This is a genomic window from Pseudomonas sp. YA1, assembly GCF_058680555.1.
This window is the reverse complement of the sequence record NZ_JBZWBG010000006.1, coordinates 114,739-228,487: the sequence shown is the minus strand read 5'-3', so window position 1 is coordinate 228,487 and position 113,749 is coordinate 114,739. Positions and strand designations below refer to the sequence as shown.

Below are 113,749 nucleotides of genomic sequence, written 5' to 3'. Positions count from 1 at the left end.
AAAAGGCTGGCAAGTCGCCGGTAGCGGTACTGATGCTCGACCTCGACCGCTTCAAGCCGATCAACGACCAGCATGGCCATCCCGCCGGCGATGCGGTGCTCTACGCCATCGCCGAACGGCTGCGCGCCTCGACCCGCGACCAGGACATGGTTGCCCGGCTCGGCGGCGACGAGTTCGTGGTGGTCAGTACCCACGTGTCGTCGAAGCTGGAAATCGAGAAGTTCTGTAGCCGGCTGATCGACGTGATCAACCGCGAGATCGCCTACGAAGGGCACAGCTTCCATGTCGGCGCCAGCATCGGCGTGGCCCTGGCGCCGGAGCACGGCGGCGATCCGCGCGGCCTGCTGCGTTGCGCCGACGTGGCGATGTACGAGGCCAAGGCCGCGGGTCGCAATACCTGGCGTTTCTACTTGGAAGCGATGGACTCCCATCTCGCCGAGAAGAAGCTGCGCGAGACCGAGTTGCGCGCCGCCTTGCAGAACGGCGAGTTCGAGTTGTACTACCAGCCGCGCTTCCTGGCGCAGGAACAGACGATCGCCTCGGCGGAGGCGTTGATCCGCTGGAACCATCCGCACCGCGGGCTGATCGGCCCGGACGAGTTCATCGGCCTGGCGGAAGAAAGCGACCTGATCGTGCAGATCGGCAACTGGGTGCTGCGCGAGGCCTGCGCCACCGCCGCCTCCTGGCCGGGCGAGGTGATGGTCTCGGTGAACGTGTCGCCGGCGCAGTTCATGACCGGCGATATCGTCTGGCAGGTGCGCGAGGCGCTGCGCCTGGCCCACCTGGATGCCCGCCGGCTAGAGCTGGAGGTGACCGAGAACGTCATGCTCAACGATGTCGACGGCGCGCTGCGGACCATGACGGCCCTCAAGGAACTGGGCGTCCGCCTCAACATGGACGACTTCGGTACCGGCTATTCCTCGCTCGGCTACCTGCGCACCTATCCCTTCGACAGCATCAAGATCGACAAGCGCTTCGTCGCCAGCATGGAGAAGACCGGGCGCGACCGTTCGATCGTGCAGGCCATCATCAATCTCGGCAACGCCCTGAACCTGCGGGTCACCGCCGAGGGGGTGGAGACCGAAGGGCAGATGCATATCCTGCGCGACGAGCAATGCCACGAACTGCAAGGATTCCTGCTCAGCCGGCCGCTGGATGCGCAGGGCCTGCGCGACCTGCTGGCGCGCGAGGCGGGGCAGACCCAGGCACCACAGGTTTCCGCCGAGGGCCATGCTGCGCGCCGCCCTTGAGCGGGGGCAGAAGAGACCACGCGGAGCCTCAGCGGCCCTCGGTTCAGCGATCGCCCTGCGTATGGTTCAGAGAATGCTCAACTGATTATTTGACCTGACTGACTCCCTTCCCGTCTTCGCTTGCCGACACTCCGTCCTTCCCATGGCCTTGTGCCAGGGCCAGCGCCGGTGGTCGCCACCCGCTTCGGGCGAATCGCGGTGATGGTCTGCTACGACCTGGAGTTTCCCGAATGGGTGCGCCTGCCGGCGCTGTCCGGCGCACAACTGCTCTGCGCACCGGTGAACTGGCCGGCGGCACCGCGTCCCGAGGGCGAGCGGCCGGGCGCGGCTGGGCGAATGAAAAAGGGCGCGGGCCAGTATCGGCGCCGCGCCCTTTTGCCGGAGGAGAACCTTATTCCAGTTCGGCTGCGCTCTCTTCCTGGCGCTTCAACCCGGTATGACTGATGGCGTGCAGAGCGGTATTGAACTGTACGGTCTCGTTGAAACCCTTGACGATCTGCGCCAGCTTCTCGCGGGCGCTTTCCAGCTTCTTGAAGCGCTCGCCGAGTTCCAGGCTGCGCTGCTGGACGCTGGCTTCGCGCTTTTCCAGTTCGGCCTGGCGCAGGTTCTGCTGGCTGCGCAACTCTTCGAGGCGTTCCTGCTCGATCTGCAGTACCTCGGCTCGCCGCGCGCTGCTGCGCTCGCGGGCTTCGACGCTTTCCGCGAGTTGTTGCAGGGCCGCGCTGCGCTCGGCCAGGAGACGGTTGCTCTGCTCGGTTTCCCGCTCCAGCGCCTGGCGGTCGTCCTGCAGGCGCTTGTGCCACTGCCGGAGCTGCTTTTCCTTTTCCTGCAATTGCCGCTCCTTCTCGTGCAATTGCGTCTGGAGCGACTCCAGCGACTCCTGCTGCTTGAGCGCTTCCTGCTTCTGCTGGCTCAGTTGCTGGGCCATTCCGGCGAGGTCGGCCAGGGTGCCCTGCACGTCCTGTAGCAGATGCTCGGTATCGTTGCCGATATCGAGCGCGGTATCCGTATCCACGTGGGCTTCATCCTCGGGTTGGCGAATGACGGCGGCGGCCTGGGTGGGCGCCTCTCTGGCGTCGGCCTCGCCCTCGGCGCCCGCCAGGCGTGCGGGCGGCACCCGGAGGCGCAGCGACAGGCTGGGGACCCTGGCCGATACCGGTTCCGGCGCGGGTGCGGCGAGGGGGGAGGGGCTCGGGGGCATGGAGGATTCCTCGGCGGCGTCTGGAGACGGAAGGTTGGCGCTGCCCGTGGCGTCGGCGGCGTGCAGCGCGGGGTGGAGCATCTGCGCCAGGTCGGCAAGCTCCTCGCGAAGATGACTGGCGTTGTCGACGAAGGCGCCGATGGCCTCGGCATCCGCTACCTTGGCGGACTGCTCCGCTTTCGTCGCGAACTCGGCTGGCGCCCCACCCTCGGGCGCTGCCGTTTCCGCCTCCGGCCGCGGCTCGGGCTCGACGCAGCCGGCCTCGGTGACGGTTTCGTCTTCCGCCGCCTCGGGCTCGTCGATGGGCTCCGCCGGCCCGTCCGAGGCCTCGTCCGCATCGTCCGCGGCGAAGACATCGGGAGCGGCGTCTTCGAAAAGGGCCTCATGGACGAGCGGCGGGACGTCCGCGCAGGGTTCCTCGCCATCCAGGGCGGGGCCGTAGCCATGGGGGGACTCGAAGGTGACGAGCTTCATCACCCACTCGCGTTCGAGCACCAGGGAGCGGTGTTCTTCCCGGCGCGAGGGGGCGATGGCCGCGTCCTGCAGGTCGATGAGGTGGTAGGCCAGGTCGCTGGTCCGGCGGTTGCCGGTGGTGGCTTCGCGGACCAGCTGGCGGAACACCTGGATGGCCGCCTCGCAGGCCTCGTCGGTGTCGAGGCGGCCCAGGCGGAAGCCGTCGTCGGTCTTGAACAGGGAGGCGATGTAGACGCGCGAGTCGTTTTCGTCGACCTGTTCGTTGAGGCTGTAGGCGATGAAGTTGCGGTCGCTGGCGGGAATGGCGAAACCACACAACAAGGCCGCATTCAGTTCCGTCTGCTCGGCAGTTTCCACACTGATGGTTCGAAGAAGCATAAGCCCTGGAGATCCCGTTGGTGCTTGGAAGGTGTAACGGGCGAGGGTACCGGGAGCTATGGGCGAGGTAACTTGGACGAGTCCTATTGCCTTGTAAGAAAAATCTTGAAGATTTTACTGCGCACCGTGCCCAGCGCACCGCGCAGGCTCGTCCGCTCGTACGGGTCCGGCGCGCTTCAGCGATCCGCCATCAGGACGACGATGGCCTCGGCGACGAAGTCGGCGTTGCGCTCCAGGGTCTGCAGGTGGTTCATGACGACATCGTAGGTTTCGCCGCCTTCATGGCGCTTCGCCCAAATCGCCAGCTCCTCCAGGGCCATGCCGAGGGCACTCTGGTTCTGGTTGAGACGGCATAGCAGGGCGACAGTCAGGTCGTGATCCAGCATGGCGGTACTCCTGATCCTGAAAAACTCAGCGTAGACCCCCTGGCGCTCCGCCGACACGGAAGCGGTTCACGAAAAGACGAAGCGGTTCAGCCGCTGCCGACGAGGTGGCCTGAGTTCGTGGCCGGTGCCCACGGCGCAGCGCTTGCGACGGTCCCTGGCAGCTTCGGACCGACCTGGCAAGGGGACCTATCCGAACGGCGAGGGTGGCCCGCGGCCGTGCCGTGCCGCATGGCCAGTTCCCCATGCCGCCTGGCTATACTGGCGGCGCGGGAACAAGACGCCGTCCACGAAGAGCGTCCCGGACCCGAACGTCGCGCTTCCTGTCATCTCCGCTACCTATCTTTCGTTCTTCTGCCGCGAAACGGCTTTCGGAAGCAGGCTGCCGGCGGTCGTTCGTCGCGCCGTCCCGGGGTTTCCCTGCCCGTGCCGATCCGACCCGTGTTGCCAGCGAGGGGTATGTACGCAATGTCCGTGACCGATGCCAGTTTCCCGATCATCAACTGGTCGAAGGCGATGCCTTCGTTGCGCCAGCTGATGTATTTCGCCTGTGTCGCCGAGTACGGCAGCATCGGCCAGGCCGCCGAGGTGCTGCACGTTTCGCAGCCGTCGCTGTCGCGGCAGATCCAGGCGCTCGAAGTGCACATCGGCGAGGCGCTGTTCGTCCGCGGTCCGGCCGGGGTGAGCCTGACCGAGGTGGGCAGGGTGGTGCATTGCCGCGCGGTGAAGATCATCGCCGAGGCCAAGGCGCTGACCCGCGACATCGGCGACGGCGACGACCGCCAGTTGCACATCGGTTTCAGTCGCTACCTCGATCCCGGCTGGTCCGGCGAGCTGGCCCGGCAACTGAAGGAAGCGCGGGTGTGCAGCGCCGTTTCGCCATCCTGGGCGCCATCGCTGGACCTGCTCAGCCTGGTCCGCGAGTCGTCCCTGGACGCGGCGATCATCGGCGCGCCGCCGAAGGTGGTGCGTGAATACGAGTTGATGGAGATCGGCAGCTACGAGCACGTCATCGCCCTGTCGGAAACCCTGCACCGGCGACTGGCGCCCGACTGGTCGCTGAACGACCTGGTCGGCGAGCCGCTGCTGGTACCGAAGGACTCGCTGTTTCCCGCCTACAGCCAGTTCATGAACGATGCGATGGATGCCGCTGCCTTCGCCCCCCGGCGCAGCGTGCGGCCGAACGACCTGAGCATTCTCCTGGCCCAGGTCGCCAGCGGCGACGGCTTCGCCTTCCTGCCGTTGTCGCTGACCAAGTTCGCCTATCCGGGGGTGGCCTTCACCGCTCTGCCGGCGGCGGTCAACGAAGGCTTCCGCCTGCCGGTGGGGCTGGCGGTGTCGCCGACTTCGCGGCTTCGCGCCAGCGACACCCAGTTCGAATGCTTCGTCGAGACCGCGCGGCGGGTCGCCGCCGGTTGAGGGACGCGGCCGGGAGCGCCGGCCGCGCGAGGGGCTTCAGAGGGTCTTCATGTACTCGACCAGGGCGCGGCGCTGCTGCTCGTTGAACTGCGCGTTGCCGTAGTCGTGGCCGCCATTGGCGTTGCCCGGCTTGCCGCTGTCGAAGAGGAAGCGGTTGGCGCCGCCGGCATCGGTGATGTAGCCGACGTTGACCGGGTCGAACTCGACGCTGCCGGTATAGAAGGTCCGCGGCCGCAGGTCCGGCGGCAGCAGCAGGTCGTAGAGGGTCGCCACCGAGCCGTTGTGCAGGTAGGGCGGGCTGGCCCAGATACCGTTCAGCGGGCGCGCCTTGTAGGCCATCAGGTCGCTGGTCATCGCCAGGCACTGCTCCAGGCGCCGGGCCTTGTCGCTGTCGGCCGCGACGTTTTCGGCCAGGAGCAGGGCGCCTGGCGCGTCCGCGGCGGTCGCTTCGACGCTGTCGGCGTCGGGGCTGTCCGGCACCGGACTGATCAGCGGCGGCAACTGCCCGTCGAAGATGCCCAGGGCGGCGGTCTGGAAGGCACCCAGGGCGACGCTCAGGCCGCGCGCGGCCAGGGCCTGGACCACCACTTCCTGGAGCACGTCCACCGCATAGGCCTGCTTGCCGTAGAAACCGCGCTGGCCGGTGCCGACGAAGGACAGGTAGGGCTTGCCGCGCACGTAGCCGGTCTTCAGCTGGGCGATGCTGTTGCAGGCGGTCCACGGGTCGGTGCCGATCGGCGCGACCTCGCCGCGCGCCTGCAGGTGGGTGAGCACGGTCTTCACCGGGGTCCGCAGGTCGTTGCGGTCCAGCGGCGTGTGGCAGCTGGAGCAATGTTGCCGGTACAGCTCGCGGCCCTCGGCGACCCTGGTCGGCTCCGGGGCGCCGAACAGCTGGTTCGGCCAGGCCGGCGGCTTCAGTTGGCCGAGCTGGTCTTCGATGCGGATCAGGTTGTCGACGTTGATGCTCGACGGGTAGCCGATGTGCAGCGCCGACTGGATCGGGCTGAGCACCTTGACGTCGGCGAATACCCCGACCGCCTCGCCGGCGTTGCGCGCCAGGGCGCCGACGTCGAACTTGCGGTTGTCGATGTCGACCACGTTGATGTGGTTCGGGTTGAAGCCGGTCCACTGCACGCGGTCCAGCTGCGGTACGTTCCACAGGAACGGATAGCTCACGGGGGCGTCCTCGGCGCCGTAGATCTGCTGGTCGGCGTGCAGTTCGTAGCCCACCGAGTTGAAGATCGAACCGATGGCGTCCAGGCGGCCCGGGCCGAACTCGGGATCGTGCGGCAGGTTGAAGTGCGAGCCGTCGCGCAGGCGCACGATGGTGGCGTCCAGGGCTGCCTGCAGGCGCGCCTTGTTGGCGTCGTTGTAGCCGCTGACCAGGCCGTCGGCGCCGAGCACCTTGCGGGCGAAGCGCTCGAACTTGGCGGTGTCGGCGCGGGTGCTCTGCAGGGCGCCGAGGATCTCCAGCTGGAAGCCGGCGAGGTCGCCCATGGTCTGCCCGCCGTAGACGGTCAACTGGGTGCCCTGGTAGCTGATGTGCGAGGTGTGGCACATGCTGCAGGTCGGCCCGACCCAGGGTTCCCTGGAGCCCTGCAGGGCCTTCCAGCGCAGCTTGGTGAAGGTCAGGTCGCTGTCGTCGCTGCGGTCGACCGCGTAGCCCTGCACCACCTTCACGCTGGAACCGCCGAGGGTGTGGGGGACATAGCCGTACTGGCGGATCAGCGCGTCGGACATCAGCGGTTCTTCGCTGGCACGCTGCTCCAGCGCCACCAGCCAGGCCAGCGGCAGCATCCGCGAACCCTGGCCGGCTTCCAGCCAGGCGGTCTTCTGGGTCTGGTTCCAGCCCTGGTCGAGGTCGACGCCGCTGTCGTCGGCGAATGCCGGGGCACCGGCGAGGACGGAAAGGATGGCAAGGCTGAGTCGCGATAGGGTCATCGGGCGGTTCTCTCTATTGGGCATGTGGGCGGGGCCGGCTCACAGGGTCTTGAGGTATTCGAGCAGCGCCAGGCGCTGGCTTTCGTCGTACTCGCGGGCGAAGTCGTGGCCGGCGTTGGAGTTGCCTTCCAGGTGGGTGTCGAAGAGGAAGGCGTTGTCCGGGCCGGGCCCGGTGAGGTAGCCGACCCGGCTCGGATCGAACTCGTGGCTGCCGGTGTAGAAGGTGGCCGGCCGTTGCTCCTGGGGCAGCAGCAGGTCGTACAGCGACGGCACCGAACCGTTGTGCAGGTAGGGCGCGGTGGCCCAGATGCCGTTCAGCGGGCGAGCGATGTAGCCGAGGAACGGATGCTCGGTGTTCAGGCAGTAGTCCTTGCGCGCATTCTTGTCGGCGGGGACTTCGCCGGCGGCGAGGCTCGGCGCCTGGCTGCCGGCCGGGTCGCCGCCGGCCAGCAGCAATTGTCCGGCGGGCACCGCTTGCAGGCTGTCGGAGCCGGGCAGAGTCTGCTGCCCGGTGACGATGGCGTGGATGATCTCGGCGATGCCGTCGGCCAACTGGCCTTTCTTGCCGAGCATGATCTGGAACACCTCGGGGACCTGCATGTCGGCGATCTTCGAGGTTCGCCCGACGATGCCGACGCCGCTGGGGGTGCCGAGGGACGGCCGGAACAGGCCGAAGTAGTTGCCGCTGGGGCTGCTGAAGGTGAAGGTGTTGCAGGCCATCCACGGGTCGGTGCCGATCGGCGCGTCGTCGCCATGGGCCTTCAGGCGCACCTGGCGGACCTTGATCGGGGTTTGCAGGTCGTCGCGGCCGATGCTCGCATGGCAGGCCGCGCAGTTCTCCTCGTAGAGGCGCTTGCCCTGGGCCAGCCTGGCGCTGTCCGGGGCGCCGAACAGCTGGCTCGGCCAGGCCGGCGCCTTGAGCTTGTGGATCAGGCCCTCGACACGGGTCAGGTTGTCCACGCGGATGCTCGAGATGTAGCCCTCCAGGCCGGACAGCGGATGGCTGACCACGTCGCCGTAGTCGCCCTGGACCACGCCGATGTCGCCGGCCAGGTAGCCGAGGTCGAAGACCTGGCCGTTGAGGTCGAGGACCTTGACGTTGGGCACGAATCCGCTGGATTGCAGCTTGTCCATCTGCAACGTGTGCCACAGTGCCGGGAAGCTGGTCGGCGCGTCGGTCGGGTTCGCTTGCAGGTGACGGGCGCCAGAGTTGATCGCCGCGCGGTTGAGTGACTGGCCGGTGGCGTCGAGGCGCCCCGGGCCGGGTTGCAGGTCGGTGGCGGACATGCTCAGCAGGGTGTCGATCAGCGCCGCGCGCTTGGCCAGGGCGGCCTTCAGCAGGTCGCGGTTGGCCGGGCTGTCCTCGCTGCCGAGGACGTTGCCGGCGAAGCGCGCGAACTTGTCGCCGTCGTCGCTGGTGCGGCGCAGCGCGGCGAGCACTTCGTCGAAGATCGCCTGGACGTTGGCCAGGGTGGCGCCGGCGTCGACGGTCAGTTCGCTGCCGCGGTAACTGATGTCGGTGGAGTGGCAGCCGGCGCAATTCAGCCCGACCCAGGGTTCGCTGGACGACTGGCGGGCTTTCCAGCGCAGGCGGGTGTCGGAGAACTGGCTGTCGTCCTGCTGGTCGAGGGCGAAGCCGCGCGGCAGGCGCAGCTCGCCGCCTTGCCAGTTGCGCAGGGGAAAGCCGAGGCGCCGGGCGTTGTCTTCGGAGAACAGGCGCTCCTCGCTGTCCGGACGCTCCAGCGCCTGGGCCCAGGCCAGCGGCAGCAGCCGCGAACCGAGCGAGGCGTCGTACCAGGAGGCGCGCTGCTCGGCGTTCCAACCTTGTTCGAGCTGGATTTCGGTGGCGACGGCAGGGTTGCCGGCGGCGGCCAGTGCGGCGGCCAGCAGGACCCGCGAAAAGGTCGGATGCATCGTGTTCCCCTCATGGCTGACGACGTCTGCGTCCCCACAGGGCAGAGCGATGCAGTGCGCTCGATGGCTGGGCGTGCCGCCACTTCGTCCCTGACGGGAGCGCGCCGGCCGCGGCGCGCCGCGGGCCGGAACGTCCGGTTGGGCACTACGCTACGGAGTCGCGGCGGCCGGCGGGTAATGCTTTTTGTGCGACGGAAAAGGTATGGGAAACGGAACCGCCCGGTCCGGAAAGGGCGCGCCGGTCGGGCTTCGCCCTGCGCGCCAGGTTCGCAGGGCGGAGAGCGCCTAGGGCGTTGCCCGTTCTATCGGACAATCCCTGCCGGGCTTGCGGACGAAGACCAGGTAGAGTGCGCTGAGCAGCGCGAGGAACGGCACGCCGAAGACCAGGGTCATGCGGAACGCCTCGGTGAAGAAGGTGGTGACCAGGATCGCCGCCATCAGCGCCAGGCCGAGCAATGTCGACCAGGGCGCCAGGCGCATGCGGAAGGCCAGCGGCGCGCCGCCGTGGCGGGCGCGGTGGCGGCGGAAGCAGAGGTGGGTGAAGAAGATCATCAGCCAGGTAAAGAGGGCGCCGAACATCGACACCGCCATCATCAGGGTGAACGACTGCTCCGGGTAGACCAGGTTGAGCAGGGTCGCCAGGGCGATACCGACGCTCGACAGCAGTAGCGCGTTCAGCGGCACGCCCTGGCGGCTCAGTTCGCCGAGGCCCTTCGGCGCGTGGCCCGCGCGCGACAGGCTGAACATCATCCGGGTGGTGATGTAGAGCTGGCTGTTCATCGCCGACAGCGCGGCCACCAGCACCACGAAGTTCATCACCCCGGTCGCGCCGGGCAGGCCGATCGCCTGCATCACCGTGACGAACGGGCTCTGGCTCTGCCCGGCCTGGTCCCAGGGGACGATGGCGAGCATCAGCGCCAGGGTCAGCAGGTAGAACACCACCAGGCGCACGATGGTCGAGCGGAACGCCGACTTCACCGCCTGTTCCGGATGCTCGGCCTCGGCGGCGGCGACCGCGATCATCTCCACGCTGAGATAGCTGAAGATCGACACCACCACGGCGATCCACATGCCTTTCAGGCCGTGCGGGAAGAAGCCGCCGTGGGCGCTGTAGTTGTGCACGCCGTAGGCCGGGTTGGCGGAGCCGAACACCAGGTAGGCGCCGAGCAGGATGAAGGCGACGATGGCGGCGATCTTCAGTGTCGAGAAGCAGTATTCGAAGTTGCCGAAGGCTTTCACGCTGCTGGCATTCAGGCCGATCAGCAGGGTCGAGAAGGAGATGATCCAGACCCATTCCGGGATACCGGCGAACCAGTACTTCATGTACATGGCCACCGCCGTGACCTCGGTGCCCACCGCCAGGACGATGGCCGCCCAGTAGGCGTAGCGCACCAGGAACCCGGCCAGCGGGCCGACGTAGTGCTCGGCGAAGGCGCCGAACGAGCCGGGGGTGGCATGGGCCACGGTCATTTCCGCCAGGCAGCCCATCAGCAGCAGGGTGATCAGCGCGCCGATGGCGTAGCTGAGCAGGACGCTGGGGCCGGCGAAGCCGATGGCGAAGGCGCTGCCCATGAACAGGCCGGTGCCGATGGCGCCGCCGATGGCGATCATGCTCATCTGCGCGGCCGAGAGCCGCCGTTGCAGGCCCTGCTCGCGGCGCGAGATGGCCTCGAAGCCCTGGGGGTCGTTCATCTGGATGTCCTCTGGAATCTTATTGGGGTTCTTATGAATTGCCGAGGGAACGTCGGTGGCGATGTGCGGGTGCCGGTCGCGGGCTCCTGTGCGCGAGAGCGGTGGGTGTTCGCGGGCCGCCCCGGGAATACCGGCGCGGCCCGCGCGAGCGGGGCTCAGGTCACCTTGTGCCGGACCTGGTAGCGCGGCTCTTTCCAGGCTTCGCTCTGGAGGATTTCCAGCAGGGCCTGCACCGCATCCCAGACCTCGACGAAGCGGGTGTACAGCGGGGTGAAGCCGAAGCGCAGGATGCCCGGCTCGCGGTAGTCGCCGATCACCCCGCGGTCGATCAGGGCCTGGACGATGGCGTAGCCCTGGGCATGCTCGAAGCTGACATGGCTGCCGCGCCGGGCATGCTCGCGCGGGGTCACCAGGGTCAGGCCGAAGCGTTCGCAGCGGCTTTCCACCAATTCGATGAACAGGTCGGCGAGGGCCAGCGATTTGTCGCGCAGGCGCTGCATGTCGGTCCGGGCGAAGATATCCAGGCCGCATTCGACCAGGGCCAGCGAGGTGATCGGCTGGGTGCCGCAGAGGAACCGGGTGATGCCTTCGCCGGGCTGGTAGCGCGGCTCCATGGCGAACTGGCGGGAATGACCGAACCAGCCGGACAGCGGTTGCCAGACACGCTCGCGCAGGCGTGGCGCGACCCACACGTAGGCCGGCGAGCCGGGGCCGCCGTTGAGGTACTTGTAGGTGCAGCCGATGGCGTAGTCGGCCTCGGCCGCGTGCAGGTCCAGCGGCAGCGCGCCGGCCGAGTGGGCCAGGTCCCAGATCGCCAGGGCGCCGTTTTCGTGGACCAGGCGGGTGACCTCGCGCATGTCGTGCAGGTAGCCGGTCTTGTAGTTGACATGGCTGAGCATCACCACCGCGGTATCCGCGTCGATCGCCGCCGGCAGTTGCTCCGGGCCATCCACCAGGCGCAACCGGTAGCCGCGCTGGAGCATGTCGGTAAGGCCCTCGGCGATGTACAGATCAGTGGGGAAGTTGCTCGATTCGGAAACGATCACCTTGCGCCCTGGCGCTTCTTCCTCCTGGATCCGCAGGGCGGCGCTGAGCACCTTGAACAGGTTGATCGAGGTGGTGTCGGTGATCACCACTTCGCCGGCGCGCGCGCCGATCAGGGGCGCCAGCTTGTCGCCGAGGCGCTCCGGCAGGCCGCGCCAGTCGGCGCTGTTCCAGCTGCGGATGAGCCCCTCGCCCCATTCCGCGGCGACCACTTCGGCGGCGCGCTCCACGGCGGCCCGGGGGCGGGCGCCGAGGGAGTTGCCGTCGAGGTAGATCACGCCGTCGGGCAGGGCGAACAGTTGGCGCAGGTCGGCCAGGGGATCGCCGGCGTCGAGCGCCAGGCAGTCGTCACGAGTGGTCATCGGTTACTCCGCGGTAGGCAGGGCGCGCAGCACGGCACGCACCGGGCTGGCATCGAGGTGGGTGAATTTCAGCGGCAGGGCGAGCAGTTCGTAGTCGCCGGCGGGCACGTCGTCGAGAACCACGCCTTCGAGAATCGCCATGCCGTGGCGGCCCACCGCGTGGTGGGTGTCGAGGGTCTTGGAGTGCTGGGGGTCGAGCGACGGGGTGTCGATGCCGACCAGCCTGACGCCGCGCTCGGCGAGGCACTCGATGGTGGCCGGAGCGATAGCGCAGAAGCCTTCCGGCCAGTTCGCCGGGACCCGTTCGAAGGTCCGCAGCAGCACCCGCGAGGGCAGGTCGTCGAGCTGGCCGGCGAGGTGTTCGGGGGTCACCAGCGGGTTAGCGCCGATACAGTGGATCACCCGGCACGGTCCCATGTAGACGTCCAGCGGCACCTGGCCGATGGGCAGGCCGTCGGCGCGGTAGTGCAGGGGGCCGTCGACGTGGGCGCCGGTATGCGGCGAAAGGGTGATCCGGCCGACGTTGACCGGGCACTGCTCGTCCAGCCGCGCCGCCCATTCCTGCTGGAACGGCGTGTCGCCGGGCCAGGTCGGCGTGTTCGGGTCGAGGGCGGGACTGATGTCCCAGTAGCGGAGCGAAGTCATTGTTTTTCTCCGGAAATCCAGCGAATGATAATGAACGAGATTTCGGAGAATTTTCGTGCGAAATGCAAGGTCGCATGGCAATCTATTCGCACAAAATTCGAAGATAGCTATTCATTCTGATAGGAACTGCACATGTCCCTGGACGCCATCGATCTGCGCATTCTCCGTCACCTGCAGCAGGACGGGCGGATGAGCAACCAGGACCTGGCGGAGAAGGTCTCCCTCTCGCCATCCGCCTGCCTGCGCCGGCTGCGCCTGCTGGAAAGCGAGGGGATCATCCGCGGCTACTCGGTGGAACTGGATGCCGAACGACTGGGCGTGGAGCTGGAAGCCATCGTCCATGTGTCACTGCGCCAGGACGTCGAGGGTTGGCACGAGGCGTTCATCGCCAGGGTCCGGGACTGGCCGGAGGTGGTCACCGCCTATGTGGTGACCGGCGCCACCAACTATGTGCTACGGGTCCGGGCGCGCAACCTCAAGCACTACTCGGACTTCATCGTGAACAAGCTGAACCGCGCCGCCGGCGTCACCGACATCCGCTCGGAAATCGTCCTGCAGGAGATCAAGGCCGGTGCCGACCTGCTCGACCTGGTGAACCTGAAGAGTTGAACGGGGCGACCCCTCATAAAAGCATGAGTGCAATGAGAGGGACGAATTTTCAGTCGCCGAGGGAAATAATTATTTTGTCTTTTTTCATGGGGTTACGAGTTATTAGCTAATGAATAAATAGTCTGCCGGAATTGATTTTCCCCGTGCTAGGTTTCCTCCGTCCCCGTTGCCGGGTTGTCAACGTTACACGGAGGTTAGGCGGTGAGTGAATATATCGAGACCGACGACGCAAGTTACTTCCGGGTCAGGCGCCAGGCCTATGTTTCCGCGGAACTGCACCGGCGCGAACTGCACGAGATATTCGACGACAGCTGGCTGTATGCCGCCCACCTCAGCGAGCTGCGCGAGCCCGGCGACTTCATCACCCGCGACGTCGGCGGGCGCAACCTGATCATCCAGCGTCGCGCCGATGGCGAGCCGGCGGTCTACCTGAACGCCTGCGCGCACCGTGGGGCCAAGGTCTGCGCCGAGCGCCAGGGCAACAGCCAGCGTTTCACCTGTCCCTACCATGGCTGGACCTACGACAGCCACGGCAGCCTGATCGGCCTGCCGGACAAGGCCGCCTACCAGCACGCCGGGCAATGCCATCCGGAGCTGTCCCTGACACGGGTGAAACACGCGGTCTACCGCAACTTCCTGTTCATCCACTACGGCGCCCGGCAAGCGTCCCTGGAAACCTACCTGGGCCAGGCGAAGGACTATATCGACCTGATCTGCGACCAGTCCGAGGCGGAACTGGAGATCATCCCCGGCGGCTTCGAGCATTCGATCAAGGCCAACTGGAAGCTGCTCGCGGAAAACGGCGTGGACGCCTACCACCTGCCGTTCGCCCACAAGCGCTACCTGGAATACCTGAATACCCTCGGCACCGATCCGGAGTCGCACAAGCGCCACGGTCGCGGCGAGGCGCTGGGCAACGGCCACGCGCTGATCATCAGCGGCCCGCCGTCCACCGGACGGCCGATCGCCTACTGGAGCCCGTTGTTCCCGGAAGCGCTCAAGCCGTCCATCGCCGCCAAGTTCGAACGCCTGGTGGAACGCTTCGGGCAGGCGCGGGCGGAGGACATCGCCCACACCAACAAAAGCCTGTTCATCTTTCCCAATCTGGTGATCAACGACATCCTCGGCCTGAACATCCGCTCGTTCTTCCCGACCGCCGCCGATGAGGTCAGCGTCACCGTATGGGGCGCCGGCTTCGCCGATGAGACCCGCGAGGAGCGGGCGGCGCGGATCAATGGGCTGATCTCGTTCATCGGCCCGGGCGGTTTCGGCACCCCCGACGACGTCGAGATCCTCGAATCCTGCCAGCGCGCCTACGCCCACGCCGCCCTCGGCTACAGCGATTTCTCCCGCGGCATGGGACCGGCAACCCGCCGCCACGTCGACGAGGAACAGAACCGCGGCTTCTGGCGCGAATGGAGCCGCCGGCTCGGGCAGCAGCCCGCCGCCCTGCGGCGTCTCGCCGTGGCCGTCTGAGCCGTCTTCAACCATCGCTCCCTGCAGATCCCTGCGCGCCGCCCTGGCTACGCGGGGAATAAAGGGTCACTGCAAGGAACGTCATCCATGTGTGGAATCACCGGCTGGACCGACTGGAGCCGCGACCTCGGCGAGCAGCGCAGCATCCTCGAACGCATGACCCGTACCCTGGCCCCGCGCGGGCCGGACGCCGAAGGCCTGTGGCTGTCGCGGCACGCGCTGCTCGGCCATCGGCGCCTGGCGATCATCGACCTGGAGAACGGCGCCCAGCCGATGCTTGCCGAGGCGGGCGGGCGGGTGGCGCTGACCTACAGCGGCGAGGTCTACAACTTCCGCGAGCTGCGCGCCGAGCTGGAGACGCTGGGCCAGGTCTTCCGTACCCGCTCGGACACCGAGGTGGTGCTGCGCGCCTATCTGCAATGGGGCGAGGCTTCCTTCGCCCGGCTCCGCGGCATCTACGGCTTCGCCCTGTGGGACGAGCGCGAGCAGAGCCTGTGGCTGGTGCGCGATCGCTTCGGGGTCAAGCCGCTGTACTACTACCCGACCGCCGGAGGCGTGCTGTTCGCCTCGGAACCCAAGGCGATCTTCGCCAACCCCGAGGCCAACCCGGTGCTCGACGCCAGCGGCATCGCCGAGCTGTTCGCCCTGACCACCGCGCCGACTCCCGGCCACGGCCTGTACAAGGGCCTGCGCCAGGTCCGGCCGGGCCAGGCGCTGCGCTTCGACCGCAATGGTGTGCGCGAGCTGGTCTACTGGGCGCTGCGCGCGGAACGTCACGAAGAGGGCGCCGAGGACAGCGCCGAACGCGCCGGCCAGTTGCTCCGCGAGGCAGTGGCCGAGCAACTGGTGGCTGACGTCCCGCTGGGCAGCCTGCTTTCCGGCGGGCTCGACTCCAGCGCCATCAGCGCCTTCGCGGTGGCCGCGCTGGATGGCGACGCGCGGCGCCTGCCGACCTTCTCCGTGGACTTCCCCGGCGAAGGCCGCGGCTTCGTCCCGACGCCCTGGCAAAGCAGCTGGGACGAACCCTATGCGCAACTGGCGGCGAACTTCCTCGGTACGCCGCACCGCACCGTGCTGGTCGCCCCGGAAGAGGTGCTGGAACAGGACGAGGCGGTGCTCCAGGCCCGCGACCTGCCCGGCTGGGGCGAGCTGGACGCCTCGCTCTACCTGCTGTTCCGCCAGGTCCGCGAGCACACCACGGTGGCACTGTCGGGCGAGTCGGCCGACGAGGTGTTCGGCGGCTACCCGTTCTTCCACGACCCGAGCGCCCTCGCACACGACGGCTTCCCCTGGCTGGCCGGCAAGAGCGGGCCCTGGCAACTGCTGCGGCGGGAGGTCGCCGAACGGGTGGCGGCGCCGGAATACATCCGGGCGCGCTACCGCGAGGCGCTCGCCGAAGTGCCGCGACTGGATGGCGAGGATGCCGCCCAGCGGCGCCAGCGCGAGGTCGCCTACCTGGCGCTGAGCCGCTGGCTGCCGGCGATGCTCGAACGCAAGGACCGGATGAGCATGGCGGTCGGCCTGGAAGTGCGCGTGCCGTTCTGCGACCACCGCCTGGTGGAGTACGTATGGAACCTGCCCTGGGCGCTGAAGAGCGTCGCCGGGGAAAGCAAGAGCCTGCTGCGCCGGGCCCTGCGCGGGCACCTGCCGCAGGCGATCCTGGAGCGGCGCAAGAGCGGTTTCCCGGCCAACCCCGACCCACGTTACCTGGCGCTGCTGCGCGAGCGGGTCGGCCGCCTGCTCGACGACGGCCGCTCGCCGCTGTTCGAACTGGTGGACGCCGGGCGGGTCCGCCAGGCTCTCGAACAGGGCACGCCGCTGCCCAGCCCGCGTGCCTCGGCGAGTCCGACCGCCGGCCTGGCCTACCTGCTGAACCTGGACCGCTGGCTGACCCGCCATGGGGTCGACATCAGCCTCTGAGCGGCACTTTCTTCCCGGAGGATACTCATGAGCCTTGCCTTGTCCCGTCCCGACAGCGACCTGCTGGCGCGGGTCAGCGATTTCCTCGTCGCCGAAGCCGAGCTGCTCGACGACCGCCTGCTGGATACCTGGTTCGCCCTGTTCGAGCGCGCCGCACGCTACCGGGTGCTGCCCTTGCAGGAGCAACTGGCCGGCCAGGCGCCGGAGGACAGCCTGTACATCATCGACGACGACCACGTGCGTCTGCGCGAGCGGGTCGACAGCATCCTCGGCGGGCATACCTGGATGGAGCAGCCGCGCTCGCGCACCCGCCGCCTGGTGGGCAACGTGCGGCTGAAGCGGGTCGAGGGCGAACTGGTCAGCAGCCGCAGCAACTTCGTCGTCCATCAGTTCCGCAACCGCGAGGCCTGGAACTTCGTCGGCGAAGCCAGCCATGTCCTGCGCGACGGTCCGGAGGGCTTGCGCATCGTCTCGCGGGAGATCCGCCTGGACCACGAGACCATCAGCGCCCAGCGGCGCATCAGCATCATCCTGTGAGGCGCCGCCCATGAGCACCGATCCGTTGCTGTCCGGCTTCGACTACCTGACCCTGCACACCTCCGCCGCGCGCCTCCGCGTCGCCGTGAAGGGCAGCGGCCCGCCGCTGCTGCTGTTGCATGGCTATCCGCAGACCCACCTGGCCTGGCACCGCATCGCTCCGCGCCTGGCCGAGGACTACAGCGTGGTCCTCGCCGACCTGCGCGGCTACGGCGAATCGCGGGCGCTGGACGAGGAGGGCGCCGACTATTCCAAGGCCGCGCTGGCCCGCGACCAACTGGAAACGATGGGCCAGCTCGGCTTCGAACGCTTCACGGTGATCGGCCACGATCGCGGCGCGCGGGTCGGCTATCGCCTGGCGCTGGACCATCCGCAGGCGGTCGCGGCCTTCGTCTCGCTGACCGTGGTGCCGATCCTCGACAACTGGGCGGCGGTGAACAAGGCCTTCGCCCTCAACGCCTACCACTGGTTCCTCCTCGCCCAGCCGTACGACCTGCCGGAGCGCCTGATCGGCGCCGATCCGGAGCACTTCCTCGACTACACCCTGCGACGCATGGCCCAGGGCCGCGACATCTACCACCCGCAGGCGCTGGCAAGCTACCGGCGGGCGTTCCGCGACCCCGCCGTGCGCCATGCGATGTGCGAGGACTACCGGGCCGCGGTGGGCGTCGATGCCGACGCCGACCAGGCCGATCGCGACGCCGGCCGGCGCCTGCAATGCCCGGTCCAGGTGCTCTGGCAGGAACGCCCCTACGCCGCCGGGCAGCATCCGCTGGAAATCTGGAAGACCTGGGCCGGGCAGGTCGAGGGCGCCGCCATCGGCGCCAGCCACATGCTCCCAGAAGACGCGCCGGACGCGGTGCTGGAGCACCTGCTGGGGTTTCTCGCCAGCCACCGGGAGGCGCTCCGATGAGCGCCGTCGAACGCGATCCGGCAGCGCAGGCGACGCTCTGGCGACAGCGGGTGTTCGAGGTGCACGCGGCGATGTCCGCCTACCTCGCCGAGCGCCATCGGCGCGAAGACCTGGGGGACTGGGTGGCGACCAGCGCGCGGATATTCGCCGATCTGCCGGCGACCGACGACCTGCGCGCCGAAGCCTGGCAGGCGGTGTTCTTCCGCGCCCAGGCGCTGATCGAACAGTTCATCGTCGCGCGCCCGGCGGATTACCGACTCGACGACTGGGCGCGTGCCACCGCGCGCATCTATCGCGCGCTGGAACCGGCGGGGCGGGGCGATCCGGCCAGCGCCGCCGACCGCCTGGCACGCCAGGCGGCGCTCTACGGTTCGCGTTTCGAGGTGCAGGCCGAGGCTGGCGGGCGCGCGGTATTCCACAACCGTCACTGCGCGATCTGGGACTACCGCGAGCGCGCCCGCGCCCGAGGCGTGCCGATCACCCTGGAGTCGGCCTGCACCTATTGCACCAAGCTGCTGTCGGCGTTCGTCGCCGCCAGCGATTGCCGCGCCGACTGGCGGCTCTACGAAGAGCCGCAAGGCCACGGCTGCGTATGGACCATCACGGCGGACAGCCTCAACCAAGGAGCAGGCGTACATGAACGCGATCATTGAACAGGCGCGCAGCCTGGACGGCTACCAGGATTCCAGCGAACTGCTGCAACGTCGCGACCAGGACTGGGTGCTCGACCGCGCCGGCATCGAGCCGCGCAGCCTGCTCGATCTCGGCTGCGGCATCGGCTCGCTGCTGCTCGGCGCCGCCCGGCGCTGGCCCGACCTGCAACGGTTGTGGGGCATCGAACGTTCGCCGCTGCGCCTGGAGCAGGCGCGCGCGCAGTTGCGCGGGGCTGGCGTCGAGGCGCGTCTGCTGGAGGGCGACCTGCTCGACCTGCCGCCGCTGGCGGAACGCTTCGAGCTGATCAGCATGACCGCCGTGCTGCACTGGCTGTATCCCGACGAAGAGCGGCTGTTCCGGTGGGCCGCGCGGCACCTCGAGGCGCAGGGGGTATTCCTGTTCACCTCGCACCATCCGTTCGCCGAGGATGGCCTCGGCGGCGAGGACGACCTGGTCGCCCAGGCCCTGGTCGAAATGGGCCTGGCCGCGCCGGAGCGGGTGGCGGCGCTCTACGCGGAAGCCGGGCTGCTGCCGATGGGCACCCGCACCCGTGGCCGGGAGGCGTTGCGCGAACGCGTCGAACGGCACTTCCGGGTCGACTCCATCGTCTCCCGCCCGGCGGCCCTGCGCGTCGCCGACTCCGCCGAGTACCAGCGTTTCCACGCCGCCACCTTCGGCACCTATTTCGCACCGCTGGTGCCGGCGACGCGCCTGGAGGAATTCTTCGTCCGCCTCGGGCGGATCGCCGAGCGGCGCATGCAGGCCGACGGGCAGGTCAGCGAAATCCCGGTCAGCGTCTGGCGCTGCCGGGCGCGGGAGGGCGAGGCATAACCTTATGCGCAATCGGTCTGCCGCGCGGCTGAAAATCGGTACGGGCAATTGCACTCGATGGCATCCGCAACCGATCAAGGATGAACCGACCATGCCCAACCCGCGTTCGCCGCGTCTTCGACTCGTCCCCGTGCTCTGCGCGGTCGGCCTGGCCTGCCTCGGCCAGCCCGGCGAGTCGGCGGCAGAGGAGGTCCGCGCCACCAGCCGCGCCGAGATCCAGCGCTTCGACATCCCGGCCGGCGAACTGGCCCAGGTACTGCTGAGCATCGTCCGCCAGAGTCGCACCCCGATCGCCTTCGACCAGCACCTGGTGGAGGGCCTGCCGGCACCGGCGATCCAGGGCTCCTACAGCGTCGAGCAGGCGTTGCAGCGGGCCTTGCGGGGCAGCGGCCTGGAATACAGCCGCAGCGCCGCCGGGGTGCTCAGCCTGCGGCGCGCCACGGCGCCGGATGCCGCGCTGCCGGCGGCGAAGCCCGCCGCGACCCTGGCCACGGTGGTGGTCACCGGCACCCGCAAGGCCGATGTCAAGGCCGGCGAGAGCCTGGCACCGATCGACGTGGTCAGCGCCGAGCAATTGCGCGACAGCGGCAGCGGCGACCTGCGCGACGCCCTGGTGCGCCTGCTGCCCTCGCTGTCGCGCCAGGCCCAGGCCTACAACGCTTCGGCGCTGACCAACGCGCAGTCGCTGCGCGGCCTGAGTCCCAACCACGTGCTGGTGCTGGTGAACGGCAAGCGCCGCCACGAGACCGCCAATATCAATGTCAGCGGCGGGCTGCAGAGCGGCTCCACCGGGGTCGACCTGGATACCATCCCGCTCGCCGCCATCGAGCGCATCGAGGTGCTGCGCGACGGCGCCTCGGCGCAGTACGGCTCGGACGCCATCGCCGGGGTGATCAACGTCATCCTCAAGTCGGCCGACCACGGCGGCCGGCTCGCCTACGACAACGGTCGCTACGGCGATGGCGACGGTCTTACCCAGAATGGCGGGGTGAATGGCGGCCTGCGTTTCGGCGAGAGCGGTTTCCTCAACCTCAGCGCGCAGTTCCGCGAGCAGGCGCGGACCATCCGCGCCGGCATCGACCAGCGCACCGGGCGCTACGGCAACCCGTCCATCGGCGACCCTTCGCTGCACCGCCAGGCGCTGGCCTACAACGCCGGCGTGGCGCTGGACGACAACGTCGAGCTGTACAGCTTCGCCACCTATACCCATCGCTCGGTGTCCTCGGCGCAGATCTACCAGTTGCCGTCCCTGGCGCCGCGGCTCTATCCGAACGGCTTCACCCCGCGCATCACCAGCGACGAGGACGACTATTCGCTGACCCTCGGCGCCCGTGGCGGCGAGCTGTTCGGCGCCTGGGACTGGGACCTCAGCTCGACCTACGGCGCCGACCGCCCGGAGATCGGCATGGACCATTCGATCAACCTCGCCCTCTACGGCGAGACCGGCGATTCGCCGCGCTCCTTCGACCTGGCGCGCTACAAGGCCACCCAGTGGACCAACAATCTCGACCTGCGCCGCGACTTCGACCTCGCCTGGCTGCCGGCGCCGCTGAATTTCTCCTGGGGCCTGGAGCAACGCCGCGAACTCTACGAGGTCGAGGCCGGCGATCCCTGGTCCTACTACAACGGCGGTTCCAAGGCGCTCCCCGGGCAGGTGCCGGCCAGCGCCGGACAGTGGAGCCGCGACGTGTTCGGCGCCTATCTCGACCTGTCCACCGCCCTCGGCGAGGGTTGGCAACTGGAGACGGCGGCGCGCTACGAGCACTACAGCGACTTCGGCAGCACCACCAACGGCAAGCTCGCCAGCCGCTACCGCTTCAGCCCCGAGGTATCGGCGCGGGCCAGTCTCAGCAGCGGCTTCCGCGCGCCGTCGCTGGCCCAGGAGAACTACACCAGCCTGGGCGTCTCGCCGACCATCGCCAGCGGCCTGCTGGCGGTCAACTCGCCGGCGGCCAGGCTGCTCGGCGCCGAGGACCTGGAGCCGGAAAAGTCGATCAGCTACAACCTCGGCCTGGTGCTCGATCCCTTGCCGGACCTGAACCTGGCCATCGACGCCTATCGCATCGAGATCCGCGACCGCATCGTCGACGGTGCCACCTATTCCGGACAGCCGGCGATCGATGCGCTGCGCGCCGGCGGGATCAGCATCCCGGCCGGACTGACCCAGGTCAGCACCCACTACATGACCAACGGCGCCGACACCCGTACCCACGGCCTCGACCTCACCGCCAGCTACCTGACCCGGCTCGGCGAGTGGGGCCGGATCGACTGGCGCCTGGGCGCCAACGTCAATCGCACGAAGCTGGTCAGGAATCATCGCGGGCGCAACGGCCAGCCGCTGCTCAACGACCAGCAGCAGGCCTGGATCACCAGTTCCACGCCGCGCAGCCAGGTCAGCCTGCAGGCCGACTGGAGCTACCGGCGCTGGGGCCTGACCCTGCGCGAAACGCGCTACAGCAAGACGGTTTCCGAACTGGACTACTACACCGGCGAGCATGCCTATTCGACCACGGTCTTCAACCGCTTCGAGAACTCGCCCAAGTACATCACCGACGTCGCCCTGCGCTATGCGGCGAGCCGCAACCTGACCCTGAGCGCCGGGGCCAACAATCTGTTCGACGTGAAGCCCGACAAGCTGCCGGCCGAGAGCGCCTACCTCGGCTTCAACCAGTACGACACCTATGCCTCGCAGATCAGCTTCAACGGCGCCTTCTACTACCTCGGCGCGGCCTACACCTTCTAAGGAGGAGCAACCATGAGCATCGAACTGCGCGGCGGCGTACGCGCCTCCGCGGTCATCGGCGACAGCGCCTTCGCCCGCCAGGCTGCGCGTTTCCTGCCGGACACCCGCAGTCGCGCGGTGAGCGCCTTCGACATCCAGCAGAAGGCCCGCCTGGAAGAGGCGGACGGCCTCGACGGCGCGTTGTTCACCGTCTCCGCCGCCTGGCCCGATCCCTGGTTGGTCGCCGGCTGGGCGCTGGCCGCGGCGCCGCGCCTGCGTGCCACCGTCGCGCACCGACCGGGGAGCGCCCAGCCGACCGTTGCCGCGCGCGCCCTGGCCACCCTCGACGGGCTGTCCAACGGCCGTGCCGGCGTACACCTGGTGATCGGCTCCAGCGACGCCGACGTGCGCCGCGACGGCGATTTCGCCGACAAGGACGAACGCTACCGGCGCGCCGTGGAGTACCTGGAGGTCTTCACCCGCGCCCTGGAAAGCCGCGAACCCTTCGACTACCACGGCGAGTTCTACCGGCTGGAGGACGCCGGCAGCGGCTTCCTGCCGATCCAGCGGCCGCGCCCGCCGCTATCCGTTGGCGGCTCCTCGGCGCAGGCACAACACCTGGCGGTGCGCTTCGCCGACGTCTACGCCGGCCACTTCGCCAGCCCCACGCAGACCGCGGAACTCAAGCGCAGGCTGAACGAGGAGGCGGCGGAGCAGGGCCGGCGGCTGAAGTTCTGGAAGCACTTCCAGGTGATCCTCGGCGACAGTCCGGCGGCGGCCCGGGACATCGCCGAGCACTACCGCCAGGCCGCCTTCGAACTGCTTCTGGCACGGCCCCTCGACGAACTGGCGGCATCGCCGCAGGTCGCCCGCGACGGCGAGCGCGACCGGCTCGCCCGGCTAGCGCCGGAGGCCTTGCGCGAATGGGTGGCGAATACCGTGCAGCGCAGCTTCGCCGGGGTGCTGGTGGGCAGCGTCGGCGAGGTGGCGGAACAGATCCTGGCCTTTCATCGCGCCGGCATCGAGATCGTCCAGCTCGAGGCCACCACCGAGAACGCCGAGGACATCCGCTTGCGCCGCCAACTGATCGAGCGCCTGAGGCGCGACGCATGAGCGGCGTCGCCCGCGAGGCCATGGAGGACATCGCGCCGGCGCCTGGCGTCGGCGAGTTCGGCGTGGCCAGTTGTGGGGTGCTGCTGGCCTCGGTAGTGGGGGTGATCTTCGGCCCCACCGGGCTGGTGATCAGCAGCTTCTCGCTGTTCATCGAGCCGATCGCCGCCGACCTGGACTGGGACCGTGGCCAGTCGGCACTGCCGGTGACCCTGCTGGGCCTGGCGGTAGCCCTGAGCAGCCCGCTGAAGGGCTGGCTGGTGGATCGCTGGGGCGCGCGCGCCCTGGTCCTGCCGCTGACCGCCGCGCTGGCCCTGTGCCTGGCCAGCCTGGCGCTGGCGCGCAGCGGCTGGCAGCTATACCTGCTGTTCGCGCTGCTCGGCCTGCTGACGCCGGGCAACATTCCCTATGCGCGGATTCTCGGCGGCTGGTTCGAGCGTCGTCGCGGCGCGGCCTACGGCATCCTCGGACTCGGCTTCGGCGTCGGCGGGCCGCTGGCGCTGTACCTGGGCAGCGCCTGCATCGACGCCTTCGGCTGGCGTGCCACCTTCCTCGTCTATGGCCTGCTCGAAGGCCTGCTGGCGCTGCCGCTGCTCTACGCGCTGTTCCGCGAGCGGCCCGGCGACCTGCCGCAGGCGCGGCGCCCGCCAGCCGGCGCGCTGCCCGGAGCGACGCCAGGCCAGGCCTGGCGCTCGGCGGACTTCTGGCTGATCGTCGGCAACCTGATCCTCGGCGTGTTCGCCGTCACCGGCGTGATGGTGCATGGCGTGCCGCTGTTGCAGGAGCGCGGCCTGTCGCGGGAGGTCGCCACCGACGTGCTGGCGGCGCTGTGGGTCGGCATGATCGTTTCGCAACCGGCGCTGGGCTACCTGCTGGACCGCTACGACACCCCGCGCATCGCCTTGCCGTTCGCCGTGCTGGCGGCGCTCGGGCTGCTGCTCCTGCTCCTCGGCGGACCGCCGGCGCTGCTCTGGGGCGCGGTATTCCTGATCGGCCTGGGCGCCGGCGGCGAGACCGGCACCACCCAGTACTTCGTCAGCCGCTACTTCGGCCTGCGCCATTTCAGCGTGATCTATGGCTCGATCCAGCCCTTCACCTTCGCCATCGCCATCAGCCTGGGGTCCTGGCTGCTGGGGTACTTCTACGACCGCGCGGGCTCCTACGCGGGCTCGACGCTGGTCCTGCTCGGCGCGTTCGGCGTGGCGGCAGGGCTGCTGGTCATGCTCGGGCGCTATCGCTATGCCATCGACGGGGAGGCACGCAGCCATGGGCGAGACTGAACGGAGCAGGGCGGAGGTGGGCGTCTGGCTGCTGGCCGGGCTGGCCTTCGTGGTCGGCACGGTGGAGTTGGTGGTGGCCGGGGTGCTCGACGAACTGGCCGCCAGTTTCGCCGTCAGCCAGGGCCGGGCCGGGTTGCTGATGAGCCTGTACGCGCTGGTCTATGCGCTGCTCGGCCCGCTGCTGGTCTACCTCAGCGCCGGCATCGAGCGCCGCCGCCTGCTGGCCGGCGCGCTGTTGGCGTTCGTCGGCGCCAACCTGGCCAGCGCCGCCGCGCCGAGCTTCGCCCTGTTGCTGGCGAGCCGGCTGCTGGTGGCGGCCAGTGCCTCGGTCATCGTGGTGGTGGCGATCACCCTGGCGGTGGCCATCGTCGCACCGGAACGGCGCGGCCGGGCGATCGGCCTGGTGTTCGCCGGTATCGTCGCCTCGCTGGTACTGGGCGTACCGCTGGGCACCCTGATCGGCGAGTTCTGGGGTTGGCGCAGCCTGTTCCTGCTGCTCGCCGGGGTCGCGTTGCTCGGCCTGCCGCTGCTCCTGCGCCTGCTGCCGGCCATACCCGGCGCGCCTGGCATCGCCCCGGCGGAGCAACTGCGGGCGCTGGCCCGGGGCCGGGTGCCGTTCGCCCACCTGGCATCGCTGTTGCAGATGACCGGCCAGTTCACCGTCTACACCTACATCGTGCCGTTCCTGGTCGGCAGCATGGCCCTCGACAAACCGACCATCAGCCTGGTCCTGCTGGTCTACGGGGGCGGCGGCATCCTCGGCGCGCTGCTCGGCGGACGTGCCGCCGACCGCTGGCCGGGGCCGGCCACCTTCGTCGCCTTCCTGCTCCTGCACGCACTGGCCCTGGTCCTGCTGCCGTTCGCCACCGGCGGCCTGCCGCTGCTGCTGGGCGCGGTGGTGTTCTGGTGCGTGTTCAACATGGCGCCGGGGCCGGCGATCCAGAAATACCTGGTGGAACTCAGCCCGGACACTGCGGCGATCCAGATCAGCCTCAACACCAGCGCGATCCAGCTCGGCGTGGCCCTGGGCGCCTTCATCGGCGCGATCCTGGTGGACCAGGTGGCGGTGCGCGCGCTCCCCTGGTGGGGCGCCGCGCTGATCCTCGGCGCCGCCGCCTGCGGCTGGCTGTCCGCGCAGCGGCCGGCGGCGGGCACGGCGGACTGCCGGGAGCGCCTCGATTGATTCCCTACCGCGCGCCACGGGAACAGCCCCGGGCGCCGTTCCTCAACCTCCAGGCTCACTACCGCTATCCGTGGCGTGGCCTGCCAGCAGCGAACGCTTACCATGGATAGCCAAGGCTCCATCAAGAACACCCTGATCGCCCAGTTGTTCCAGCAGAACTACGACTGGCTGTGCAAGAAACTGTCCTACCAGACCGGCTGTAGCCACAGCGCCGAAGACCTCGCCGCCGAAGCCTTCCTGCAGGTCTGGATGCTCCCCGATCCGGCGTCGATCCGCTCGCCGCGGGCGTTCCTCGCGACCATCGCGCAACGCCTGATGTACGAGAGCTGGCGGCGCAAGGACCTGGAGCGCGCCTACCTGCAGATTCTCGCCGAGGCGCCGGAGGCGGTGCAGCCGTCGCCCCACGAACAGTGGATGCTGATCGAGAACCTGCAAGCCATCGACCGCCTGCTCGACGGCCTGTCCGGGCAGGCCCGCGCGGTGTTCCTGATGAGCCAGCTGGAAGGCCTGACCTACGTGCAGATCGGCGAACGCCTCGGATTGTCCCTGGGGCGCATCCACCAGTTGATGAAGGATGCCTTGCACTGCTGCTACCGGGGATTCCAGGAATGAGCGAGAAGCCGGAACGGCAACGCATCGTCGAGGAGGCCATCGAATGGATGGTACGCCTGCAATCCGGCGACTTCAGCGCCGCCGAGGGCGATGCCCTGGAACGCTGGAAGGCGCTGTCGAGCGAGCATGCCGAGGTGTTCCGGCAACTGCTTGGCAGCCTCGCGCCGCTACAGGACTCGCCCTGGCGCGGCCAGCCGAGCGCTACCGTGCTGCGCGCCCTGGAGCAGCCGTCGAGCCGCCGGCGCTTCGTCGGCGGCGCCCTCGGGCTGTTCGTCCTGCTCGCCGGCGGCGCCGGCCTGGAGCGCTGGGTCCAGGCCGGCATGGGTCTGCCCGGCGAACTGGCGACCGGCACCGGCGAGCGCCGCGACTGGTTGCTGGCCGACGGCAGCCGCCTGCGCCTGAACGCGCGGAGCAAGGCGCGACCGCTGCTCGACGGCGCCCAGCGACGCCTGGAGCTGCGGCGCGGCGCGTTGCGCCTGGAAGTGAAGGAGGACCCGCGCGGCGCCTTCGCCCTCGACTGCACCGCCGGACGGGTGGACTGCGCCAGCGGCAGCCTGCTGCTGGCCGAGGAGCGCGGGGCGATCCGCCTGGTGACCCTGCGCGGCAGCGCGCGGCTGACCACCGGCGAGGGACGCCAGCTGGCGGTGGCGGCACGGCGCAGCCTGCTGTTCGATGCCGGCGGCCTGCTCGAACAGGGCCCGATGCAGGCCGGAGAGGACGCCTGGGCCAGCGGCTGGCTGGAGGTCCACGACCGTTCCCTGGCCTGGGTCGCGGAGGCCTTCCGGCCCTATCTGCCAGGCATCCTCCAGCTCGACGCGGAGATCGCCGGCAACCGCGTCAGCGGTCTGTTCCCGCTGGACGACATGCACACGTCCCTGGACATGCTCGGGCGCAGCCTGCCGATCCGCGTGCTGCGCTACAGCGACTACTGGATCAGCCTGCGCCCCGCCTGACTCATTCGTCGAAGAACAGCAGGCAACGCAGTTCGATACTCTGCCGCGGCGGCGCATCGGCCGGGGTGCAGGGATCGTCGAAGGCGGTGTGCGCGCCGAGGCGGGCCTGCGCGTCCTCCCGCGAATCGTAGATCTTCAGCAGCAGCGCTTCCTCCGGCAGCAGGTGCGGGTAGTAGTACCAGCGGTGCTCCGGGTTGGGCTTGACCGAGTAGGTTTCGCCCACCTTGTCGCGGTACACCAGGTCACTGGCCACCAGGTCGTCGAACGCCAGGCTGCGGGCGTCCAGCAACGCCAGCGGCGCGCGCTGCGCCGGGTGGCCGAACGGACGCCACAGGTTGACGATCTGGAAGCGTCCGGCCAGGCGCCGTTCGGCGCGTTCCGCCGGCAGGTGGTCGCGGACCCGGCGCGGCGCCGAGCGCAGGGTCTGGTCGTTGTGCACGTAGCGCACCGGTTCGCGCAGGCCGCGTTCTTCGCGCCCGGCTTGGTCGACGCGCAGCGTGTGGTCGAAGATCACCGCCTCGGCGGCACCGGTCAGGCGGCGGAGCAGGGCGATGCTTTCCGGGTAGTAGCGTTCACGAACCTGGGCTTCATCCTCGAAATCGCCCACCGCGCTCGCCTCGCGCACCAGTTGGAAACCCTCGCGCTCCAGGCTGGCCGGTTGCGCCAGCAGACGCGCATTGCGGATCGCCACCCGGGTCGGCTGCAACAGCGCGCTGCGCTGCGGCGTCCCGGCGGGGGCCGGATAGGTGTAGGCGACGGGTCGCTCGCCGCTGTCGCGGATATAGTTGACCTCGGCCTCGGCCTCGGCCTCGACCTGCTCCGGCGCGTGCGCCGGCCATGCGTGTTGCTGGCAACCCATGTGTCGTTCTCCCGTTGCCGGCGCGCAGCCGGATGCCGCGCGAGAAGGCCCCAATCTAGCCAGAAGCCGGCCGCGACAGAACGACCGTTAACGACTAGTCCCCTGCGATTCCGGAATATGCTCGGCGCTGGCCCCGCCGGGGGGACTCCTCAGTCGCGCCCGGGGCCGGCCAGGGCCTGCAGGCGTTCCACCGCGGTTTCGGCGAGCGGGGTGGCGCGTCGGCTGAAGCTATCGATCAGGACGATCACCGTTTCCGCTCGCGCCGCGCAGCGGCCGTCCTGGAACAAGCCCTGTTCGAGACGGAACGAACTGCGCCCCACCGAGAGCACCCGGGAGCCGATCTGCACCGTGCCCGGCCAGCGCAGCTCGCCGCGCAGGTCCAGTTCCAGGCGAGCGATCACGCATTCGCTGCCGGGCCTGGCGAGGGCGATCTCCGGGTCGTAGATGATCTCCACCCGCCCGGTCTCGAGGAAGGTCGCGAACACCGCGTTGTTCACGTGGCCCTGGCGGTCGGTATCGGCGTAGCGGATCTTGTCCGAGGAATGGATGGGGAAATCCTTCAGTTCGGGTTCACTGGACATCGTCTGCTCCATGCGCTGGAAAAGTGGCCAGGGGGGCCGTGCGGGCCAGCCCGTCGAAGGCGTCGAGCAGGCGCTCGCGCCAGGCGTACAGCGGCTCGTTCGCCGCCAGCAGATCCTCGGGGTGGATGCAGCGGGCCCACATGAACATGCCGAACACGCAATAGTCGGCGTAGGCCGCGCGCTCCCCGGCGAGGAACGGCTGGCTTTTGAGCGCCTGGCGTAACGGTGCGAGTACCTGGTGCAACTGCCCGAGATGACGCTCGCGCGGCTGCCCCAGAGTCTCCAGGCTAGCCCCGAAATGCGCTTCGCGGGTGCTGCGGAAGTATTCGCGGTCGGCGCTGTCCAGTTGGCCGTAGACCTCCAGCAGGATCAGTGGCGCGATGGCCGGCAGGAGGGCGCCATCGGCCCAGCGGTTGACGAAGCCGGACAGCGCCAGTGCCGCCTCGCCGCCGAACAGCGAGGGTCGTTCGGGATAGGCTCGTTCCAGGTGCAGGGCGATGCGCCAGGAGTCGCTGATCGGTTGCTCTCCGTCGACCAGTAGCGGCACCGCGCCCTGGCCGGAAAAAGCGATCCGTGGCTTGTCGCTGAAGCGCCAGGCGATGCGCTGGCTGTCGAGGCCCTTGTGCGCCAGGGCCATGCGGGTCTTCCAGCAATGCGGGCTGAAACGCAGGCGAGGATCGGCGCCGGCCAGTTCGTAGAGAGTCAGGTTCGGGGCGTTCATGGGTGTCGATCGTCCGCGATGTGGGTGGCAGGGAGTCGCCGGGGCCGCGCCAGGCGCGGCTGGGACGGATATCCATGGGCTCGCTCTGGCGCCGCGATCAGCGGTGGCCGACCAGGATCGAGTCGCGCTTGCCACGCTTGCGCAGGTAGGCGTACTCGATGTCGTTGAGGATCATCTGCGCCCGGTTGAGGTGACGCGAGGCGTAGTTGATGCTGGTCAGGAAGTGCGCCAGTTCCTCGGTTTCGGCGAAGTTGCCCTGGTCATGGGCGATTTTCTCGCGGTCGAGGTTCGGCCGCGTGCCGAGACGTTCCAGGTAGTGCGTGTCGATCACCCGGAACGCTGCGCCGATGCTCAGGCCACGGGCGTTGAGCACCTTGTGCCATTCGAAGGGCGGGTTGATCAGGACGTCGCCGGGTTCGACGTAGACCACGTCGCTCTCGTAGTCGCCGCCAGGGGCCTCGCGGCCGCTGCTGGTCTCGAAGAGCAGGTGGTAGTCGCGGAACTGGTCGCCCAGTTGCGGCGGACGGGTGCTCCATTTCTTGGTGCCGGCGATCATCACGAAGATGTTCAGGGTCGGGAAGATGTGCCAGTCGCTGCCCACCGCGCCGCGCGCCGGCTCGCCGTACTCCTGGGTGCTGTGGCCGAGGAACATGTGGCCGGTGACCTGCCAGCCGTCGACATCGAACCAGGAAGAGCCGAAAACCTCGCGCTTGACCTGGTTGAAGGCGTCCTTGCCCCATGGGTAGGGGTCGTTGTAGCTGGAGGAGATAGTGCCCAGGTGGGAATAGACGTCGAGCTTGCGCTCGAAGATGTCGTCGAGGAACTCCCGCCCGGTACCGACGCGGCCGGTGACGTAGTTGTAGTCGGAGGTGCCGTCCTCGGCGCGCATGGAAACCGGCGCTTCGCCGGCCTTCACCCGCCATTGCAGGGTCTTGTCGGCGCCGACCTCGTCGAAGAAGGCGCGTTGCGCCAGGCGTTCGCTGATCGGCGCGAGCTTGCGGAGGAGGGCGGGCTTGCTGAAGTTCTCGGTGAAGCGTTCGGCGTTGTCGCGGCTGAGCACGCCCTGGTGCTCGGAGGGTTCGACGACATTGATGTAGCCATACTGGATGCGACTGTTCGAAACCATCTGATTGCTCCCGTTTTTCCTTGGAAAAATAAGGAGGAAACCGCCCCGCCAAAGCAGGCGGGACTGCGCAGCTGACTCCGGCCATCCATGCCCTTTGCGTACATTTCAGCGGAAAGAACCCGGCCGCCATCCGCTCGGACATGGCCCACGACAGCGCTCGATCGGATATGATTGACAACACTGTCAAGTTTGACAGTGTTGTTATCTTTGACATCCATGTCAACAATTCTATGAGAGTCGTCCGTCATGGCTGGTGTACGGCAGTTCGATGAAGAAAAGCTCCTCGCGGCGGTACTCGAGGTGTTCTGGAACAAAGGCTGGCAGGCCACCTCGATGGCCGACCTGGCCGAGGCCGCGGAGGTCCAGCGCGGTTCGCTCTACCATGCGTACGGCGGCAAGGAAGAGCTCTTCCTGCTGGCCTTCGATCTCTACGCTCGCGGTTTCCTCGACAAGGCGGCGCGGGCCTTGCGTGGAACGGACGCGCGCAGCGCGCTGCTGGCATTCCTCGACGCGGCGATCGGCAACATGACCAGCGGCGACCCGCCGCGCGGTTGCCTGACCACCAAGACCGCCGCCGAGTCGGTGGCCACCGGGCCGCGCATCCAGCAACGCCTGCGCGACCTGCTGGCGGAGCTGCGCGGGATCATCGTCGAGGCCTTGTCGGCGGAGCCGCTGCGCGCCGGACTGGCGCTGCCGCCGGAAGAGGCCGCCGAACTGCTGCTGACCTTCACCCGCGGACTGGCGGTGATCGAACGCATCTATCACGATCCGCAACGCCTGCGGCGCAGTGCCATGGCCCTGGTCAGCATATTGGCCTCGCCGGCCTGAGCGGGCGTTTCAGGCCCCGTCGCCGCGCGCAAACCGCTGGCGATACTGGCGCGGCGTCATGCCCTTCCAGCGCCTGAAGGCATGGATGAAGTTGGACACCTCGCCGTAGCCGAGGCGCTCGGCGATCTCCTCCAGGCGGATCGCGCCGGTGGCCAGCAGCTCTTCGGCGAGGGCCTGGCGCACCTCGTCGAGCAACAGGCGGTAGCTGCTGCCCTCGTCGTCCAGGCGGCGACGCAGGGTGCGCACGGTGAGGTGCAGTTCCATGGCCAGGGTCTGCATGTCCGGCAAGCGGCCGGGCGTCCTCAGCAAGCGGTCGCGGATGCGTCCGGCCAGACCGCCGCGCACCTGGCGGCGGGCGAGCAGGGCGCGGCACTGCTCCTCGCAGGCGCGCGCCACCTCGGGGTTGGCGCCGGGCAGCGGGAGGTCGAGGAAATGCCGCTCGAAGACCACCCGGTTGTCCGCCTGGCCGAACGCCGGGCACAGGCCCAGCTCGCGCACGTAGGGCGTGGGGTCGGCGGGCGGTGGGCGACGGAAGCCGGCGCGGAGGATCGGCAGGCGCTGCCCGGTGAGGTCGCGCTGGATGCGCAGCACGCCACCGGCGTCGCGTTCGAGGAGGAAAATCCGCAGGTCCTCGGGAATGCCGGCGTCGTCGAGCACCAGGTGCGCTTCGTCGTCGTGTACCTCCAGGCGGATGCCATGGAAGGCGAAGGTCAGGTCGAGGTAGCGCAGGCCCAGTTGCGCGGCGCTGAGGAAGGTCGGGCTGCTGAGCAGGGCGAAGCCCCAGATGCCATAGGCGTTGAGGTGATAGCGCAGGCCTGCCGCCAGGCCCGGCGCGCAGGCGTCGCCCAGGTGCCGGACCAGGTTGCGCACGACGCTCAGTTCCTGGGCCGCGTCGATTTCCCCGGAGGGATCGCCGAGCAGGCGAATATCCAGGCCGCTACCCGCCAGGCACTGCTCCAGGCCGAGGCCGCGGTCGATGCCGAACTGGATCAGCAGGTGCGCGCTGATGGCGCTGCGGCGGGGGGACCAGGGCGGAGGGAGCATGGCGGTGTCCGGGGTTGACCGAAAATCACAACTTTATGTCCGGCCCGGCCATAACGCCAGTCGTCCCGGCGAACTAGGATGCTGCCATCCGCCGCTGGGCGGAATCGCGCCGGACGGCGTGGCAAGCAACAAACGGGAGCACAACAATGCACAACGAGTCCCGCCCTGAAGCCCCCTTGCGGGTGCTGGTGGTCGGCGCCGGCTTCGCCGGTCTCGGCCTGGCGATCCGCCTGCGACAGGCAGGCATCGACGATTACCTGATCCTGGAAAAGGCCGCCGACGTCGGCGGTTGCTGGCGGGAAAACCGCTACCCGGGCGCCGCCTGCGACGTCCCCTCGCATCTCTACTCGTTCTCCTTCGAGCCGAAGGCCGACTGGTCGCGCAAGTTCGCCCCGCAGGCGGAAATCCTCGACTACCTGCGGCATTGCGCGGACAAGTACCGTCTGCGCGAGAAGATCCGTTTCCACTGCGAGGTGGAGGAGGCCCGCTTCGACGCCGACAGCGGCGAATGGCAGGTGCGCTGCGGCGATGGCCAGACGCTGCGCGCACGGGCCCTGGTCTGCGCCACCGGCCAGTTGAGCCGGCCGCTGCTGCCGCGCCTGCCCGGCCTGGAGCGCTTCCAGGGTCCGGCGTTCCACTCGGCGAACTGGGACGCCGAGGTCGAGCTGGCCGGCAAGCGGGTCGCGGTGATCGGCACCGGTGCCAGCGCCATCCAGTTCGTCCCGCGGATCGCCCCGCAGGTGCAGCGCCTGTCGCTGTTCCAGCGCAGCGCGCCCTACGTGATCGCCAAGCCGGACCGCGCCTACGCCGACTGGGAACGCCGCCTGAAGGCGCGCTGGCCGTGGCTGCAACGCCTGGACCGGGGGCTCAAGTACCTGCACCACGAATCGCGGATGCTCGCCTTCGCGACCTTCCCGGCGCTGATGAAGGCGATGCGGCTGAGCTTCCGTCGCCACCTGCACCGGCAGATCGCCGATCCGCAACTGCGCGCGCGGCTGGTCCCCGACTACCCACTGGGCTGCAAGCGGATCCTGATCAGCAACGACTATTACCCGGCGCTGGCCAGGAGCAATGTCGAACTGGTCGACACGGGCATCCGCGAAGTCACCGAAGACGCCGTGGTCGGCCGTGACGGCCGCCGGCACGAGGTCGACGCGATCATCTTCGGCACCGGCTTCGCCGCCACCGAATTCCTCGCCCCGATGCGCATCCTCGGCCTCGACGGACGCGACCTGCGGCAGGCCTGGGCGGATGGCGCGGAAGCCTACAAGGGCATCAGCGTCAGCGGCTTCCCCAACCTGTTCATCCTCTACGGGCCGAACACCAACCTCGGCCACAACTCCATCGTCTACATGCTGGAAAGCCAGTTCCCCTACGTGCTTGGCTGCCTGCGCCAGCTCCAGGCGCAGGGCTTGCGCTACCTCGACGTGAAGCCCGAGGTCCAGCGGCGCTTCAACCTGGAGGTGCAACAGGGGTTGCGCCACACCGTCTGGGAGCGTGGCTGCGACAGTTGGTACAAGACCGCCGCCGGCAAGAACACCAACAACTGGCCGGGCTACACCTTCGTCTATCGCTGGCGTACGCGCCGGCCGGAGCTTGCCGACTATGACCTGGCCCGCTGAAGCGCCACTGTCCTCGCCGCCGCAACGCCTGCGCGCCGGTCTCCTGCGCGGCTGCCTGCGCCTGCTGTTCCGCGGACTGGTCCGTCCGCCCATGCCGGTGGCGCTGCAACGCGGCGTGCTGCGCGGGCTGAGCCTGGCGACGCTGGGCGCCAGCGGCGTCGTTCGCGAGCGCCGCAGCCTCGCTGGCGTGCCCTGCGAGTGGCTGCGGCCGCGCGGGGCGGAGGCGCGGCGCCGGGTGCTCTACCTGCACGGCGGCGCCTACCTGATCGGCTCGCCGGCGACCCACCGAGCGATCACCACGCACCTGGCCCGGCGCTGTGCCGCCGAGGTCTGCGCAGTGGACTACCGACGTGCCCCGGAACATCCGTTCCCCGCCGCCCGCGACGACGCCCTGGCGGTCTACCTGGCACTGCTGGAGGCCGGCCATTCGCCGCGCCGACTGCTGCTCGCCGGCGACTCGGCGGGCGGCCACCTGGCGCTGTCCCTGGCCCTGGAGCTGAAGGCGCGCGGCTTGCCGTTGCCGGCCGGGTTGCTGCTGTTCTCGCCCTGGACCGACCTCAGCTGCCAGCGCCTGCACACGCCAGCGGCCGGCGACCCGCTGCTGTCGCGGGCCTGGCTGGAAAGCGCGGTGCGCCTGCTGCTGCCGGCCGACGCGGAGCCAGGCTCGGCCGCCCTGTCGCCACTGCATGCCGACCTGGCGGGGCTGCCGCCGCTGCTGGTACAGGTCGGCGAGGACGAACTGCTGCGCGACGACAGCCTGCGCCTGGCGCAACGGGCCGGGGAGCAAGGCGTCGCGGTGCGATTGCAGCGCTACGCCGGTTGCTGGCACGTGTTCCAGGCCCACGCCGGCGTGTTGGCCTGCGCCGACCGGGCGTTGGACGAGGCGGCGGCATTCGTCGTCGAATGCAGCGCGGAGGGCGGCCAGTGCAGAACATCCTGATCAGCGGTGCCGCCTCCGGGATCGGCGCCGCCAGCGCGCGGCTGTTCCACCGCCGAGGCTGGCGGGTCGGTTTGCTGGACATCGATGCCGAGGCGTTACGCGGCTTGGCCGCGGAACTGCCGGGCGCCTGGCAGCGTGCCGTGGACGTCAGCGAGCCCGACGCGGTCGGCGAGGCGCTTGCGCAGTTCTGTGCCGATGGCCGCCTGCGCCTGCTGTTCAACTGCGCCGGCATCCTGCGTTTCGGCCGCTTCGAAGAGGTCGCCCTGGAGGACCACGCGCGGTTGCTGGCGATCAACCTGCAAGGCGTCCTCAACTGCTGTCACGCGGCCTTTCCGTTCCTGCGCGCGACGCCGCAGGCGCAGGTACTCAACATGGGCTCGGCATCGGGGCTTTATGGCGTACCGGAGATGGCCGTCTACTCGGCTTCGAAGTTCGCCGTGCGCGGGCTCACCGAGGCGCTGGAGCTGGAATGGCGCCGCCACGGGATTCGCGTCGCCGACCTGATGCCGCCGTTCGTCCGCACGCCGATGGTCGCCGGGCAGGCCTACCGGCCGCCGGTGTTGCGTCGCCTGGGGCTGAGACTGGACGCCGAGGATATCGCCGAGGCGGCCTGGCGGCAGGCGCACAGCCGGCGGGTACACCGGCCGGTGGGCGGGTTGTTCACGGCGCTGTACTGGGCTGGGCAGTTGTCTCCGCCGTGGGTGAACCGGGCGGTGATGGCGTGGTTGTCGCGGGGTTAGGCTCTGCGCAGGATGGATAGAACGGATTAAAGCTTGGGTGGGTTTCACGCTGGATGGTCTAGCTGCTTTTCGTGGCTGCCTCGACTTCTTGTTTCGCCTTCCCAGGCGAGTGAAATCCATGGTAGATCTCGGACCATAGGTATGCCTGAGCCAGGCGCCGGTGCTTATCGCTACCGTTGAGCCCAAGAGTTCTCCTCGGGTGGGGCCGTTGCCTCCCGTATCAAGCACGCATCGTCAGCATCTCTTGGGGGCCTTCGCGTAGGAGCGCTGCCAGGACTGCGAAGCCGTCAGATAACGTATTCCCCCCTCCTGGGGAATTGCTGACGCTGATTCGAATGGCCTGGGGAAGCGTACCGCGGCCCGTACTAAAGGCCTCTGCGGTGGTGACAAGATGCTGCTGTCCGCGCATGCCTTGCTCTATTTCGATGGCGCGCCAGGGTGCTGGCACTTCTACCCAGAAATGCGGACAGCATAGATGGCTGCGATAGGTCAGGCCCTGCAGCAGGTCCACAACCAGCGCTTGGCGTCGCGCGATTTCCCCTCTCTGGTATTCGAGCAGTGCGCTTGCAGTACCGTCCTCGACCCATCGGCTCGCAATCTCGAGAACCAGTGGTGTCGCCATCCAGCACGAATTGCGAAGCGCTGCTGCCATGCGACTTACCATGGACACAGGAGCATGAACGTATCCAACCCGCAATCCTGCAGCGACCGCCTTGCTCATGCCACCGATGAGGATGCCCCGCTCAGGCAGCAGATGGCAGAGAGGGGCGGGGCGTTCGGCCATCAATACAGCATGGGTTTCGTCCTCGATGACGATCAAGCCGTGCTCGCGGCAGATCTTCGCGATTTCCTTCCGCCTGGCGCCTGACATCACTGCAGTGGTCGGGTTCTGGATGGTGGGTGTGCAGTACAGGGCGGTGATCCTGTTCGTGCGGCAGGCCTCTTCGAGGGCGTCGGGCAGTAGCCCCTCTTCATCCATTTCCAAGCCGAGCACCTTGATGCCCAACAGTTGCGCGGCACTGATCAGCCCAGGATAGGAGAGCTGCTCCGTTACCAGGGTGTCGCCGGCGCGCAGCATGCCCATAAGCACGACGAGCAGACCGTGTTGGCTGCCATTGACGCACAGAATCTGCTGGCGCTCCGCTTGAAACTCACCGTGAGACAGCCATGTTGCTCCCGCTTGCCGGTGTCGGAGCAGTCCTGTGTCGGGTGTGTAGAGCATTAACTCCTGCAGGAGCTCAGGGGCCGCACTCAATTGCTGAAGGCTGCGGGAAAGCAGTTCGGTCTCATTGCCCGGAATATGCATATTCCGGCTCATGTCATTGCACATCTCCGTGCTGTCTACGAAATTGCGAAAGCCCGCCTCCCGAGCACGTTCTCGACCGCGGTTGCGGACGAACGTACCGTCACCGACCCGAGCCTCAACCAGCCCCATGCGCTCCAGCTCACCATAGGCCCGGCTCACCGTGCCCGCGGTCACACCGAGCTTGTCCGCGAGGATGCGATGTGGCGGCAGCTTGACCCCCTGCCGGAGAACCCCATTGCGAATAGATTCTTCGATGCCCTGGGCCAGCCGTTTGTACTTCAGGCCGGGCCCTTGTGGTAGGAAGAATCTGAAAATTGAATCGGTGTCAATATTTGCTTTGACCGGCATATTTTCTCCGAATTAACCTCAAGTAAAGAGGTTTGATAAGCAATAAAGGGCGTCAATCAAAGAATAACATGGGGGAAAGACGTGCAACTTATGTCAATTCAAACTCTGACTATCAACAGGCGGCAGGTACGTGTGGCCAGCCTGGTGACCGCTGTTCTATTTCTAGTGGTGTGTATCAGCTGGGGGACTACCTGGCTCGGCATCAAGATCGCCGTGGAGAGCGTGCCGCCGCTAACTGCCGCCGGATTGCGCTTTCTGATTGCATTTCCGCTTTTCCTGCTCTTTGCGCGGCTGCGCCACGAGACGATCTTTTTCCCGCGGCGACTCCTGGCCTTCTTCGTCTTCGTGACGCTCGGCTACTTCAGCGTGCCCTACTACCTGCTGAACTATGGCGAGCAATACGTCGCTTCAGGTCTTACCGCGCTGCTGTTCAGCAGCATGCCCGTGTTCATCCTGATCTTCTCCGCGATCTTCCTGCGCGAGCGCATCTATCTGTCGCAGATCCTTGGTATTGCGATTGGCTTCGGCAGCCTGTTCATGATCATCAGGTCTCAAGGGCTGCATCTGGATTACACGGAGTTGTTAGGCGTACTTGCCATCCTGCTCGCGGCGATCATGCACGCACTCAGCTACGTCATCACCAAAAGGCAAGGTGCTGACATCGGCGTGATCACCTTCAATACGCTGCCCATTGGCATCGCCGGCTTGGGGCTGTTCATGGCCGGACTCGTGATGGAACACCCGAACCTGTCTGCCGTCACAAACCGATCTTGGGCTGCCCTGATCTATCTCGGTCTGGTGGCATCAGTCGGGGGATTCATCGTGTACTTCTTCCTGCTCAAGCGTTTGAGTCCCGTTGTGCTGTCGTTCGTCTTCATCATTTTCCCGGTGTTCGCCGTGATCATCGGCGCCTGGTACGAAGGGGTTGCCATCTCTCGCGAGTTGATTGGCTTCACCGTGCTCCTATTGGCTGGATTTGCCATCACCAAGCTTCCCATCGAGAAGCTGCTCGGCAGGAGGTGACATGAATACGAACGTGTTGACCGAGCATGCATTGAGCGTGATCTACAGACACGCCTGCAGGACCTATCCAAGGGAATGCTGCGGATTCGTTCTCGCCGATGCAAAAGTGAAAGAGGGTACGAACATCCAGGATGAACTGCACATGGCTGACCCTCGGAGGTACCCACGCACGGCCGCCAACGGGTACACGTTTTCCGTGACGGATACCGTATTCCTCAACAGCAGCTTCAAGACGTGCAGCCCGGTATCCGTCATCTACCACTCCCACCCGGACGTCGGTGCCTACTTCAGCCGGGAGGATATCGACAAGGCATTGTATGCCGGGGAGCCAATGCTGCCTGTCGACTACCTGGTTGTTGATGTGGCCGCCGGCAACGTTCGCGGCGCAAAACTGTTTGCCTGGCGCAACGGACGCTTTGAATGCACACGAGAGTTCGGGCCATCGAGCCAGGACGAGTAGACATCTGGCAAGGAGCTGAAAAGTGAAGACGGTAATTTTTCCGGAAGTACTGGTGCGGGCAGCCCAACTGGAAGGCGGGCGCCTGGAGGGAGCGGGCTTGACGGTCGGCGAGCTGCTGGCAGGCCTTGCCAGGGAGCATCCTTCATTACTCGGGCACCTGTATTACGAAAACGGTCAATTGAAAGAACACTTCCTGCTGACCCACAAAGGTTCGCTGGTCAATCTGGATGGCGAGCTTTCCGATGGAGATGAAGTCGAAGTCATGCTCGCGACATCTGGCGGTTCTGGCGTCGAAGCGTTGAGTGACGAAGAAGTTCAACGCTACGTTCGCCACATCACGTTGCCGGGCGTTGGCAGGGAAGGCCAGCAGCGCCTGAAGCAGGCCAGGGTGCTGATAATCGGAACGGGCGGCCTGGGTTCGCCCGCTTGCCTTTATCTGGCCGCAGCAGGAGTGGGCACCATCGGGCTGGTTGACTTTGACGTGGTGGAGTCGAGCAATCTCCAGCGCCAGGTCGTCCATGGCTATAGCACGCTCGGTATGCCGAAGGTTGAGTCCGCCCAGCGCCGGATGCAGGACCTGAACCCCTACATTGAAGTCGTAACCCACCGTTACGCCATCGACGCGGACAATGCGCAGTCACTGATTGAGAGCTATGACCTGGTATTGGATGGCACCGACAACTTCGCCACGCGCTACTTGGTCAACGCGGTTTGCGCCAAGCTCGGAAAACCACTCGTCTTTGGCGCGATCTATCGGTTCGAAGGGCAGGTCAGCGTCTTCAATCTGGAGGGCGGCCCCTGCTACCAATGTCTCTTCCCGAACAATCCCCCGCCTGAGATGGCTCCAAGCTGTAACGCAGGGGGAGTTATTGGTGTGCTGCCTGGAGTGATTGGCCTGCTGCAGGCAACCGAGGCGGTGAAGGCCCTCGTTGGCCTGGGCAAGTCCCTGTCAGGCAGACTTCTTCGATTCGACGCGTTGCTCATGCACTTCAATGAAGTGAAGTTCAATCGGCGCGACGATTGTCCGGCCTGCGGCAAAACCGCTGCAGAGAATCCCCGCCACTGGAGGGAGGGACTGCTCTGCCAGGCAAGCGCGGCACCGTCACAACGACTCGACGACGATCGCTATATCGATCCCGACTGCCTGTTGCAGTTGATGAAATCCAACAGCGAAAACTATGCCCTTCTGGATGTACGCGACGCGGGCGAGCTCGAAGTGTGCCAGTTGCCGGGGATCGTCCACGTTCCCTTGAACGAACTCGCCAGCCATTTCGCCAATCTCGATTCCAGTAAGCGCTACATCCTCGTGTGCTACGCCGGCACTCGTGCCGAACGCGCGGCCATACAGCTCATGGGGGCAGGGTTCTCCAACGTCCAAGTGCTCGATGGCGGCATGAAGCGATGGGCGAAAGAGATAGAGCAGCACATGCCGATGTACTGAACCATAGGCAGGGAAAGCATGATCTACGATTCGCTACTCGATTTAATTGGCAGGACGCCGGTGATACGGCTGAGCAAATTGTCTGCTCGCCTGGGGGTGAGCGTATTCGCCAAGCTGGAATCCTTCAATCCAGGAGGAAGTCATAAGGCGCGTATCGCGCTCTGGATGATTCTGGATGCCGAACGCAAAGGAATCCTGGTGCGCGGGAAAGGGCAGACCATTCTCGAGCCGAGCGGGGGAAATACGGGGATTGGACTGGCAATGGCGGGGAACATCCTGGGGTACCGCGTGACCCTGGTGATTCCCGACAACTACAGCCCTGACAAGAGACAATTGCTCGAGTTATATGGCGCTCACGTCGTGCTGTCGGATAGCAGCAAAGGGAACAACTCGCATGGCGAGCTGGCAATCCAGATACTGCTGGCACATCCGGAGTTCGTCATGCTCAACCAGCAGCGCAATCCAGCCAACCCGCAAGCCCATCGCGAAGCTACAGCCCTGGAAATCCTAAAGGACTTTGCAGGCCAGCCACCCCCGGACTTCTTCTTCGCTGGCATTGGAACTGGTGGACATATCACGGGTGTTGGAGAGGTGCTGAGGGACCACTGGCCGGATATGGCCATCTATGGCGTGCAGCCAGAGCAGTGCGACTTGCTCGACGATAGGCACGCACCGCATGAGATTCAGGGACTGTCCATTGGTATCGTGCCGGAAGTCTGCAACCTCGGCATTGTTACTGGCATGGTCGGGGTGTCGAAATCCGCCTGTTTGTCGATGATCCGGGAAGTCCTGCAAAACGACTCGGTGAGCATGGGGTTGTCCTCCGCAGCCAACCTGGTTGCGGTGCTGAACATGGCATCTGCCATGCCGTCAGGCGCTCGTGTGCTGACGATGATCTACGATGGCGTCGACTCATACATGGACGCTTTTCGATGAAGTTGTAGAGCAGAGCACGGCGATAACGCTTGCATGGTCGAAATGAGGTCGCATGCGATGGACAAACTGGTAGGTAATCTGATGCGCGCGGCATTGATGGAGTGCTGCTCACCCCAACTGGTAGAGCGGATAGTCGCTCATTCGATGTTCGAAGAAGCCAGACGTTGGTGCGAGGAAGACCTGCAGGCATTCGCCAGCAAGGATCCAGCCGCACAGGGACGGACATCCGACATTGCGTTTGGCTACAGCTCGTTCAAGGCAGTGCTGCACTACCGGCTTTCCCACATGCTGTGTCTGCGAAGCACATCTGAAGGCGACCCTGAGAGAACGTTGGAGACTACCGCGCTCCTGGTCTTCTCTCGTGGAAAGCTCCTGTCGGGCGCGGAAATCCACCCAAGGTGCAAGATTGGCAGTCGATTCATCCTGGACCATGGGCACGGCACGGTCATTGGCGAGACAACGGAAATCGGTGATGACTGTTACATCCTCGGAGGTGTGGTCTTGGGGGCAACTGGCATATCGGCTAATCCCGTCGGTAAGCGCCACCCCACCATAGGGAGCCGCGTCCAAATCGGAGCCTTCACGCGTGTACTGGGTGACATTGCTATCGGCGACGATGTGTTTGTCGGTCCGCACTGCGTCATCAAGGACGACATCCCTGTCGGTTCAGTCGTAACCCTGCGTTCTGAACTACAGGTCATCCGAGGCCCCCACATAGTTCAGCAACTACAGCCGGCAGCCACGCAGACCCAAATTCAACCAATGGAGGCATCATGACGCAGACCGCCTCCCTTTTTCTCCAGGACTCCTACCGGGAAGAGTGCTCGGCGAGAATCACCGATGTCGTTGAAGATGGCCTGCTGCTCGACCAGACCGTTTTCTATCCCCAAGGGGGTGGCCAGGCTGGAGACAGTGGTTGGCTGACGCTGGCTGATGGCACGCGGCTCCGGATCGCCGATACACGCAAGGGGACAGAGGCAGGTGCTGGCAGGGATGCCATCCTGCATATCCCAGCTGAAGGCCAGGCAACCATCCTTCGAGCAATGAAGCCAGGCGAGGTGGTTCTTGCGCAGATCGATTGGGTGCGTCGTTACCGGCACATGCGACTGCATACCGCAGCGCACATGCTCTGTGCTGTCCTGCCCTATCCGGTCAATGGGTGCAGCATCACTGCTGAGCATGCGCGCCTGGACTTCGTGACGAGTGAACCGCTGTCCCGCGAGGCCATTGATAGCGCCTTGGCGGTAATGATCGAGGCAGCGCATCCGGTTTCGATCGACACCATGAGTGAGGATGCACTGCGGGCTAGGCCGGATCTGGTGCGCACCATGAGCGTCCAACCTCCGATGGGCGCCGGGCAGGTTCGGTTGGTGAGTATTAAAGACACCGACCTGCAGCCTTGCGGTGGAACCCATGTGGCGAATACCGAAGAAGTTGGGGTGGTGCGCGTTTCCAAGATGGAGAAGAAATCAGCGCGCACTCGTAGGGTGGTATTGGTACTGGGTTGAGCGACTACCGTTGACATGGCCATCGGTTTCCCATTCTACGCCACAGGTCACCCTCGCCACGCCCGGCAGTTCCATGCAATGCCAGAGAGCCTCAGGCCGGCAACAACGGCCGACAGGCTTCGACGAAGCGCCGGCAGGCACCCGCACATTCGCGCTCCAGCGGCTCGTCGCCATCGCAACGCTCCGCGCATGCCAGGGCATAGCGCGCCGCCAGCTCGCAGGCGGCCGGCGCCCATGGGCTGCGGCGCTCCAGTAGCAGGGTGGCGAGGCGGCAGAGGTCGGCGCAGTCGCCGGCGTGCTGGCGTTGTTCCCCGCTGGACTCGATGCAGAGCGCCAGGTAGCGCTCGCACGCGCGGATGCAGCCCTGGGCCGCGAGCCGGCAGCGCTCTTCCGGCGCCTGGGCGGCGGCACCGCCGAGCAGGGCGTCGGCGTCGGTTTCCAGCAGGGAACCGGGGTCTTCGTTTCCGGGATCGTTGATGGCGCGGGTCATGGCGGCACCTCCTGGCGATTGCGCCCATGCGGGCCCTGTTCCTTGGGCCGGTCGCCCGCACCGACAGTTCAGTCGATTTCGCCGTCGGCACCGCCGCTCAACGAGCCGCCTACGCGTCCCAGGCCGCCAGCAGGCGTCGATGCTCGCGGTGCGCCGCCTCCTGCACCGTCGGCAGCAGCCGCACCCGCTGGCCTGGCAGGCATTGCGCCAGGCGCGCCAGCGCCAGCGGGGCGAGGGCGCCGAGACGGGGGTAGCCGCCGATGGTCTGGCGGTCGTTGAGCAGGACGATCGGCTGGCCGTCCGGCGGCACCTGCACCGCGCCCAAGGCGATGCCTTCGGAGATCATCGATTGCTGCCGGCATTCCAGGCGCGGGCCGAGCAGGCGCACGCCCATGCGGTCGGCGCGGGTGTCCACCTGCCAGTCGCCGTTGAACGCATCGAACAGGCTCATCGCCGGGAAGTCGCCGATCTGCGCGCCGAGGATCAGCTCCAGGCGCGCATCGCCGGCGCAGTCCATGATCCGTTCGCTGGGCATCGGCAGCGTGCGTGGCCGTGCGCCATCGGCCAGCCAGCCGAGGCTGTCGCCTGCGGCCAGGGCCTTGCCGTCGGCGCGGGGGCCGCCCAGGCCTTCGCGGGCCACCGTGGCCAGGCTGCCCAACTGGCGCTCGCCGGCGAAGCCGCCGGGCGCCGCCAGGTAGGCGCGGGCGCCCTGGCGTGGGTGGGCGAAGGCCAGGCGCTGGCCGCCGCGCACGGCGAAGGCGCCCCAGGCCGGCAGCGGCTGGCCATCGAGGGTCGCGCCGAGATCGCCGCCGGCCAGGGCCAACCAGCCGTCGGCACGGCATTCGGCGACGAAACCGCCGAGGGCGATCTCGATCACCGCGGCGTCCAGGGGATTGCCCAGCAGCCAGTTGGCCCAGCCCATGGACAGCCAGTCGAGGGCGCCGCCCTGGGTCACGCCGAGATGGCGGCAGCCGAAGCGGCCGCGATCCTGCAACTGGACCAGCGGGGTGCTCTGGCACACCCGCAGTCCGCCGTGGATGGAGTCGTTCATGCCTGGACCTCCAGGGGCGTGTCGTCGCCGCCGAGGCGGACGAATTCGGCGTGTCCGATGGGTTCGAAACGCACCCGGTCGCCGGCGCGCAGCAGGCTGTAGCCGTCCAGGGTGAGGTCGAACAAGCGCACCGGGCAGCGCCCGAGCAGGTTCCAGCCGCCTGGCGAGGCCTGCGGATAGACCGCCGTCTGGCGCTCGGCGATGCCGACGCTGCCGGCGGCGATGCGTTGCCGGGGAGTCGCCAGGCGTGGCGCCGCCAGGGCTTCCTCGACCAGCCCCATGAAGGCGAAGCCGGGGCTGAAACCGAGGGCGAAGACCCGGTACTCGTGCTGGCTGTGGCGGCGGATCAGCTCGGCGACGCCGAGCTGCTTGCGCCGCGCCAGGGGTTCCAGGTCGGGGCCGACCCGCGGGTCGTACCAGGTCGGCAGGACGTGCAGGCGGCCGCCGTCCTGGCGTCTCGGGCTCAAGTCGGACAGCGCCGCGGCGATCCGCGCGCGGGCTTCGCCGGGGTCGAGCTGGAGCAGGTCGTATTGCAGGAGCAGGGTGGTGTAGGACGGCACCAGGTCGAGCAGGGCGGCGCCGAACGCCGCCCGCAGGTTTTCCTCCGCCGCCAGCAGCCAGGGCATGTTGGCTTCGTCGATGCGCTCGAACAGGCGCAGGACGAAGCTGTCGATGGCGGCCACCTCGATGCGCGGTTGCGGTTGGCTCATGCCGCCTCCAGGGCGTCGCGGATGCGCCGCACCGCGGCCAGCGAGGCGGGGTTGTCACCGTGTACGCAGAGGGTCTGCGCCTCCAGCGCCAGGGCGCTGCCGTCGCTGGCTCTCAGCGGCGCGCCACGGGCCAGCAGGAGGGCCTGGGCGAGCACCGTCTCGGCGTCGTGGTGTACCGCGCCGGGCTGGCTGCGCGAGACCAGGTAGCCGGCGCCGTCGTAGGCGCGGTCGGCGAACGCCTCGAACCACAGCTCGATGCCGTGGGCCGCGCCCAGCGCGCGCGCCGCGGTGTTGTCGCGGGTGCTCATCAGCATCAGCGGCAGGGTGCGGTCGTAGGCCGCCAGTGCGCGCAGCACGGCGGCGAGGATCGCCGGCTCGCGCATCATGTCCTGGTACAGCGCGCCGTGCGGCTTGACGTAGCGTACCCGCGTGCCCTGGGCGCGGCAGAGTCCGTCGAGGGCGCCGATCTGGTAGAGCAGCAGGTCTTCCACTTCCTGCGCCGAGCAGGCCAGCGAGCGCCGGCCGAAGCCGACCAGGTCGGGGTAGCCGGGGTGCGCGCCGATGCGCACGCCATGCTCCACCGCCAGGGCCACGGTGCGGCGCATGGTGCCGGGATCGCCGGCGTGGAAGCCGCAGGCGATGTTGGCGCAATCGATCAGCGGCATCACCTCGGCGTCCAGGCCCATGCTCCAGGCACCGAAGCTCTCGCCGATATCGCAGTTCAACAACAGGCTGTTCATGCTGGTTCCTTCAGGTCATTGCTCGCCGGACCTCACCACAGCGCCAGGCTGTAGCTGAGGATCAGGCGGTTTTCGTCGAGGTCGTTGGCGAAATTCGAACGCACCGTGGCGTTGCGCCATTTCACTCCGAGGTTCTTCAGCGGCCCGCTCTGCACCACGTAGCCGAGGTCGGTGTTGCGTTCCCATTCCTTGCCGTCGTTGGCCGCGCCGCGGGCGACGTTGTCGCCGGAGACGTAGCGGCTCATGAAGCTCAGGCCGGGCAGGCCGAGCGCGCCGAAATCGTAGTCGTAGCGCAGTTGCCAGGAGCGCTCGTCGACGTTGCCGAAGTCGCCGATCTGGATGAAGTTGACCAGGTACGGGTCGCTGCCGGCGATGTAGGGATAGGGATCGTCGCCGCTGATCCGCTGGTAGCCGGCGGCCACCGCGTGGGCGCCCAGGCGCAGGCTGAAGAGGGCGCCGAAGGCGCGGTTGTCCAGTTCGCGGAAGCCGCCGTCCTCGCTGGCCCGGGCGAAGCGCAGGTCGCTCTTGAGCGAGCGCTGTCCGCCGAGGTCGAGGGTGTGTACCAGGCCGGCGAAGGTCTGTCGGTAGATGTCCTTGAGCCGACCCTGGTGCAGGCTGGCGGTCAGCGCCGGGGTCAGGCGATAGTCGCCGCCGGCGAAGTCGAAGGCATCGCTGCGCCCGCCGATGCGGTTGGCGCTGAACACCTGGTAGTCGCTGGAGCTGTTCAGCTTGTTGCGGTCCAGGTGCGCGCCGCGCAGGGTCAGGCCGTCGATCTCCTGCACGTCGAGCAGCGCGCCGCGGAACAGTTCCGGCAGCAGGCGGGTGTCGTTGGCCGAGACCAGCGGGCTCTTGAAGTGCAGCGCGCCGACCTTGAGCAGGCTGTTGGAGACCCGCGCCTTGGCGGTCAGGCCGAGCTTGGCGTAGTCGTCCTGGGAGCCCCCGGCGGAGCCGTCGGCCGGCAGCAGCCCGGTTCCGCCGCTGCCGCCGCCGGAGTCGAGCTTGAGGCCGAGCAGGCCGATGGCGTCGACGCCGAAGCCGACGGTGCCTTCGCTGAAGCCGGACTCCAGGCGCAGGAGGAAGCCCTGCGCCCATTCGTCGGCGTTGTCGCGCGCGCCGCTCTGGCGGAAGTCGCGGTTGAAGTAGAAGTTGCGCAGTTCGAGGCTGGCGTGGCTGTCCTCGACCAGGTCGGCCTGGGCGAGCAGCGGCCAGCCCAGCCCGCTGCCGGCGAGCAGCGCGGCAGCCAGGCGGGGAGTGGGATGCATGCTGGGGTTTCCTCGGTCGACGGCTCAGAGTTCCAGTTGTTTGCCGCGGGTTTCCGGCAGGCTGAGGGCGGCGAGGATCACCACGCCGTAGGAGACCGCGGCGAAGGCGCCGATCCCCAGGCCCAGCGAGAGCTTCTGGCCGAGCATGCCGATCAGCATCGGGAACAGCGCGGCGATGGCGCGCCCGGCGTTGTAGCAGAAGCCTTGGCCGGAGCCGCGGATGCGGGTCGGGAACAGCTCGGTGAGGAACGAGCCCATGCCGCTGAAGATGCCCGAGGCGAAGAAGCCGAGCGGGAAGCCGAGCCAGAGCATGGCGCCGTTGCTCACCGGCAACTGGGTGTAGAGCAGGACTACGGTGAAGGAGCCGACGGCGAACAGGACGAAGTTCTTCTTGCGCCCGATCAGGTCGGTGAGGAAGGCACTGACCACGTAGCCGACGTAGGAGCCGAGGATCACCATCGCCAGGTAGCCGCTGGTGCCGAGCACGGTCAGCCCGCGTTCGGTCTTGAGGAACGTCGGCAGCCAGGCGGTGATGGCGTAGTAGCCGCCGAGGGCGCCGGTGGTCAGCAGCGAGGCGCGCAGGGTGATGCTGAGCATCCCGGGGGCGAAGATCTCGTAGAAGCTGACCTTGTCGGCGCCCTGGTTGCGTTGCCTGGCCTCGCGGTAGATCGCCGGTTCCTTGACCAGCCGGCGCACCACCAGGACGAACAGTGCCGGCAACAGGCCGAGCATGAACAGCGCGCGCCAGGCCTCCTCCGGCGGCAGCAGGCTGAACATCAGCGAGTAGAGGATGGCGGTGAGGCCCCAGCCGATGGCCCAGCCGGACTGCACCAGGCCGACCGCCTTGCCGCGGTCGCGGGCCTTGATCACTTCGCCGATGAGTACCGCGCCGGCGGTCCATTCGCCACCGAAGCCGAAGCCCATCAGGGTCCGCGCGACCAGCAACTGCTCGTAGTTCTGCGCGAGGCCGCAGAGGAAGGTGAAGAAGGCGAACCAGAGCACCGTCAGTTGCAGGGTCAGCACCCGGCCGATGCGGTCGGAGAGGATCCCGGCGATCCAGCCGCCGGCGGCGGAGGCGAGCAGGGTCATGGTGTGGATGAAGCCGGCTTCGCCGGTGCTGATCCCCCACAGGGCGATCAGGGTGGGGATCACGAAGCTCAGCATCTGGGTGTCCATGCCGTCCAGGCCGTAGCCGATCTTGCAGCTCCAGAAGGCCCGGCGTTCCTGCTTGTCGAGGGCGCGATACCAGCCGAAATGACCGTCCCGGGAAGCGTCCGGGCCGGCGTCGAGGGTCATGTGTTTTTCCATGGGGGCACCGATCGTCGTTATTGGTGTTATGAGGATTCGGTGGGCGCCGTCGCACCCGGTGGTCGCATTCTTCGAGGCTGGCCAGCGAGCGTCCAACTAATTTATGCGGCCGCCGGGGATAAGAAATTTCGATGGCGGAGCAGGCCGTCATGCGTCGATCATGTGCCGCCGGAAGGCGGGCGCTGGCATGGAAGCTGCTCGCTCCTGCCACCTTGTGTCCCTTGCCCGTCGGTGCCCGCCACATGAACCTGAAATTCCTCGAGACCTTCGTCTGGGTCGCGCGCCTGAAGAGCTTCCGCCTCACCGCGGAGAAGCTGTTCAGCACCCAGGCTTCCATTTCCAGCCGGATCGCCGTGCTGGAGGACGAACTCGGCGTGAAACTGTTCGTCCGCGACTCTCGCGGCGTGACCCTGACCCCGGAAGGCGACAAGGTACTGGCCTACGCCGAGCGCATGATGGACACCATGCACGCGCTGAAGCAGTCGCTCGACACCGGCGCCAGCACCCAGGGACGGATCCGCATCGGCGCCATGGACACGGTCATCCACACCTGGCTGAGCCCGTTGGTGGCCAGGGTCACGGAAACCTTCCCGGCGGTGGAGATCGAGCTGATGGCGGACACCGCGCGCAACCTCTCCGAGCAGTTGCAGAAGGGCTACCTGGACCTGATCTTCCAGACCGACTCGCTGCGCCACGAGTCGGTGCTCAACCTGGAACTGGGCAGCTACCCGCTGCGCTGGATCGTCTCCACCGGCTCGATCTACCACCGCGACTACGCCTCGCTGGCGGACCTGGCGCGGGAGCGGGTAGTGACCTTCTCCAAGCACTCGCGGCCGCACCAGGACGTGCTCGGCCTGCTGCACGCCAACGGCGTCGCGGCACCGCGCCTGAACTGCGTGAACTCGGTGGCGGCGATGACCCGCCTGCTGCGCGATGGCTTCGGCGTCGGCGCCTTGCCGCCGGCGCTGGTCAGCCAGGAACTGGAACGCGGCGAACTGACCCTGCTGCGCCTCGGCCCGCCGCCGCCGAACCTGCCGGTGGTGGTGTCCTGGCGCGGCGGCACCGGCCTGGAACTGGTGGACGAAGTGGTGGAGCTGAGCAAGACGGTGCTGGCCGACTACGCGGCCAACGTCGGCCCGGAGTGCATGCTCCTGGCGCCGCTGAAGAAAGGAGTGGGGCGGCTGCGTTCGCGCTGATTCGGATTTTCCGATCGCCCCCGGCGGAAAAATCTCGTTGGACGCTGACCGCCGTCCGCTTCTACAAACCCGCCAACAACCACGTCCGCCAGCGCACGGAGCCGCCATGCCCGAACCGACCTTCCACGAACTCGCGCAACTGCCGCCGCCGGTCCTGCGCCAACTGATCCGCCGCGGCGACTACGCCGGCCATACCAGCGGCCTCGGCCAGCGCCACTTGCAGGCCAACCTGGTGATCCTGCAGAAATCCTGGGCCGACGAGTTCCTTCGCTTCTGTGCCCTGAACCCCCGGGCCTGCCCGCTGCTCGACGTCAGCGAACCCGGCTCGCCGCACTTCGCCCGGCTCGGCGCGGATATCGACGTGCGCAGCGACCTGCCGCGCTACAGGGTGCATCGACGCGGTCAGGAGCCCGTCGAGGTGAGCGACATCGGCGCGTTCTGGGAGGCGGATTTCGTCGCCTTCGCCATCGGCTGCTCGTTCTCCTTCGAACAGGCGTTGCTCGACGCCGGCATCGGCCTGCGCCACCTCGAGCTGGGCCGCAACGTGGCGATGTACCGCACTGCCATCGCCACCCGGCCGAGCGGTCGCCTGGCCGGCCCCACGGTGGTATCGATGCGGCCGTTGAAGGCCGCCGAGGCGATCCGGGCGATCCAGATCACCAGCCGTTTCCCGATGACCCATGGCGCACCGCTGCACCTGGGCGATCCGGCGCTGATCGGCATCCGCGACCTGGCGCGACCCGACTACGGCGACCCGGTGCCGCTCGCGGCGGACGAGATCCCGCTGTTCTGGGCCTGCGGGGTCACGCCCCAGGCGGTACTCGCCGAAGCCCAGCCGGAGCTGTACATCAGCCACGCGCCGGGGCACATGCTGGTCAGCGACCGACTCTACGACGAACTCTGAGAGGCGTCGTCCTTCGCCGGACCGGGGATGATCGCCAGGTGGCGCAGGGCGTCCGGCTCCAGGCTGTAGCTCTTGCCGCTCGGCGCCTCGACGAGCCGGCCGAGGGCGTAGAGGGTGAAGTAGCGCACCGTTTCGGCGCAGCCGAGGATGTCTTCGAGGTAGCGCCGATGCGGATAGGCCTGCAAGGTTTCCGGGGCGACGTAGAGGAATACCGGCTTGCCGTCGATGCGGTCGCGGAACTTGAAGCGGAAGCCTTGCGGCCGGTTCGGCGAGCCGTAGCGCTTGGGCAGCAGGTCGGCGCCGCCGTAGAACACCTTGCCGGCGCTGCCCGGGGTGGCATAGCCGATGTGCTGGAAATAGGCGCGCAGCGCTATCCGGCCGAGGCCGCTGATGTGGATGTCCAACTGCTTGAATTCTTCCGCCGGCAGTTCGGCGCGGGCCTGGCGGAAGGTGTCGACGAGCTGTTCGAAATCGCGGGTGCGCCGCCGCCGTTGCGTTCTCTGCCGAGGCGCGGCGGGAGCGTCGGCGCGCACTGCGGCGGAGGCCGGCGGCTGTTCCTCGGCGTCCGGGTCCGCTGGTGGCGGCGCGGCTTCCTCGGCGATGGCCGGATCGAATTCCTCGACGTAGGCGTCCAGCTTGTCGCGGATGCGCCGCTGGCCGGCCTCCTCGGCGGATTCGCCCGGGCGCAGAGCGTCCTCGTCGTCCTCGACGAACCACTCGCAGTCCGGCAGGTGGGTGGAATGCGGGAACTTGCTGAAGTGCGCGGCCTTGCGGGTGTCCTGCGGCAGCTTGTCGTAGTTGCTCGCCGATACCTTGATCCCCTGTGCCCGGCACGCTTCGCTGGAGCAGAGGAAGTCGAAGCGTTTGCGCGGCTCGGCCTGGGAGAAGTATTCGCGGCGGGCACTGGCGATGGAGATCACCCGATCCAGTTGCACGCAGTAGGCCAGTGCTATCCGTTTGAACGCCATGTTCCCAGTCCTTCCGCCGGTTCGAGCGGGCCATTATGGCGCCTGGCGATGGGTAGGCAAGCCGGCGGCCTCCCGCGCCTGCCGAAGCCGGGCGCACGGCCTCGCTCGAATTCAAGCGCAAGAACCGGAGTTCTTGCGCTTGAACGGCGAATTAGTCTGCGGGCATCATCCGCTCCCACAGGGGAAACGCCATGAGCCAGCAGCCCGATCCTTGCAACGCCTACCACACCGACGAACAGCGCTGGGCCGCCGTGCTGGCGCGCGACGCGGCGGCGGACGGGGCGTTCGTCTATGCGGTGAAGACCACCGGGGTCTATTGCCGTCCGAGTTCCTCGGCGCGTCGGCCCAGGCGCGAGAACGTCGAGTTCTTCGCCACTGCCGAGGCCGCCGAGGCCGCCGGCTATCGGCCCAGCCGGCGCGCCGCCGGCGACCGCAGCCTGGCGGCGGAGCAGCGCGCCGAGCGGGTGGCGCAGGCCTGCCGGATGATCGAGACGGCGGAGACGCCGCCGGCACTGGAGGCGCTGGCCGCCCGACTGGGCATGAGTCCGTTCCACTTCCATCGCCTGTTCAAGGCCGAAACCGGCCTGACGCCCAAGGCCTACGCCTCGGCCTATCGTGCCCGGCGCCTGCGCGAGCGCCTGGGCCAGGCATCCGCCTCGGTGACCGAGGCGATCTACGAGTCCGGTTTCAACTCCAACAGCCGTTTCTACGAGTCCTCGTCGCAACGCCTCGGCATGCGCCCGCGCGATTACCGCGATGGCGGCGCCGGCGCGGCGATCCGCTTCGCCATCGGCCAGTGCTCGCTGGGCGCGATCCTGGTGGCGCAGAGCCAGCGCGGCATCTGCGCGATCCTCCTCGGCGAGGAGCCGGAGCCGTTGCTGCGCGAGTTGCAGGACCAGTTCCCGCGCGCCCAGCTGCTCGGCGGCGACGCCGACTTCGAACGGCTGGTGGCGCAGGTGGTGGGCTTCGTCGAGTCGCCTCAACTGGGGCTGGACCTGCCGCTGGACGTGCGCGGTACGGCGTTCCAGGAACGGGTCTGGCAGGCGCTGCGGGAAATACCGCCGGGCAGCACGGCGAGCTATGCGCAGGTCGCCGAACGGATCGGCGCGCCGCGAGCGGTGCGCGCGGTGGCCCAGGCCTGCGCGGCGAACCGGATCGCAGTGGCGATTCCCTGCCACCGGGTGGTACGTCGCGACGGCGACATTTCCGGCTACCGCTGGGGCGTGGAGCGCAAGCGCGAACTGCTGCGCAGGGAAGAGCGGGATTGAGCCCAAGGCCAGGCGATACGCGGCCCGGAATGCAAAAAGCCCACTCGATGGTGGGCTCTATGCAATGGGGCGCTGGTCCTTCAGCTGGTTCCAGTATCCATGTCAGCGGTGAAAATTTCGTGAAATGAAACGACAACCCTGACCGTTCGTCCTTTCCTCCGTCGTTTCATTCGTCGCTGCACGCACGCGCCTGCTTCAGGTAGTGCAACACCTGGCGCTCGCCGTGGGAGTCCAGGTACACCAGGGTGGCGCGCACCACCTGGCAGGTATCGCTGGGCGCCTCGTCGACGCTCAGCACCCTGGCCACGTCCAGCGGCATGCCGTAGACGTAGTCGGCAGTCGCCGCACCGGCGATGGCCGGCACCAGCAGTAGTGCGACGCAGCAGAGGTAGAGCTTGGCTCGGTTCATGGACGGTATCTCTCCATCCCCCCGCGAAGCGACGGCGCAAGGGCGCCGCCGACGCCATGGGTGGAACCCGCTTCGTCGGTCGCGACGGGTTCGCCACCTCCGTCCAGCAGTATAGAACGGCGGCCTCAGCCGCCGTCGAGGGAAAGGATGTAGCCCAGTTGCGGTGCCGAGCGCCCGGCCAGCAGGTCCTGGTAGACCTCCAGCACCTCGCTGCCGCCGACACCGTGGCGGACCTGGATCCAGCCGCCGACGAAGGCCGAGAACTCGCCCCAGACTTCCGCCAGGCGCGCCTGGAACGCCGCTCCGCCCCAGTCCTTGAGGCGTTTTTCCGCCTGCGCCGGGGCGAAGAACAGCTTCGGCGTCGGACCCGGCAGCGCCTTCGGCAGGCCGCCGCGCTGGTCCCAGTGGGCGGCGCCGACCAGGCAACTGTAGCGCAGGCGGTCGCCCAGGCGCTGGTGCAACTGGCCGAGCAGGGCGCCGTTGCCGGCGAAATCCACGCTCAACGCGTCTCCGCTGGCGTCCAGTGCGTCCAGGCGGTCGTAGGCCAGGACCTCGTCATAGCAGCCCAGGCCTTCGACGAAGGCGCGGTTGCCCGCGGAGGTCAGGCCGACGATGCGGTAGTCCTGGCCGCGTTGCGCACGATTGCGCTGGAGGAGGAAGGCCAGGCCGATGGCGGTCTTGCTCGAGGCACTGCTCAGCAGCAGGTCGGTGGCGCCGAACAAGGCATGCTCGGCGAGGAAGTCGTCGAGCAGGAACGAGGTGGTGAACAGCGGCCGCAGGAGCATCTGCAGGGCCTCGTCGGCGGCCCGGTAGAGCGGGTCGCTGCTGCAGCGCAGGTACTGGTTGTAGACCGACGGGAGGTTCCGGCGGTGCTCGCTGGCGTCGACGAAGCCGCTGCCGCGGACCTGCGCCGGCGCGACCAGCAGGTGGCTGGCCATCGGATAGTAGCCATAGAAGCGCTCGCCCGGTTCGACCCCCGAGCAGCGCGAGGCAAGCACCTCGGCGAAGCCCCAGACCGGGACGATGCCCAGCCCCTCGCCGGCCGGGAAGAACTCCCAGTAGCGCAGGGCATCGCCGAGGGCGGCATAGGTGACGTTGTTGGCGGTCAGGGCGAACTCGCCGACCGCCAGCAGCGCCTGGCCTTCCGCCAGCGCCTCCGGGGCGGGCAGGTTGCGCGTACGCAGGGCGGCGGTGGCGAGCTGGCGACGCTCGACGACGACTTCGGTGATGCGGGTCATGGCAGGTTCCTCCGCCTCAGGCCTTGCTCGCGGCCAGATAGGGCGCCAGGCGCCGGCCCATTTCTTCGCCGAGGGCTTGCAGGCCGCTCATGGGGCGGACCATCACTTCGAAGTCGACGATCCGGCCGTCGTCGTCGAAGCGGATCATGTCGATGCCTTTCAGTTCGCGTTCGCCGACCCGCGCGCTGAACTCCAGCACCACGCTGCGGCCGTCGGCGCTGGCCAACTGGCGGTGATAGGCGAAATCCTCGAAGACCGTGAGCACGGTATTCAGGATCATCGAGACCACCGGCGCGCCGGCATACGGCTTGTGCGCCATCGGCGAGCGGAACACGGCGTCGGGATGCAGCAGGCGCGGCAACCCGGAGAGGTCGCGGCGGGCGATCAGCCCGTGCCATTCGGCGAGGGTGGCGGCGGCGTTGGCTTCGAGCGGCAGGCTGGTCATACGGTGGCTCCTCTGGCGGGTGCTGGACTGTATCCCCGGGGCGGCCGGGGACCGGCAGCGGGGCGCAGCCTCACCATAGGTCGCGGGAAAGGCCTCGCTCAATGATCGAAAGTGACGGAAGACTGATCCTGGCGCGCAACCTGCGACTCAGCCCTGTTCGATCTGCACGATCTGCTCGCGCAGCCATTGCAGGCCGGGCGTCGCTTCCTGCTGGCGATGCCAGATCAGGTTGACCTGCACCGGGGCCATCTCGAAGGGGACGTCCGCCAGTTGCAGACCATGGCTGCCGGCGAAACGCTCGGCCAGGCGGCGCGGCACGGTGCCGAGCAGCTCGGTGCTGGCGACGATGGCCGGGATGGTCAGGTAGTGCGGCACCAGCAATTGCACCCGGCGCTGCACCCTGGCCGAGCCGAGGACGATCTCCAGCGGACTGCCGCGACCCACCCGGGGGAGGATCGAGACGTGCTGCGCGGCCTCGTAGGCGGCGCGGTCGAGGCCGCCGCGGAAGGCCGGATGGCCCTGCCGGCCGATCACCACCAGGCGTTCCTCGCCGATCGGCCGGTAGGCCAGCTCGGGCTCGTCGAAGTACAGGTAGTCGATCGCCAGGTCGAGTTCGCCGCTGGCCAGCTGCGCCGGGATCGAGGCGCCTTCGTCGGGCCGCACCTCCAGCGTCACCTGCGGGGCCAGGGTCTTCAAGCGGGTCACCAGGCCCGGCAGCAGGCGCAACTGGGCATAGTCGTTCATCGTCAGGCGAAAGGTCCGCGCAGTGTGCGGATCGAAGGTTTCCTGGGAGCCAAGGCCGGCCTGCAGCAGATGCAGGGCCTGGCGCACCGGCACGTACAGGGCGAGGGCGGCGGCGGTGGGTTCCAGGCCCTTGGCGGTGCGCCGGAACAGCGGCTGGTCGAGCTGTTCGCGCAGGCGGGCGAGGGCGTTGCTCACCGCCGGCTGGCTGCGATGCAGGCGGATCGCCGCGCGCGACAGGTTGCGTTCGCGCATCAGGGCATCGAAGACCAGCAGCAGGTTGAGGTCGAGCTGCTGCAAGTTCAGCTTCATGAATAATCCTCATTCTATTTATCCATTACCCTGATAAGACTGGCATCGCTACACTCGAATGCAAGCCCTTCCGCCCCGGCGGATCGGCCCGGTTCGCGGCCCAGCCAATAACAATCACACGCGAGATGCCGACCATGTCCTTCGATCCCCAACCCTTTCGCCAGCAGTACCGCGCGGCCATCCGGCCCGGCTACAACCCCTGGCTGCACGCCGGCTTCGTCCTCGCCTACGGCGGCGCCTGGATCGTCTTCTTCCTCTCCCGGCTCGAGCAGCCGAGCCTGCTGGAATGGCTGACGGTGCCGGCCGCGTTGGTGTTCTTCAACTGGGGCGAGTACCGCATCCACAAGTCCCTCGGCCACCACAAGCACCCGCTGGGGCGGATGTTCTACAAGCGCCATACCGGCGACCACCACAGCTTCTTCGTCGCCGGCCAGATGCGCTACGAACAGGCACGCGACTGGCGGGTGATCCTGTTCCCGGCCTGGCTGGTGGTGGTCTTCAGCCTCGGCGCGCTGCTCGCCTGGAGCCTGCTCGGCCTGCTGAACGACAACCTCGCCGCGCTGTTCGCCGCGACCCTGCTGCTGGGCTACCTCAGCTACGAGATCTTCCACGCCTGCGAACACCTGCCGCCGGAGCATCCGCTCAGCCGTCTGCCGTGGATCCGCCACATGCGCCGCCTGCACGAACTGCATCACCGTCGCGAGCTGATGCAGACGCACAACTTCAACCTGGTCTTCCCGTTGATGGACTGGTGCTACGGTACCCTCCACTGGGAAGCGGAAACCGCCGAGGAGCACGCCATGACCCGCATGCAGCACCGAATCGAGATCGCCCGCGGGCCCGAGGCGACCCTCGCCTACGCCGCCAGCCCGGGGCTCTGGCCGGAATGGCATCCCTCGTCGTTGCGGGTCGACGGCGCCGCTGGCCCGCTGCCGGCCGGCGCGCGCTTCGAGGAGGACATCCACGCCGGCGGCCGCGCCGGGCACCTGTCCTGGACGGTGGTCGAGTACCAGCCGGGACACCTGTGGCGCGCCAACGCCCGTGGCGACCGGGGGCTGCACCTGCGCCTGAGCTACGAATGCCAGCCGAGCGCGGCCGGCACCCGCTTCGTGCGCACCCTGGAATACCGCTTCGACGGCTGGTCGATGCGCCTGGCCAACCTGTTCCTGCTGCGCCGTCGCATCGAACGCGAGTCGGAGGAGTCCATGCACCGCCTGCGTCGGGTCGCCGAGGCGCGGATAGCGGCGGCGGAAAGCGTATGATCGGGGTCCGCGGGGGCGGATCGCAGAAGGACACCGATGAACAAGTTTGCCGAAATGACCACCTTCGTCAGCGTGGTCGACGCCCGTAGCTTCTCCGAAGCCGCCCGCCGCCTGGGCACCACCAAGTCGCAAGTCAGCCAGCGGATCCAGCAACTGGAGAGGCGCCTGGGCCGGGTGCTGCTGAACCGCACCCGGCCGCTGAGCCTCACCGACCCCGGTCGCACCTACTACGAACACGCCTGCCGCCTGCTACAGGAGCTGGAGCAGGCGGAAGCCTCGGTGCTCGACGCCGACGACGACCTGCGCGGCCAGTTGCGCCTCTCCGCGCCGCTGGCCTTCACTCCGCGCTACCTGGCGCCGCTGCTGGCGCGCTTCGCCGAGCGCCATCCGCAATTGCGGGTGGACGTGCAGGCCGACGATCGTTTCGTCAACCTCCAGGAACCGCGCTTCGACATGGCCCTGCGCATGGGCCGGCTGGACGACTCCTGCCTGGTGGCGCGGCCGATCACCGCCAACCGCCACCTGCTCTGCGCCAGTCCCGACTACCTGGCGCGGCATGGCGTGCCGCAGCATCCCGAGGAATTACAGGCGCACGACGGGCTGGTCTACTACAACCGCGAGCCCGGCGGCATGCTCTGTCTGCCGGTGGACGGCGAACCGGCCTCGTTCCGCATCCGGGTGAGGATGCGCACCGACTCCGGGCACCAGTTGCTCGAAGGTGCGCGCGCCGGGCTCGGCCTGGCGATCCTGCCGAGCTTCCTGGCCGCCGATGCCTTGCTGGCCGGCGAGCTGCTGCCGGTCCTGCCTGGCTACTCGCCGGACGGCGGGCAGGTTTCCGTGGTCTACCGCAAGACCCAACGGACGCCCCGGAAGATCCTCGTCCTCGGCCAGTTCCTCGAAGAGGAAATCGGCGATCCGGCGCCCTGGGACCGCGCGCTCATCGAGCGTGGCCTGTTGCCGCCGGGCTGAGTTCGGAAAAACCGAACCAGCGGTTCGCCTTCCGCTGTCTGTCGCCGAGGGCGCGCCGGGCATAGCGTTGCTCCCGTCAATCGATCTGGATACGGGAGAACCCCATGCACCAACCCGAAAACCCGGCGCGCCGCACCTTGCTGGCGCAGACCGTCGCCGGCTCCGCCGCGCTCGCCCTGGGCTCGCTGCTCGGCGGCGCGCCCGGCGTGGCCAGCGCCACGGCGGAAACGCCCCGCAAGGCCTTCGATGGCGGCAGGATCGATGTGCTGATCGTCGGCGGCGGCTCCGCCGGCGCGGTCCTCGCCCGGCGCCTGAGCGAGCGCGGCGACCGCCGGGTACTGTTGCTGGAAGCCGGCCAGGCCTATCCGGCCTGGGACTACCCCAGGATCATCGCCAGCAGCGACAGCGTCGGCGGCGACCCCGCCAGCGACTGGGGCTACCAGTCCCAACCGGGGGCGATCGGGCATCCGATCCATGCGATCCGCGGCAAGGTCCTCGGCGGCAGCTCGGCGATCAACGGCGCGGTGGCGATCCGCGCGCGGCGCGAAGACTTCGCCCGCTGGAACCTGCCGGGCTGGTCCTACGACGACCTGCTGCCGGCGTTCCGCCGCCTGGAGACCCGCCAGGGCGGCGACCCGGCCCTGCACGGCGGGGACGGACCGCTGCCGGTGCGGCAACTGAGCCGCGCCGATCTCTCGCCGATGCAGAGGGCCTTCGTCGACGCCACCCTGGCCAACGGTTTCAAGGCCATCGCCGATTTCGACGGCGCCGACGCCAACGGCGTCGGGCCGTACCCGATGAATGTCGTCAACGGTGTGCGCGTCAACACCGGCATGGCCTATCTCGACAACGCCGTGCGCGGCCGCGCCAACCTGTCGATCCGCGGCGACGCGCTGGTCGACCGGGTGCTCTTCGAAGGTAAGCGCGCGGTGGGCGTGCGCCTGGCCTCCGGCGAGGAAATCCACGCCGGCGAAGTGATCCTCAGCGCCGGCGCCTACGGCAGCCCGGCGATCCTGCTGCGCTCCGGTGTCGGCCCGGCCGACGAGCTGAAGGCGCTGTCGATCCCGTTGCTTGCCGACTTGCCGGTGGGCCGCCGGCTCAAGGACCATCCGTTCTACTACAACGCCTATGCCGCCCGGCCGGAGCGCATCGGCGCGCAGTCTCCGGTGATCGGCGCCAAGCTCTGGACCCATAGCTCGCGGGCGCAGAACGGCGAGCTGGACCTGCACATCACCGCCACCCACCTGTTCCCCGCCGAAATGAGCCCGACCGGGGTCGGTTTCGTCCTCGCCGTGGCCCTGACCCGGCCGCAATCGCTGGGCAGCGTGCGTCTGGCCAGCCGCGACCCGGCCGTCGCGCCGCTGATCGACCTGAACTTCCTCGCCGAGGCCGAAGACCGCGCGCGGTTGCTGGAAGGGGTCAAGCTGGCGCGCCGGATAGGCCGCAGCGAACCGCTCGCCGGGCTGATCCACGCCGAACTCGGACCAGGGCCCGAGGCACGCAGCGATGCGCAGATCGAAGCGGCGATCCGCGCCACCCTCGATACCTACCACCACCCGACCTCCAGCGCGCCGATGGGCCGTGCCGGCGAGCGCTGGGCGGTGGTCGACCTGGAGGGCAGGGTGCATGGCCTGCAAGGATTGCGGGTGATCGACGCCTCGATCTTCCCCGATGCCATTTCGGTGGCCACCAACATCACCACCATCGCCGTTGCCGAGCACCTCGCGCAGCGCATCGCCTGACCGACCCAGGAGAACTTGCAGATGAACGGACACGCCAGACACTGGATCGACGGCGCATGGCTCGATTCCGCGCAGCGGGGACAATCCTTCGACCCGGCCAGCGGCCAGCCGATCGGCACCTACGCCGACGGCGGGCGGGCCGAGGCCGATGCGGCGATCGCCGCCGCTGTGCGCGCCTTCGAAGATGGTCCCTGGAAGGACGACCACGCGCTGCGCGCGACAGCCCTGGAGGAAATCGCCGCGGCCTTCGAGCGGCATGCCGATGCGCTCATCGACCTGCTTGCCCTGGAGAACGGCAAGATCAAGCCCGAGGCTGCCTTCGAGGTCGGCATGGTGCCGGGCAAGCTGCGCTACTACGCCGGCCTGGCGCGCAGCGAACGGGGCGCCAGCGGCACGCCGCGCCCCGATGTGGTGTCGCTGGTGCTGCGCGAGCCGATGGGCGTCGCCGGCATCATCGTGCCGTGGAATTCACCGGTGGTGCTGATGATCCGCTCCCTGGCGCCGGCGCTGGCCGCCGGTACCACCACGGTGGTGAAGATGCCGGGGCAGACCGCGCAGACCAACGCCCTGGTCGCGCGGATCATCGCCGAAGCGCCGTCGCTGCCTGCCGGGGCGGTGAACATCTTCAGCGAATCGGGTTCCGAAGGCGCCCGGCGATTGATCGACGCGGCCGAGGTGCCGGTGATCAGCTTCACCGGCTCGAGCGCCACCGGCCGAGCGATTTCCGCCGCCGGCGCGCGGCACCTGAAGCGCTTCGGCCTGGAACTGGGCGGCAAGACACCGCACCTGGTGTTCGACGACGCCGACCTGGACGCCGCCTTGCCCGTGCTGGAGAAGTCGCTGACGGTGTTCGCCGGGCAGTTCTGCATGACCGGTTCGCGCCTGCTGGTGCAGCGCGGCGTTGCCGAACGGCTACGCGAACGCCTGGCGCAGCGCCTGGAAAACCTGCGCGTGGGGCCGGCGGCGGACCCGCGCAGCGACATGGGGCCGCTGATCGACAAGGCCAACGTCGAGCGCGTCGAGCGAGCCGTACGCCAGGCCATCGCCGCCGGCGCGCGGGTGGTGGTCCGCGGCGGCCCGGTAACCGAGGGCGAGCTGGCGGCCGGCGCCTTCTACCGTCCGACCCTGCTGGAGGTCGATGATCCGGACCTGGACATCGTGCAACAGGAAACCTTCGGACCGGTGCTGACCCTGCAGGTATTCGACCGCGAGGAGGAGGGCGTCGCCCTGGCCAACCGCAGCGAGTACGGGCTGGCGGCCGGGGTCTGGACCCGCGAGGTCGCGCGTGCCTTCCGGGTGGCGCGGAAGATCCGCGCCGGCACCGTGTGGATCAACGACTGGGCCAAGGTCTACGACGAATTCGAGGAGGGCGGCTACCGCCAGTCCGGCCTCGGCCGGCTGAACGGGGTCGCCGCCCTGGACGACTTCGTCGAGTACAAGCACATCAGCCTGACCACGGCCTGACACGGGCGGCGACGGTCCTGCTCGTCGCCATTTCCAGGATTTTCCCCGAAGGTCTTCACGATAGCAGGCCGGGTGGCAGCAGCAGGCTGGGTGACGGCTCGCCGAGCGCGCAACGCAACAGGAAGTAGCCGGTCCCGGCGAGCCCTAGCATCAACCCCTGGGCATGTCCGTCGGCGACTCCCAGGCCGCTCCGCCAGCGCTCCGCCTGTTGCGCTACGCCGCGCCTGGCGACGTCCCTGGCGAGCCGTTCCCAGTGCGGCTGCGCCAGATAGTGAGCGGCATCCAGCAGCATGTCGGCGTTGCCTGCCGGACCGTGGCACAGGTTGTAGCTATCGCCGGATCGGCCGTGGCCGGCCTGCAGGTCCTCGGCGACCGTGGCGAAAGTGGCCAGGGCCTGCTCCCGCATCGCGCGGTCGCCGCCGAGACGCCAGAGCGCCAGGCGCGCCAAGGCGATGCCCGGAGCGCCATGGCACCAGGCCATGCCGCAGTTCTGCGGGCGGTCATCGAAGCTGCTGGCGTCCTCGGCGAACAGGTAGGGCCAGTTGCGCTGGCGTGGCAGGTACCAGAAACCTTCGTAATCCAGCGCGCCCCGCAACGCCTCCCGCCAGTCCGGCGTCGGCGCCTCACGTTGCAGCGCGGCGAAGGCGAGGGCGATGCCGGAGTTGCCGTGCGACAGTCCGCACAGGCCCAGGGGCTGGTCGTCCGCCGGCCAATGCCAGCCGTGGGGCGTCTTGCTGGCCAGGGCGATCAGTCGCCGGCCGTACCGGCAGGCGCGTTGCCGGGCGTGCTCCGCCAGCGCCGGCGCCTGGCGCGCCAGCTCCAGCAGGCCGAGCACGGCGCCGGCGAGGCCGTGCATCAGGTCGCTGTCGGCGGTGTCCTCCGGCAGTCGCTCCAGCAACTGCCCGGCGGCGTCCAGACAGGCCGCGAGCAAGGGCGCCTCGTCCAGCTCACGGGCAATGCCCAGGCCTTGGGCGACGATGCCGAGCCGACCTTCGTAGAAACCGAGGGAAACCGCTGCCGGTTGTCGCAGTGCATGCCAGAGCGCGCCGACGGCGGTTTCGCGGTGCAGGTGGTCGCCGCTGCAGCCGGCCAGGCGGGCAAGATAGGCCGCCACACCGAGGGTTCCGTCATACAGGTTGCCGTTCATGCTGCGGGTGAACGCGTCCAGGCGACCGTTTTCGTCGTCGGCGTCGTCGCCGATCCAGGTACAGGCCGGGCCGTACCACAGCGCCTCGGCGCACAACTGGTTGCCGATCGCCAGGGTTTCCCGCCACAGCCGCGTATCCGCCAGAGCGGGGGTGATCGCCGCCACGCGCTGCTGTGGCGGCGCGAAGCGCAGCTGGCGCAAGCCGAAGCGATCGTCCTCGTCTTCCTCGAGATGGGGCGCGTGCCAGTCGATTCCCGCCGCGACGAAACGCTCGCGGATCGCCGTGAGAGGGGTGCCGCTTGCAGCCAGGGCGGCGTCGAGCATCCCGCGAGCCAGGGCGCGGCAGCGGCTCTCGCCGAAGCTGAGACCGTCGTCCGGGTCCTGGGCGAAACCGAGTCCGGGCATCAACGCCTGGGTCCATAGGGCCTGGACCGGCCGCAACAGCTCGGCCAGCCGCGAGCGGAGGCTGGCCAGGGTGGCGTGCAGTTGCCGTGCGTGGCGCGCGCAACCGTAGAGCACCACGGCGTCCAGGCGCAGCAGGGCCGCCGGTTGGAGCGGATATTTCAGGCTGAATGGCAGCTGCGCGCGGTCCAGCGCCTGTCGTATAAGCACGACCAGGTCGCCCAGGCGTTCGGGCCGCACGGCGAAGTAGTAGCGCAGCATGGCATCGTCGCTGCAAGCGTCGGACTCGGCCGCCCCGAACAGATAGAGAAACGCCGGGTCCAGGCGTTCGCTCCAGCGTGACCGCTGGCGGGACACCAGGTCATGCCGGCGGGCCCGCGCGGGAGCGCCCTCGAATAGATACTCGCCCGGCTCGAGCCGGCGTGTCAGGGGGCCTCGGGTGGCCACCAGCGCGCCGTCGGCCAGTTGCTCCAGCACCTGCCAGGGGCCGGAAACCAATGGCGTGCCGGGGGCCGGCCGCCAGAGTGGAGGAGAGGCGTCGGGCGTCTCTTCGAGACCCGCGTAGTAGCGCTGGTAGAGATGCTGCTGGAGCTGCGCCACGCGCGGGTCGTCGTGGGTCGCCGGCGAGTCCGCGGCCTGGGCCCGGAGATGCGGGGCGAAGATCCTGCCATCGACGTGCAGGTGGCCGTGCGCGTCGCACCTGAGGTCGTTCAGCAGCGGGGCGAGTCGCTCCCACCAGGGATGTTCGGGGGCGGTACGTGCGTTCATGGGGTCTCCAGCAGGTAGGTGGCGGCCTCCGCGGGCCGTTGCAGCAGATTGCTGGCCAGTTGCAGGAGCAGCAGGTGGACACTCGAAAGATGTTCCTCGTCGGCGCAGTCTTCATAGAGCGTCTGCATCAGGCGCGCCCCGCACAAGGCGGCGAAACGCACCGAAGAGCTGTCGGAGTGGCCGCTCAGGTAGGCGTTCCATAGCGCGGCCAGGGCCGGCCGATAGACAGCGAACGCCTCCGCGCCGCGGGCGGTGAGCGCCTGCTGGTCGTCGCCGGGCAGTACCTCCAGGGCGTCCAGCCAGGCCTTCAGCCAGGACTGCGCCAGACCGGCGAGATCCCACAGGGGGTCGCCCAGGGCGGCCATTTCCCAGTCGATGAAGACGCACGGCGGTCCTTCCGTCTCGGTAGCGCGCAAAAGGCAGTTCTGCCACTTCATGTCGCCATGGATCAGTTGGCCGGTCGGCCAGGCGCCAGCGAGCGCGGTCAGCTCGGGCAGGATGTCGCCCTGTTCGCCGATCAGCGCGACCAGGCGCGCCTGCGCCCAGCTCTGATCTTCCCCGGCGAGCGGATGTAGGCGGCGGAAACTCAGGACCCAGGGTGGCTCTGCCGAGAACGGCCGTCCATTGCCATCCATGCGACCCAGGGTGGCCAACCGTCCATGCAGCTTCGCCAGCGCGCCGCCGAGCAGCGCGGCGGTGTCGACGCAAGGCAGGCCATCGCGCAGCGCGCGTTCGGCGCAGGAAGCCGGGTGGATTTGCCAGTCGAGCACCAGTGCCTGCCGCTGCGGATCGAACAGGCGCAAGGCGGGAGTACCTGGAATCCCGTCCAGGAGGTCCAGCACACGAGCTTCGTTGACCACGCTGGAGCACGCTTCCCACGGGCCGGCGTCGGGCTGGTGCTGCTTGACGTAGTAGCCCTGGCCATTCCGCCAGGTCACACTGAAGCCGCGATTGCGCTGGCTACGGTTACGTACGGAAATACAGTGTTCGACCAGGTCCTCGATGGACAGCAGTCGATGATTGAGCAGGAACAGCAGGGTGTTGTGACGGGTCAGTATCACGTCGCGACTCCACAGGGACTCCGGAGGAAGGCGCCGCGCGGGTATCGATTACCCCGCGCGGCGTCCGCTTGCGCTCGTGGCGAGCGCTACTCGTCATCGACCTCCGATTCGATCGAGCAACGGGGCTTGCGGGTCGGCTTGCAGCACGGATTGCGCGTCGGCTTGCAGGTTTTCGCCTGGGTGCCGGTCGCCGTCAGCGGACCGTCGGTCCCCAACCTGCAGCACGGGTTGCGGGTCGGCTTGCAAGTCTTGGCCTGGGTGCCAGGAAGCTCGCCCGGACCTTCGTCGGCGCCCTTGCAGCAAGGGTTGCGGGTTGGCTTGCAGGTCTTGGTCTGGGTGCCGCGGACCTGATCGGTCTGGTCGTCGTCCGTGCAGCATGGGTTGCGGGTCGGCTTGCAAGTCTTGGCCTGGGTGCTAGGAAGCTCGCCCGGACCTTCGTCGGCGCCCTTGCAGCAAGGGTTGCGCGTCGGCTTGCAGGTTTTGGTCTGGGTGCCGCGGACCTGGTCGACCTCGTCGTCACCCGTGCAGCACGGATTACGGGTTGGCTTGCAGGTCTTGGCCTGGGTCGCCAGCACCGCCTCGGTGTCGCCGACCAGTTCTTCGCTGGCCCGGCAGCATGGGTTGCGGGTTGGCTTGCAGGTCTTGGTCTGGGTGCCGGGAACCTGCGGCTGGCTCTTGCACTGTGGCGGCTTGGTCGGTTTGCAACAGGGATTGCGGGTCGGTTTGCAGGTCTTGGCCTTGGTGCTGGGCTGATCGCCACCGCCTTTGCCACCGCTGCCCTTGCCACCGCCCCCCTTGCCGCCGTCCTTGTCGCCACCGGCCGCGGCCTGGAGAGTCATGTCGAGATTGTTCCCGAGGAGCTGCCCCGAGAGGAGGCCGGCGACCCCGAGGGTGGCGCTGGCCGATTGGGATGATTGCTGTGTCATGCCATAGTCCTTTCGCATTGAGGGGTGCTATGCCTGCAGGGGCGATACGGCGATGGTCTGGCCCCAGCGATTGCGCGAGGGCTCGCCGGCCAATTGTCCCGGACAGGTTTCCGACGTCATCGCCACCTTGCGTGACAAGGGGCAACCGCACAGACCGCAGACGCCCAGGTCCGAACGGCTGGCGTGCAACGGATGGCCGGCCGCGGCGCGGCGGTCGGGGCAGGCCAGGCAGGCATCGGTTCGTTGCTGGCGCTCCACCGGGTCGGTAGTGGAGAACCCGGTCTTCGACCAGGCGAGCAGCGCCCGGCTGCCTCGCTGCAACAGCTCCAGCGTGCCGAACTCGGCCTTGCGGACCGCCCGTTGCGGCGGAGAGGCCAGCAGCATCTTCAGCATTTGCGGCGTTCGCCGGCTGCTCAGCAGGCTGCGCGCATAACTTTCGCTGGCCAGCGCTGCGTTCAGGACATCCACCGACACCGGGCTGTCGAGGCCGAGCAACTCGCCGAACTCGCTACAGAGTCGCTCCTGTGTGGCTTCGCTTTCCATGGGTTGAGCGTTCATCGACTGTCCTCCTCAGAGCACCGGCACACTGGTCGCGGCGGGATCGAGCGTCGAGCCGTTGTCGGCGATGACGTCCTTCACCGTCAGCGTCAGCCCGGCCACCGGCTGGTCGCCGTCGATCAGCAGCCAGACCAGCGACGGATCGCGGCTGTCCAGTTGCACCAGGCCGATGATCACGTCCATGTGCGGCTCGCCGCTGAAGGTGTAGTGGCGAGGGTTGAGCGCGCTGGATTCGCGCAGGCGCAGGTTGAAGTCGACCCTGATCGCCAACGCGTCCTCGTAACTGGTCCAGACCGCACTTTCCAGCTTGAGCGCGCCTGGAACCGGACCGCCGGCGCAGGCCGGCAGCGGGAAGCCGGATATGGCCGCATCGATGGTTTCCAGACGGCAGGGGATCGACGGCGTCGAGCAGACTTCCTGGCCCACCTGGTTTTCCGGGTCGATCAGGCTGAACAGGTAGCGGACCTGACGGTAGCCTTCCGTCGCCCAGGTCATGTATTCGCCGTAGAACAGGGTCTGCAGGACCTGGTTGGCGCCGCTGTAGTCGGCGGGTCCGGTGCACAGCAGGCCGGAGTCGTTGCTGTTGCCGCTGGGCAGGAAGCGCGCGACGCCCTGGGCCATCAGCATCGCCAGCCCCTGCTTGAACATGCCTTCCAGGCGTAGTAGCTGGCCGGACAGGTAGACCGTCTGCTGCCCGTAGGCATTGAAGGCGAACATGTTGGGGTTGAGATCTTCCCAGTTGAGGAAGAAGTTGACGTGCGGATAGAACGCCTTGAACAGCGAGGAGAAATAGCTGAACTCGTTGGTCAGGAAGGTTTCCGTCAGGCCGCGGTAGGTGCCGTTGATAGCGATATCGCGCGCCTGCTTCTGTGTGACGTAGGGCGTCGCACCGTAGGGTACCGGCGACTGCACCGCCAGCAATTCGTCGAGCGGGGTGAAGTTGAGCGAGACGATCTCGTGCGCGCCACGTCCCAGCGCCGCCGAGGCGGACACGGCGTCGCGGGCGTTCTCGGCATAGCCGTCGGTGCCGATCTTCGGCAGGGCGTCGTGACCCTTGGCGAACATCGCGGCGATGCCGTCGGAGTCCTGCATGGCCAGGACCATGTGGTCGCCGGCGACCACCCCGTTGGTTTCGAGGAACCAGCCGGGCTCTTCCTCGCTCTCGAACTGCTGGGCGGACAGCGAATGGAAACCGACCGTGCGCTTGCCGAGCACCACTGCGGTGACCGCCACCGGTTCGCCGTGGAGATCGACCAGGTGATCGTCGGTGGTCACGCGGTCAGCGGTCTTCAGGCTACCGTCGGCCATCAGCAGCGGCTGGTCCGGCGTCACCACCAGTTCTCCGTCCACGCCGTACTGCAGCAGCACGGCGGTCTGGTTCTCCGCCGGCGCCATGCCGTCGGAGAAGGTCACCGGTCGGGAAACCCAGTCCAGCACCGGTTTGCCGCCGACTACCCGGACCCGGGTGGTCAGCACCGGATCGTCCAGGCCGATCGTCTCGACCGAGCGGTAGGTATCGGCGGCGACGGTGATCCGGGTGCCCCAGGCGAAACACGAGCAGCAGCAGTAGCAGGCGCGCCAGCTCCAGTTACGGTCCTGGTCGCGCATGTCCTGGCAAGCGTTCATGGTGATGTTGAGCCGCTGTCCGGTGGCGCTGTTGTAGCACTCGCCGGCCTCGACCGGGAACGAACCGCCCTGCGGCGTGCAGTCCTTTATGGGTTGGCCGTCCCAGCCGATGCACTTGCAGTACTTGGCCATGGTGGAGGTTTCCCGGAAGCTGCTGCAGTGGTTCTCGGTACACAGCGTGGTGCCGGGCGGAATGTTTACCTGACATGCGTCATAAGCCATTTCACGATCCCTCTTGGTTAACGCCGATCGTTGCAATCACTTGAAAACGGCAGCGGTGAATTGCACGGATAGGAAGACGTTCAACAGCGCGTCTCCGTCGATGTGACCCGTCGAGTCCAGCAGACGGGCCAGTTCGGGACTGGCCTTCATAGCCTTCAGGTCGAAGGTCAGGCGCCATGTCCCGATGATCTCTGCCTGGGGTATCTGGGCGTACTCGACCTGGCCGGCCAGGCCGCTACTGGCGATGCTCTTCGCCGGCTGGACGCCGGCGGTGAGCGCCATGAAGCGGGCCGAGGCGGGCAGGCGGATACCGTCGGCGACCACCAGTGCGACGATCGCCTCGTCCACCACCAGGTCGCTGGCGTTGGACGGAAACAGGCCGGCGGCCAGGTCGAACGCAAGGGTCTGGCTGTCCGCCGAGCTGGTGTCCTCGAGGAATTCCGTCCACTCGCTCTCGTAGCCTGTCGCCAGGTTGAGCATCAGCGCTGCGCTGTAGCGCGGTCCGGAAAGCGCCTTCTCGACGCTGCGCTGGTACGTGGCGCCACCGTCGAGCGCGGTGTAGCGCAAGGTCAGTACCAGGTCCTCGATCGCCGAGAAGTCGAGCGGGTTGGTGTTCTTCGGCAACTGGTAGCGCCAGTGGGATACTGCGCCGGTCCCTTCGAAGCGCTGCAGCTTCTCGCCGTCGCCGAAGTATTCGATGAAGGCGCCGTCGGCCAGCGCGCGCCGGCTCAGGGAGACCGTCTGGTTGGCGCGCCAGTCCTGCCAGACCGCGTCGCCCGGATCGCCGCTGCCGTCGAGCATGTACTGCAGGCCGGCGGAGGTCGGCAGGCGCAGGATCTTGTTGCCGGTCTGGGTGAGGATCGCGTGGACTTCCTCGACCTCGCCGCTCTCGTCCAGCGGCAGCAGGCTGATCTCCAGGGTCTTGACCCGCCGGCAGTAGTGGCTGGGGAAGTCGAAGTCGAACAGCGCCTCGCTCAGTTGGATATCGGCCACGCCGGTGGCACGCAGTTGGATCAGTTGCGCCGGGTCGATCTGCGAGAGGCGGATCTCCTTGGTGATCTCCTGGCGCAGGATATCTTTCTGCGAATAGGCGAACTCCATGCGGTCCAGGGCCAGGTTCAGGCTGTTCGCGGCCATCAGTCCGCGATGGCCGGGGTCCCAGGGATCGGCGGTAAGGTAGTTCTCGGTGCTCGCCAGGGTCCATTGCAGGCTGCTCTGCACCGCGTCCACCGAGTTCAGCGCGAGCTGGTAGGCCTGGTAGTAGAGGGCCGAGGCACGGCTGACGCGCCAGGCATAGTAGTCCTGGTTGTCGAACTTGCCCTGCAGGAAGGCCTGCTGGGCCTTGGCGTTGTCCATCGCGACCTGGTGCGCAGCGTAGTCGGCCTTGGCCGAGGCGAGTTCCGCCTCGGCGGCGGCTATCTGCTTGTCGATCTGCAGCAGTTCCTTTTCCGCTTCGTTGCGTTGCTGCTCCCACTCGGCCTTGAGGCGTTGGTACTGGCCGGCGCTGTCGGTCAGGTCCTTGGCCGTATCGAAGACCAGGGCGGCCTGGTTCAGCGAGCCGGCGGTACGATGCAGGCCCAGCTCCAGTTGCTGGCCGCCATAGGTCATGGCGAACGGAGAACCCACCTGGGGCGCGATGGCGAAGATCGCCGCGCCGGTCTCGAAGCCGATGGCGGCGAAGCTGGCGATGCGCGACGCCAGGCCGAAGGTGATGGAAAGGATCTCGGCAGCGATCATGCCGTCGGAGACCAGGTCGGCGTAGTACTTGCGCCTCTGCTCGGTAACCGCGCGGCCGGCCTGCAGCGCTTCCAGCGAAGACTGCGCGCCGTTGCTGCGCTGCTGGTAGGCCAGCAGTTGAGCCTGGTCGAGGCGCTGCTCATGGGTCGACTGCAGGATCTGGAACGCTTCGCCGTTCTGCGAAACCAGCGCCTGTTCGAGTTCCGCGCCGAGCATCTGCAGGTCGCCGACCACCGCCCGCGCATTGCCGATCAGGGTCGGGAAACGGAACACCTGGGCGGTCGGCGGTTTGCTCGCCAGCGGCGCGAAGCCGCCGTTCGAGCCGGAAGCCGCCGCCGCGCGCACCAGCGCCATCGGGTCTATAGGCGCGGCGAACAGCGGCAGCAACAAGGGGTTGCCGTCCAGGTCCAGGTTGTTGCGGATCTTGAACAGGCGGTCCTCGACTGTGTCCCAGCGCGCCAGGAGCATCTCGTTCTGCGGCACGCAGAACAGCGCATCGACCTCGTTGACCGCGCCGCCGGCCATCGGCGGAAGCGTTTCGGCGTTCCGCCCGCGGGCGGCGAACAGGTTTTCCATGTCGATGAGGAACTGCGGGATGCCGTCCGGATCGTTCTGGTAGCGGTCGAGGATCTCCTGGAACGTCACCGGCAACTGGTCGCTACAGGGACCGACCGGCTCCGGACGCGGGCCGAGCAAGTCGCTGGCCATCACGTAGAGCAGATAGGCGGCGTTGAGGTACTCGCGGGTCTTGCGCTGGAAGAAGCTGTCGCCCCAGCCGACCAGCACGTCGATGTAGTTGCAGAAGGTCGCCTTCTCGAAGGCGCCTATGCGCAGCTGCGCGATAGCGTAGGGATCGTACGGGTCGCTGTTGTAGACCGCGATCTGCACCGGGCTGGTGAGGGTCTCCAGCAACGCCTGCTGGGTATGGTTGCGGAACGGCTGGAAGCGCCAGAACTGTCCGGCCAGTCCCGCCGTCTGGTGATTGAAGAGGACGTTGCGTACCTCCTCGATCATTCGCGTCCGCAGCAACGGGTCGTTGACCGTCGGGAACAGGTAGTCGAGGCCGGTGCGACTGCTGTAGTCGCGCGCCACCTGGTTGTCCTCGGTGATCACGCCGTTGTTCTTGAGCGCAGTGAAGGCTTCCGTGGCCTGGCGCTGATCGATGTCGGGGGTGACGAAGTCGGCCGGCGAGAGTTCGCTCAGCCGTTGCGTCGGATTGAAGATGTACTGCAGCCAGTAGAGCGCCGACTTGAAGTCGCCGGCCTGGAACAGGGCGTCGGCGATCAGCCGCGGGGTGAAGAAGAACAGCTCCCAGAAATACACCCCGTAGACGCCGTTGAAGTCGACCTGGGTCGCGTCGCCGTAGGGCGGTGGCTGGACCCGCTCGCCCGGGCCGTAGCTGCTGAACGGCACCTGCGGGACGACGGGTGCCTGCTGTTGCTCGAGGTTGAGGAGGGCGTCCACTCCACCGACCTGCAACGCGGTGGACAGCCGTGGCACGGCGCCGGTGCTGAGGCGGGTGAAGCGGTAGTAGAGATCCTGGATGCCGCGCTGCCAGGTGTTGTCGAAGTAGCCGTCGAGGATCACGGCGACATCCGCGGTGAGCAGCGCGGCCTTCTGCGGCGGCTCTTCGGGGAACAGGTCGGCGAGGTCGTTGCGTGGGTCGTAGTTCGGCGAGATGTAGCCCTGCGGCCCGATCACGTTGCGCTGCGTCAGGGTATCGAACACCTGCTTGGACTGGGCGGGCGAGATGCCCATGCGTACGAAGCTGGCGTCGGTGATGATCACTTCGTCGTTTTCCGCGTAGTAGGAAACGCTAGTCATGGTCGGCAGGTCGATGAGCACCACCCGGACCTGGGCGGTCTTGATCTGACGGCTCTGCGCCGGCTCCGCGGCGAACAGGAAGGACAGGTCCTCGTCGCCGCGGAACGGTTCCAGCAAGCGGCCCAGCGAGTCGATGATGCCGTTGCCGAGCAACTGGTCGAAGACTGTCGACGATTCCGCCGGGCTGATGTCGTTGCTGATGAACGAGTCCCGCGTCACCGACTGCACGGTCTGCATGCCGACCGCCCGCGCCACGCTGTTCAGGCACGGGCCGCGCTCGGTGAGCGGGGTGACCAGGTAACTTTCCGTACCGATATTGCCGACGAACAGCGAAGGCTGGTTCTTCACCACGTAGGTACTGCAGCCACGGTTGGCCAGGGTGCCCAGCAGCAGCGGATCGCCCATCGCGACGAAGAGGATGCTGCGCAGCGTGAACTCGATCGAGGCATGGTCGGGCGCTCCGTCGAGTATCTGCGACAGGTCGGAGCGCGAGCTGAAACCGGGCGCCACGTAGCCTTGCGCATCCAGGAAGGCGGCGGCCTTGAGATCGGTCAGCGCCTGGCTGGCGGCGTAGTCGTTCAAGGCGGTCATCAGGAAGGTGGCGGACCGCACCGTGCTTTGCTCGATGCTGGCCACCAGCAGGCGCTGCTTGGTCCACTGGCGGATGATCTGGTCGTCGCGGCTGTCGGCGCCGCCAAGCAGGAAGCGAAAATCCGCGTTGCCGGTGAACCCGGGTAGCACCGTGTAGCTTCCGCCGCTCGCCGCCGCCAGGTAACCGGCGCCGAGTAGGTCGGCGACGATCTGTTGCGCGCCGGCGTCCTCGACGCCCTTGAACTTCAGGCGCCCGGCGTCGACCCGGCTTTTCAGCAACGCGGTGTCGATACTGTTGTTCCAGTCGCCGTAATAGTTGGTGCGGAACAGGTTCAGGGTCGGCTGGGCATGCAGCCGGTTCATCGCGTAGTCGTACAGCGGGCGCAGCGTGGGAGGGACACCGGTGGAGTAGTTGTCGGTGAAGTTGAGGAACTCGGTGCGGGTGAACAGGTAGTCGCGCTGCAGTTCCCGGTTGAGCACCTTCGGCTCGCGCAGGCAGACCTCGCCGCGAATTCCCGAAGCGATGGCCTGGTTGACGATCCGCCCGCGACGGTAGGCATCGAGTTCGAACTGCAAAACCGCCGGGTTGCGTTGGGCGTCGAGCGTCGGCATGGGGATATCGAGCGGCGTGCCGTTGGAGCTGTTCTCCAGGAACGGGCCGTAGAGCACGACGATCTTCTCGTCGATGCGCACGTCGCTGGCCGGGCCGATCGGCGCCCGCTGCGAGTAGACCTGCACGTTGCACTTCTGCCAGAAAAGGTTGTTCATTTCGAACAGGCCATAGCCCGACTGCGGCGAGAGCTTGACGTTATTCGGCTCGGCATAGACCACCCGTTCCGGCTCGAGGGTCTGGTCGCCGACCCAGTTGCCGTTGGCGTCCATGAAGCTGTAGCGAATCGCGGCCTTGTACACCACGCTGTTCTGCGAGCGGGTGTCGCTGCCCTGGGTTTCGATGGCGGTGCTCGACACCACGCTGGTTTCCACCCAGAACACGAACAGGCGGCCGAAGGCGAACACCGGGGTGACGTAGGGCGACTTGATGGTGACGTCGATGCTCGACCACTGCGACCAACTGGCGTCCAGTTCCTGCTTGGCCCAGTAGTATTCGTAGGGTTCGGTGCTGGTGCGAGCGAACTGGAACAGGGTGTCGATGTCGCCGCGGTAATGGTCGACTACGGTACAGCGGAAGGCATCGACGAACTGCAGCGAGGCCAGCAGGTCGAGTCCCTGCACGTAGTTGCGGTAGGCGTCGGTGACTCGCTCGGGGGTGATGTCGACCTGCATCAGGTCGGACTCCAGCGCACGGAACAGGCGGGTGCTGGAAGAGCGCAGGGTCGGCACCAGGTAGTTCTCCGGGTACAGGAACACCTTGCGGTTGGCTTCCCACATGCGATAGGTGGTCAACCATTCCCACCAGACCTCGGGGATCGGCAACTGCTCGATGCCGGGCTCCAGGTTGGCGCGCGCGCGGTTCAGGTACATCTGCACCGCCGCGGTGGCTTCCACCACGCGCGAGGTCTGGTTGGTGCCCCCCATCTGCACATCGATCAGCAGGTAGCCCGAGAGCCGGTCCGGCGTGTCGATCTCGGGATGGCTGAGCTGGAAGTACCAGAGCAGGGTCGGTGCCAGGGCATCGCGGCGGGCTTCCAGTAGTGTGGCGAGGATCACCGCCCGCCGCTCTGCCCAGGCTTTGCCGAAGAAGGCCGCTGCGGCGCCTTCGGTCGAGTCGGCGAGCGTGCCCCAAGCCTGCCAGTGGGCGACACCGTTGGCGCTGTCGAGTGCCCACTGGCGGCTCTCGAGGAAGCTCCGGTAGGCCGCGCTGCCGAAGCCGCCTTTGCCGAGTTGGTTGAAGGTCACGCATAGCCGTGCCAGGCCCTCGGTGTCCGAGTACAGCGCCGGCGTCGCGCCGAGGCAGGCGATCACGCCGCAAAGGTCGGCCCGCGACCAGCCGGCGAGCAGGCACAACGCCGCCGCCTTGCCGCCCAGTTGGCAAGCGGCGTCGGCGGGCATGGCCAGGTAGGCGAGGTAAAGCTCGTCGTTCAACCCGAGGCGCTGGCGGGTGTCGAGGTAGCGTTGCAGCGCGTGTAGGGTACCCAGGGCGAACAGCCCGGCGAGGTCGACGCCGAACACCGCTGGCCGTTCGCGGACGCTGACGATCACGGCGTCGGCCAGCCCCAGCGTGCCGCAGGCCATCTGCAGGCGTAGCAACTCCATGAGCCTGGCGGCGATGGCGTCCCATTGCTCCCCTTCGGCGGCGCTCGGACGCAGCAGGCTGGCGATCCAGGCGGCTGCCCCGGGCTGCGCCGCGATCAGCGCGCCGAGCGCCGCGACGTTCGAGGGGGCGCTGTCGAGCGGGCCGGCCAGGCCATTGTCGAGGACTTCGGCTTGCGCCGCGTTGGCTGCGTTCAACGCAGCGAGCACCTGTTGCAGTTCCGCTTCGCTCAGCCCCAGCGGCGGCTCGCGCAAGCCCTGCAGGGCCGCTGCCGTGACCGGCACGGGAACCAGCGCCAGGGGCGGCGGCGGTGCGTTGGCGACATGCTGCCGGTAGTCTTCGCCGACCTCCAGCAATGGCGATGGCGACAACGCCAGGAGCGCCGTATAGATTTCCGCGGCGCGCTCGGCGTCGACGCTGTCGCCGAGCAGCACGGCCGGGCCGAACAGTACGCCGGTGGCTTGCGCCCAGATGACCTGCATGTCGGCATAAGCCAAGGCGACGCCCCCGGCGCTGTCCGGCGAGCCGTCGGCAGCGACGAAGAAGGCGATCTGCTCGATATCCAGGGCGGTTTGTTGTAGCCAGGCGGAAAACAACAGGATCAGCGAGACGGCATCCGCCTCCAGTGGCTGGCCGAGGTCTACTTCCAGCCAACTGGCGACCTGGCCGAACGCCGCAATCTCCAGCTCGCAGGCACGGGCCAGCGCGGCGACGCGATAGAGCGTCGAGAGGTTGGCGACGTCGAGCGCCACGCTGTCCTGGTCAGGGAAGGTCAGGCCGGCCAGCGTGGCCAGGTCGTCCGAATCCAGTTGCAGGCCGGCGCGCAGGCGCGAAACGTTGAACGCGGCGTCGCTGGTGGTCGAGTCCGCGATCAGCCAGTCGACCACCGGATCCTGGTACAGCGGGTTGGTGTCGTCCCTGGGGTGGTAGATCCGGCCATCGCCGCGGATCGCCGGGGCGTTCCAGACACGGTCGAATACCGACTCCGTGCTGTCGGCGTCGTAGCGCCCGCTGGTCGGCATGGCGGCCCACAGCGCGCTCGCCCGCGCCCAGCTCCAGGCCAGCGTCTGGACCACGCCACGGGCCGTGGCCAGGCGTCCTAAGGCCGCGTCGTCCAGCGTGACGATCCCCAGGCCGTCCAGCGCGTAGCCAAGGTCGGCGAAACCGATGCCGCTCCAGCGGCTGAGACGGATGTAGCGGTTGAGCGCATCGAGGGTCTGCGGGTCGAGGTTGTCCAGCGTATCGGGCTCGCTGCTGCCGAGAAGGATCTGCACCGACTGCCCGCTGGCCAGGCTTAGATTGAACCAGAAGCGGTGGGCGAGTCCGGCCGCGAGTTCGGCGGGGGTCAGCTCCTGCTGGGTCAGCGCGGTCACCTCGGCGCGGGAAAGCCCGGACTGCCGGGAGAACGCGCTCAGCCACGCGAGGCTGTCCAGCCCGGCCTCGCGCAGGCCCCAGGCAGCTTGTAGTTCGCCGCTGTCGGTGAGCGGGGTGGTGACGAACGCGGTCTGTTCCAGCGACAACCACAGCAGCTCGCGGGCCAGGGCCTGCGGATCTTCGCTGGGCATTCCGCTGGTCGTGGCGTAGAGCGCCGCCAGGCTCAGGTCGAGGTTCTCCAGGATCAGCCGTATCCGCCGCAGCGGTTGGTTGTCCGGGACCATGAAGGGATAGCCGGTGGTCGCCAGGTAGAAATCCACGTCGCTTTCCCCGGATTCCCGGCAAACCCGCTCGGCGAGGATTTCATCGACGATTTCCAGGTACGGCAGCAGGTCGTTGGTGGTGGCGCAGCTCAGCGGCAGCGAGAACAGTCCTGGCCGACGTTGCGCCAGCGCGTAGCCGGCGGGAATGGCCGCGGCGTTGACCGTGCTGACATAGCGGTCGGTGATCCGCATGATGTCGACGTAATAGGCCGCCGGTCCGAAGATCGACTTGCATGCCTCGCACTGGCAATAGTTCTGGTTGCCGAACATGTCCTGGTAGCTGGGCAGCGCCTGGATCTCGCCCAGGGTCTGTTCGTCGACCGTTCGCCCGCGAGAACCGGCGAAGGCGGAACCGGGTTGCGACGCCAGCAGGTTCGCCCATAGATGGACGACCCGTTGCTTGATGTCCAACGCCCGGGCGTGGATCTGCCCGGCCTGCTTCTCGCCCAGCAGGCCCTCCATGCGCGAGACGAATTGGCTGGCCGGCAGCGCGGCGATCCGGTGCGCACTGTGGAAACCATTTTCCCGGAGCGTATGGACGACATGCTGGCTATCGCTGAGTTCGAACAGGCGCTGGTAACTTTCCAGCTTCGCCAATGTTTCCGAATCGACAGAGAGAGACTTGAACGGCGCTTCACTCTTATTCGCGATGAAATCAAACTTTCTTATATCGAAGTCGGGGTTTTTCAGGAAAAAATCGGATAATGAGGAGTCGGCGATTATCATCCTTCACTGCTCCATGTGCGAGAGGTTCCGTGCGCGTTGGAATCACCGTAGCCAGGCGGACGAGGGGGCGCACTAGTCGGTGTTGATAGCTAGTAAAAAGGCATACAACCTAGGCATTAGAAGAGGTCGCGGCAGTTCTTCGGGAAGAACCGTATGAACCGGATAGATGTAGAAAACTCTTGTCGATCACCACCCCGGATTTCGATAAGTGCGCGCTGGCTAGTTCACAATCGATATATGAAAAAACACTTGGCGCGGTATTTTCGGACAGATGTTCGATTGCCGATATTCAGCGAAAAAGAATACGTTGCGTGACAACTTTTCAACTGCATGCGCCGCCGCAGCGTCCTGCGGCCGACCTGACCCAAAGGAGCCCCTGTATGTCCCGCCCCCCATCGAAGTGCTCGACATCTCCGCCGCGGACGAGCGCGTCGCGGCGTTCGGCCGTTCCACCTATCGCTCCCGGGTGGTCGGCAAGACCATGACCTCGCCGTTCTCGATCCTGGCCAAAGTCCGCGACGGCCAGATCGTCTAATGCCAGTTCATGGAGGACACCTTCGGCACCGCTTCGACCGCCACTGGACCCTCCACAGCGACCCGGACGGGCAGCCTGTCGAACTCTGAGACGTGCCCGGCCCCGCGCCTCCGGGCGGCGCTATTCCCAGGAGGTCGAGTATTCATGATCGCGGAACAGCCCCGGCAATCCCGATACCTGCTTGAAACGCAGCACCTCGTCATTGTCCATGCCCAGTTCGCGGGCCACGTCGGCCTCGCTCCAGCCGGCCTTGAGCAGGGTCACCACGATCGCCGTCATCGGCAACACACCGTGCACGCCGCGTGCGCGGTTGTGGCGGATGGTGGCGGCGATGCGCTCGCTGTCGCCTTCGCGCCCGGCGCGTATCGCGGCGATCGGCAGGTAGCCGTGCAGACGCTGGCGCAGCGCGCCCTTGGCGCTGCCCACGCGCAGGCGGTGGAAGCCGTCGACCACCTCGTAGCGCCCGTCGGCCTGCGGATAGGCGACGATGGGCTGGGTGAATCCGTCGGACTCGATGGACAGCCTCAGCAGTCGCATCTCCGGCGGCGCGACGGTATTGGGGTTGTAGTCGTTGCCGGCGACGCGCTCGGCAGGCACCCACTGCACGCAATCGACCGGCTCTTCGGCGAACGGACTGTGCGCGTGGAGCAGGCGGCGGATCCGGTTGATGGCTTCAATCCGCTCGGCAAGCGGCAACCCGTGCAGTTCGCCGAACAGCGCCTCGGCCCGCTCCGTCAGTGTCTTTGTCTGTGCCATTGGCTTTCCTCATGAGCGTCACCCAGCTACCCCGGGTGGAATGCACGGCAAAGCCGTGCGGTTCGAGAAGGCGCGCGCAGGCCTGGGGCGCGCGGGTGGTACAGGCCAGCCCGAGTTGGTCGACATGCCCGAGGACCTGTTCGCGCAGGGTCCGGAACAGCCCGCGCCCGCGCGCTTCCGCGCGCAGGTAGGCATCGCGCAGGCGAACCACGTCGGGGTGCTGCTCCAGGCTGACGAAGCCCAGTACCCGCGTGTCTCCCTGGCGACGGAGCACGAACCAGCGGTGGTAGGGACCGTCGCTCAGCGGGTAGCCGCCGCATTCGCGGCGCACCCGGGCGCTGGCGAAGAAACGGCCCATGCAGGCGAAGAAGGCGGCCTCGTCGTCGAGCGAACGCCATTGCAGGATCTCGCAGTCCTGCGGGCGGATCACGAGGGCTTCTCCCGGCCGGGGACCAGTCTGTCGATATCGGTCTGGGCGAAGCCGAAGGACAGCGAGCGGGCCATGTCCTGCTTCAGCAGGGACAGCGCGATACGCCGCCAGGACGGCTGCTTGCGACGATTCTCCAGGGCCGGGATCCCCGCGTCCGGCCAGATGGCAAGGGGATAGTCGTGCTGCTTCCACCAGAGGATGAAACGCTCGATGCGCCGCTGGTAGATGCCGCGCAGGGGCGGCGGCATGCTGCGCAGGAGGAACTGGCTGTACTCGCGCCAGGTGCCGAAGGAGGGCGGCAGGCCAAGGCCGCCGCGGTAGCCGAGGAAGCGCTGGCGACAATAGCGTGCCCCGTAGTTGGCGCCGGCGACGCGTCGGACCACACGGAACCAGGTGCGCGGCTCGATCCGGTGGAACAGGTCGAGGCCCTTGCGCTGGTCGTCGCCGTAGGGCTGGCAGATGCGCATCTGCGAGAACGGCACGCCGGCGCGGTACATCTGGTCGTAGAGGCGGTTGTAGGCGTAGCCGTGGTCGGCGACGCAGCGCCAGAGGTCCTCGAAACGCCAGTCGTAGATTGGGAAGAAGCTCACCGCCTGCGGGTTGGCCCGGTCGCGTGCGCTCCAGGCCAGCGGCGCGGAGCCGCCCGGCGGCGTCCAGGCGCACTGTTTCGCCCGGCTCCTGCGCTTGACCGCCAGGTAGCGGTTGAGCGATTCGTCCGAACGGATGCCGACCAGGAACGCGGTAGGCTCTTCCCTGGCCAGCCAGGCGTTGAAGCCGGCGACGAACTCCTCGAATTCCATGCGGTAGCGGTAGAAGGGAAAGAACCCCGGGTCGCTGATCACCCCTGGGTGCTTCGGCAGCGGGCGTACCCAGTCGGCTTCGGCGCCGGGCTCCCAGCAGCACCAGTAGGGCTCCTCCAGGCTGGAGGCGTTGCGCAGGTTGAGCGGCAGGCAGACCCACCAGGGGCGTACGTCGGGACGCCCGAGCATCTCGCTGACGTGATCGATGGTGGCCTGGTACTGCCCCTCCAGGTCGATGAACAGCACGTCCACCGGACCGCGCCCCAACTCCCGCGCCACGTCCAGCGCCAGTTGCAGGGTGACCGAGCTGTCCTTTCCGCCGGAGAAGGCGACGCAGACGCGCTCGAAGTTCCGGAAGACCAGTCGGAGGCGGGATAGGGTTGCGGCATGCACATCGGCATCCTGGTAATGCTTGCCTGCCATGGGTGCGAACCTCTTCTTCTAATTACTATTGAGGGAGACCGTTGCGATGACGGTCCATGTGCAATGTTTGTCTCGGAGTTTCTCCAGGATATTTTTCGAGTGTCTCGGCAGCCGGCACGTTCGGCGACGTTGGACTCTGAATCAGCGGGTGGCGGGAATATGCCCAGACACTTGGCAGAGCAGCGGCCAACAGCCCCGGCAACTGCCGTGCATGCACTTTCCAGATACTAGGCGAAGCCGTCGTTCGAGTTGTTGACTTGTCGCAAGACGGATTCTCCGAAGAGTGATACCGCGCCGTGGCGGAGAGGCGTCGTTCTTCAACGGACCTTTATCCAGCCCATCGCCCGGATGCCCGCCGTTGCGCACCGCGCGCGCAACAGGAGCGCCTGCGGACAATCGAGGACAGCCTTCGGGAACAGCCTATGGCAGGCGTTCGTCAAGCATCGGGAAAGTGCACTCTTCCAATTCGAAAATTAATTGTATAGCGCCGTTCATTCATTTCGTGGATGACGTTTTTATTATAAGTCCAAGCTGGCGAAGACCGGCAAGGGAGACCGGGAAACCAGAGTCTCATAGTCGGAAATACGACTATTGCAATATCGTCGGACAGGAGGAAGAAGCTGCGAAACGAGGCAATCCGCCAAAAGACGGGCACTCGAACGGATTTATAAGTCCGCCGTTCGGCGTTCACCTCGACGCCTTCGCACGGGATACTTATATCGGTGGTTCGCACCACTAATTATCGATTTGAACTCGTTCGAGTCTTTACCGCGATCCCGGCCGAAATAAAAGGCGGGTGGACGATTATTGCCTCACACAAGGAACATAGGCATGACCAGAACTTCGAGCCCATGCGCAGTGGTATTGGCTGTTGCGGCGATTGCCGCGTCGGGGACCGCGATGGCGGCAAACACTATCACATTCAGCGGCGAAGTGACCGACCAGACCTGCCAGGTCGCGGTCAACGGCTTCACCGACCCTACGGTGATCCTCGATAGTGTGCCGGTGAGCGCCCTCGATGGCGCAGTGGGCCGCAGCGCCGGCGAAACCGCCTTCACCCTGCAACTCACCGATTGCGTCGCGCCGACGGCCGACGAGCACTTCACCACCCTGTTCCAGGCCACCAACCCCAGCGCCGCCGGGAACCTGGTGAACACCGCGGCCAGCGGCGCGACGGGCGTGGCGCTGCAACTACTCGACGGCGTCGGCGGCAACCCGGTCGACCTGGCCGGCGGCGCGGCGGTGTCCGCCGGCGACATCGTGCTCGCCAACGGAGCCACCAGCACCAGCTACGACTACGCGGTGCAGTACGTCTCCGAAGCGGCGACCGTGACGGCCGGTCCGGTCCTCGGCGCCGTGACCTACACGCTGCGTTACGAGTGACAGTCGGCGGCGCCTGCGCCGCCGCTTCCTTTTTCCCTGCACTCAAGCCGGGTCCGGTCGCTGGACCGTACCCGGCCAGGTAAGCCGCATGCCCAGACATTCGTACCGATCCGGCAGGACATCGGCGCTTCTGCTCGTCCTGCTGGCGAGCTTCGCCCAGGCACGGGCCAGCGTGGTGGTGACCGGAACTCGGGTGATCTACCCCGGCGAGGCGCGGGAGAAGACCGTGCAACTGAGCAATCGCGATGCGTTTCCCAACGTGGTCCAGGCCTGGGTCGACATCGACGCCCCGGACGCGCCGCCGGACCAGGCGGACGCGCCGTTCCTGGTCAACCCGGCGGTGTTCCGCATGGCCCCGGACAGCGGCCAGACGCTGCGCATCGTCTACACCGGGCAGGGCCTGCCGGGCGACCGCGAATCGCTGTTCCATCTCAACGTCCTGCAGATCCCGCCACGCAACAACAGCCATGCGGACAGGAACCAGATGCTGCTGATGCTGCGCAACCGCCTGAAGCTGTTCTACCGCCCGGCGGGCATCCAGGGCCGTCCCGAGGACCTGCCCGGGCAACTGCGTTTCGCACTGGTCCGGCGCAGCGCCGGCTGGGCGGTGCGGGTGGACAACCCGAGCGGCTACTACGCCTCGTTCGCCAGCGCCACGCTCAGCGTCGGCCAGCGCCGCTGGCGCTTGCGCAGCGGCATGCTGGAGCCGCGCAGCCATGCCGAATGGCAGGCCGAAACCCGAGAAGCCCTGCCGCCGGGACGCGTGCGCCTGCACGCGCTGCTGATCAACGACTACGGCGCCCATATGGATATCCGTCATGACCTATCGCCATGAACGCCGCTGCCGCACCGGCACGGCCCTGATGGCGGGCGGCATGGCGCTGGCGGCGAGCGCCTTCGGTCATGCCCAGCCCGGCTACGAATTCGATGATCGCCTGTTGCTCGGCTCTTCCCTGGGCGGCGGCGACCTGTCGCGCTTCAACCAGGACGGTCGGATCGATCCGGGTCGCTATCACGTCGATGTCTACCTCAACGAGCGCTTCGCCAGCCGCAGCGAAGTGAGTTTCCTCGCCAACCCCGCCAGCGGCGCGGTGGAGCCCTGCCTCGAGGAAGACTTCCTGCGCCAGCGCCTCGGCGCCAAGCCTGGTGACGATCCGCGCAAGAGCGGCGACGGGCGCCACTGCGCCTTTCTCGGTGCACGCCTGCCCGGCTCGCGGTTCAGCCTGGACGTCGCCCGCCTGCGCCTGGACCTCTCGGTGCCGCAAGCTTTGCTCGACCTCAAGCCGCGCGGCTACGTCAGCCCCGAGGAGTGGGACGCCGGCGACAGCATGGGCTTCGTCAACTACGACACCAACCTCTATCGCTCCGACTACCGCGGCGGCGAATCGGGACGATCGGACTACGCCTATGTCGGCCTGAACAGCGGCATCAACCTCGGCCTGTGGCGTTTGCGCCACCAGTCCAACTACACCTATTCCCGCTACAACGGGCAGGCCAGGCGCAAGTGGAACAGCATCCGCACCTATGCCCAGCGCGCCTTGCCGGCCTGGCGCAGCGAACTGACGGCGGGGGAGAGCTACACCGCCGGCAACCTGCTCGGCAGCATCGGCTACCGCGGCCTGAGCCTGGCCACCGACGACCGCATGCTGCCCGAGTCCCTGCGCCGCTATGCGCCGCAGGTGCGGGGCACCGCGGCCACCGCGGCGCGGGTGGTGATCAGCCAGAACGGCAGGAAGATCCGCGAGGTGAATGTCGCCCCCGGTCCGTTCGTCATCGACGATCTCTACGATAGCGCCTATGCCGGCGATCTGGATGTCCAGGTGTTCGAAGCCGATGGCAGCGTATCGAGCTTCAGCGTGCCGTTCGCCTCGGTCCCGGAGTCCATGCGTCCTGGCCTGTCGCGCTACAGCTTCACCCTGGGCCAGGCGCGCCAGTACGGTGACGGCGACGACCTGTTCGCCGACTTCACCTACCAGCGCGGCATGAGCAACGCCCTGACCGCCAACCTGGGACTGCGTGTCGCCGACGACTACCTGGCCATGCTGGGCGGCGGCGTCCTCGCCACCCGCTTCGGCGCCTTCGGCCTGAACAGCACCTATTCCAGCGCACGCGTCGAGGATGGCGCGCGCAAGCAGGGCTGGCGCATCGGGCTCGACTACAGCCGGACCTTCCAGCCCACCGGCACTACCCTGACCCTGGCCGGCTACCGCTATTCCACCGAAGGCTACCGCGAACTCGGCGACGTGCTCGGCTCGCGCGACGCACTGCGCCACGGGGACACCTGGGATTCCGGCAGCTACAAGCAGCGCAACCAGTTCAACCTACTGGTGAGCCAGGCCCTCGGCGGTTACGGCAACCTCTATCTTTCCGGCTCCTCCAGCGATTTCTACGACGGCAAGAGCCGCGACACCCAATTGCAGTTCGGCTACTCCAACACCTGGGGGCAGTTGAGCTACAACCTCGCCTGGTCGCGGCAGACCACCACCTACTACCAGGAGCAGGGCGACCAGGACCCTGGCGTCGAGCTGCTCCGGCGCGACCGGCGCAGCGGCCAGCGCAACGACACCCTGACCCTCAGCGTCTCCATGCCGCTGGGTTCTTCCAGTCGGGCGCCGACGCTCAGCGCCATGGCTACCCGGCGCTCCGGCGACAGCCGTGGCGGCAGCCTGCAAACCGGGCTGAACGGTACGCTGGGCGACGAGCGTACCTGGAGCTACGCGCTGTCCGCCAACCGCGACAGCGAAGTCGCCGACACCACCTGGAACGGCACGTTGCAGAAGCAGACGGCGCTGGCCACCGTGAATGCCGGCTATGCCCAGGGCGATCGCTACCGGCAATACAGCGGCGGCATCCGTGGCGCGCTGGTCGCCCACCGCGACGGGCTGACCCTTGGCCCCAGCGTCGGCGATACCTTCGCCCTGGTCGAGGCCAAGGGCGCCAGCGGTGCCGCGATACGCGGCGGGCAGGGCGCGCGCATCGACGGCAACGGCTATGCGCTGGCCCCCTCGCTGTCGCCCTATCGCTACAACCCGATCTCCCTCGATCCCGTTGGCATCGATCCCGACGCCGAACTGCTGGAAACCGAGCGCAAGGTCGCGCCCTACGCCGGTGCCAGCGTGCGCGTGACGTTCAGGACGCTGACCGGCCATCCGCTGCTGATCCAAGCACGGCGCGAGGACGGCAGTGTGCTGCCGCTCGGCGCCGTGGTGGTCGACGACGGCGGGGCGGCCATCGGCATGGTCGGGCAGGGCGGCCAGGTCTATGCGCGCGCGGAAAACCAGCGGGGCAGGTTGCTGGTGCAATGGGGAACGGCACGGCAGGAGCGTTGCGAGCTGCCCTACGACCTGGCCGGCGCGCCCCGCGACCAGGTGCTGATCCGCCTGCGCGGCACCTGCCGGGCAGCCGCCATCGATTCCAACCCGGAGACCGCCAGATGAACCACATGATTCTCCTGTCGTCCGCGCTGGCCCTCGGCGTGTCGCTGGGGTTTCCCGCCAGCGCCCAGGCAACCTGCTACCGGGTCACCTCGGTAGGCAGCGAGACGACCACCTCGACCACCCAGATCCGCCCCGGCGAAGGTACCGCCGGCAGCTGGACCGGCGCCTGCGACACCTGCAATGGCTCGCTCGGCCTGCCCAGCGTGGTCAACGTCAGCGACGAGAGTTTCCAGCCCTATCCGACGCTCATCGCCAGCGCGGTGGCGCCGCTGACCCAGTACGGCGCCACCGGCGGCTACGACCCCGAGCGGGTGTTCTTCCGCTGTAGCGCCGGGGACGCCGTCTACGAGATGTTTTCTACCAACGGCGACGATCTCTATAGCGGCTACTACACCGGCGCCGACACGGTGGGCAACGACATCGGCCTACAGGATGCCTACCGGACGGCCTGGCCCAACGTGCTGCTGCGCCTGACCAACGTCGAGACGGGGGAAACCATCACGCCGATCTGGAAGGAGCGCCAGCTCTCCGGGCTGGACATCGACTCGCGCGGCTTCCAGCTGGTCAAGGCGAAGAACCTCGCAGCGGTACGCGCCGAGCTGTACAGCGCGCCGCTGGAGGCGATCCGCTACTACTCGCCGACGATCCTCTCGCAGCCCTATTCCTACACCCAGCCGGCGGCCTACATCGCCATCAAGGGGCCGGGCCTGACCGCGCCGACCGTCGGCCAGGCGCACGTGGGCGGCAACTGGGGCGGCTGGTACAGCAACTGGCCGGGTGCCATCGGCCTGTACCGCTACGTGACCCTGAAACGCTATCCCACCTGCGCGGTGATGACGGTCACCCCGCACGTGCAGTTCCCGCCCATCACCCTGGCCGAGATCGATAGCGGCGGCGTGCGCGAGGCGCCCTTCGAACTCACCTTCAAGTGCCAGAGCGGCATGACCAACGGCACCGGGGCCGGCGCCACGGCGCTGGGCATCCGCGTGTCCAGCGGGGCCCTGGCGGCCAGCCCGGCGCTGGGCCTGGTCAACGCCAGTGGCGGACTGTCCTACCTGCTCTCCGACCGTTACGGGGAGCCGGGCATTGCCCGTGGGGTCGGCATCCGCATCTACCGCGACGGCACGCCGATGACGCTCCTGGCCAACGAGAACTCCGCCGGCGGCAGCAACGCCGAGGCCACCGGCTGGTACCCCGCCATCGGTGGCGCGACCCAGGCCAACGGCGGTAGCGGCGGCATCGACCTGTACCGCGAAACCTTCCGCGCGCGCCTGGAGAAACTCGCGCTCGGCAGCCAGCCCGGCGTCACGGCGGGGCGAGTCGAGGCCACGGCGCAGGTGGTTATCCGTGTCCAGTAGGCGCGCGCTCGCGCTGCTGGCCATGCTTTGCCTCGCGCCGACGAGCGAGGCCGGAGTGACCGCGGAGCGCACCCGCCTGGTGTTCGTGGAGGGCCAGCGCGAGGCCTCGTTGCTGCTGGTCAACCAGAATCCCTACCCGGTGCTGGTGCAGGCGTGGGTCGATGACGGCGCCCTCGACGGCGAACCGGATACCGCGCTGGCTCCGTTCCTGCCGCTGCCGCCCGTATTCCGCCTGGAGCCGGGACGCCAGCGCAGCCTGCGCCTGCTGGCTACCGGCCAGGCCCAGGCACGGGATCGCGAATCGCTGTACTGGCTGAACATCTACGAGATCCCCCCGCAAGCCACCGCCGAGGCCGCTGGCCGGCCCCGACTCACGGTCACCCTGCGAACCCAGATGAAGGTGCTGTACCGCCCGCACGGCCTGCATCCGCACGCCGAGGACGCGGCCGCCGAACTGGGCTTCGCACTGCGCGACGAGACCCTGCGGGTGGACAACCCGACGCCGTACTTCGTGTCCCTGGCGGGGCTGGCGCTGGAGATAGGGGAGACGCGCCTGGATCTGCCCGGAACGCTGCTGGCTCCGCGCTCGCAACGACGCCTCGGCTTGCCGGGGCATGTCGATGAGGGGACGCGCGGCGAGGTGGCGTTCGACTGGATCGACGACAACGGCGTCAGCCGCCGGGAAAGGAAAGCTCTACAGTGAACAGTTCCCCGCAGGCTCGCCAGCACGAGCACCCGCCGGCCGTTGCCGCCTCCCTGGCCGACGACCTGCGCCTGGCCCGGCGTTTCCAGGTGGCCCTGGCGCGCGGCCGGGTACGCCTGGACTGGCAGGCCGTACGGCACGCCGGGCATCCGGAATGGGAACCGCTCTACCGGGAAACCCTGCTCAGGGTTACGGCCGCCAGCGGCGAACCGCCGTTGCCGACCCAGGAACTGATCCTGGCGCTGGAGCGGCTCGGCCTGGTACGCCTGCTCGATCGCTGCGTGCTGGGCACGGTCCTCGACCGGTTGAACGCCGAGCCTACCTTGCGCCTGGCCTGCAACCTGTCGCGCCAGAGCGCGGCGATGGATGCCTGGTGGGAAGCCGTCTGCCAGTGGCTGGCGGCCCGCCCGCAGGTGGCTCGACGGCTGACGCTGGAGCTGACCGAGACCGCCGTGGGCGAGAGAGCCGCGACCCGGGAGTTCATCCGGCGCCTGCGCGAACATGGCGTGCGCATCGCGATAGACGACTTCGGCGCGGCGCACAACAACCTGGACTTCGTCCTCGACGCCCGTCCCGACGTGATCAAGATCGACTGCCGGTATACCCGCGAAGCGCGCCGCTCGGCGAAGGGCGCCGAAGTGTTGCGCCACCTGCTGGCCCTGTGCCGCGAGTTGGCGCCCTGCGTGGTCCTGGAAGGCCTCGAGGAAGACGATGCGTTCGCCCGGCTGCCGACCGGGGACGTCTATCTCCAGGGCAACGCGGTCGCGCCGCCGATGCGGGTCGAGCCGCCGCTGTCCGTGCGCCGGCCGAAGAGCCGGGCGCGGATCGAGGCGCTGGCGAACCGCCAGGGGTGATCGGGGCAGGGCGCCCAGCCAGGCTCGGTCGGCGAAAAATCTGAACGGTCGTTCTGCGGCGCCGTCACAGCAGCAACGATGCCGAGGTGCGCCGTGCCGACGGCCCGGCATTCTTCCTGTTCCGCCAACGGAGTCGACCATGAACAGAACAATCAGCCTTCCCCTCAAGGGAGCCGCCTGGCTCCTGCTGCTCCTGGCCCTGCCTTTCGCCAACGCCCAGGACATGAACATGACCGCGCCACAGACCTTCGTCAGCGAAGCCTCGGCGGCCGGCGTGGCGGAAATCGAAGCCGGCAAGATGGCGCTGGAAAAGAGCACCGCCGCCGATGTGAAGGTATTCGCCAAGCAGATGATCGACGACCACGGCAAGGTCAACGCCGAACTGCGCAGCCTGGCCGAGCGCAAGAAACTGGAGGTCGAAGACGACGCCAGCCTGACCGACAAGGCCAAGGCGACCCTGCTCGACCTGCGCGACGCCTCCTTCGACCCGGCCTACGCCAACAACCAGGTGGCGGCCCACGAGAAAGCCGTGGAACTCTTCACCCAGGCCGCAGACAACCTCACCGACCCGGAACTGCAGGCCTTCGCCAAGACCCACCTGCCGGCCCTGAAGCACCACCTGGAAATGGCCCGCGCGCTGGCCAAGGCGCACCCATCCAAGTAACGCCCCCGCGGGCAGAGCCTGGCCAGGCATGAGCTTCAGCCTGTGGTTGCTGGTACTGGGCTGCATCCTGCTGACGCTCGGCCTGGCCTCGGCCTACCTGCGCCTGCTGCCGGTCAGCACCTCGTTCCTCTACCTGCTGTTCGGCCTGGCCATCGGCCCGGCCGGGCTGCATGCCTGGCGCAGTGGCCTGGCGGACATCAGCGGCTGGTTCGAACACCTCGCCGAGGCGGCCCTGCTGATCTCGCTGTTCATCGGCGGCCTCAAGCTGCGCCTGCCGCTGCGCTCGCCGGCCTGGACCGCCGCCTGGCTGCTGGCCGGACCGGTCCTGCTCGGCTGTATCCTCGGCCTGACCCTGGGCGCGCATTTCCTGTTCGGCCTGGACTGGGGGCTGGCCTTGCTGGTCGCGGCGATCCTCGCGCCCACCGACCCGGTGCTGGCCAGCGACATCCAGGTCAACCACGCCGGCGACGACGATCGCCTGCGCTACGCCGTGTCCGGCGAGGCGGGACTCAACGACGGCATCGCCTTCCCCTTCGTCATCGCCGCCCTGCTGCTGATCGGTCAGGGCGGCGGCCTGCCCGGCGAGTTCGACCGCAGCGGCCTGGACTGGCTGCTGCGCGACGTCCTCTGGGCCATCCCCGCCGGATTGCTGGTGGGCTATTGCCTGGGCCATGGCCTCGGCCGCCTGGCCATCCACCTGCGGGCGCGGCACACCGACACCTCGGTGTCGGCCAACGACTTCCTCGCCCTGGCGCTGATCGCGCTGTCCTATGTCGGCGCCGACGCGCTGGGCGGCTGGGGCTTCCTCGCCAGCTTCGCCGCCGGGATCGGCCTGCGCCACGCCGAGGTGGCGACGCTGGGACACGCCTCGGCACCGGCCGAGGCGCAGGCGGCCGCCGCCGACGTGCGCGAGGCCGGGCAGGCCAGCGGCGCCATCGAGTATGGCGCCGACCGCAGCGAACACCCGAAGGTGGCGGCCGGCGCGGTGATGCTCGACGTGCTCTCCTTCGGCAACCTGCTGGAGCGCTCGCTGGAAGTGCTGCTGGTGACCCTGCTCGGCGCCATGCTCTACCAGCACTGGGACTGGCGCGCGCTGCCGCTGGCGCTGCTGCTGTTCTGCGTGTGCCGGCCGGCGATGGTCCGGCTGCTGGTCGGCCGACGGCTGATGCACCCGGCGCAGCGGCGCCTGCTCGGCTGGTTCGGCATCCGCGGCATCGGCAGCCTGTACTACCTCAGCTACGCGCTGAACCAGGGGCTGCCGACGGCGCTCGCGCATACCGCCAGCGACCTGGTGCTGAGCCTCGTCGCCCTGAGCATCTGCGTGCACGGCCTGAGCATCCAGCCGCTGCTGATGCGCCACGCGCGCAGCGTCAGTCGCCGCGATCGGGAATGATCGAGATCTTGCCGTTCTTCTCGAGGATGGCGAAGCGGATCTGCTCCATGCGTTCCAGGCCCTGGGTCTCGCGGGCGGCCAGGAGAATGTCTTCCTCGCGCAGGCGGGCTTCGGCCAGGCGCGCGTGCAATGGTCTGCCGTACTCGACGATGAGCGTCGGCGAGCCCTCGATCAGGGTGTCGAGCTTCGGATGGCGCAGCTTGAGCAGGGACAGGCCGACATCGATGACGATCAGGGTGACGATCACCAGCACCGCGTTGACCAGCGAGAAGTCGTCGCCGAGCAGGGCCTGCTGGGTGGCTTCGCCGATGATCATCAGCAACAGCAGGTCGAAGGTGGTGATGTCGGCCAGGGAACGCCGCCCGGCGACGCGGAAGAGCAGCAGCAGGACCAGGTAGAGCGCGGCGGCTCGCAGTACGGAATCCATCGTGCGCCTCCTCGGGACGGATGACTCAGGGGTAGATGAACTGGTTGAAAGCCAGGCTCTCGCCGGCGAACTCCAGTCGACTGGCGACTTCGCCGAGCTGGTTCGGCAACAGCGTCAGGAACAGGCTCAGGCGACCGTCTTCGTCGAGCCTTCCCTCCAGTTCCAGGCCGCCCCGCCAGCTGTGACTGCGCAGCGGTTGCGGTTGCAGGCTCTGGATGCTGTGCGCCTGTAGCAGGCCGCCGCCCAGGCGCACGCCGACCTCGGCACCCGGCGCGCCGCGCAGATCGATGCGCAGGCGGCTGGCGGCGCCGTTGCGTTCGAAGCGTTCGTAGGTCAGGACCAGCCTGCCGCTGTCGCTGACCAGCGTCCGCGAACTCAGAGGCCCGCCGGTGAACACCCCGGTCAGCGCCAGGAGGATCACCCCGAGCAGGACCCACAGGCCCGCCCGTTCGAAACGCCAGGCGCGGCGCTGGCTTTCCAGGCGCTCCGGGATCGGATACTCGCGCGGCTCGAACGTGTCGTCTTCGACGTCGTCTGGGGCAGGGCGCATGGCGGGTTCCTTCGCTCGCGGTCTCTCTCAGGCTGGACCCCGGTCGCGGCGGTTGGTGCCGGCGGGCTTACCAGCGGTCCGCACGGGGCGGGCAATCTGCACGATGAACGGGCGCCTTCCGGGCACTCTGCTGATCGCACTTTGCGATCAACCCGCGCCCAATCGCCGTGGTCACGCTGCTGCGGCGCAAGCGGGGCGGACGGCGCGAACCTTGCAGCGGAGCCTTGCTGACAATCCGACAGGGAGAACCAAGGTGAACGGAGAAAACAAGATCGTCCTGGTCCTCGAAGAACACGCCGACCAGCTCTGGCGGATCGAGGAATTCCTTCTCGATCGAGGCTACGCGGTGCTCAGCGCGGCGAGTCGCGACGAAGCCCTCGACCACCTGGCCTCGGACGCGGTGATCGACCTGTTCCTGCTCAGCGAGCAGCTCGAAGGTCCTCTGAGCGGCAGCATGCTCATCGAAACCAGCCTGCCGGTGCGCCCGCGGATGCGGGTGATCCTGCTCAGCGACAGCGCTCGCGTCGGCATCGACCCGGCGGCACCCTATCCGGTGCTGCTCAAGCCGGTGACCCTGGAGGAACTGGGGAAAGCCATCGACCTGGTCCTGCACAGCGCGCCGCTCTGCCCCGGCGTCTGACCACCGAGGAGCCCGCCATGCCCAGCAGCAAGCCGCTCGCCGAGTACGCCCGCAAGCGCGATTTCCGCCAGACCCCGGAGCCCAGCGGCCGCAAGCCTCGCAAGGACAGCACCGGGCTGCTCCGCTATTGCGTCCAGAAACACGACGCCAGCCGCCTGCACTACGACTTCCGCCTGGAGCTGGATGGCACCCTGAAGAGCTGGGCGGTGCCCAAGGGGCCGTGCCTCGACCCGGCGGTGAAGCGGCTCGCGGTGCAGGTTGAGGACCATCCGCTGGACTATGCCGATTTCGAAGGCAGCATCCCCCAGGGGCACTACGGCGCCGGCGACGTCATCGTCTGGGACCGAGGCGCCTGGACGCCTCTGGACGATCCGCGCGAGGGCCTGGAAAAGGGCCATCTCAGCTTCGCCCTGGATGGCGAGAAACTCTCCGGGCGTTGGCACCTGATCCGCACCAACCTGCGCGGCAAGCAGCCCCAGTGGTTCCTGGTCAAGGCCAAGGACGGCGAGGCGCGCAGCCTGGATCGCTTCGACGTGCTGAAGGAGCGTCCCGACAGCGTGCTCAGCGAGCGTACGCTGCTGCCCCGCCATGGCGAAGCCGCCACGCCCGCGGCCAGGCCGGCGCGACGCGGCAAGAGCGGGGGGAAGACGCCGATGCCCGAATGGATCGCCCCCGAGCTGGCCAGCCTGGTCGAGCAGCCTCCGCGAGGGGAGTGGGCCTACGAACTCAAGCTGGACGGCTATCGGCTGATGAGCCGCATCGAAGACGGCCGCGTGCGCCTGCTGACCCGCAACGGCCATGACTGGAGCGAACGCCTGCCGCACCTGGAGAAGGCCTTGGCCGGGCTCGGTCTGCAGCGCAGTTGGCTGGACGGCGAACTGGTGGTCCTCGACGAGGAGGGCCGACCGGACTTCCAGGCCCTGCAGAACGCCTTCGAGGAAGGTCGCGGCGAGAACATCCTGTACGTCCTCTTCGACCTGCCGTACCACGAAGGCGAGGATCTGCGCGATGTTGCCCTGGAGGAGCGCCGCGCGCGCCTGGAGGCGCTGCTGGAAGGGCGCGACGAAGACCCGCTGCGGTTCTCCGCGACGCTCGCGGAAGACCCCCGCGACCTGCTGGCCAGCGCCTGCAAGCTCGGTCTCGAAGGCGTGATCGGCAAGCGTCTGGGCAGCGCCTACCGTTCGCGCCGCAGCAACGACTGGATCAAGCTGAAGTGCCAGTTGCGCCAGGAGTTCGTGATCGTCGGCTACACCGAGCCGAAGGGCTCTCGCCGGCATATCGGCGCCTTGCTGCTCGGCCTCTACAGCCCTGACGAGGAGCGCCGGCTGCGCTATGCCGGCAAGGTCGGCAGCGGCTTCACCGCGGCCAGCCTGAAGAAGGTCCGTGAGCGCCTGGAACCCCTCGCGGTCCGCTCCAGCCCATTGGCGAAGGTGCCGCCGGCGCGCGAGACCGGGTCGGTGCAGTGGGTGCGCCCGCAACAGCTGTGCGAGGTTTCCTATGCGCAGATGACCCGTGGCGGGATCATCCGCCAGGCAGTGTTCCACGGCTTGCGCGAAGACAAGCCGGCGCGCGAGGTGACCGGCGAGCGTCCCGCCGGCCCGCCGCCGCTGCGCGGCGCGCGCAAGGCCGGCGCCGGTGCGTCGCGGGCGGCCACCGCCGGTGTGCGCATCAGCCATCCGCAGCGGCTGATCGACCCGTCGATCCAGGCCAGCAAGCTGGAACTCGCCGAGTTCCATGCGCGCTACGCCGACCTGCTCCTGCGCGACCTGCGCGAGCGCCCGGTGTCGCTGCTGCGCGGCCCCGACGGAATCGGCGGCGAACTGTTCTTCCAGAAGCACGCGGCGCGCCTGAATATCCCTGGCATCGTCCAGCTCGACCCGGCGCTCGATCCCGGTCATCCGCCGCTGTTGCAGATCCGCAGCGCCGAGGCGCTGGTCGGCGCGGTGCAGATGGGCAGCATCGAATTCCATACCTGGAACGCCAGCCTGGCCAACCTGGAGCGGCCCGACCGTTTCGTCCTCGACCTCGACCCGGACCCGGCGCTGCCGTGGAAGCGCATGCTCGAAGCGACCCAGCTGAGCCTGACGTTGCTCGACGAGCTGGGCCTGCGCGCCTTCCTCAAGACCAGCGGCGGCAAGGGCATGCACCTGCTGGTGCCGCTGGAGCGCCGGCATGGCTGGGACGAGGTCAAGGATTTCGCCCAGGCCATCTCCCAGCACTTGGCGCGCCTGATGCCGGAGCGTTTCTCGGCGGTTTCCGGGCCGCGCAACCGGGTCGGCAAGATCTTCGTCGACTACCTGCGCAACAGCCGCGGCGCCAGCACCGTGGCCGCCTACTCGGTGCGCGCCCGCGAAGGGTTGCCGGTGTCGGTACCGGTGTTCCGCGAGGAACTCGACTCGCTGCAGGGCGCCAACCAATGGAACCTGCGCAGTCTGCCGCAGCGCCTCGACGAACTCGCCGGCGACGATCCCTGGGCCGACTACGCCGGCACCCGCCAGCGCATCAGCGCGGCCATGCGGCGCCAGCTCGGGCGCGGCTGACCGTCCGCGAAAAAGGCGGAACTCCCCCGGCGCACAGGGCCTCCACCGTGCAACGAGATGCCGAGGAGGCCCCCGATGGATACCGCCTACCTGATCCTCGCGGCGCTGGTCCTGTTGCTCCTGGTGGATGCCTGGGCCATCAACAGCGTGCTCCGCAGCGACAGCTCCGCCAGTCGCAAGCTCGGCTGGTCGCTGCTGATCCTGCTCCTGCCCGTGCTCGGCCTGGTCCTCTGGGGATGGACCGGCCCCCGTGGCTTGCGCCCGGTGACCTCGCCGGAACACAGCAAGTGAACCCCACTGGAGACTGCCCATGAACAGCGAAACCTGTGCCTGTCCCAAATGCACCTGCCAGCCCGGCGCCGATGCCGTCGAACGCGACGGCCAGCACTATTGCTGCGCGGCCTGCGCCAGCGGCCACCCCCAGGGCGAGCCGTGCGGCGACGCCGATTGCCCCTGTGGCGGCACCACCCGGCCCCAGGTGGCGGAGGATCGCCAACTGGACGACGCGCTGAAGGAGACATTTCCCGCCAGCGACCCGATCTCGCCCTGAGGAGCGTGCCATGCCCGACCTGCAACTCGCGGACGAGGCCTCTCGCCTGGTGGCTTACCTGCGTAGCGCCGACCTCAGCCTGATCACCGCGGAATCCTGTACCGCCGGGCAGATCAGCGCCGAACTGTCGGCAGTGGCCGGCAGCGGCAAGGTGATGGAAGGCGGCTTCGTCGTCTATTCGCCGGCGGCCAAGCTTGCCCTGCTGGGGCTCGACCCGAACTGCCTGGAGCGTTTCAACCTGACCAGCGTGGAGGTCGCCGAGGCCATGGCCAGGGCGGCCCTGCAACGCAGTCCGGCGAGCGCCGCGCTGGCGGTCACGGGGTTGCTCGGCAGTGAAGCGAAGGACGGCATCCCGCCCGGTACCGTGTGCTTCGCCTGGGCCTTCCGGTTGCCCGCCGGCCTCGCCCTGTTCTCGCGCCGCGAGCGCTTCCACGGCGACCCCGCGCGGATGCGCCGGGAAGCCACCCGCTGGGCGCTGCGGCGCCTGCCCGAATTCCATCAACGCGCCTTGCGCGGCGAACGCGCCTGAGGCGTCCGACAGAGAGGAAACCACCATGAGCGAACAGCGACAGACCCTGCCGGCGCAGCACCAGGACCAGCGCCCCGGTCACGAAAGCGAGATGCAGCCGAAGCCGGAGTTCGTTTCCGCCGATTACCGTCCGGCGGCCAAGCTGGAGGGCAAGGTGGCCCTGGTCACCGGTGGCGATAGCGGTATCGGCCGCGCGGTGGCGGTGGCTTTCGCCCGCGAGAAGGCGGATGTGCTGCTGGTCTACCTGGATGAGAACGAAGACGCGGCGAAGACCCGCGAGATCATCGAGTCGCTCGGCCGCCAGTGCCTGGCGTTCGCCGGCGACGTCGCCGACGCCGGCTTCTGCCGCCAGGTGGTGGACACGCTAAGGCAGAAATGGGGGCGCCTCGACGTGCTGGTCAACAACGCCGGCGAGCAGCATCCGCAGGCGCGCCTGGAGGACATCAGCGAAGAGCAGTGGGAGAAGACCTTCCGCACCAACATCTTCGGCATGTTCCAGTTGACCAAGGCGGCCCTGCCGCTGATGGGCAAGGGCGGGGCGATCATCAACACCACCTCGATCACCGCCTACAAGGGCAACCCCCAGCTGATCGACTATTCCTCGACCAAGGGCGCGATCACCTCGTTCACCCGCTCGCTGTCGATGAACCTGGTCAACCGCGGCATCCGCGTCAACGCCGTGGCCCCGGGCCCGATCTGGACGCCGCTGATCCCGTCCACCTTCAGCGCCGAGAAGGTCGCCCATTTCGGCGCGGATACGCCGATGGGCCGGCCCGGCCAGCCGGAGGAGCTGGCCGCCAGCTACGTCTACCTGGCCTGCAACGACTCGTCCTACGTCAGCGGCCAGGTGCTGCACGTCAACGGCGGCACCGTGGTCAACGGCTGAGGCGCGCCGGCGGCCTCGCTCACCCGGGCGCGGCCGCCGGCAGCAGGGGATAGACCCGCACCGCGCTCAGGCGCTGCGGGAACAGCAGGGGATAGCAGAGTTGCAGGCGAACGTGCGCCTCGCTGGTGCTGAGGGTTGGCGCGAAAGTGGTGAGCACGGTCCGGCCGGGTTGTCCGGCGTCTGAGAAATGAACCATGAAAGCCTGCATCGGAGCGCTCCTGCCGGAATACGGGAAAGGTCACTGCTCAGTGAAGCTGTGCTCCAGCTCTCGCGCCAGTTCGCGCACCGACCGTTGGCAACGACATTCCTCCCGACTGACGCCGGCGCCCGGCGGTTCCGTCGTGCGCCCAGGCGGGCCGCCGGCGAAAAAGAATGAACCATCGCGGCCGCCGCGACTCCGCTTCTAGGTAGCCGGAACGGCCGGCCGCGACGCAGACAAGGAGCACGGCGATGAAACGCGACTGGGGGTTGATCAGGGATCTGCTGGAGCATCTGGAAAGCCTTGGCTTCGGCCAGCACTGGGAAGCGCGCGAGCTGCCCGGTCATTGCCGCGAGGCGGTGGCCTACCACTTGCAGTTGCTCAACCAGGCACAACTGCTCTGCGGCAGCGTCCAGCATTCCTGGACCGGCCAGGAGCACTGGGTGGTCCACCACCTGACCCTGGCCGGCCACGACCTGCTCGACCGCCTGCGCCAGGAACGCGCGGCGGCCGCCGTGCCGGTACGCAAGAGCGCCTGAGAAAACCCCGCAAGCACCGGCCTGCAGCGGCGGGCCGGAAGGAAGCCCGGCGATGCCCGACAGCCAAGACCAGACCCCGAACGCGGTCCAGACCCTGAAAGCCAGCATCCTCGCCAAGCTGCGCTACAGCGTCGGCCGCGACCCATCCACCGCCTGCCCGCACGACTGGTTCGAAGCGGTGGCCCTGGCGGTGCGCGACCACATCATCGACCACTGGGAGGAGGCCACCCCGCAAGGCGAAGCGCCCGCGCGCAAGCGGGTCTACTACCTGTCCCTGGAGTTCCTCATCGGTCGCCTGCTGCTGGACAACCTCGGCAACCTCGGGCTGCTCGAGGAAACCCGCCAGGCCCTTGCCGAGCTGGGCGTCGACCTGCAGCGGATCGTGGCCCTGGAGCCGGACGCGGCGCTCGGCAACGGCGGCCTCGGACGCCTGGCGGCATGCTTCATGGAAAGCATGGCCAGCCTCGACATTCCCGCGCATGGCTATGGCATCCGCTACGAGCATGGCCTGTTCCGCCAGGTGCTGACCGACGGCTGGCAGCAGGAGCAGACCGAGACCTGGCTGGATTTCGGCAATCCCTGGGAGTTCGAACGACCCGAGGTCAGCTACTACATCGACTTCGGCGGCAGCGTGCAGGTCGACAGCGAGCACAGTGGCCGCGCCATCTGGCGGCCGGACGAGCGGATCCGGGCGATCGCCTACGACACGCCGATCGTCGGCTGGCGGCGTGCCAGCGTGAACACCCTGCGCCTGTGGCGCGCCCGCGCCGAGGAAGACCTGCAACTGGACCGTTTCAACGCCGGCGACCATATCGGCGCGGTGGTCGACGTGGTCAAGGCGGAAAGCATCTCGCGGGTGCTGTATCCGGCCGACAGCACCGAGGCCGGTCAGGAACTGCGCCTGCGCCAGGAGTACTTCTTCGTCTCCGCCTCGCTGCAGGACCTGCTCGACCGCCACCTGCGCCATCATCACGACCTGCGTAGCCTGCCGGAACAGGTGGCGATCCAGCTCAACGACACCCACCCGGCGATCGCCGTCGCCGAGCTGATGCGGCAACTGGTGGACGTGCACCAACTGGCCTGGCCGGAGGCCTGGGCGCTGAGCGTGGCGACCCTGTCCTACACCAACCACACGCTGCTCCCGGAAGCCCTGGAATCCTGGCCGGTGGCGCTGATGGAGCGCCTGCTGCCGCGCCACATGCAGATCATCTACCTGATCAACGCCTTCCATATAGACGCGCTGCGCGCCCAGGACATCCACGACTTCGACCTGTTGCGTTCGGTCAGCCTGATCGAGGAGGGCCACGGCCGGCGGGTGCGCATGGGCAACCTGGCGTTCCTCGGTTCGCACCAGATCAACGGGGTATCGGCCTTGCACACCGAGCTGATGCGCGAAACCGTGTTCCATGACCTGCATCGCCTCTACCCGCAGCGCATCAGCAACAAGACCAACGGCGTGTCGTTCCGCCGCTGGCTGTTCCAGGCCAACCCGGGGTTGACCGAACTGCTGGTGGAGACCCTCGGCGCCGACCTGCTGGACACCCCGGAACGGCGCCTGCCGGACCTCGAGGAGCACGTCGAGGACGCCAGGCTGCGGGCGCGCTTCGCCGAGCAGCGCCGGCAGAACAAGACCGCCCTGGCGCGCCTGGTGCTGGACAGCCTCGGCGTGGCGATCGAACCGGAAGCGCTGTTCGACGTGCATATCAAGCGTATCCACGAATACAAGCGGCAGTTGCTCAACCTGCTGCACACCGTGGCGCTGTACCAGGAGATCCGCAACGACCCGACCGCCGACCGCGTGCCGCGGGTGAAGATCTTCGCCGGCAAGGCTGCCGCCAGCTACCACCAGGCCAAGCTGATCATCAAGCTGGCCAACGACATCGCCCGCACCATCAACGACGACCCCACCGTGCGCGGCCTGCTCAAGCTGGTGTTCCTGCCCAACTACAACGTCAGCCTGGCCGAGGCGATCATTCCCGCGGCGGACCTCTCCGAGCAGATCTCCACCGCCGGGCTCGAGGCCTCCGGGACCAGCAACATGAAGTTCGCCCTCAACGGCGCGCTGACCATCGGCACCCTGGACGGCGCCAACGTCGAGATGAGCCAGCGGATCGGCCTGGAACACATGTTCATCTTCGGCCTCAGCGCCCAGCAGGTAGAGCAGCGCCGGCAAGCCGGGGAGCTGGAGATGGGCGGGGTGATCGCCGCCTCGCCGCGGCTGGAGGAAGCCCTGGAGGCGATCCGCAGCGGGCTGTTCTCGGCCGACGACCGCAGCCGCTACGAAGGGCTGGTGGATGGCCTGGTGCACGACGACCGCTTCATGCTCTGCGCCGACTTCGAGGCCTACTGGCATGCGCAGTGTCGGGTCGAGGAAGTCTGGCGCGAGCCCGATCGCTGGTGGCGCTCGGCGTTGCTCAACGTGGCGCGGATCGGCTGGTTCAGCGCCGACCGGACGATCAGCGAATACGCCCGGGATATCTGGAAGCTATGAAGGGCCTTACCAGAAGCCGGCCGGGTGACGGCGTTCGGGGCCCTCCAGGCGAAGGTCGAAGGCGCGGCGGAAGAATACCGCCAGCTCGCTGTCCAGCACCATCGGGTTGATCGACGCCAGCTCGGCCGGCAGGCTGTGCCATTCCTGGGCCCCGGCCAGGTACTGGCGATGGATGACCCGCTCGCCGGGAATCGCCAGCAGGCTGTAGTGGCTTTTCTCGCCTCCCGGCTCGCCGACTTCCAGGCGCAGGCGAGGATGGCCATCCTCGTCGAGGTCGAGGTCCACGTTGCAGTCCAGGCCGTAGCTGCGCGCCTCTTCGCAGGAGTCGACGAAAAGCGGTTTCGCCACCTGTTCGACGAGAGCAATGAAATAGTGCTGGAATCGCACTTCGTCACTGTTTTCCATGGCGAGTTCCATTTGTTTTAAAGTTCGACGATTAATTATTGAATGGGTCTATCGGAATATCAGGGATTACAATAGAAAATAATAATTTAAGTGCCTCCGCCCGGGCCTTCTTCGGTATTCGCTCCATGATATTCGGGGTAGGGTTCCTGATCGCTGTCTCCCGGTTCGAAATTCCATTCATGGCAATCGCGATCGGGCTCTTCGTTGTTTACCACGGGATCGCTGTAGGCCGGATGCTCGTAGGGTTTCATGGTGCTCCTCCGAGATGTGCGGGCTTTCATCTGACGCAATTCGGGGATTCCTGTCAATGCTGGCAATGGAATAAGGCAAGAATCTTTGAAGCCTATGGGTTGCGCTCGAAACATGCTGGCAAAACGCTTCGCTTTCATTCGCTGAAAATAATCTGAACCCCTGGCGAAACACCCTCTCAGAGTTAAGGCATGCGCAACGCATGCGTCCATTAAATCTGTTCTGAAGAGATTATTCGGAGGAAATAGAAATGGCACAGCATCAAGGTGGTAAAGGCAACTTCGCGGAAGACCCGAAACGTGCTTCGGAGGCCGGCAAGAAGGGCGGCCAGGCCAGCGGCGGCAACTTCAAGAACGATCCGCAGCGGGCCTCCGAGGCTGGCAAGAAAGGTGGCCAGCGCAGCCACGGCGGGAACTGATAACCGCGCAGCGAAGTGAATGGGGCGGAGCAGGGAGGCATCCGCCCCATTTTCATGCCCAGGATGAGGAGAGGAAACCGATGAGCGAGCAGAACAACGAGCAGCGCAGCCAGGCGGCCGGCACCGACACCGTCGACCGTGGCAACGGCAACGCCAAGCTGGAACAGCTGGAGGCCTATCGCGAGGACGCCACCGGAGAGGCCCTGAGCACCAATACCGGCACCCGCATCGCCGACAACCAGAACACCCTGAAGGCCGGCGAGCGCGGACCGTCGTTGCTCGAAGACTTCATCATGCGCGAGAAGATCACCCACTTCGACCACGAGCGCATTCCCGAGCGCGTGGTCCACGCTCGTGGCTCGGCGGCGCATGGCTACTTCGAGGCCTACGAGGACCTCAGCGACCTGACCAAGGCTGGCTTCCTCGCCGAGGCGGGCAAGCGTACCCCGGTCTTCGTGCGTTTCTCCACCGTGCAGGGGCCGCGCGGGTCCGCGGATACGGTGCGTGACGTACGCGGCTTCGCCGTGAAGTTCTATACCGACGAAGGCAACTTCGACCTGGTCGGCAACAACATGCCGGTGTTCTTCATCCAGGATGCGATCAAGTTCCCCGACTTCGTCCATGCGGTGAAACCCGAACCGCACAACGAGATTCCCACCGGCGCGTCTGCCCACGACACCTTCTGGGACTTCGTTTCGCTGACCCCGGAGTCGGCGCACATGGTCATGTGGCTGATGTCCGATCGCGCCATTCCGATCGCCTACCGCAACATGCAGGGCTTCGGCGTGCACACCTTCCGCCTGGTCAACGCGGCCGGCGAGAGCGTGCTGGTCAAGTTCCACTGGCGACCGAAGTCCGGGACCTGCTCGCTGGTCTGGGACGAGGCGCAGAAGCTCGCCGGCAAGGACCCCGACTTCAACCGGCGGACCCTCTGGGAGGACATCGAGAAGGGCGACTATCCCGAATGGGAGCTGGGCCTGCAGGTGATCCCGGAGAACCAGCAGGACAGCTTCGACTTCGACCTGCTCGACCCCACCAAGCTGGTGCCCGAGGAGTTGGTGCCGGTAAGGGTGGTGGGGCGGATGGTACTCAACCGCAACCCCGACAATTTCTTCGCCGAGACCGAGCAGGTGGCGTTCCATGTCGGCCACCTGGTCCCCGGCATCGACTTCACCAACGACCCGCTGTTGCAGGGTCGGCTGTTCTCCTATACCGACACCCAACTGCTGCGCCTGAGCGGGCCGAACTTCAACGAAATCCCGATCAACCGCCCGCTGTGTCCGTTCCACAACAACCAGCGCGACGCGCCGCACCGGCAAACCATCAACCGCGGCCGGGCTTCCTATGAACCGAACTCGATCGACGGCGGCTGGCCGAAGGAAACCCCGCCGGCGGCGCGCAACGGCGGCTTCTCCAGCTACCACGAGCCGGTCAGCGGCAGCAAGCTGCGCAAGCGCGCCGACTCCTTCGCCGATCATTTCAGCCAGGCCGCATTGTTCTGGCACAGCATGAGCGAGGCCGAGCAGGCGCATATCGTCGCCGCCTACAGCTTCGAACTGTCCAAGGTCGAGCGGCAATCGATCCGTGAGCGCGAAGTCAACCAGATCCTCCTCAACATCGATCCGCAACTGGCCGCCAGGGTCGCGGCGAACGTCGGTGTGCAGCTCGCCGCGCCGGCCAACCCGGCACCGCAGCCGAAGCCGTCGCCGGCGCTGAGCCAGATGAACCTGCTGTCCGGCGACATCCGTTCGCGCAAGGTGGCGATCCTGATCGCCGACGGCGTCGCCGAGAGCGACGTCAGCGACCTGCGCGACGCCCTCCGCCAGGAGGGCGCGGACGCCAAGCTGATCGCCCCCAGCGCTTCGCCGGTGCAGGCTGAAAACGGCGCCGAACTGAACCCGGAGGGAACCTGGGACGGCCTGCCGTCGGTAGCCTTCGACGCGGTCTTCGTGCCTGGCGGCGCGGCCAGCAGCCAGGCCATCGGCGCGGACGGACGCGGCCTGCACTACCTGCTGGAAGCCTACAAGCACCTGAAGCCAGTGGCCTTCGCTGGCGATGCCCAGGCGCTGGCCAGCCAGCTTTCGTTGCCTGGCGACCCCGGCGTGGTGCTCGGCGCCACGGCCACCGATGTCTTCCCCGGCCTGCGCCAGGCATTGATGCAGCACCGGATCTGGCAGCGCGAGGCGGCGACCAAGGCGATCCCCGCCTGAGGAGCGCCGCTGGCGAATCCGATCGCACCTTCCCGTCGTCTCGTCGGTCACAGCTGGAAAGGGCGGCTGGCCGAGCGATTCGGCGGGAGGACCCGGATGACCTTGCGTTGCCTGATCGGCGGTTGCGACTGGTGCCGGCAACCGGCGTTGCGACTGGCTGAGGAAACCTTCGACTGCGAGCGCTGCCTGCGTTGCGGTGCCCTGCGTTACAGCGGGATACAACGCCGATGAGCGCCTGGGAGACGCTGTGGAAGATCCTCGGCGAGGAGTTCGCCGATCTCGCCGACTTCGAGCAGACCGCCCGCGCCGCGTTGCGCCTGCTGCTGGCGGCGGCGCTCGGCGCGGTACTCGGCTACGAGCGCGAGCAGAGCGGCAAGGCCGCCGGCCTGCGCACGCACATGCTGGTAACCCTCGGCGCGGCGCTGTTCGTCATGCCGCTGCAATTGCAGGGTGGCGGGGCGGACGCGCTGAGCCGGGTGATCCAGGGCACCGTCGCCGGCATCGGCTTCCTCTGCGCCGGCACCATCCTCAAGGCCGGACGGGAAAGCCGGGTCAGGGGCCTGACCACCGCAGCGGGACTCTGGGCCAGCACCGCCATAGGCGTCGCGGTCGGACTCGGTCAGCAAGGCACGGCGGTGCTCGGCACGGTCCTGGCGCTGCTGGTGCTGCATGTCCTGACCTGCCTGAACCGTTCGCCGCCATCTTCCGATAGCCATTGAGGAGATTTCCGTCATGTTCAAGGACTTCGCCGCCTGTACCGCCTGGACCGACGCGATGCAGGAGCGCTGCCAGCCGGTCGGCCTGATCCTCTACCAGCCCAAGCGGCGCGGCGCGGCGGTGCGCGTGCTGTGGGTCGTGACCCCGGGTTGCAGTTGCCTGAGCGACGCCGAGACCGCCGCCGACAACCTGCTGCAGCGCATCACCGACATCGCCGCCGACGGCCGCGTGCGTTACGCGGACGGCGGCACGCTGTAACCATCAAGAGGAGGAAACCGGCATGGCCCGTGCGATCTGGAAAGGCGCGATCAGCTTCGGCCTGGTGCATATACCGGTGAGCCTGTCGGCGGCGACCTCGTCGCAGGGCATCGATTCCGACTGGCTCGACCAGCGCAGCATGGAGCCGGTCGGCTACAAGCGGGTGAACAAGGTCACCGGCAAGGAGGTCGAGCGCGAGAACATCGTCAAGGGCGTGGAGTACGAAAAGGGCCGCTACGTGGTGCTGAGCGAGGAAGAAATCCGCGCGGCGCATCCCAAGTCGACCCAGACCATCGAGATCTTCGCTTTCGTCGATAGCCAGGAAATTCCCCTGCAGCACTTCGATACCCCGTACTACCTGGCCCCCGACCGGCGCGGAGGCAAGGTCTACGCGTTGCTCCGGGAGACCCTGGAGCGCACCGGCAAGGTCGCCCTGGCCAACGTCGTCCTCCACACCCGCCAGCACCTGGCGCTCCTGCGGCCTCTGCAGGACGCCCTGGTGCTGATCACCCTGCGCTGGCCGTCGCAGGTGCGCAGCCTGGATGGCCTGGAGCTGGACGAAAGCGTCACCGAGGCGAAACTCGACAAGCGCGAGCTGGAGATGGCCAAGCGCCTGGTGGAGGACATGGCCTCCCACTGGGAGCCGGACGAATACAAGGACAGCTTCAGCGACAAGATCATGAAGCTGGTCGAGGAAAAGGCCGCCAAGGGCCAGCTGCACGCGGTGGAGGAAGAGGAGGAGGTGGCCGGCAAGGGCGCCGACATCATCGATCTCACCGACCTGCTCAAGCGCAGCCTGCGTTCCCGCGCCGGCGGCGGCAAGGACAAGGGCAGCGAAAAGGCCGGGGCCGCCGCCAAGTCCGGTGCCTCGCGTTCGCGGCGCAAGGCCTGAGGCGAACCGCTGGGTAAATCAACCTGAACCAATCCGCCGCCGCCGGGCTCGGAATCAATGACCGCCCGCGCCGCCGGCCGTCCAAGGCCGGCGGACGCCTCGCGACCCATCGCCGAACCCACCTCCCGGAGGAGCGCGCTTCGATGAGTTCGATTGTCCGCAACAGCGACGATGACCCGCTGGCCATCGCCATCCAGCAGCCCCGTATCGCCATCGAGTCGGTCAGCCCGGTGGTGGAAGAGGGCGCCTATCCCGCGAAGACCGAGAGCGACCGCGACCTGCGCCTGGCCGCGCGAATCTTCACCGATGGCCACGAGGTACTCGGTGCCGAAGTGGTCTGGCGGCGTGTCGGGGAAACCGCGGAGCGGCGCCTGCCGCTACTGCCCGAAGGCAACGATTTCTGGAGCGCGCAGTTGCGCACGCCGCCCTGCGGCCGCCTGTACTTCCGTATCGAAGCCTGGATCGACCGTTTCGCCGGCTACCGCCGCGAACTGCGTGCCAAGCATGGCGCGCGCCTGCCGCTGGACCTGGAGCTGCGCGAGGGCGACGAACTGCTGCGGCGCTGCGCCGAGCGCGGCGGTCCGGAGATCGCCGCCGCCTGCGCGCCGCTGGCCGAACGCCTGCAGGCCTGTCAGAGCGTCGAGGAGCGGGTGGCGCTGTGGCTGGCGGCGCAGACCGGCGAGCTGTTGCGCCTGGTCGGCCCGCGCGAGCACCTGGTGCGCAGCCGCGAATACCCGCTGGAGGTGGAGCGACCGCTGGCGCGCTTCGCCAGTTGGTACGAGCTGTTCCCTCGCTCGGAAAGCGGCGACCCGACACGCCACGGTACCTTCGACGACGTGATCCGGCGCCTGCCGCAGATCGCCGCGATGGGCTTCGACGTTCTCTATTTCCCGCCGATCCACCCCATCGGCCGCAGCCATCGCAAGGGCCGCAACAATTCCTTGCGTGCCGAGGCCGGCGACCCCGGCAGCCCGTATGCGATCGGCAGCGAGGAGGGCGGCCACGAGGCGATCCATCCCGAACTGGGCGACCGCGAGGATTTCCGCCGGCTGCTCGTTGCGGTGCGCGAGCACGGCATGGAACTGGCGCTGGACTTCGCCATCCAGTGCTCCCCCGACCACCCCTGGCTGCGCGAGCATCCCGGCTGGTTCGCCTGGCGCCCGGACGGTAGCCTGCGCTACGCGGAGAATCCGCCGAAGAAGTACGAGGACATCGTCAACGTCGACTTCTACGCCGAACAAGCCCTGCCGAGCCTGTGGGAAGCCTTGCGCGACGTGGTGCTGGGCTGGGTCGAGCAGGGCGTGACGCTGTTTCGCGTCGACAACCCGCACACCAAGCCACTGCCGTTCTGGGAGTGGCTGATCGCCGAGGTGCGCGGCCGCCATCCGCAGGTGATCTTCCTTTCCGAGGCGTTCACCCGCCCGGCGATGATGGCGCGCCTGGGCAAGGTCGGCTTCAGCCAGAGCTACACCTATTTCACCTGGCGCAACGACAAGCAGGAACTGGCGGAGTACTTCGCCGAACTCAACCAGCCACCCTGGCGCGACTGCTACCGGCCGAACTTCTTCGTCAACACCCCGGACATCAATCCCTGGTTCCTGCAACGCTCCGGCCGCCCCGGCTTCCTCATCCGTGCCGCCCTGGCGACCATGGGTTCGGGGCTGTGGGGCATGTACTCCGGCTTCGAGCTGTGCGAGGCGGCGGCCTTGCCGGGCAAGGAGGAGTACCTCGACTCGGAGAAATACCAGTTGCGTCCGCGCGACTACCAGGCGCCGGGCAACATCGTCGCCGAGATCGCCCGGCTCAACCGCATCCGCCGGGAAAACCCGGCATTGCAGACGCACCTCGGGTTCCAGGTCTACAACGCCTGGAACGACCGCATCCTGTATTTCGGCAAGCGCACCGCGGACCTCGCCAACTTCGTCCTGGTGGCGGTCTGCCTGGACCCGCACGAAGCCCAGGAGGCGCATTTCGAACTGCCGCTGTGGGAGTTCAGCCTGCCCGACGACGCCAGCCTCCAGGGCGAGGACCTGATGAACGGGCATCGCTGGGTCTGGCACGGCAAGGTCCAGTGGATGCGCATCGAACCCTGGCACCTGCCGTTCGGCATCTGGCGCGTGCGGCGCGTCGACGCATAAGGAGAAACCCATGGCCAGACGCGAGAAACCGGTCTTTCTCAACGACCCGCAATGGTACAAGGACGCGGTGATCTACCAGGTCCACGTGAAATCCTTCTACGACGCCAACAACGATGGCATCGGCGACTTCGCCGGGCTGATCGAGAAGCTCGACTACATCGCCGACCTCGGCGTGAACACTCTCTGGCTGCTGCCGTTCTACCCGTCGCCACGCCGCGACGACGGCTACGACATCGCCCAGTACCGTGGCGTGCACAGCGACTACGGCAGCCTCGCCGACGCCCGCCGGTTCATCGCCGAGGCCCATCGACGCGGCCTGCGGGTGATTACCGAGCTGGTGATCAACCACACCTCCGACCAGCATCCCTGGTTCATCCGCGCCCGCCACGCGAAGAAGGGGTCGCGCGCCCGCGACTACTACGTCTGGTCGGACAGCGACGAGAAATACCAGGGTACGCGGATCATCTTCATCGACACCGAGCAGTCCAACTGGACCTGGGACCCGGTCGCCCAACAGTACTACTGGCACCGCTTCTATTCCCACCAGCCGGACCTGAACTTCGACAACCCGCAGGTCCTGCGCGAGGTCCTCGGGGTGATGCGCTACTGGCTGGACATGGGCGTCGACGGCCTGCGCCTGGACGCGATTCCCTACCTGATCGAACGCGACGGCACCAGCAGCGAGAACCTGCCGGAGACCCACCAGGTGCTCAAGCGCATCCGCGCCGAGCTGGACGCGCACTATCCCGACCGCATGCTGCTGGCCGAGGCCAACCAGTGGCCGGAAGACACCCGGCCGTACTTCGGCGGCGAGGATGGCGGCGAGGGCGACGAATGTCACATGGCCTTCCACTTCCCGCTGATGCCGCGCATGTACATGGCCATCGCCCAGGAGGATCGCTATCCGATCACCGACATCCTGCGCCAGACCCCGGACATCCCGGCCAATTGCCAATGGGCGATCTTCCTGCGCAACCACGACGAGCTGACCCTGGAGATGGTCACCGACGACGAGCGCGACTATCTCTGGAACCACTATGCCGCCGACCGCCGCGCGCGCCTCAACCTGGGCATCCGCCGGCGCCTGGCGCCGCTGGTGGAGCGTGACCGGCGGCGCATCGAGCTGCTGCACAGCCTGCTGTTGTCGATGCCGGGCACGCCGACCCTGTACTACGGCGACGAGATCGGCATGGGCGACAACATCTACCTCGGCGACCGCGACGGCGTGCGCACCCCGATGCAGTGGTCGGTGGACCGCAACGGCGGCTTCTCCCGCGCCGACCCGGCGAAGCTGGTGCTGCCGCCGATCCTCGACCCGCTGTACGGCTACCAGACGATCAACGTCGAGGCGCAGGCGCGCGACCCGCATTCGCTGCTCAACTGGATGCGCCGCCTGCTCGCCGTGCGCAGCCAGCAGAAGGCCTTCGGCCGCGGCAGCCTGAAGATGCTCGCGCCGAGCAACCGAAGGATCCTCGCCTACCTACGCGAATACGCCGAGGGCGAACGGCAGGACAGCATCCTCTGCGTGGCCAACCTGTCGCGCGCGGCCCAGGCGGTGGAACTGGACCTCGCCAGCCATGCCGGCAAGGTGCCGGTGGAAATGATCGGCGGCATGTCGTTCCCGCCGATCGGCGAGCTGACCTACCTGCTGACCCTGCCGCCCTACGGCTTCTACTGGTTCTACCTGGCCGACGCGACGCAGATGCCGAGCTGGCACGTGGCCGCCGACGAGCGCCTGCCGGAACTGCCGACCCTGGTGGTCAAGCAGCGCCTCGGCGAGCTGCTGCAGGGCGCATCGCGGAACATCCTGGAAGGCGAGACACTGCCGGCCTACCTGCCGAAGCGCCGCTGGTTCGCCGGCGAGAAAGGCCAGCCACGGCTCTGCTACATCGTTCCGCTGGACGAGGCGGAGCCGCGCTGTGCGTTGTGCGAAGTGGAGATCGACGGGCTGCGCTACCAGTTGCCGTTGGGCTTCCTCGACGCCGACCAGCGCGGCGACAGCCTGCCTCAGTTGCTGGCCCTAGCGCGCCTGCGGCGCGGTCGCAAGGTCGGCCTGCTGACCGACGCCGCCAGCCTGCCGCTGTTCGCCCGCAAGGTCCTCGCGCAACTCCGCGCCGAGGCGGTGATCGCCCACGGCGACGGCGAGATCCAGTTCATCCCGGCGGCGGGACTGGCGGAACTGGACGACATCGCCGACGAAGACGTCCTGCCGTTCTCGGTGGAACAGTCCAACAGCTCGATCCGCTTCGGCGAGCGCATGGTCCTCAAGGTGCTGCGCAAGATCCTTCCGGGGCTGCACCCGGAAATCGAGGTCGGCGGCTACCTGACCCGCCACGGCTACCCCGGCATCGCCCCGTTGCTCGGCGAGGTACGGCGGGTCGGCGCGGATGGCGAGCCGCACACGCTGATGATCCTGCAGGGCTACCTGAACAACCAGGGCGACGCCTGGAACTGGACCCTGGACAACCTGGAGCGAGCCGTGCGCGACGAGATATCCGCGGCCAGCGAGGCGCTCGAAGGGCAATACGACAGCCTCGCCGAACTGCGCGGCTTCGCCGCCAACCTCGGCGCCCGGCTCGGCGAGATGCACAGCGTACTGCCCGGCGAGTCGGACGATCCGGCCTTCGGCAGCCGCGAGAGCGACGAAGCCAGCGTCCAGGCCTGGGCGCTGCGCATCGCCGAACAGTTGCGCGAAGCCGGCAAACGCCTGAGCGAGCCGCCACGGCCGTTGCAGGGCGAGGCGGCGGAACAGGCGCGGCGCCTGCTGGAACGCCTGCCGGCGCTGCTCGAACGCCTGCCGCTGCTGGCCCGGCAAGCAGCCGGCGGGCTGCTGATCAGGGTTCACGGCGACCTGCACCTGGGCCAGGTGCTGATGGTCCAGGGCGACGCACGCTTCATCGACTTCGAGGGCGAGCCGGCGCGCAGCCTGGAAGAGCGCCGCCAGCGCCACAGTCCGATGAAGGACGTCGGCGGCATGCTGCGCTCGTTCGACTACGCGGCGGCGATGGTCCTGCGCAACGCGCAGAGCACCGATAGCTCGGAACAGGCCGACAGCGCCCGGCGCAAGGTCGCCATGCGCTATCGCAGCGAAGCCCGCGACGCCTTCCTGGTCGGCTACCGCGCCGCCGCAGCGGGCCTCGCGCACGCCTGGCACGGCCGCGAAGGCGAGGGCGCGGCGCTGGCCCTGGCCTGCCTGGAAAAGGCCGCCTACGAATTGCTCTACGAAGCCGACTACCGCCCCGACTGGCTGGAAGTGCCTCTCGCCGGTCTGGCCGAACTCACCGAACACCTCCTGAAGGGCAAGAACCGATGAGCGAACCGATGTCCGAACGCGAACGCTGGCAACTGGAGCTGGACAAGCTGCAGCGCGGCCTGCAGGGCGATCCATTCGCCTTCCTCGGCCCGCAGCGCGACGCCGGCGGCGAAGGCGGCGTGCTGCGCGCCTACCTGCCCGGCGCGCAGCGCGTCGAGCTGCTCGACGAAGACGGCGCGACGCTCGCCGAACTGGAGCAGAGCGACCCCGGCAGCGGCTTGTTCCAGCGCCGCCTGGAGCGCCTGCCGCCGCGCTACCGCCTGCGCGTGCACTGGCCGGACGGCGTGCAGGAAAGCGAAGACCCCTATGCCTTCGGGCCGTTGCTCGGCGAACTCGACCTTTACCTGTTCGCCGAAGGCAACCACCGCCAACTGGCCTCCTGCCTGGGCGCGCAACTGACCCGTCACGAAGGCGTGGAGGGCGTGCGCTTCGCGGTCTGGGCGCCGAACGCCGTGCGCGTCTCGGTGGTCGGCGATTTCAACGGCTGGGACGGGCGCCGTCACCCGATGCGACGACGCTATCCCTCCGGCGTCTGGGAACTGTTCGTCCCGCGCCTCGGCGAGGGCGAACTGTACAAGTACGAGTTGCAGGGCCACGACGGCCTCCTGCCGCTGAAGGCCGACCCCCTGGCGCTGGCCTGCGAGACGCCGCCCGGAACCGCTTCGAAGACCTGCGCGGCGTTGCGCCACGAGTGGCGCGACCAGGACTGGCTGGCCCGGCGCGCGGAGCGCCAGGGCTATGCGGCACCGCTGTCGATCTACGAAGTCCACGCCGGCTCCTGGCGCCACCGCGACGGCCGGCCGCCGCACTGGTCGGAACTGGCGGAGGAGCTGATTCCCTACGTGCGCCAGCTCGGCTTCACCCATATCGAGCTGATGCCGGTGATGGAACATCCCTTCGGCGGCTCCTGGGGCTACCAGCCGCTCGGGTTGTTCGCCCCCACCGCGCGCTACGGCACGCCGGAGGACTTCGCCGCGTTCGTCGACGCCTGCCACCAGGCCGGCATCGGCGTGATCCTCGACTGGGTGCCGGCGCATTTTCCCACCGACGCCCACGGCCTGGGCCGTTTCGACGGCACGGCGCTGTACGAGTACGAACATCCCTTCGAAGGCTTCCACCAGGACTGGGATACCTACATCTACAACCTTGGCCGCAGCGAGGTGCACGGCTTCATGCTGGCCTCGGCGCTGCACTGGCTGCGCACCTACCACGTCGACGGCCTGCGGGTGGATGCGGTGGCCTCGATGCTCTACCGCGACTATTCGCGCAAGGAAGGCGAATGGCTGCCGAACCGCCATGGCGGCCGGGAGAACCTGGAGGCCATCGACTTCCTCCATCACCTCAACCAGGTGGTCGCCAGCGAGACCCCCGGCGCGCTGGTGATCGCCGAGGAATCCACCGCCTGGCCCGGCGTCAGCCGTCCGGTGGCGGAGGGCGGCCTGGGCTTCAGCCATAAGTGGAACATGGGCTGGATGCACGACAGCCTGGCGTACATCGGCGAAGACCCGCTGCACCGGCGCTATCACCACCACCAGTTGACCTTCGGCCTGCTCTACGCCTTCTCCGAGCATTTCATCCTGCCGATCTCCCACGACGAGGTGGTACATGGCAAGCACTCGCTACTGGACAAGATGCCCGGCGACCGTTGGCAGAAGTTCGCCAACCTGCGCCTGTACCTGAGCTTCATGTGGTCGCACCCGGGCAAGAAGCTGCTGTTCATGGGATGCGAGTTCGGCCAGTGGCGCGAGTGGAACCACGACGGCGAACTGGACTGGTACCTGCTGCGCTATCCGGAGCATCAGGGCGTACAGGACCTGGTGGCGGCCCTCAACCGGCTGTACCGCGAACTCCCCGCACTGCATGCGCGCGACGGCGAGGCGCTCGGCTTCGAATGGCTGATCGGCGACGACCAGGCGAACAGTGTCTACGCCTGGCTGCGCCACGCGGCCGGCGAGCCATCGCTGCTGGCGGTACACAATTTCACCCCGGTGCCGCGCCAGGGCTATCGGATCGGCGTAGCGCAAGGCGGCGACTGGGACGTGCTGCTCAATAGCGACGCCCAGGCGTTCGCCGGTTCCGGCTCAGGCAGCCAGGACCGCGTCTCCAGCGAGTCGTGCGGCGCCCATGGCCAGGCGCAGTCGCTGCTGCTCGACCTGCCGCCGCTGGGCACGCTGCTGCTGCGTCCGGCCGGCTGATTCAGGCCTGGCCCTGGCGCAGGCGGCGCTGTTTGCGGCGCAGGCGGATCGCCCGGCGCTCCAACAGCAGGTAGACCACGCAGGCCAGCGCCAGGGGTAGGAGGAAATACAGCACCCGGTAGCCGATCAACGCGGCCAGCAGCACGCCCTGGGACAGGCGCCCCTGGAGCAGGGCGATGAACACCGCTTCGAGCACCCCGAGCCCGGCCGGGATATGGGTGATGACCCCGGCGATGCTGCTGATCAGGAGGATCGCCAGGACGCTCGGGTAATCCACGCTGTGCGGCAGCAGGCTGTACAGCAGGAGCGCCATCAGCGACCAGTTGCTCGCTCCGAGCAGGCCTTGCAGGACCGCTAGCCGCCAGGACGGCAGGGTCAGCCGATGCTCGCGCCAGCCCCAGGCGCGGCGTCGGGCGAAACGGCAGGCCAGCAGGTAGCCTGCGGCCAGCGCCAGGAGCAGGGCGCCGATCAGGCGCAGGCCGTCGCTGCCGAGCTTCCAGCCCGGCGGCAAGGCCGGCAGGCCGCAGCTGAACAGGATGCCGGCGAGCAGCAGGTAGCCGAACCAGTTGGTCACCAGGCTGAAGGTGAGGATCCGGGTGATGTCGGCGATGCCCAGGCCGAGCCGGCTGTACAGGCGATAGCGCAGCGCCACGGCACCGACCCAGGAACTCAGGTTGAGGTTGAACGCATTGCACACGAAGGCCACGGTGAAGACCCGCCGCTTGGGCAGCGAGTGGCCGATGTAGTAGCGGCTGAGCAGGTCGAAGCTGCTGAACACCGTATAGCCGGCGGCCGCCAGCAGCAGTCCGAGGAACAGGGTCGCGGGGCGATACTCGCCGAGAGCGTGGCGGACTTCCTGCCAGTCGAGATTCTTCACCAGCAGGAACAGCAGCAGCGCGACCAGCACGAAGAACGCCAGGGTCAGCAACCTGCGCAGCCAGCGCCAGTGAGCGCGGCGCGGCGCCGCCGAGGCAGTTGCGTGACCGCCGCCGTTCATGGGTTGCCCCGCTGGCCCTGGCGTTCCTGCCAGCGCCGCGACGGACGCGGCTCCAGCGATTTCAGGCGCGGCAGATGGGCGGGTACCCAACCGGCGATGGCCGGGAAATGCCGGGAAAAGTGGAAGCCGAGGAAGATCAGCGGCGCCCGCCACCAGTAACCGCGCCTGGCGTGGCGGCGGCTGATGCGCCGGCAGTGGCGGCGCGCCAGCTCGCGCAGGTGCTGGTAGAGCTGGCCGTTGAAGGCGACGTCGTGGATCACCAGGTTGGCCTCCAGGTTCAGCGACAGGCTGAGGGGATCGAGATTGCTCGAACCGATGGTCGACCAGTCGTCGTCGATCACCGCGACCTTGCCGTGCAGCGGACGCTGGCAGTATTCGTGGATACGCACGCCCTCGCGCAGCAGGTAGTCGTAGAGCAGCCGGCTGCACAAGCGCACCAGCGGCATGTCCGGCATGCCCTGTAGTACCAGGTCGACGCGCACGCCGCGGCGCGCCGCATCGCGCAGCTCGCGAAGCAGGCGGTAGCCGGGGAAGAAATAGGCGTTGGCGATCAGCAGGCGCCGCCGCGCCTGGCGGATCGCTTGCAGGTACTCGCGCTCGATGTCGTCGCTGGACTGGTCGTTGTCGCGGATCACCAGGCGCACCCGCGCCGGCTGCCCGGCGCCCGACGGCCGCAACGGCGGGTAGTCGGCGTCCGGTTCGAGCAGCGCCAGGCAGGCCTGGCGGATATCGCGCACCACCGGCCCCTCGACGCGCACCGCGTAGTCCTGCTTGGCCATGTTGCCGCGACGCACCAGGTGGTCCTCGCCGTAGTTGATGCCGCCGACGAAGGCCTGCTGGCGATCGATCACCACCAGCTTGCGGTGCAACCGGCGAAACAGGTTGGTACGCATGCCGAGCAGGCGCGG

Annotated in this window: 97 protein-coding genes and 2 pseudogenes (2 of these 99 running past the window's edge); 59 read left to right on the top strand and 40 right to left on the bottom strand. The window is 67.8% G+C overall.

The genetic code is table 11. The features are described 5' to 3' along the window. Together AC4OR5_RS10590 and AC4OR5_RS10585 are read left to right on the top strand one after the other, a co-directional pair. A protein-coding gene (locus tag AC4OR5_RS10590; RefSeq protein WP_003128667.1) for a bifunctional diguanylate cyclase/phosphodiesterase crosses the window boundary here: on the top strand, positions 1-1,250 show its 3' end. It extends 1,345 nt beyond the left edge of the window; 1,250 of the gene's 2,595 nt are visible here — the last part of the coding sequence; the start codon falls outside the window, past its left edge; its stop codon occupies positions 1,248-1,250. Positions 1,251-1,409: 159 nt separating this feature from the next. Further along, a pseudogene (locus AC4OR5_RS10585) lies at positions 1,410-1,613 on the top strand (nitrilase-related carbon-nitrogen hydrolase); the annotation flags it as partial. A gap of 28 nt (positions 1,614-1,641) precedes the next feature. Here AC4OR5_RS10585 and AC4OR5_RS10580 read toward each other — a convergent pair. Beyond that, complete coding sequence (locus tag AC4OR5_RS10580) at positions 1,642-3,303, bottom strand: hypothetical protein (RefSeq protein WP_023101308.1); 1,662 nt, start codon at positions 3,301-3,303, stop codon at positions 1,642-1,644. A gap of 176 nt (positions 3,304-3,479) precedes the next feature. Beyond that, positions 3,480-3,689: a hypothetical protein gene (locus tag AC4OR5_RS10575; RefSeq protein WP_003088759.1), complete on the bottom strand. Its 210-nt coding sequence runs from the start codon at positions 3,687-3,689 to the stop codon at positions 3,480-3,482. A gap of 513 nt (positions 3,690-4,202) precedes the next feature. Here AC4OR5_RS10575 and AC4OR5_RS10570 point away from each other — a divergent pair. Continuing rightward, complete coding sequence (locus AC4OR5_RS10570; protein ID WP_004349593.1) at positions 4,203-5,105, top strand: LysR family transcriptional regulator; 903 nt, start codon at positions 4,203-4,205, stop codon at positions 5,103-5,105. 36 nt (positions 5,106-5,141) lie between these two features. Here AC4OR5_RS10570 and AC4OR5_RS10565 read toward each other — a convergent pair whose 3' ends face one another. From AC4OR5_RS10565 to kynB, 5 genes are all read right to left on the bottom strand, one after another. Continuing rightward, positions 5,142-7,046 (bottom strand): 10S-dioxygenase, encoded by a 1,905-nt coding sequence (locus AC4OR5_RS10565; protein WP_058160404.1) that lies wholly within the window; start codon positions 7,044-7,046, stop codon positions 5,142-5,144. Between the two features lie 39 nt (positions 7,047-7,085). After that, the gene (locus tag AC4OR5_RS10560; RefSeq protein WP_033960610.1) at positions 7,086-8,960 is read right to left on the bottom strand and encodes a (7S,10S)-hydroperoxide diol synthase; all 1,875 of its coding nucleotides are present in this window, start codon (positions 8,958-8,960) and stop codon (positions 7,086-7,088) included. 285 nt (positions 8,961-9,245) lie between these two features. Continuing rightward, the gene (locus tag AC4OR5_RS10555; protein WP_003088769.1) at positions 9,246-10,652 is read right to left on the bottom strand and encodes an amino acid permease; all 1,407 of its coding nucleotides are present in this window, start codon (positions 10,650-10,652) and stop codon (positions 9,246-9,248) included. Between the two features lie 155 nt (positions 10,653-10,807). Next, complete coding sequence (gene kynU, locus AC4OR5_RS10550) at positions 10,808-12,058, bottom strand: kynureninase (protein ID WP_003088773.1); 1,251 nt, start codon at positions 12,056-12,058, stop codon at positions 10,808-10,810. A 3-nt stretch (positions 12,059-12,061) separates the two neighbouring features. Beyond that, on the bottom strand, positions 12,062-12,703 hold the full coding sequence (gene kynB, locus AC4OR5_RS10545) for a kynurenine formamidase KynB (RefSeq protein WP_058160405.1): 642 nt from the start codon (positions 12,701-12,703) through the stop codon (positions 12,062-12,064). Between the two features lie 132 nt (positions 12,704-12,835). On the opposite strand from kynB, the gene kynR reads away from it, so the two are divergent. From kynR to AC4OR5_RS10480, 13 genes are all read left to right on the top strand, one after another. Further along, a complete protein-coding gene (gene kynR, locus AC4OR5_RS10540) occupies positions 12,836-13,312 on the top strand; it encodes a kynurenine pathway transcriptional regulator KynR (protein WP_003088777.1) in 477 nt (158 codons plus the stop codon). Positions 13,313-13,513: 201 nt separating this feature from the next. Continuing rightward, positions 13,514-14,788, top strand: a complete 1,275-nt coding sequence (locus AC4OR5_RS10535; protein WP_003109665.1) for an aromatic ring-hydroxylating oxygenase subunit alpha — start codon at positions 13,514-13,516, stop codon at positions 14,786-14,788. Between the two features lie 87 nt (positions 14,789-14,875). Next, a complete protein-coding gene (gene asnB, locus AC4OR5_RS10530; RefSeq protein WP_003105325.1) occupies positions 14,876-16,708 on the top strand; it encodes an asparagine synthase (glutamine-hydrolyzing) in 1,833 nt (610 codons plus the stop codon). Between the two features lie 27 nt (positions 16,709-16,735). Next, entirely contained in the window at positions 16,736-17,245 is a 510-nt protein-coding gene (locus tag AC4OR5_RS10525) for an aromatic-ring-hydroxylating dioxygenase subunit beta (protein WP_003088783.1), read from the top strand. A 10-nt stretch (positions 17,246-17,255) separates the two neighbouring features. Then, positions 17,256-18,158, top strand: coding sequence for an alpha/beta fold hydrolase (locus tag AC4OR5_RS10520; protein WP_003139620.1), 903 nt, complete (start codon positions 17,256-17,258; stop codon positions 18,156-18,158). Next, the gene (locus tag AC4OR5_RS10515; protein WP_023108021.1) at positions 18,155-18,811 is read left to right on the top strand and encodes a hypothetical protein; all 657 of its coding nucleotides are present in this window, start codon (positions 18,155-18,157) and stop codon (positions 18,809-18,811) included. Before AC4OR5_RS10520 ends, AC4OR5_RS10515 begins: the two co-directional genes overlap by 4 nt. Then, the gene (locus AC4OR5_RS10510) at positions 18,795-19,643 is read left to right on the top strand and encodes a class I SAM-dependent methyltransferase (RefSeq protein WP_031693974.1); all 849 of its coding nucleotides are present in this window, start codon (positions 18,795-18,797) and stop codon (positions 19,641-19,643) included. Before AC4OR5_RS10515 ends, AC4OR5_RS10510 begins: the two co-directional genes overlap by 17 nt. Positions 19,644-19,734: 91 nt before the next feature. After that, complete coding sequence (locus AC4OR5_RS10505; RefSeq protein ID WP_058160406.1) at positions 19,735-22,386, top strand: TonB-dependent receptor; 2,652 nt, start codon at positions 19,735-19,737, stop codon at positions 22,384-22,386. A 12-nt stretch (positions 22,387-22,398) separates the two neighbouring features. Further along, complete coding sequence (locus AC4OR5_RS10500) at positions 22,399-23,478, top strand: LLM class flavin-dependent oxidoreductase (protein WP_058156018.1); 1,080 nt, start codon at positions 22,399-22,401, stop codon at positions 23,476-23,478. Then, a complete protein-coding gene (locus AC4OR5_RS10495; RefSeq protein ID WP_058160407.1) occupies positions 23,475-24,755 on the top strand; it encodes an MFS transporter in 1,281 nt (426 codons plus the stop codon). The genes AC4OR5_RS10500 and AC4OR5_RS10495 overlap by 4 nt, the downstream gene beginning before the upstream one ends. After that, on the top strand, positions 24,742-25,938 hold the full coding sequence (locus AC4OR5_RS10490) for an MFS transporter (RefSeq protein ID WP_009315678.1): 1,197 nt from the start codon (positions 24,742-24,744) through the stop codon (positions 25,936-25,938). The genes AC4OR5_RS10495 and AC4OR5_RS10490 overlap by 14 nt, the downstream gene beginning before the upstream one ends. A gap of 102 nt (positions 25,939-26,040) precedes the next feature. Further along, the gene (locus AC4OR5_RS10485; RefSeq protein WP_058160408.1) at positions 26,041-26,550 is read left to right on the top strand and encodes a sigma-70 family RNA polymerase sigma factor; all 510 of its coding nucleotides are present in this window, start codon (positions 26,041-26,043) and stop codon (positions 26,548-26,550) included. Further along, complete coding sequence (locus AC4OR5_RS10480; protein WP_058156013.1) at positions 26,547-27,503, top strand: FecR family protein; 957 nt, start codon at positions 26,547-26,549, stop codon at positions 27,501-27,503. The genes AC4OR5_RS10485 and AC4OR5_RS10480 overlap by 4 nt, the downstream gene beginning before the upstream one ends. A gap of 1 nt (position 27,504) precedes the next feature. Here AC4OR5_RS10480 and AC4OR5_RS10475 read toward each other — a convergent pair whose 3' ends face one another. The 4 genes from AC4OR5_RS10475 to AC4OR5_RS10460 all read right to left on the bottom strand — a co-directional run bounded on the left by AC4OR5_RS10475 (position 27,505) and on the right by AC4OR5_RS10460 (position 30,790). Further along, the gene (locus tag AC4OR5_RS10475; RefSeq protein ID WP_058160409.1) at positions 27,505-28,362 is read right to left on the bottom strand and encodes a CmcJ/NvfI family oxidoreductase; all 858 of its coding nucleotides are present in this window, start codon (positions 28,360-28,362) and stop codon (positions 27,505-27,507) included. A gap of 149 nt (positions 28,363-28,511) precedes the next feature. Further along, positions 28,512-28,943 (bottom strand): acyl-CoA thioesterase, encoded by a 432-nt coding sequence (locus AC4OR5_RS10470; protein ID WP_023094749.1) that lies wholly within the window; start codon positions 28,941-28,943, stop codon positions 28,512-28,514. Beyond that, a complete protein-coding gene (locus AC4OR5_RS10465) occupies positions 28,933-29,664 on the bottom strand; it encodes a glutathione S-transferase family protein (RefSeq protein WP_023108014.1) in 732 nt (243 codons plus the stop codon). The genes AC4OR5_RS10470 and AC4OR5_RS10465 overlap by 11 nt, the downstream gene beginning before the upstream one ends. Before the next feature lie 97 nt (positions 29,665-29,761). After that, positions 29,762-30,790: a cupin domain-containing protein gene (locus tag AC4OR5_RS10460; RefSeq protein WP_003128620.1), complete on the bottom strand. Its 1,029-nt coding sequence runs from the start codon at positions 30,788-30,790 to the stop codon at positions 29,762-29,764. A gap of 246 nt (positions 30,791-31,036) precedes the next feature. On the opposite strand from AC4OR5_RS10460, the gene AC4OR5_RS10455 reads away from it, so the two are divergent. Next, a complete protein-coding gene (locus tag AC4OR5_RS10455; protein ID WP_023126050.1) occupies positions 31,037-31,618 on the top strand; it encodes a TetR/AcrR family transcriptional regulator in 582 nt (193 codons plus the stop codon). A gap of 9 nt (positions 31,619-31,627) precedes the next feature. Here AC4OR5_RS10455 and AC4OR5_RS10450 read toward each other — a convergent pair whose 3' ends face one another. Further along, a complete protein-coding gene (locus AC4OR5_RS10450; protein WP_058156010.1) occupies positions 31,628-32,662 on the bottom strand; it encodes an AraC family transcriptional regulator in 1,035 nt (344 codons plus the stop codon). A 146-nt stretch (positions 32,663-32,808) separates the two neighbouring features. Here AC4OR5_RS10450 and AC4OR5_RS10445 point away from each other — a divergent pair, with 146 nt between their 5' ends. Genes AC4OR5_RS10445 through AC4OR5_RS10435 form a run of 3 tightly spaced genes read left to right on the top strand, consistent with a single transcriptional unit; the run spans position 32,809 to position 35,964 of the window. Beyond that, a complete protein-coding gene (locus tag AC4OR5_RS10445) occupies positions 32,809-34,284 on the top strand; it encodes a flavin-containing monooxygenase (protein WP_058160410.1) in 1,476 nt (491 codons plus the stop codon). After that, a complete protein-coding gene (locus AC4OR5_RS10440) occupies positions 34,268-35,224 on the top strand; it encodes an alpha/beta hydrolase (protein WP_058160411.1) in 957 nt (318 codons plus the stop codon). The genes AC4OR5_RS10445 and AC4OR5_RS10440 overlap by 17 nt, the downstream gene beginning before the upstream one ends. Beyond that, positions 35,209-35,964 carry an SDR family oxidoreductase gene (locus AC4OR5_RS10435; protein ID WP_079992431.1) on the top strand — a complete coding sequence of 252 codons (756 nt, stop codon included), beginning with the start codon at positions 35,209-35,211 and terminating at the stop codon, positions 35,962-35,964. Before AC4OR5_RS10440 ends, AC4OR5_RS10435 begins: the two co-directional genes overlap by 16 nt. A gap of 220 nt (positions 35,965-36,184) precedes the next feature. Here the strand turns inward: AC4OR5_RS10435 and mdrR2 are convergent, their stop codons facing one another. Continuing rightward, complete coding sequence (gene mdrR2, locus AC4OR5_RS10430) at positions 36,185-37,618, bottom strand: efflux pump transcriptional regulator MdrR2 (protein ID WP_023108009.1); 1,434 nt, start codon at positions 37,616-37,618, stop codon at positions 36,185-36,187. Positions 37,619-37,750: 132 nt separating this feature from the next. Between mdrR2 and AC4OR5_RS10425 the strand changes: the two genes are divergently transcribed. From AC4OR5_RS10425 to AC4OR5_RS10400, 6 genes are all read left to right on the top strand, one after another. Beyond that, on the top strand, positions 37,751-38,641 hold the full coding sequence (locus AC4OR5_RS10425; protein WP_079989970.1) for a DMT family transporter: 891 nt from the start codon (positions 37,751-37,753) through the stop codon (positions 38,639-38,641). A gap of 1 nt (position 38,642) precedes the next feature. Next, positions 38,643-39,101 (top strand): M67 family metallopeptidase, encoded by a 459-nt coding sequence (locus AC4OR5_RS10420; RefSeq protein WP_003106151.1) that lies wholly within the window; start codon positions 38,643-38,645, stop codon positions 39,099-39,101. 22 nt (positions 39,102-39,123) lie between these two features. Continuing rightward, positions 39,124-40,542, top strand: coding sequence for a molybdopterin-synthase adenylyltransferase MoeB (moeB, locus tag AC4OR5_RS10415; protein ID WP_023108006.1), 1,419 nt, complete (start codon positions 39,124-39,126; stop codon positions 40,540-40,542). 18 nt (positions 40,543-40,560) lie between these two features. Beyond that, entirely contained in the window at positions 40,561-41,478 is a 918-nt protein-coding gene (locus AC4OR5_RS10410) for a PLP-dependent cysteine synthase family protein (RefSeq protein ID WP_023108005.1), read from the top strand. An 81-nt stretch (positions 41,479-41,559) separates the two neighbouring features. Further along, the gene (locus tag AC4OR5_RS10405) at positions 41,560-42,255 is read left to right on the top strand and encodes a serine O-acetyltransferase (RefSeq protein ID WP_079992433.1); all 696 of its coding nucleotides are present in this window, start codon (positions 41,560-41,562) and stop codon (positions 42,253-42,255) included. Beyond that, positions 42,252-42,986, top strand: coding sequence for an alanyl-tRNA editing protein (locus AC4OR5_RS10400; protein WP_023108003.1), 735 nt, complete (start codon positions 42,252-42,254; stop codon positions 42,984-42,986). The genes AC4OR5_RS10405 and AC4OR5_RS10400 overlap by 4 nt, the downstream gene beginning before the upstream one ends. A gap of 91 nt (positions 42,987-43,077) precedes the next feature. Here AC4OR5_RS10400 and AC4OR5_RS10395 read toward each other — a convergent pair whose 3' ends face one another. From AC4OR5_RS10395 to AC4OR5_RS10370, 6 genes are all read right to left on the bottom strand, one after another. After that, positions 43,078-43,476 (bottom strand): four-helix bundle copper-binding protein, encoded by a 399-nt coding sequence (locus AC4OR5_RS10395; RefSeq protein WP_023126046.1) that lies wholly within the window; start codon positions 43,474-43,476, stop codon positions 43,078-43,080. A 109-nt stretch (positions 43,477-43,585) separates the two neighbouring features. Then, entirely contained in the window at positions 43,586-44,527 is a 942-nt protein-coding gene (locus tag AC4OR5_RS10390; RefSeq protein WP_058160415.1) for a 5-oxoprolinase subunit C family protein, read from the bottom strand. Then, positions 44,524-45,237 (bottom strand): 5-oxoprolinase subunit B family protein, encoded by a 714-nt coding sequence (locus AC4OR5_RS10385; RefSeq protein WP_003111803.1) that lies wholly within the window; start codon positions 45,235-45,237, stop codon positions 44,524-44,526. The genes AC4OR5_RS10390 and AC4OR5_RS10385 overlap by 4 nt, the downstream gene beginning before the upstream one ends. Further along, on the bottom strand, positions 45,234-45,977 hold the full coding sequence (locus AC4OR5_RS10380; RefSeq protein WP_058160416.1) for a 5-oxoprolinase subunit PxpA: 744 nt from the start codon (positions 45,975-45,977) through the stop codon (positions 45,234-45,236). The genes AC4OR5_RS10385 and AC4OR5_RS10380 overlap by 4 nt, the downstream gene beginning before the upstream one ends. Before the next feature lie 32 nt (positions 45,978-46,009). Beyond that, a complete protein-coding gene (locus tag AC4OR5_RS10375; RefSeq protein ID WP_003139590.1) occupies positions 46,010-47,239 on the bottom strand; it encodes an OprD family porin in 1,230 nt (409 codons plus the stop codon). A gap of 24 nt (positions 47,240-47,263) precedes the next feature. Further along, entirely contained in the window at positions 47,264-48,535 is a 1,272-nt protein-coding gene (locus AC4OR5_RS10370; RefSeq protein WP_003088828.1) for an MFS transporter, read from the bottom strand. Between the two features lie 254 nt (positions 48,536-48,789). Between AC4OR5_RS10370 and AC4OR5_RS10365 the strand changes: the two genes are divergently transcribed. Together AC4OR5_RS10365 and AC4OR5_RS10360 are read left to right on the top strand one after the other, a co-directional pair. Continuing rightward, positions 48,790-49,743 (top strand): LysR family transcriptional regulator, encoded by a 954-nt coding sequence (locus AC4OR5_RS10365; RefSeq protein ID WP_003088829.1) that lies wholly within the window; start codon positions 48,790-48,792, stop codon positions 49,741-49,743. Positions 49,744-49,849: 106 nt separating this feature from the next. Then, entirely contained in the window at positions 49,850-50,647 is a 798-nt protein-coding gene (locus AC4OR5_RS10360) for a putative hydro-lyase (RefSeq protein WP_023094073.1), read from the top strand. Here the strand turns inward: AC4OR5_RS10360 and AC4OR5_RS10355 are convergent. Then, positions 50,632-51,615 carry a hypothetical protein gene (locus AC4OR5_RS10355; protein ID WP_021264726.1) on the bottom strand — a complete coding sequence of 328 codons (984 nt, stop codon included), beginning with the start codon at positions 51,613-51,615 and terminating at the stop codon, positions 50,632-50,634. The genes AC4OR5_RS10360 and AC4OR5_RS10355 overlap by 16 nt on opposite strands. Positions 51,616-51,806: 191 nt before the next feature. Here AC4OR5_RS10355 and ada point away from each other — a divergent pair, with 191 nt between their 5' ends. Continuing rightward, positions 51,807-52,883, top strand: a complete 1,077-nt coding sequence (ada, locus tag AC4OR5_RS10350; protein WP_003139588.1) for a bifunctional DNA-binding transcriptional regulator/O6-methylguanine-DNA methyltransferase Ada — start codon at positions 51,807-51,809, stop codon at positions 52,881-52,883. Positions 52,884-53,049: 166 nt separating this feature from the next. On the opposite strand, the gene AC4OR5_RS10345 is transcribed toward ada, so the two are convergent. From AC4OR5_RS10345 to bsrA, 4 genes are all read right to left on the bottom strand, one after another. Further along, the gene (locus AC4OR5_RS10345) at positions 53,050-53,292 is read right to left on the bottom strand and encodes a DUF2790 domain-containing protein (protein WP_003088835.1); all 243 of its coding nucleotides are present in this window, start codon (positions 53,290-53,292) and stop codon (positions 53,050-53,052) included. A gap of 125 nt (positions 53,293-53,417) precedes the next feature. Next, positions 53,418-54,530, bottom strand: coding sequence for a DUF2855 family protein (locus tag AC4OR5_RS10340; RefSeq protein WP_058160417.1), 1,113 nt, complete (start codon positions 54,528-54,530; stop codon positions 53,418-53,420). Between the two features lie 16 nt (positions 54,531-54,546). Next, positions 54,547-54,975 (bottom strand): nuclear transport factor 2 family protein, encoded by a 429-nt coding sequence (locus AC4OR5_RS10335; RefSeq protein WP_003088837.1) that lies wholly within the window; start codon positions 54,973-54,975, stop codon positions 54,547-54,549. Positions 54,976-55,122: 147 nt separating this feature from the next. Continuing rightward, positions 55,123-56,028 (bottom strand): LysR family transcriptional regulator BsrA, encoded by a 906-nt coding sequence (bsrA, locus tag AC4OR5_RS10330; protein ID WP_058160418.1) that lies wholly within the window; start codon positions 56,026-56,028, stop codon positions 55,123-55,125. A 125-nt stretch (positions 56,029-56,153) separates the two neighbouring features. On the opposite strand from bsrA, the gene AC4OR5_RS10325 reads away from it, so the two are divergent. The 4 genes from AC4OR5_RS10325 (at position 56,154) to AC4OR5_RS10310 (ending at position 61,465) form a co-directional block, all read left to right on the top strand. Continuing rightward, positions 56,154-57,290 (top strand): SRPBCC family protein, encoded by a 1,137-nt coding sequence (locus AC4OR5_RS10325; protein ID WP_010895600.1) that lies wholly within the window; start codon positions 56,154-56,156, stop codon positions 57,288-57,290. Positions 57,291-57,326: 36 nt separating this feature from the next. Next, complete coding sequence (locus AC4OR5_RS10320) at positions 57,327-58,259, top strand: LysR family transcriptional regulator (RefSeq protein WP_003088848.1); 933 nt, start codon at positions 57,327-57,329, stop codon at positions 58,257-58,259. 104 nt (positions 58,260-58,363) lie between these two features. Next, the gene (locus AC4OR5_RS10315; RefSeq protein WP_003132203.1) at positions 58,364-60,001 is read left to right on the top strand and encodes a GMC family oxidoreductase; all 1,638 of its coding nucleotides are present in this window, start codon (positions 58,364-58,366) and stop codon (positions 59,999-60,001) included. Positions 60,002-60,022: 21 nt separating this feature from the next. Continuing rightward, complete coding sequence (locus AC4OR5_RS10310) at positions 60,023-61,465, top strand: aldehyde dehydrogenase family protein (RefSeq protein WP_033960645.1); 1,443 nt, start codon at positions 60,023-60,025, stop codon at positions 61,463-61,465. Between the two features lie 55 nt (positions 61,466-61,520). Here the strand turns inward: AC4OR5_RS10310 and AC4OR5_RS10305 are convergent, their stop codons facing one another. The 6 genes from AC4OR5_RS10305 to AC4OR5_RS10280 form a co-directional block, all read right to left on the bottom strand. After that, the gene (locus AC4OR5_RS10305) at positions 61,521-63,782 is read right to left on the bottom strand and encodes a lanthionine synthetase LanC family protein (protein WP_003142485.1); all 2,262 of its coding nucleotides are present in this window, start codon (positions 63,780-63,782) and stop codon (positions 61,521-61,523) included. Next, entirely contained in the window at positions 63,779-64,843 is a 1,065-nt protein-coding gene (locus tag AC4OR5_RS10300; RefSeq protein ID WP_003142483.1) for a phosphotransferase family protein, read from the bottom strand. The genes AC4OR5_RS10305 and AC4OR5_RS10300 overlap by 4 nt, the downstream gene beginning before the upstream one ends. A gap of 86 nt (positions 64,844-64,929) precedes the next feature. Next, positions 64,930-65,769, bottom strand: a complete 840-nt coding sequence (locus AC4OR5_RS10295) for a hypothetical protein (protein ID WP_023131812.1) — start codon at positions 65,767-65,769, stop codon at positions 64,930-64,932. Positions 65,770-65,796: 27 nt separating this feature from the next. Next, the gene (locus AC4OR5_RS10290; RefSeq protein ID WP_023131811.1) at positions 65,797-66,327 is read right to left on the bottom strand and encodes a hypothetical protein; all 531 of its coding nucleotides are present in this window, start codon (positions 66,325-66,327) and stop codon (positions 65,797-65,799) included. 12 nt (positions 66,328-66,339) lie between these two features. Continuing rightward, complete coding sequence (locus AC4OR5_RS10285; protein WP_003142476.1) at positions 66,340-68,175, bottom strand: hypothetical protein; 1,836 nt, start codon at positions 68,173-68,175, stop codon at positions 66,340-66,342. A 36-nt stretch (positions 68,176-68,211) separates the two neighbouring features. Next, positions 68,212-76,833 carry a Tc toxin subunit A-related protein gene (locus tag AC4OR5_RS10280; protein ID WP_033870572.1) on the bottom strand — a complete coding sequence of 2,874 codons (8,622 nt, stop codon included), beginning with the start codon at positions 76,831-76,833 and terminating at the stop codon, positions 68,212-68,214. A gap of 529 nt (positions 76,834-77,362) precedes the next feature. Between AC4OR5_RS10280 and AC4OR5_RS10275 the strand changes: the two genes are divergently transcribed. Further along, positions 77,363-77,497, top strand: a complete 135-nt coding sequence (locus AC4OR5_RS10275) for a nuclear transport factor 2-like protein (protein ID WP_255327030.1) — start codon at positions 77,363-77,365, stop codon at positions 77,495-77,497. A gap of 120 nt (positions 77,498-77,617) precedes the next feature. Here the strand turns inward: AC4OR5_RS10275 and AC4OR5_RS10270 are convergent, their stop codons facing one another. From AC4OR5_RS10270 to AC4OR5_RS10260, 3 genes are read right to left on the bottom strand one after another with little or no spacing between them, the layout of a single operon-like run. Next, positions 77,618-78,253, bottom strand: coding sequence for an IbrB-like domain-containing protein (locus AC4OR5_RS10270; RefSeq protein ID WP_003142473.1), 636 nt, complete (start codon positions 78,251-78,253; stop codon positions 77,618-77,620). After that, positions 78,171-78,683 (bottom strand): GNAT family N-acetyltransferase, encoded by a 513-nt coding sequence (locus AC4OR5_RS10265; RefSeq protein WP_058160421.1) that lies wholly within the window; start codon positions 78,681-78,683, stop codon positions 78,171-78,173. Before AC4OR5_RS10265 ends, AC4OR5_RS10270 begins: the two co-directional genes overlap by 83 nt. After that, on the bottom strand, positions 78,680-79,906 hold the full coding sequence (locus tag AC4OR5_RS10260; protein ID WP_003142472.1) for a phosphoadenosine phosphosulfate reductase: 1,227 nt from the start codon (positions 79,904-79,906) through the stop codon (positions 78,680-78,682). Before AC4OR5_RS10260 ends, AC4OR5_RS10265 begins: the two co-directional genes overlap by 4 nt. Positions 79,907-80,737: 831 nt before the next feature. On the opposite strand from AC4OR5_RS10260, the gene AC4OR5_RS10255 reads away from it, so the two are divergent. From AC4OR5_RS10255 to AC4OR5_RS10220, 8 genes are all read left to right on the top strand, one after another. Then, entirely contained in the window at positions 80,738-81,289 is a 552-nt protein-coding gene (locus AC4OR5_RS10255; protein ID WP_031637951.1) for a fimbrial protein, read from the top strand. 88 nt (positions 81,290-81,377) lie between these two features. Then, positions 81,378-82,124, top strand: coding sequence for a fimbrial biogenesis chaperone (locus AC4OR5_RS10250; protein ID WP_058160422.1), 747 nt, complete (start codon positions 81,378-81,380; stop codon positions 82,122-82,124). Further along, the gene (locus AC4OR5_RS10245) at positions 82,108-84,726 is read left to right on the top strand and encodes a fimbria/pilus outer membrane usher protein (protein ID WP_058160423.1); all 2,619 of its coding nucleotides are present in this window, start codon (positions 82,108-82,110) and stop codon (positions 84,724-84,726) included. The genes AC4OR5_RS10250 and AC4OR5_RS10245 overlap by 17 nt, the downstream gene beginning before the upstream one ends. Beyond that, the gene (locus AC4OR5_RS10240) at positions 84,723-86,084 is read left to right on the top strand and encodes a fimbrial protein (protein ID WP_003139578.1); all 1,362 of its coding nucleotides are present in this window, start codon (positions 84,723-84,725) and stop codon (positions 86,082-86,084) included. The genes AC4OR5_RS10245 and AC4OR5_RS10240 overlap by 4 nt, the downstream gene beginning before the upstream one ends. Next, positions 86,074-86,787, top strand: coding sequence for a fimbrial biogenesis chaperone (locus AC4OR5_RS10235; protein WP_058160424.1), 714 nt, complete (start codon positions 86,074-86,076; stop codon positions 86,785-86,787). Before AC4OR5_RS10240 ends, AC4OR5_RS10235 begins: the two co-directional genes overlap by 11 nt. Beyond that, positions 86,784-87,641 carry an EAL domain-containing protein gene (locus AC4OR5_RS10230; protein WP_023434693.1) on the top strand — a complete coding sequence of 286 codons (858 nt, stop codon included), beginning with the start codon at positions 86,784-86,786 and terminating at the stop codon, positions 87,639-87,641. The genes AC4OR5_RS10235 and AC4OR5_RS10230 overlap by 4 nt, the downstream gene beginning before the upstream one ends. Before the next feature lie 139 nt (positions 87,642-87,780). Next, positions 87,781-88,305, top strand: coding sequence for a DUF4142 domain-containing protein (locus AC4OR5_RS10225; protein ID WP_058160425.1), 525 nt, complete (start codon positions 87,781-87,783; stop codon positions 88,303-88,305). A 28-nt stretch (positions 88,306-88,333) separates the two neighbouring features. Next, on the top strand, positions 88,334-89,698 hold the full coding sequence (locus tag AC4OR5_RS10220) for a cation:proton antiporter (RefSeq protein ID WP_023126027.1): 1,365 nt from the start codon (positions 88,334-88,336) through the stop codon (positions 89,696-89,698). Here the strand turns inward: AC4OR5_RS10220 and AC4OR5_RS10215 are convergent. Continuing rightward, entirely contained in the window at positions 89,676-90,125 is a 450-nt protein-coding gene (locus tag AC4OR5_RS10215; protein ID WP_023126026.1) for a DUF421 domain-containing protein, read from the bottom strand. The two genes, AC4OR5_RS10220 and AC4OR5_RS10215, sit on opposite strands and share 23 nt — an antisense overlap. 25 nt (positions 90,126-90,150) lie before the next feature. After that, positions 90,151-90,675 carry a hypothetical protein gene (locus tag AC4OR5_RS10210; RefSeq protein WP_058160426.1) on the bottom strand — a complete coding sequence of 175 codons (525 nt, stop codon included), beginning with the start codon at positions 90,673-90,675 and terminating at the stop codon, positions 90,151-90,153. A 253-nt stretch (positions 90,676-90,928) separates the two neighbouring features. Between AC4OR5_RS10210 and AC4OR5_RS10205 the strand changes: the two genes are divergently transcribed. The 6 genes and pseudogenes from AC4OR5_RS10205 (at position 90,929) to AC4OR5_RS10180 (ending at position 95,820) form a co-directional block, all read left to right on the top strand. Further along, complete coding sequence (locus AC4OR5_RS10205) at positions 90,929-91,315, top strand: response regulator (protein WP_023107972.1); 387 nt, start codon at positions 90,929-90,931, stop codon at positions 91,313-91,315. 17 nt (positions 91,316-91,332) lie between these two features. Further along, complete coding sequence (gene ligD / locus AC4OR5_RS10200; RefSeq protein WP_058160428.1) at positions 91,333-93,855, top strand: DNA ligase D; 2,523 nt, start codon at positions 91,333-91,335, stop codon at positions 93,853-93,855. 75 nt (positions 93,856-93,930) lie between these two features. Then, the gene (locus tag AC4OR5_RS10195; RefSeq protein ID WP_023126024.1) at positions 93,931-94,146 is read left to right on the top strand and encodes a PLDc N-terminal domain-containing protein; all 216 of its coding nucleotides are present in this window, start codon (positions 93,931-93,933) and stop codon (positions 94,144-94,146) included. 19 nt (positions 94,147-94,165) lie between these two features. Continuing rightward, on the top strand, positions 94,166-94,405 hold the full coding sequence (locus AC4OR5_RS10190) for a metallothionein (protein WP_003088895.1): 240 nt from the start codon (positions 94,166-94,168) through the stop codon (positions 94,403-94,405). 10 nt (positions 94,406-94,415) lie between these two features. Continuing rightward, positions 94,416-94,963, top strand: a pseudogene (locus tag AC4OR5_RS10185) (CinA family protein). Continuing rightward, a complete protein-coding gene (locus AC4OR5_RS10180) occupies positions 94,960-95,820 on the top strand; it encodes an SDR family oxidoreductase (RefSeq protein ID WP_003109865.1) in 861 nt (286 codons plus the stop codon). The pseudogene AC4OR5_RS10185 and the gene AC4OR5_RS10180 overlap by 4 nt, the downstream one beginning before the upstream one ends. 19 nt (positions 95,821-95,839) lie before the next feature. Here the strand turns inward: AC4OR5_RS10180 and AC4OR5_RS10175 are convergent, their stop codons facing one another. After that, entirely contained in the window at positions 95,840-96,016 is a 177-nt protein-coding gene (locus AC4OR5_RS10175; protein ID WP_170868682.1) for a hypothetical protein, read from the bottom strand. Positions 96,017-96,270: 254 nt separating this feature from the next. Here AC4OR5_RS10175 and AC4OR5_RS10170 point away from each other — a divergent pair, with 254 nt between their 5' ends. Both AC4OR5_RS10170 and AC4OR5_RS10165 read left to right on the top strand, forming a co-directional pair. Continuing rightward, complete coding sequence (locus AC4OR5_RS10170) at positions 96,271-96,558, top strand: DUF2513 domain-containing protein (protein ID WP_034026134.1); 288 nt, start codon at positions 96,271-96,273, stop codon at positions 96,556-96,558. A 52-nt stretch (positions 96,559-96,610) separates the two neighbouring features. Next, positions 96,611-99,049 (top strand): glycogen/starch/alpha-glucan phosphorylase, encoded by a 2,439-nt coding sequence (locus AC4OR5_RS10165; RefSeq protein WP_023097652.1) that lies wholly within the window; start codon positions 96,611-96,613, stop codon positions 99,047-99,049. Between the two features lie 6 nt (positions 99,050-99,055). Here the strand turns inward: AC4OR5_RS10165 and AC4OR5_RS10160 are convergent, their stop codons facing one another. Then, entirely contained in the window at positions 99,056-99,454 is a 399-nt protein-coding gene (locus tag AC4OR5_RS10160; RefSeq protein WP_023126022.1) for a hypothetical protein, read from the bottom strand. Positions 99,455-99,540: 86 nt separating this feature from the next. Beyond that, entirely contained in the window at positions 99,541-99,705 is a 165-nt protein-coding gene (locus tag AC4OR5_RS10155; protein WP_162879089.1) for a hypothetical protein, read from the bottom strand. A gap of 248 nt (positions 99,706-99,953) precedes the next feature. On the opposite strand from AC4OR5_RS10155, the gene AC4OR5_RS10150 reads away from it, so the two are divergent. The 9 genes from AC4OR5_RS10150 (at position 99,954) to glgB (ending at position 111,844) form a co-directional block, all read left to right on the top strand. Next, entirely contained in the window at positions 99,954-100,121 is a 168-nt protein-coding gene (locus AC4OR5_RS10150; RefSeq protein ID WP_003088912.1) for a con-10 family general stress protein, read from the top strand. Positions 100,122-100,201: 80 nt separating this feature from the next. Next, positions 100,202-102,331 carry a catalase HPII gene (katE, locus tag AC4OR5_RS10145; RefSeq protein ID WP_057384801.1) on the top strand — a complete coding sequence of 710 codons (2,130 nt, stop codon included), beginning with the start codon at positions 100,202-100,204 and terminating at the stop codon, positions 102,329-102,331. A gap of 96 nt (positions 102,332-102,427) precedes the next feature. Next, complete coding sequence (locus tag AC4OR5_RS10140) at positions 102,428-102,562, top strand: PSPA7_2676 family Cys-rich small protein (protein ID WP_023107963.1); 135 nt, start codon at positions 102,428-102,430, stop codon at positions 102,560-102,562. After that, positions 102,559-103,050 carry an MgtC/SapB family protein gene (locus AC4OR5_RS10135; protein ID WP_023097649.1) on the top strand — a complete coding sequence of 164 codons (492 nt, stop codon included), beginning with the start codon at positions 102,559-102,561 and terminating at the stop codon, positions 103,048-103,050. The genes AC4OR5_RS10140 and AC4OR5_RS10135 overlap by 4 nt, the downstream gene beginning before the upstream one ends. A 13-nt stretch (positions 103,051-103,063) precedes the next feature. Then, positions 103,064-103,306, top strand: a complete 243-nt coding sequence (locus AC4OR5_RS10130; RefSeq protein ID WP_058153077.1) for a hypothetical protein — start codon at positions 103,064-103,066, stop codon at positions 103,304-103,306. Between the two features lie 22 nt (positions 103,307-103,328). Next, the gene (gene ku / locus AC4OR5_RS10125) at positions 103,329-104,198 is read left to right on the top strand and encodes a non-homologous end joining protein Ku (RefSeq protein WP_058160430.1); all 870 of its coding nucleotides are present in this window, start codon (positions 103,329-103,331) and stop codon (positions 104,196-104,198) included. 143 nt (positions 104,199-104,341) lie between these two features. Beyond that, positions 104,342-106,336 carry an alpha-1,4-glucan--maltose-1-phosphate maltosyltransferase gene (locus AC4OR5_RS10120; RefSeq protein ID WP_058160431.1) on the top strand — a complete coding sequence of 665 codons (1,995 nt, stop codon included), beginning with the start codon at positions 104,342-104,344 and terminating at the stop codon, positions 106,334-106,336. A gap of 10 nt (positions 106,337-106,346) precedes the next feature. Continuing rightward, the gene (treS, locus tag AC4OR5_RS10115) at positions 106,347-109,649 is read left to right on the top strand and encodes a maltose alpha-D-glucosyltransferase (RefSeq protein WP_116271241.1); all 3,303 of its coding nucleotides are present in this window, start codon (positions 106,347-106,349) and stop codon (positions 109,647-109,649) included. After that, positions 109,646-111,844 (top strand): 1,4-alpha-glucan branching protein GlgB, encoded by a 2,199-nt coding sequence (gene glgB / locus AC4OR5_RS10110; protein ID WP_116271240.1) that lies wholly within the window; start codon positions 109,646-109,648, stop codon positions 111,842-111,844. Before treS ends, glgB begins: the two co-directional genes overlap by 4 nt. A 1-nt stretch (position 111,845) precedes the next feature. Here glgB and AC4OR5_RS10105 read toward each other — a convergent pair whose 3' ends face one another. Continuing rightward, positions 111,846-112,841: a lysylphosphatidylglycerol synthase domain-containing protein gene (locus AC4OR5_RS10105; RefSeq protein WP_058160433.1), complete on the bottom strand. Its 996-nt coding sequence runs from the start codon at positions 112,839-112,841 to the stop codon at positions 111,846-111,848. Continuing rightward, on the bottom strand, positions 112,838-113,749 hold the 3' portion of the coding sequence (gene clsB, locus AC4OR5_RS10100) for a cardiolipin synthase ClsB (RefSeq protein ID WP_003132149.1). It continues 294 nt past the right edge of the window; the window shows 912 of its 1,206 coding nt (coding positions 295-1,206); the start codon falls outside the window, past its right edge; its stop codon occupies positions 112,838-112,840. Before clsB ends, AC4OR5_RS10105 begins: the two co-directional genes overlap by 4 nt.

Coding starts and splice junctions, on each gene's coding strand:
- AC4OR5_RS10290 (WP_023131811.1), bottom strand. CDS start 66,327: ATGAACGCTCAACCCATGGAAAGCGAAGCCACACAGGAGCGACTCTGT.
- AC4OR5_RS10150 (WP_003088912.1), top strand. CDS start 99,954: ATGGCACAGCATCAAGGTGGTAAAGGCAACTTCGCGGAAGACCCGAAA.
- AC4OR5_RS10355 (WP_021264726.1), bottom strand. CDS start 51,615: ATGGCGTTCAAACGGATAGCACTGGCCTACTGCGTGCAACTGGATCGG.
- katE (WP_057384801.1), top strand. CDS start 100,202: ATGAGCGAGCAGAACAACGAGCAGCGCAGCCAGGCGGCCGGCACCGAC.
- AC4OR5_RS10175 (WP_170868682.1), bottom strand. CDS start 96,016: ATGGTTCATTTCTCAGACGCCGGACAACCCGGCCGGACCGTGCTCACC.
- AC4OR5_RS10105 (WP_058160433.1), bottom strand. CDS start 112,841: ATGAACGGCGGCGGTCACGCAACTGCCTCGGCGGCGCCGCGCCGCGCT.
- AC4OR5_RS10395 (WP_023126046.1), bottom strand. CDS start 43,476: ATGACCCGCGCCATCAACGATCCCGGAAACGAAGACCCCGGTTCCCTG.
- AC4OR5_RS10240 (WP_003139578.1), top strand. CDS start 84,723: ATGAACCACATGATTCTCCTGTCGTCCGCGCTGGCCCTCGGCGTGTCG.
- AC4OR5_RS10570 (WP_004349593.1), top strand. CDS start 4,203: ATGCCTTCGTTGCGCCAGCTGATGTATTTCGCCTGTGTCGCCGAGTAC.
- ligD (WP_058160428.1), top strand. CDS start 91,333: ATGCCCAGCAGCAAGCCGCTCGCCGAGTACGCCCGCAAGCGCGATTTC.
- AC4OR5_RS10120 (WP_058160431.1), top strand. CDS start 104,342: ATGAGTTCGATTGTCCGCAACAGCGACGATGACCCGCTGGCCATCGCC.
- glgB (WP_116271240.1), top strand. CDS start 109,646: ATGAGCGAACCGATGTCCGAACGCGAACGCTGGCAACTGGAGCTGGAC.
- AC4OR5_RS10440 (WP_058160411.1), top strand. CDS start 34,268: ATGACCTGGCCCGCTGAAGCGCCACTGTCCTCGCCGCCGCAACGCCTG.
- AC4OR5_RS10345 (WP_003088835.1), bottom strand. CDS start 53,292: ATGAACCGAGCCAAGCTCTACCTCTGCTGCGTCGCACTACTGCTGGTG.
- AC4OR5_RS10295 (WP_023131812.1), bottom strand. CDS start 65,769: ATGACACAGCAATCATCCCAATCGGCCAGCGCCACCCTCGGGGTCGCC.
- AC4OR5_RS10170 (WP_034026134.1), top strand. CDS start 96,271: ATGAAACGCGACTGGGGGTTGATCAGGGATCTGCTGGAGCATCTGGAA.
- AC4OR5_RS10130 (WP_058153077.1), top strand. CDS start 103,064: ATGTTCAAGGACTTCGCCGCCTGTACCGCCTGGACCGACGCGATGCAG.
- AC4OR5_RS10365 (WP_003088829.1), top strand. CDS start 48,790: ATGAACCTGAAATTCCTCGAGACCTTCGTCTGGGTCGCGCGCCTGAAG.
- AC4OR5_RS10360 (WP_023094073.1), top strand. CDS start 49,850: ATGCCCGAACCGACCTTCCACGAACTCGCGCAACTGCCGCCGCCGGTC.
- AC4OR5_RS10375 (WP_003139590.1), bottom strand. CDS start 47,239: ATGCATCCCACTCCCCGCCTGGCTGCCGCGCTGCTCGCCGGCAGCGGG.
- AC4OR5_RS10270 (WP_003142473.1), bottom strand. CDS start 78,253: ATGGCACAGACAAAGACACTGACGGAGCGGGCCGAGGCGCTGTTCGGC.
- AC4OR5_RS10575 (WP_003088759.1), bottom strand. CDS start 3,689: ATGCTGGATCACGACCTGACTGTCGCCCTGCTATGCCGTCTCAACCAG.
- AC4OR5_RS10410 (WP_023108005.1), top strand. CDS start 40,561: ATGATCTACGATTCGCTACTCGATTTAATTGGCAGGACGCCGGTGATA.
- AC4OR5_RS10500 (WP_058156018.1), top strand. CDS start 22,399: ATGAGCATCGAACTGCGCGGCGGCGTACGCGCCTCCGCGGTCATCGGC.
- AC4OR5_RS10285 (WP_003142476.1), bottom strand. CDS start 68,175: ATGGCTTATGACGCATGTCAGGTAAACATTCCGCCCGGCACCACGCTG.
- AC4OR5_RS10480 (WP_058156013.1), top strand. CDS start 26,547: ATGAGCGAGAAGCCGGAACGGCAACGCATCGTCGAGGAGGCCATCGAA.
- ada (WP_003139588.1), top strand. CDS start 51,807: ATGAGCCAGCAGCCCGATCCTTGCAACGCCTACCACACCGACGAACAG.
- bsrA (WP_058160418.1), bottom strand. CDS start 56,028: ATGAAGCTGAACTTGCAGCAGCTCGACCTCAACCTGCTGCTGGTCTTC.
- mdrR2 (WP_023108009.1), bottom strand. CDS start 37,618: ATGCCGGTCAAAGCAAATATTGACACCGATTCAATTTTCAGATTCTTC.
- AC4OR5_RS10490 (WP_009315678.1), top strand. CDS start 24,742: ATGGGCGAGACTGAACGGAGCAGGGCGGAGGTGGGCGTCTGGCTGCTG.
- kynR (WP_003088777.1), top strand. CDS start 12,836: ATGTCCCTGGACGCCATCGATCTGCGCATTCTCCGTCACCTGCAGCAG.
- AC4OR5_RS10455 (WP_023126050.1), top strand. CDS start 31,037: ATGGCTGGTGTACGGCAGTTCGATGAAGAAAAGCTCCTCGCGGCGGTA.
- AC4OR5_RS10305 (WP_003142485.1), bottom strand. CDS start 63,782: ATGAACGCACGTACCGCCCCCGAACATCCCTGGTGGGAGCGACTCGCC.
- AC4OR5_RS10245 (WP_058160423.1), top strand. CDS start 82,108: ATGACCTATCGCCATGAACGCCGCTGCCGCACCGGCACGGCCCTGATG.
- AC4OR5_RS10420 (WP_003106151.1), top strand. CDS start 38,643: ATGAATACGAACGTGTTGACCGAGCATGCATTGAGCGTGATCTACAGA.
- AC4OR5_RS10140 (WP_023107963.1), top strand. CDS start 102,428: ATGACCTTGCGTTGCCTGATCGGCGGTTGCGACTGGTGCCGGCAACCG.
- AC4OR5_RS10160 (WP_023126022.1), bottom strand. CDS start 99,454: ATGGAAAACAGTGACGAAGTGCGATTCCAGCACTATTTCATTGCTCTC.
- AC4OR5_RS10320 (WP_003088848.1), top strand. CDS start 57,327: ATGAACAAGTTTGCCGAAATGACCACCTTCGTCAGCGTGGTCGACGCC.
- AC4OR5_RS10460 (WP_003128620.1), bottom strand. CDS start 30,790: ATGGTTTCGAACAGTCGCATCCAGTATGGCTACATCAATGTCGTCGAA.
- AC4OR5_RS10385 (WP_003111803.1), bottom strand. CDS start 45,237: ATGAGCCAACCGCAACCGCGCATCGAGGTGGCCGCCATCGACAGCTTC.
- AC4OR5_RS10520 (WP_003139620.1), top strand. CDS start 17,256: ATGAGCACCGATCCGTTGCTGTCCGGCTTCGACTACCTGACCCTGCAC.
- treS (WP_116271241.1), top strand. CDS start 106,347: ATGGCCAGACGCGAGAAACCGGTCTTTCTCAACGACCCGCAATGGTAC.
- AC4OR5_RS10390 (WP_058160415.1), bottom strand. CDS start 44,527: ATGAACGACTCCATCCACGGCGGACTGCGGGTGTGCCAGAGCACCCCG.
- AC4OR5_RS10135 (WP_023097649.1), top strand. CDS start 102,559: ATGAGCGCCTGGGAGACGCTGTGGAAGATCCTCGGCGAGGAGTTCGCC.
- AC4OR5_RS10315 (WP_003132203.1), top strand. CDS start 58,364: ATGCACCAACCCGAAAACCCGGCGCGCCGCACCTTGCTGGCGCAGACC.
- AC4OR5_RS10380 (WP_058160416.1), bottom strand. CDS start 45,977: ATGAACAGCCTGTTGTTGAACTGCGATATCGGCGAGAGCTTCGGTGCC.
- ku (WP_058160430.1), top strand. CDS start 103,329: ATGGCCCGTGCGATCTGGAAAGGCGCGATCAGCTTCGGCCTGGTGCAT.
- AC4OR5_RS10250 (WP_058160422.1), top strand. CDS start 81,378: ATGCCCAGACATTCGTACCGATCCGGCAGGACATCGGCGCTTCTGCTC.
- AC4OR5_RS10210 (WP_058160426.1), bottom strand. CDS start 90,675: ATGCGCCCTGCCCCAGACGACGTCGAAGACGACACGTTCGAGCCGCGC.
- AC4OR5_RS10260 (WP_003142472.1), bottom strand. CDS start 79,906: ATGGCAGGCAAGCATTACCAGGATGCCGATGTGCATGCCGCAACCCTA.
- AC4OR5_RS10525 (WP_003088783.1), top strand. CDS start 16,736: ATGAGCCTTGCCTTGTCCCGTCCCGACAGCGACCTGCTGGCGCGGGTC.
- AC4OR5_RS10495 (WP_058160407.1), top strand. CDS start 23,475: ATGAGCGGCGTCGCCCGCGAGGCCATGGAGGACATCGCGCCGGCGCCT.
- AC4OR5_RS10450 (WP_058156010.1), bottom strand. CDS start 32,662: ATGCTCCCTCCGCCCTGGTCCCCCCGCCGCAGCGCCATCAGCGCGCAC.
- AC4OR5_RS10475 (WP_058160409.1), bottom strand. CDS start 28,362: ATGGGTTGCCAGCAACACGCATGGCCGGCGCACGCGCCGGAGCAGGTC.
- AC4OR5_RS10505 (WP_058160406.1), top strand. CDS start 19,735: ATGCCCAACCCGCGTTCGCCGCGTCTTCGACTCGTCCCCGTGCTCTGC.
- AC4OR5_RS10165 (WP_023097652.1), top strand. CDS start 96,611: ATGCCCGACAGCCAAGACCAGACCCCGAACGCGGTCCAGACCCTGAAA.
- AC4OR5_RS10465 (WP_023108014.1), bottom strand. CDS start 29,664: ATGAACGCCCCGAACCTGACTCTCTACGAACTGGCCGGCGCCGATCCT.
- kynU (WP_003088773.1), bottom strand. CDS start 12,058: ATGACCACTCGTGACGACTGCCTGGCGCTCGACGCCGGCGATCCCCTG.
- AC4OR5_RS10560 (WP_033960610.1), bottom strand. CDS start 8,960: ATGCATCCGACCTTTTCGCGGGTCCTGCTGGCCGCCGCACTGGCCGCC.
- AC4OR5_RS10325 (WP_010895600.1), top strand. CDS start 56,154: ATGCCGACCATGTCCTTCGATCCCCAACCCTTTCGCCAGCAGTACCGC.
- AC4OR5_RS10190 (WP_003088895.1), top strand. CDS start 94,166: ATGAACAGCGAAACCTGTGCCTGTCCCAAATGCACCTGCCAGCCCGGC.
- AC4OR5_RS10225 (WP_058160425.1), top strand. CDS start 87,781: ATGAACAGAACAATCAGCCTTCCCCTCAAGGGAGCCGCCTGGCTCCTG.
- AC4OR5_RS10310 (WP_033960645.1), top strand. CDS start 60,023: ATGAACGGACACGCCAGACACTGGATCGACGGCGCATGGCTCGATTCC.
- AC4OR5_RS10555 (WP_003088769.1), bottom strand. CDS start 10,652: ATGAACGACCCCCAGGGCTTCGAGGCCATCTCGCGCCGCGAGCAGGGC.
- AC4OR5_RS10445 (WP_058160410.1), top strand. CDS start 32,809: ATGCACAACGAGTCCCGCCCTGAAGCCCCCTTGCGGGTGCTGGTGGTC.
- AC4OR5_RS10510 (WP_031693974.1), top strand. CDS start 18,795: ATGAACGCGATCATTGAACAGGCGCGCAGCCTGGACGGCTACCAGGAT.
- kynB (WP_058160405.1), bottom strand. CDS start 12,703: ATGACTTCGCTCCGCTACTGGGACATCAGTCCCGCCCTCGACCCGAAC.
- AC4OR5_RS10565 (WP_058160404.1), bottom strand. CDS start 7,046: ATGACCCTATCGCGACTCAGCCTTGCCATCCTTTCCGTCCTCGCCGGT.
- AC4OR5_RS10340 (WP_058160417.1), bottom strand. CDS start 54,530: ATGACCCGCATCACCGAAGTCGTCGTCGAGCGTCGCCAGCTCGCCACC.
- AC4OR5_RS10155 (WP_162879089.1), bottom strand. CDS start 99,705: ATGAAACCCTACGAGCATCCGGCCTACAGCGATCCCGTGGTAAACAAC.
- asnB (WP_003105325.1), top strand. CDS start 14,876: ATGTGTGGAATCACCGGCTGGACCGACTGGAGCCGCGACCTCGGCGAG.
- AC4OR5_RS10180 (WP_003109865.1), top strand. CDS start 94,960: ATGAGCGAACAGCGACAGACCCTGCCGGCGCAGCACCAGGACCAGCGC.
- AC4OR5_RS10405 (WP_079992433.1), top strand. CDS start 41,560: ATGCGCGCGGCATTGATGGAGTGCTGCTCACCCCAACTGGTAGAGCGG.
- AC4OR5_RS10220 (WP_023126027.1), top strand. CDS start 88,334: ATGAGCTTCAGCCTGTGGTTGCTGGTACTGGGCTGCATCCTGCTGACG.
- AC4OR5_RS10195 (WP_023126024.1), top strand. CDS start 93,931: ATGGATACCGCCTACCTGATCCTCGCGGCGCTGGTCCTGTTGCTCCTG.
- AC4OR5_RS10255 (WP_031637951.1), top strand. CDS start 80,738: ATGACCAGAACTTCGAGCCCATGCGCAGTGGTATTGGCTGTTGCGGCG.
- AC4OR5_RS10400 (WP_023108003.1), top strand. CDS start 42,252: ATGACGCAGACCGCCTCCCTTTTTCTCCAGGACTCCTACCGGGAAGAG.
- AC4OR5_RS10370 (WP_003088828.1), bottom strand. CDS start 48,535: ATGACCCTCGACGCCGGCCCGGACGCTTCCCGGGACGGTCATTTCGGC.
- AC4OR5_RS10470 (WP_023094749.1), bottom strand. CDS start 28,943: ATGTCCAGTGAACCCGAACTGAAGGATTTCCCCATCCATTCCTCGGAC.
- AC4OR5_RS10335 (WP_003088837.1), bottom strand. CDS start 54,975: ATGACCAGCCTGCCGCTCGAAGCCAACGCCGCCGCCACCCTCGCCGAA.
- AC4OR5_RS10580 (WP_023101308.1), bottom strand. CDS start 3,303: ATGCTTCTTCGAACCATCAGTGTGGAAACTGCCGAGCAGACGGAACTG.
- AC4OR5_RS10215 (WP_023126026.1), bottom strand. CDS start 90,125: ATGGATTCCGTACTGCGAGCCGCCGCGCTCTACCTGGTCCTGCTGCTG.
- AC4OR5_RS10485 (WP_058160408.1), top strand. CDS start 26,041: ATGGATAGCCAAGGCTCCATCAAGAACACCCTGATCGCCCAGTTGTTC.
- AC4OR5_RS10515 (WP_023108021.1), top strand. CDS start 18,155: ATGAGCGCCGTCGAACGCGATCCGGCAGCGCAGGCGACGCTCTGGCGA.